Consider the following 114,373-nt stretch of genomic DNA (forward strand, 5'->3'; position numbering starts at 1 on the left):
GCGCTCCTCGGCTATCCACTGCTTGCTCTTGCCCGGCGAGAACTTATTCTTACCCATACGCTTGGGGCGACGACCCTTCCTCGGTCTCGACTTGCGACGACCTCCCTTGGGTACGCGTACGCGAACTACCACGTAGCCGGGCTTAGCGCGGTACCCTAGACGACGTGCTCGCTCGATTCTCGTCGGACGCTTAATACGCTGGACCGACGGTCCCTTACGCCACTTCGGGAGACGCTCCTTCAGCAGCTCTCCAACGTAAGAGTCATTTGGTCGCTTCCACGCCTCCCGCTGGTACTTGTACATCGACACGGCATCCACCCCCTCGCGGCCGGCCCACGCCGACTTAAGAGTTTACCGTGAAGGATCATCCACGGGTTGACGCATATGAGGATGGACCCTCCTCGATCTCCTCGAGGATCTCGGCCACCAGCTGTCTGACGGCGTCTCGCCCCTCTCGAACCCTGGTGAGGAAGATCTCGGAGGGCCCGACGCGCCTTAGGACCTCTTCGACGAGCTCGTCGGTAGGCTCCATGCCGAGCTCCCTCAGCCGAGCCCTGACCACGTTACGGGCGGCTTTGATCACTTCGGTGGCGAACTCGGCATCGGACCGGTCCGCCAGGTGCACGATGAGAGCTTCCGGTGTGTTCGGAGGTATCGGAGATCCGCGGCCGTGATGTGCGGCCACCGCGTGGATGAGTTCCACCGGTGCACCTCGAGCGTACAACTCCGCCGCGATCAGTGTGAGGTGGTCCAATCGACGTCCGAAGTCGGAGATCTTATACCGTTCCTCGCGCTGCTCGTAGGATGTTGCCTTGCCCAAGTCGTGAAGTATCGCGGCCGCGATCACGAGGTCACGGTCCACCTCCACCCCGTAAATTTCCTCGAACACCTCAGCCATCGCGAGGGCGAGTTTAGTCGTCGCTACTGTGTGTTCGAGCAACCCCCCTGGGTAAGAGTGATGTTGTCTGCGGCTGGCCGGAACCTCCTCAACGGGCTCGGGATCGGGTACTTCCTCGTGGGCGAACCCTTCTTCCAAAACCTTCATAACGAGTTCTCGCAGTCCCTCATCTTCGATACTTTCGACGAGCTCCTTCAACTTCAGTTTCAACTCCTCGGTTCTCAAGCTCGTTTCCCCTCGGGGGCTCGAAAATGGTCGAGGGGACTTCCTTTCTGCTGGGAGCGTAAGTTGCCCGACCGGGTACGGATCTTCGACACAACGCTGAGAGACGGAGAGCAGACGCCGGGCGTCAGTCTCACGGTGGAGGAGAAGGTCGAGATCGCGATGAAGTTGGACGAGTTCGGCGTGGATACCATCGAAGCGGGCTTCCCCGTAGCCAGCGAGGGTGAGTTCGAGGCAGTGAAGATGATAGCAAGTGAGGAACTGGAGGCAGAGATATGCGGGTTAGCTAGGTGCGTGAAGGGTGATATAGACGCGGCGATCGACGCAGACGTAGACTGCGTACACGTGTTCATAGCAACGTCGGACATCCACCTCAAATACAAGTTGGAGATGTCCCGGGAAGAGGCTTTGGAGCGTGCCGTAGAGGGCGTGGAGTACGCCAGTGACCACGGGGTCACAGTGGAGTTCTCTGCGGAGGACGCCACACGGACGGACTGGGACTACCTGCTCGAGGTCTATAAAGCTACCGTGGAGGCCGGAGCGGATCGTGTCAACGTCCCGGACACTGTTGGCGTCATGACCCCTCCAGAGATGTATCGACTGACGGCGGAAGTAGTCGACGCCGTGAACGTGCCAGTCAGCGTTCACTGCCACAACGACTTCGGCATGGCCGTGGCCAACTCATTGGCCGCCGTCGAAGCTGGGGCCGAACAGGTTCATGTGACCGTGAACGGGATCGGCGAGCGCGCCGGTAACGCATCATTGGAACAGGTCGTAATGGCCCTCAAAGCGTTGTACGATATCGAGTTGGGCGTGAGGACCGAGATGCTCGTCGAGCTCTCACGGCTCGTGGAGCGACTGACTGGCGTCGTAGTGCCTCCGAACACCCCGATAGTCGGCGAGAACGCCTTCGCCCACGAGTCGGGGATTCACTCCCACGGTGTGATCAAGAAGGCGGAGACGTACGAACCCATACGGCCTGAGGACGTCGGTCATAAACGGCGTATAGTACTAGGTAAGCACGCGGGTCGGCACGCGATCAAGAAGAAGCTCGAGGAGATGAGGATCGAGGTCACGGAGGAACAACTCGACGAGATAGTTCGGCGCGTCAAGGAGCTCGGGGATAAGGGCAAACGCGTCACCGAAGACGATCTCGAAGCCATAGCCCGGGACGTCGTCGGCGAGGTGCCCGAGTCAGAGGCGGCGGTCAAGCTGGAAGAGATCGCCGTGATGACTGGGAACAAGTTCACGCCGACAGCGTCGGTACGTGTGTACTTAGACGGTGAGGAGCATGAAGCGGCGTCGACCGGTGTTGGCCCAGTTGACGCGGCGATACGGGCACTGCGCAAGGCGATCGAGGAGCTCGGTATAGACGTGGAGCTGAAAGAGTATCGCCTAGAGGCTATCACCGGGGGCACCGACGCTCTCGCCGAGGTTACGGTGAGGTTGGAGGACGAGAACGGGAACGTCGCCACTGCTCGAGGTGCCGCAGAGGACATCGTGATGGCCAGCGTGAAGGCGTTCGTTCGGGGCGTGAATCGGCTGGCATGTCGACGCGGGGACTAACGCGTCGGATCCTCTAACCCTAACTTTTCCGCCACTTCTCGGACGGCACGTACCGATCCTTCCGGAAGCTCGATACCCTCCCGAAGTGCGCGTTCTCGGCGTCGGAACTCCAGCTCTCCCGGGAGTAGAACATCGTCTCCGGCGGATTTAACTTGCGATACCAACTTTTCAAGTCGGTCGTAGTACTCATGTTCGTCGACTAAGGCCGACAGGTCGAGCGCTACGAACACGTCACCTTTGTTGCACGGAACCGTAGGATCCGTAGTCCCCTGAACGTCTTTTCCAGCGGCAGCCCCAACGACGGGACCAGTTAACACCTCGAGTGCCAAGCACAGGGCGTACCCCTTGTGCCCTCCGAACGGTAGTAGTGCCCCTGCAAGGGCCTCCTCGGGATCCGTGGTAGGCTCTCCGTCAGGCCCTACGGCCCAGTCCTGAGGTATCTCCCTACCCTCTCGCAATGCCTGAAGGATCTTCCCCCTCGCGACTACGCTCGTGGCCATATCGACGATGATAGGTGGACCGTCCCTACGGGGGAACGCGATGGACACCGGATTGGTTCCCAGCACAGGTTGGGAGCCGCCGTAAGGGGCGACCGCAGGTTCCGTTCCACAGGCTGTGAATCCGATGAATCCCCGTTCAGCGACCAGCGTCGTGTAGTACCCGGCGATCCCGTAGTGAGACGCGTTACGGACAGCCACCACGCCTGATCCGTGCTTCCGAGCGAGTTCGACAGCTTCCAGTGTTGCCCTGTATCCGACGACGTGTCCCAGCGAATGATAAGCATCATAGAGTACGACAGAGGACTTCCTGGAGATTTCCTCCATCCTCAACTCGGGGCGGATTGCGCCTTTCTCGATTCCTTCAATGTAACCAGGCAACCTCAGAACGCCGTGAGAGTGAAATCCGCGAAGGTCTCCCTCTACGATGACTTCGGCGGCTGTCCGAGCGTCTTTACGCGGTACACCGACGGAGTGGAGAGCTTCACTGACGAAGTCCATCAAATCCTCAGGCGGTATTTTCAATGATCATCCCTCCCGCAGCGCTCGAACGAACCGCACTTTGATTTCCTCCGGATTCAAATCTATCAAGGGGACGTCGGCGTTTCCAGGGTCGACCTCCAGCCTTACCATACGAGGACCTTCAGTCGCGAGCGCGTCTTCTAAGGCTACTTCAGCGGACTCTGGCTCGGAAGCCTCGAAGTACGTCAACCCATGGGCCTCAGCCACCTTCTCCCAATCGATGCGATCGGACGGCGTAGGCTGGTCTCCTGTAGTGGCGTACGTAGAGTTGTCGATGAGTACGAGGGTGTAGTTACGCGGTCTCTCTTGGGCGATCGTAGGGAGAATCCCCATATTCATCATAATACCGCCGTCTCCTTCAATCGCCAGTACTTCCCGATCGGTACAGAGAGCCAGTCCGAGACCGACTGAGCAGGACTGACCCATCGCTCCCAACATGTAGAAGTTGAGGCGCCGATCGTTAACGTGGTAGAGCTCCCGGGCCGGGAAACCTAAGTGGACCGTAACTACGGCGTCGTACCGCTCGGCTACGTCGGCGACCACTCTTAAAGCTTCAATTCGCTTCATACTTGTCGGCCCCGCGCCACCCGGTCCAGAATACACTAAAGCCGTTCCCCCAGAATCGGCCGGGGGGCACTCGGTGAAGGCGTTCGAGAAGTCCGTGAAGATTCCAAAAGTGGACGGCGCGACGGTCATGCTGGACAAGGCATTGACACCCGAGTTCGTGGAATCGTTTCTGAAAACCGCCGGAGAGTACGTGACGGCCGTCAAGCTGGGATGGGGCACGGCACGGCTCATTGACAAGGAGATCGTCGCGCAAAAAGTCGAGATGTACGTGGATGCGGGGCTGGACGTGTTCCCTGGAGGCACCCTGGCCGAGATAGCGATTGCTCAGGGCAACTTCGGGGAGTATCTGAACGAGCTCGATGAGCTAGGATTCAACGCTATCGAGATCTCAGACGGTATGATTCCGATGTCCATCGAGAAGAAGTGCGAGCTCATCGAACTGGCGTGTGAGCACGGTTTCACCGTCTACGCAGAAGAAGGTAAGAAGAGGGACGAGGAGTACTCCATGCTTTCGCCATCTGACATCGTGGGGCGCATGAACAAGTGCATGGAAGCCGGCGCCGAATACGTGATCGTCGAAGCCAGAGAAAGCGGTAAACACGGTCCGATGGGAGCGGAGAAGAGAGAGCGAGTGCGCGTACTATCGGAGATCGTTAAGGGAGTCGGAATTCAGCGCGTGATGTTCGAGGCTCCGGAGAAGGAGCAGCAGTTCGAGTTGATCGTCAAGTTCGGTCCTGAGGTCAACATCGCGAACGTCCCGCCGGAAGAGGTGATACCGCTAGCCACACTGCGGGCGGGTCTCAGGGCGGAGACTATGGGCCGGGTCGCGCTGGACGGGGAATGACGATTGAACGTCGATGATGCCATCGTCGAGGCTCTGGAGGAAGCTGGAATCACCTTCGCCTGCTGGCTACCATGTTCACTATTGGACGGGATCATCAAGAGATTGGAAGAACACCCGGAGATCCGAACGGTCAGAGTATCCAGGGAGGAAGAAGGCGTAGGAATCTGCGCGGGAGCCGCCCTCGCGGGCGAGAAACCCGCACTGATAATGCAGAACTCGGGCCTAGGTAACTCCGTCAACGCTCTTTGCTCACTCACCTTAACCTACCGACTCCCACTGTTGATGTTGATGAGTCACCGTGGCTACTTGTTCGAAGACATCCCAGCGCAGGTGGGGATGGGGAAAGCAGCGCCCAAGATCTTGGAAGACATCAACCTACACACTTTCACGATCGAGCGGCCGGAAGACCTGGACGTGATACCGGGAGCCTGGAAGCTTGCTGAGACTGCGGGCGAACCCGTCGGTGTATTCCTAAGTCCGAGATTGTGGCGTCAGATAGGCCGATAGAAGACGTGGAAGCAGTCCCAACTCTTTTCCACAATCACATCATACAGTTGTTCGAACGACGTCTCGTACAGTTCCACATCAAGTCCGCGCCACCGGACCACTTTGCCGACGAGCGGCCGGTACCCGCCCTCTCGGTCGTGGAGCGATGCGTGTGGGTATCCGAAAGCCGCGGCGATCTCGAAACCATAGTCCAGAAGCGTTTCAATGAGGTCGAGAGTAACATCGAGCCCCAGCAGATGTATGTGATGTTCGATGAACAGCTTCGGCGGATCGTCCGATTCCAGTAGCTCAACCATACCTCGAATTACCTCAAACTCGGCTCCTTCAACATCCATACGTACATAAGTGGGCCTCTCGCCGAGTTTCTCAGACAGCTCATCAAGTGTTATTGACTCAACCTCTATATAATCATTGTTATCGACGTTGACGATACGGTGCCAATTAGATCTATTTTCCAGAATCATGCGAACCCTACCACACTTATCAGATACTGCATACTCGAGAGCTTTAACCCTATCTTCCAAATCGTTAAGGGCTATATTCTCCTGAAGTAATTCTAAGTTTTCTCTGACGGGTTCAATAGCATACACTCGAGATTGCTCAGAAGCTAACGCTGTAAGAATAGCATAATAACCAATATTTGCACCTACGTCAAAAGCTATTTCTCTGTCATTAAGAAAGTCAGTAACAAGGTATCTAGACGCCTTCGGTTCTCGAATATTGTGGAGTCGGAGTTCCCGTGATACACCAGAATCATTTGTATGAACACGGAGGAGGAAGGAAACACCTTCTACCTGCACGCGCACGACGTCACGGTTATGTTTTAATTTGTCCATTATAGCGTCCACTATTTCAGTGAGTACCACGCATCCTGAATACAGTAGTCTAGGCCAAAGTCGACGCGGTCGATTCCCCATTCCGGGGTAGAGACCAAGAGCAGTCTGGAGACGCTTCCACAACGTGAAAGTTCCCCTAGGGAGCTAGCTCTGAAAACATGTAGTAATTCACATCGTAGTCGTTGTCTACTATAGCTACTACTAGATCAAACTCCGTACTTTCAACTAGTTTCAACCACTTCAAAACATCTTGAGCTGTGAACTTGTCAAATTCCTCCTGCAGTACTTTGACTGCTATCCTTTCGTCTTCACTGCGGAACGCCCGGAATTCGGTCCCGAATTTGCGGCCTGGTTTAGGCTTCCATCCACGTCGTCTGAGATCAGCATATACTGCGTAACGTACGGGGAATCTCGGATCCTTCTCCATAAACTTAGCCATCAGCTCCTCCGAACTAATCCGTGCGTTTCCACTGCGGACTTCGAGCCTACCGATCTCACATAAGAATAGCGCTTCTTCAGGCCACAGCTGCAGGCCGCGACGTGACGGTTTCCCGTACATAGAGGAGTACAATCTGTTCGCATCTCGGTCATCCCGAACGATCACCTTCGATCCGACTAACTCACCTCTCGCCACCATTGTCTCCCACCCGCACGGTAACACCGTCAACTTCGATTTCGTCTCCAGGGAATACCAGCCACCAAGGCCTCCTGACAGGCTTGCCGTTCACACGTACACGTCCCGACTTTACCAGCCGTTTGGCCTCACGTCGGCTTTCGGCGAGACTGACGTCCCTAATGAACGCGTCCAACCTGCGTCCTACCGCCACTCGAGCTCTTCCTCCCGCACCCTCGGCCTCTTTACCTCGTAAATCGGCTTCCCGTCGATCGTCTCGGGTGCCAGCCAGTCGATCACCTTCTCGACGTCCTCGGGTCGCTCGGGGAAAACTTCCACCACTATGGGACCCATCGGGGATTCCCCTCCTTCGGCGAAGCTCACGCTCCCAGCGAACGCTACCTGTTTGTTCAGGTGGAACAGGATCGATCCTTCAGCGGTGACTCCTTCTCGCAGCACCCTCCGGGCCGCGTCTAGGATCTGCTGCTCCCTGAGCAGCTCGTAAATGCGACCCAGACTCAAGCGTGCCTGGGGACCCTCGCACACGAACTCTAGTCTCTTTAAGTCACCCATTTCCTCCTCACGTTCCTCAAACATCTCAAGATCGAACAGATTTCCCACGGCTTTTCGGACTTTCTCCTCGTCTTCAGTCGGGTATACGTAAGTAGTCAAAATTACCCGGGAGATCATCCGGATCACCCCTTAAGATCGCCTTTATTACCATCCGGCACTTCTCCCGGAACTCCGGCAGGCTAACGCTCTCGTTCACTATCATCACGTCGGCTCGAGAGATCACGTCACCGATCCCGAACCCTAACTCTCGCTCGTCCCGCTCTTCGAACTCTCGCTTGGTGTTCGGATCGTCCTCACGGCCTCGTCCACGCAATCTTTCGAACCTAGTCTGAGGGGACGCGTGGATAGCCACGACTATCACCGACCGCTCACCGAACCTGTTCCGGAAATACTCGAGCTCCTCCGGGTTCCTGATTCCGTCGATTACTACAATTCCAGCCCGCCTCAGTTCGCGTTCGACGTCTTCCACCACTAACCGGGCAACTGCGTCCATTCCTCGCTCCTCACGGAGTCGCTTCGCCATCTCTCCTACGTCCATCCCCCGACGCTCGGCTTCGCGACGGACTGCGTCACCCATCACCACGACGGGGATACCTTCTTCACGGGCGACCTTGACGAACTCACCTTTGCCAGCCCCCGGCATCCCGACTACGCAGATGAGCATTCGGAGATCACCCCCTGAACGTTCTCTGAAACAGAACGATCTGTACGGGTATTTTAAGACTCGGTCACACGGTCCAGGAAGCGGCGGAGCCGGGGAGACCTAATCCGCTCCAGCAGCTCGGCTGCAAGTCTCATGAGCTCTCGATGCACCGGGTAAGGATCCCCGGACTTGCAGCCGAAAGCTGCCGTGTACTCGGCAGGATCGCGACGGTCGGGCCCTTCTCCATACACTACTTCGGCGATCAACGCCAGGGCACGGACTAGACCCCGTCCGACGCCGCGCACGGCCAGGAACTCCTTGAAATCGGTTGGATTGACCTCATACAGGCGCAGCAGAGCGTCTCGATCGAGACGCCTTGGCACCCATCCGTCGGGCACTTCGACGCCACCCTCTATACCCAGGTATTCATCGAGCGGTCCTGAGACGCTGTTCCTGACAGCCCTCCACTCTCGCAACACGCGGTCCGGACCATCCCCAACTAGATCGAGTACGATCTCCCGACACTTATCGGCTCGATCCCCCTGAAGCGACAGGACTTTCCTCGCCTCATCCGCCACCACCGGATGTCCCTCCACAAACTCCGAGACTTCGCTGTCGAGCCAGTGGTAACGTCGCGCGGTCTTCCGATCGACGTCCATTCCCTGCTGGATCACCACCCACCTACCGTTTTCGTCGAACACGATAACGTGGTGGTAGAGGTCGTGACCATCTTGGAGACACACGGAGTCCGACCGTGCCGTTAGACGGCTAGCCGTCACCAATGGCCGGGGATCCAAATCCATCCGATCGGCGAGCTCCCGCACGCGCTCCGGGGTTTCAAGGGCCAGTCGTCCTTTCCCACCAGCGACGGCGATCCCGTGTTCTTCGGGATCCAACGCCTCACGGAGCGCCGCCGTGACGACTGTAGTACTACCGGACGTATCCCGCTCATACCCTAGCAGACACGCCAGAGATTGGAACCATCTCGGATCTGCGAGCCTCTCTAGAGCCCCGTCAGCACCGTGCTCCTCCACCAGAAGTCTGAATAACGCCCTGGATAGTTTCACCATCTCGGGAAAATGACGGGGTGGAGGACACTTCACGAGACGCAGCTCCGCTGCGCGGGGCATCGCCGCCGGTCCCCCAAAACGTTATGAATTTCGTAACGGTTCCTGACTTGGTGCCGGGGCCGGGATTTGAACCCGGGACCTCGGGGTATCCCAGGCCGGTTCACCTCTCGAGGTCATCGGGCCCTATGAGCCCCGCGCTCTACCAGGCTAAGCTGCCCCGGCTGCGCCCGCGGGAGACTCCCGTCTCGAATTAAAAAAGTTACGTGGGGCGGTCCCCTGTGGAGCTGCTCCTAACGCTCGTTCCGGACGTTCGACCGGATGAGACCGAGAGAATGGCACGGAAAATACAGGACAGGCTCAAATTACCCGCGGAGCCCGATCCTCTGAAACCGGTTCGCAGGCTTAGGATTAAGGGAGTAGAAGATCCCGACGTGGTCGTTAATAGGCTGAGAGAGAAATTCCCTGAGGTATCTCGGATCGTGATCGTGAAGCATAGAGGCCGATCCAACGATCTCGATAGGATCGCCGCACTGGCGGCTAAACTCGCGAAAAATGAAATATTGCCGCATCATACCTTCGCCGTCGACGCCAGGAGACTCGACAAGGATCTTCCCTACACGTCCCGTGATCTGGCCATCGAAGTCGGCGAAGCGGTGCGGCAGGCCACGGGTGCGTCCGTGGATCTCGACAGCCCGGACCGGTACGTGGACGTCCACGTGTCCCGACGTGGATACTTGATCGGAATCACTCCAGCAACACTGAGGGAGCCGCACCGGGGTTGGCTTCCGTCCGGCGCCTTTAAGCACATTCACGTGTGCTGTGAGCGACCGGAGACGGGGTACGAGATCGCCGACTTAATCCGGATAACCGCGGCACTGAAACTGGGAAGCCTGATATTGGTGGAGCCGAACCGGGACGCCGTTCGTGGGGCCGAGAAAAAGGTGGGGGCCTCTTCGCTTATCGACCTTCGAATCGAAAGGGACCTGAAAGAAGCGTTGGCAGGGTTCGACGTCGTAGTCGGTTTACATCCGACGGCGCCGAACGCCGAGCGGGAACTCCTACGGGCTGTGAAAGGAGCGGATCAGATCTGCCTCCTGACGGGATCCGAGACTAAAGGGCTCAGTCGAGAAGCGAAGGAACTCGCGGACGTGCTCGTACACCTAGGACCGACGACGGCCGAGCCTATGCGGACCGCCAACGCGGTAGCGTACGCTGTAGGTGTGATGGCCGCCAGAACGGTTGGCTTAGGGTCAGCCACCGCTCCCACTCTTCATCGGTGATATCCTCGTAGACCCGGTTGACACATCATCCCCGACCACACGGGAAAGCCGCTTTACGGACCACGGGCCGCAGGTCCGGGGAGTGTTCGATATTGGTCCTAGAAAGGATCTTCGAGGAGACTAAAAGCGAAGGACGTGGCGCGTTGATCGGGTACTTAACCTGTGGATACCCGGGACTCGAAGAAACCATCTCACTGGCTAGGGCGCTCCGTGATGGAGGTGTGGACATCTTGGAACTCGGGGTTCCGTTCTCCGAGCCCATCGCCGACGGTCCGACGATACAGAAGGCGGTAGACGAGGCGTTGCGGGCGGGCACTACACCATGGGATTGCTTGGAAGTCGCAAAGGAGGTGTCCGAGTTCGTTCCCGTCGTGCTCCTGTGTTACTATAACACGCTCCACGCCAACGGGTTGGAGCGGTATCTCTCGACGGCGGCGGAGGCCGGTGTCTCCGGAATCATAGTTGCGGACATGCCGGTCGAGGAATCCGACGAGGTCCATTCCGTCGCTCGAGATCTCGGAATCGACGTGATCTACCTAGTAGCCCCTTCAACGACTGATGAGCGACTGAAGAAGATAGGGGAGAGGGCCTCAGGGTTCGTGTACGTGATCTCCAGGTACGGCGTCACCGGAGCACGACGGGATCTTTCCGAAGGTACTCTGAAACTCGTTCGTTGGGTGCGTGACCACATCGACCTACCTGTAGCCGTGGGATTCGGGATTTCGGAGCGTTGGCACGTGGAGGAGGTAATAGCCGCTGGCGCTGACGGGGCGATCGTCGGATCGGCGTTCATCGAGGAAATACACAAGTCCGAGGACATAGCGGAAGCAGAGAAGCGGGTTAAAGAGCTAGCAAAAGAGTTAGTGGAGGGTGCCCGGGACGGGTACCGTCGAAGATCATCCTCTGAGTGATCTACCTGCAGCTTCTTTTAGCTTCGCAGCTAATCGTTTAGCCGCCCGGCTCAGTGCTCTCTCCGCCTCCTCCTCGAGTACTTCATCCGCGATCTCCAAGGCTCGCTCGACAACCTTCTGTGCCTTTTCCGGATCTGACAATTCGGACTTTTTGCGTCTCAGTTCGTCCTGCAACATCCTCTCCAGATGCGCGTAAGCGCGGTCGGATAGCGGAGGGACGAATCGTTCGTAGAACTCCGAACTTAATGTTTCTTTCACCGAGCTTCGATTAACCTCGAGCCTCTCCGCCAAGTATACCTCATGCCAGAGCCTGAGGATCCTCTCACGCGCCTTCTCCGAGGCGATGACACGACGGGTCACGCTCACTCCTCCCCTAACTTGAGGTGCTTCTCAAGCTCCTCCAGAACTTTGTGAACGCCGCGCTCGGCTACGTACCCTAACCTCCAGTCGACATCCTCAAGCGCCCGCTCCACGGTCTTACACACTGCCTCCACGATCCAGCGGTACTCGTCGACGTCGATCCCGGCGTCACGTAATCTCTTGTAGTACCGACTGCGGAAGTTGACGGCGAAACGCTCCAGCTCCCTCTTCACCTCGTTGGAAAGTTCGATGGGGTCCAGTTCTTCCCTAACACGATTTGAGAGATCTGAAATTACCTCCTCGGTGTGTCCAGCCGTCAACGGTCAACCCCCGCGATCCGAGGGATAGACGCAAAGAAAACGTAAAGGAATGACAAAAAATTTCCGACGGGTAGATAGGGGTCGGAAAGTCCGCCTACGGTCATCCCTCAGGGGTCCCACAAGGCTGAATTCGTCATCCCCACCTCCGCGCAAAGCTTTTTACGACTTCGCACTTTCATCACATGCGCGGGGAGTCGGGCCCGCAGCTCAGTCCGGTTAGAGCGCGGGGCTCATAACCCCGTGGTCCCGGGTTCAAATCCCGGCGGGCCCACCCTAGAAACGTTATGTAATTTGTAACCTTTCATTCGAGAGTACCCATTACGTGAAGACGAACGGGACGGGGTACAAGACGGCTACCATGGACATCACCTTCCAGTCCAGCTCGTTACTGCGGCCGTAAAAGTACAGCAGCGTCATCGCCGCGAGTGGTACGGTGATGGTTACCAATTCCCTAGAACCGAGGCGCCAGCTCGTGAACAGGAGTCCTACAGCGACTGGAAACGTCGCTTGGAATACTATCGCACCTGTCACATTACCCAGGGCCAGGTCGTCACGGCCTTTCAGATACCAGATCACGCTGTTCAGCTTCTCCGGGAGTTCCGTGGCAACCGGTGCGAGAAGACACGACACAGTGAACGGGTCGGCTCCGAGTCTCTCCGCTAGTCGTTCCACCGCATCCGCGAATCCGTGCGCCCCAACTACCAACAGAGCGACCGAACCGACGAGGAACACGGCGGCCAACAGACCCGCCAGTACTGGATGTGCCATTTCGAACTTGATGGAAGGCCGCTCAACCACGTCCCCGGCCCTCAGGAGCTGTCGTACGTAGGCTAGGTACAGCAGGAACAGCACGGCTGCGACGGTAAAATGGGCAGGTTTGAAATCCACAAGTGATACCGCGAGTACTAAGGAGTACGCCACCAGAAAATGTCGGACATCCAAGCTAAAGTGGGAGGTCTCTATTACGGGTCGCCGCCGGCGACCCATTAAGTACGCCGCGAGCACCGAAAGGCCTCCTATTCCCATAGCGACCGTCGACAACATCAGGGGAGCGCCTAAAATGGCGCCTATAGCTACCCCTTCCCGGTATCCCGAGACGATCGCTACGATAGGTACTAAGGTTTCGGGTAGAGCTGTGGCCACTGCGGCTATGAAGCTCCCGGTGAATCCAGATGGTAACTTGAACCGATAACCGATCCACTCGACGGTGTTCGTGAACAGCCAGGCACCCAGGAGCAAGGCCCCGAAGCTGGCCGCTATCTGCGCTATCAGCGTCAAGGGGGCCAATCCCCGTGTCCGGGACGATCAAACTGAGCCGGTGTGGTCTTCGGGCTCCCACGTGCGAGCCCGTCCGGAGATCTTACTTCGAACGACTTCGCAGGTACCGCGATTATCAGGTGAGGGAACTCTACGAGTCGGGTGTACGGATAAAGGTGTTGGCTCAAGTGTTCGACCTCTCCGATGGGAAAATCAAGGACATCCTCCTCTCGCCGCCACGGTGCGCGCGCTGCGGCAAACCGCTCCGCACGAACGTGCCGTTATGCTCCGAGTGCGAACGGGTGCTGGAGGAAGATGATAGGAGCCGTACTGATGGGAGGCAAAGGCCAGAGGCTCGGCGGTGACAAACCTTGGCTGACGGTGAACGGTCGGCCGATCGTAGAATGGGCGGCGAAAATGCTGCGTAAGATCGGTTGCGAGGAGGTCTACGCGGTTTCACCCCGTAGGGACGGGCGCTGGGATGGGCCATGGCTGCGAGACAGTAAAGGCTCAGGACCTATGGCGGGCGTGAGAGCGGTGTTCCGAGAGTTCCCGAACGAGATAGTGTGCGTGACATCATGCGACGTCGTATTCGACCCAAGGATGTTTCGAGAAGTCGCCGAACCCCCTTGTCACACCCGCGAGACCTTGTTCCCGTTCCTGGTACACGCGGAGGACGCACCGGAACACCGCACCGTTAGAGGGTTCCTGAAGAACATAGGATCCAAGGAATTGGAAGTACCGGCGACGGACCTGGATAAGTTAGAGGATTTACCTCGATATCGAGCACTACTCTCCCGGATCACCGGATGAACTTCCCTCTCCGCCTGCGTTGGTACTCTTCGATGCAACGCAATATGCGCTCTTTTTCCCGCTCCCGCTCGCGTTCTTCCCACCGCTTCCGAGCTCTCCTCACGGCCCTCCGAAGCTCGTCCGACTCCACGAGGGCCAGAGTACCTGCCCTCCTCACAGTTACGTCTTCACCCTCACGGAGTAGTGGCAAATCGAGGCGACGAAACTCCTCCAAAGCGTGTTCCGGTATCGACGCATCCTCAGGTACGATCACGGCCTCAGGACTCAGGTCGAAGAGCTCCCTGACGTTTGACTCACTCATGCCACTGGGATCTTCGACGTAAAGCACGAACACTGGTGGGGTCTCTAACTCCGAGAGTGCATCGTGCGACGCTTTCTCCACCTCGACGACCGGTATTCCCTTACCCGACCGAAGGATGGCATTGAGTCTCTCGGCCCGTCTCAACTCCCGTTCTAGGCGTTCCCGACGCGACTTTTCGCGGATCAGTTCACGTCTTAAGAGCTCGATCTCACGCTCCTTAGCCTCGAGCTTACGACCTATCTTTTCTTCGACGAGCTCCTCTATCCTATCACGCATCCGATCCAACTTCCTTTGAAGCTCTTCGTTTTCGCGCTTAAGACGCTCAACGAGGCGTTCTAAGTGCTCTATCTCATGCTCGTACTTCTCGACCTTTTTCTCGTATGCACGCAGTTCTTTCTTCAATGAGGCGATACGCTCACGGTATCGATGGATCTTCTCGCGCTCTTCCCTCCGTTCACGCTCCACTTGACTCTCTTCTTCCACTATCCGGAGAGCGTCCACAACCGGGAGTCCCTTGATCACGTAGCTGGCGGCCCGGAGTATGTCCCGACGTTTGATCTCTTCCGAAGCTTTGTGCTCGACCTTACGCAGAGCTGGCTTCACGATCGCGTGGTATGCCTTTACCGCTGCAGCAAGCGCGTCACGTTGGTGGGTGTCCCTGGGTCTGACGTTCTGGTCCTGCCGGGCGAGATGTCCTTTCACGAGTTCACGTTTCTCGTCCACCGAGAGTCGGCGATCCGGCACGTAAAGCCGTGCTCCCAGGGATCGGGCCAACCGTCGAACGGTCTGAGGGACGGGAGTAACATCGGTGGCGACTACCGCAGGTCTGCCCAGCGACTCGATCCGCTCGGTGAGCTCGCTGAAGGATAGCTCACGGGAACTCTCGAGGTGTACGACCTCGCCATCCGCGTTGAGAACTGCCAAAGCCGTAGTCGTCCCGGGGTCCACGCCGATGGTGAGAAGCTCACGGCGGTGGGAGGTATCCCGGAACGTGATTCGGTCGCGAAGTACGGGCTCGACGTCGATTTTGATCTCCCGCGCGTCGACCTTGTTCACGACAGGTTTCACGCGATCGTACCGATCATACACGGTGAACTCGGCGCTGGCGTATCCTCCCTCGGCCTTTCTGACCCGAAGATCGTACTCCATCCCCTCCGCTTCGAGGAGCCGTTGGAGCTCTCTCGTGGCTCTCTTCACCGCGGCGTGCAGGTTCCTAGCGTAACGTGACTGGCTGTACCCTCCCTGACCGGGTCTTCGCAGACGACCTATTCGGACTCTCGTCTCGTCCTCCAGCACGAACGCCTCCACACCAACCCCGAGTTCTGCCAGGCGCGCACACGTCAGCGCTTCCTCCTCTGGGTTCCTGGGATCGGGCGTCGGGAGACCGTGTTCACGCGCCAAGCGTTGGAGTGACCGTTGGTTGCCGGGCTTTCCTGTGACTTGAACTAACTTGAGCTCGGGATGCGACTTCACGAGTTCTAAGAGCTCAGAAGCTCCGTTCAGGAGTTCATAGACGTCATCCACGGCTACCACGTCCGGTTTCAGCGAGAGAATGAGATCGAAGAGTTCGCGCTTGGAGAGACGTCTCTTGAGGACTTCCTCACCATCCTCCAGTATCGCCACGGCATATTCCGGGGGTTTAGATCGGACGATGTCGATCCCCATTACGATCACGTCCGAAACCACCCGGCCGGAGACCTCTTAGTTTTATCAAACCGTAGGGCTCAATAATTTGCTGGGGCCGTTCAGGTGAATCCGGCACCTTTCGAGCTGCGGTTCGGCGCCTACGCTATTGACTGTGTGATCACGGCCGTGATATCGTTGTTGATATGTCTGGCTTTAGCGTGTCTGGTGACTCCGGTGAAGTTCCTCAGCACTTGGTCACTGACTTCATGGATATACTGGACGATATTCGAAGGCACCTACGGAGAAAGCCCAGGTAAACGGGTTTTCGAACTCAAGGTCGTCAACGAAGAAGGAGAGGCCGTGAGTTTCCCGGAGGCGGCAATTCGAAACGTTTCGAAGGCCTTACCAGTAGTATGCTACGTGGACGGTGCGTTGGTTCTGCTGACTGAATCACGACAACGGATGTTCGATCTCCTGGCGGGGACGTTAGTCGTCACTTCAGGATGAGTTGTCTTGCGACGGAGTTTGCCATGTGATCACCGCAGAGCTCTCGAACTACCTCTAGGCAAGCTTCGATCGCGAACGCCGGGCCCCTACTAGTCACCACGTTCCCGTCTCTCACCACCCCTTTAGGCACGGGCTCCGCGCCGTTCACCTTGAGCTCCGCTTCAAATCCTGGGTATGTGGTCGCCTTCCTTCCACGTAGAACCCCAGCCTCCGCAAGGACTAACGCTCCAGAGGATAAACCCACTACTACACCACCGTCGGATTCCACAGACTGGATGAGGTTCAGGCAGTGCCGATAACCGATCAGCGTCGTGGGCGCGGATCCGCCGGGCACGATTACACCCTCATAATCGCCCCCCTCGACATCCCACACCGTGGAGTCGATGTCCACTTCCATACCCCCCATCCCTTCAGCGCGCTCCTCGACTCCCACCAGATCCCACTCGAGCCCGCCGCGTGAGAGTACGCTCACGACTGCGCCGAACTCGATCTCTTCAAACCCGTCGTCCACCAGTACAGCGATCAAGGGGGAACCTCCCTTGCTCGTCGTCTCCCTGGGGTGTCCGAAGATCCCACCGAAAATCTCCTCCGCAATTTACGCGTGTCACCGGTATGACGATAGAGTGTTTGGTACTCAGCACCGAGACAGGATGTAAGCTCCTCGAGTACGCCGACCCTGAGGGGCTGTACGTGGATGAAACTCGAACGTACGAGAAATACCTAGAGGATCCTGACGCCGCCGGTATCCTGCTCGCGTTCGTGACGAACGATGCAGAGCTACAGATAGCGGTCACCCTTAAGGAAGTATCCGAACCCGACGACGCGAGAGCTGTGTGCATCGAGGAGTTCGAGGATCGGCTCGAGGACTACGGGTTCCTCACCGCACCGGTAACTGGTCGGCGGTGGAAGCACGACCCGAAGAGGTGGGTTAAGGCTGTCGAGGACGTGCTGGGGGCGAGTCGATGACGTTCTGTCTTGAGGAGCGGGAATACGAGATACTTATGGCAAAAAGGCCGTTCGGCGACTGTGTGAGATACATTGAATCGAAGTTTGGAAACATCATCAAGTTGCGGCCTGGTGAGGAGGTTCTACCTGGGCTTCGGGTGATAGGATGTGGAAAGATCCCAGTAGCGTACGGGGATGGTTGGATCATACTACCGATAACGAAACCGTGTCACGGAAGCTTCGTCGTGAAGGTAGAAATTAGTGCGGAAGAACTCGAGTGGTTCCGGAAGAAGCACGTAAGCGGGCGTTAGCGGCGTCCACCACGACCCGTCTTCCGGGCCGCGATGTGACCGACCTTCCTACCCGGCGGGTCACCTCTAGCGATCGTCGTGGGCTTACCCGGACTCTGGTGATTACCTCCACCGAACGGGTGGTCGACGGCGTTCATCGCGACACCGCGTACTTTCGGCCACTTACCACCCTTGCTGCGCATGTGGTGATACTTCTTACCCGCCTTAACGAACGGCTTCTCGCGCTTACCGCCACCGGACATGACACCGATCGTGGCCCGACATCGTGGGTCGAACGTGCGTACCTTACCGGAGGGGAGCTGCACGTAGGTACGTCCGACATCGTGGGCGATGATGGTGGCGTAGCATCCGGGCGCCCGCGCGAACTTACCGCCGTCGCCCGGCTGTCCCTCGATGTTGAATATGGGAACTCCTTCCGGGATCTCCGCGAGTGGAAGCGTGTTGCCGGGTTTGATCTCCGCAGACACACCGCACTCTATGGTGTCGCCTACCTTGGTCCCCTCGGGCACTAATATGAGCCGCTCCTCTCCGTCCTCGAACCTTACTCTAGCAACTGGAGCGTTGCGCGCCGGATCATGGAGCAGCTCGACTACCTTACCGACGACCTTGCCCTTCTTTTCCTGTTCATCATAAGGCCTATGCTCTATACGACCGCGGTAACGGTGAGATGGAGCGCGGTATGTAGGCCCGCCACGTCCCAGCCGTTGCGGGCGGATACGCTTGCCCATCTCGGAAGCCCCCTACAGAATCCTTAACTCGGCTGCGACGTCCTCAGCGCGGTACTCCGGCTTTAACTTGACGTAAACTTTTTTCTCCCCGGTCGGGGTGATCAGGGTGTTTACCTTTTCCACCTCAACATCGAACAGCTCCTCGACGGCCCTCTTGATGAGAGGTTTGTTGGCATCCCGCCGTACGATGAAAGTGAGCTTGTTCTCCGACTCCATCAACCGCATCGCCTTCTCAGTGGCTACTGGGTACAGTAGGACGTCGTGTGGGTCTTCGATCTTAGGACCGTATCTCTTGGCCACGGTTTACTCCCCCAAGCGCTCTTCCAGGACCTCCAGAGCTCCGGGTGTGAACACGGTCAGTCGCCCGGGATGCGCACCGGGAGCCAGGTGTTCAACGCCCAAGTGCATCGCCTCGACGACGTCGACGCCCGGGTGGTTCCTGGCACCTAACTTGATACCATCGTCCTCATCCACCACGATGAGCACGCTCTTCGGCTTCACGTACCGCCGACCGCGCCGCTTTCCTTTACCCGCGCGAATACGTCGCTTGCGCTTGGCCCGCTCTACGTCGGCCCACAACCCGACGTTCTTGAAGAATTCCCGGACCTCCCTGGCCTTGTTCACGCTCCTTAGCTCGTCCACGACCACCACTGGGAGGTGTGGAACGTCATCGATTACATGGCCGCGCTCCTTCACGAACTCGGGCTTGGCAGTCGCCGCCAGAGCGGATCTGAGCGTCACACGTCGCTCCTTCCTGTTAACTCGCTGAGCCCAGTCCTTTTCTGGCGTCGGTGCGTGGGCCTTCTGCCCTCCGACCGCCTGGGCGACCCTGGCGGCCCTACCGGCCGCCGGATGTCTTCGTCCCTTCACCCTCGGAACCATCGCCACGCCGTGACCGGCGCCCCAGGACTCGGCGCTAGTCCTGAAACCGGCGCGCGGATCGGTACCGTAGGGTTGGCGGCGGTTAGCCTGAGCCGCAAGCACCGCGCGCCGGATGAGGTCCTTACGGACCGGCTCCTTGAAGAAAGACGGTAGGTCGATTGTGTCGACATCTTCACCCTCGAGGTTGAAGACGGGAGCTTCCACCATTCACTACCCCCCTTAAGCGCTCGTGGGGCCTCCGAGCTGCTCCACGATCTCATCCTCGGAAGCCTTAGGCCGAACACCCTGCTGCGATGTTCGGCTGATGTACAGGATCTCGGGCGCTCCTTCGGGCGCGTTCTTCGGCGGTCGCACTGCAGGTCTTACCCGGATCAACCTCTTCTTCGGTCCAGGAACCGTGCCGTGAATCATGATGTAATCACCGCTGACGACTCCATAGTTAACGAAACCTCCGCGAGGAGTGACTTCCTCACCGTCCTCTCCGATCTTGAGGATGCGCTTATTGTGCTCGGTGCGCTGATGATAACCCACTTGACCCGCCATTGGGACGGTCCACCTCACCCTGGAGGGTGTGATCGGACCTATCGATCCGATGTGCCGCCCTTTCTGCTTCCGCTGAGCCTTACGGTCCTGGATCGTAACACCCCAGCGCTTCACCACGCCCTGGAAGCCCTTACCCTTCGTAATTGCGGAAACGTCCACGATCTCGCCCTCGTCGAAGACGTCCTTGGCTCTGATCTCCTCGCCGAGTATCTCTACAGCGTACTCGAAACGCTCCCGTACGTCCTTACCGCCGATCCTGTACTCCATGACGTCAGGCTTCTTCTTCGGAACTCCAGCCTTCTTCGGCTGTGTGGCCACGATAACCCTGATCTCCTCCACGATACCCTCGTCGACGAGCTCCTCGATCTTGTCCAGATCTCCAGCCTCGCCATCCTTGGGTACCGTGAACACCCGGTCCATCTCCAGCTCCTTGGGAATCCCCGCCCACGCCTCGGTTACGCACTTGTAACCGTCCGGCGTGGGCGCATAAGCGCGGATAGCGACGACGTACATCGGAGGGGCATCGAGGATCGTTACGGGCACCGAGATTTCTTCACCTTCGGTCGGACTGTTAGGCCAGTCATCGATCATGATGACGTGGGTCATTCCGGCCTTGTAACCTGCGAATCCTTGCACGCGCACTCTCTCCTCGTCCGGCCAACTTCGGATCCTAGGAACGGGCCGTGAGGCACGCTTCCTCGGACTGAAGGCCAGAGAACCGCGTCTTGGCCTACCTGGATTCCTGCGTCCACCGCGTCCCATCGGCCGTTTCCCCCAATCCTCCACCGTTTTCTCGGCTCCGGCGGGACGTGTCCGACCGTATAAAGTTTGAGCGTGCGGCGAGGTTTTTGAGTTCGGACGCAAGTTGATCTGGAGGAGAAAAAGAATCGTCGGGGCTTGGAAGCAGTGGACGTCAGATCCGCCGAGCGCTTGCTGGAAGACCTGAAGGAGTTCGCTGAACGCGTGAACAAAGCCTTCTCCAGGATCAACCCGCAGATCATGGAGCGTCGAACTCCCAGAGGATGGCTTCGTGAGATGGTGAGGGAGTACTTCGAGAACCTGGGAGCCGAAGTGCTCCGGGAGGCATGCGAGATCGCCAAGGAGGATATCAGAAGTTACCGAGAGCTGGACGAGCTGCTCCAAGAGATCGAGTGCTCCACAGATCGAGAAGAGGACGTTTTGTACGTACGTCGAGCTCTCCTCAGGTACATGTTCTGCAGGACGTACACGCTCCAACGATTATTAGTCCGACTGTACTGGAGCCTGAACGCCGGGACGACGGACGTCGCCGAGCTCGTGGGGATGCTCCGCAAAATGGACCTGTTCGCAGAAGAGGCTCAACTCATTTACCCCGTAACGCCGGACGTGGAAGACCTACGTGAAGTGGTGAAGGATGCGATCCAGGTCATCGGGAATGATGTCGTGGCAGGAACCGAGGAAGAAGATGACCGTTTAGAACCAGAACCCAAGCTCGAGGTGTGCGTCGTTCGCGGGAAGCTACCCGCTTTCGTGGATCCGGATACGGGCGTGGGAGTGCCACCCTCAAAGGAGGGAGATTTATTAATGGTTGGGGAGACGGCCGCGCGGATCCTCTCGGAACGTGGGCGTCGATGGGGCGGTCCCTTCGCGGAACACATCCGAAGGTGGAGGGGGTGAGTCGTTGGCCAAGATCCCGAAGAAAATACGAACGTACTGCCCATACTGCAGGAAACACACCATCCACGAGGTAGAGCGTGCCAAGAAGAACCCAGCGAGAAAGATGTCGTGGGGACAACGTCAGTTCGAGCGTGTTCTGAAGGGATACGGTGGATTCCCACGTCCCAAGCCGTCGGGAGAGAAACCCACGAAGAAAGTGGATCTGCGCTACCGATGTACCGAATGTGGTAAAGCCCACACTCGGAAGGGTTGGCGGGCCGGTACCCTTGAGATTACCGAGGAGTAGGGGGTGAGATCGTCTTGGATGAGGAGCGATTCCTGAAGAGGTTCACCGAGTCCGACCTCGTACCGCAGCCTCGTAGCAGATTCCTCCGCGTGGAGTGCGTGGATTGTGGTAACGAGCAGATCATATTCGGAAACGTGAGCACCGAGGTGAAGTGCCACATCTGCGGCCGTACTCTAGCCAAGCCGACCGGCGGTAAGGCCAAGATCCTCACCAAGATCAAGGAGGTGCTCGAGTAATGCCCAGAAAGTTGCGTGATATTCCCGAAGAAGGCGAGATAGTGATGGCTACGGTAGAGCGTGTCGAAGACCACGGAGCTTTCGTCACGCTGGACGAGTACCCTGGAGTGGACGGATACATCCATATCTCTGAGGTGGCAAGCGGTTGGGTCAAGAACATCGGTGACTACGTCAAGGAGGGTCAGAAAGTAGTCGCCAAGGTTATCCGCGTGAACCCGAAGCGTAAGTACGCCAATCTCTCACTCAGGAAGGTCACCGACCACCAGCGCAAGGAGAAACTGAAGGAATGGAAGCGTGAGCAGAGGGCCGAAAAGCTCCTCGAGATGGTCGCAGAAGAGCTCGGCAAGGACCTGGACGAAGCTTACGAGGAGGCCGGGTACAAGCTGATCGAGGAATACGGGTCCCTTTACGATGCACTGGAAAGGGCGGCCGCCGAGGAAGGACCGGAACCGCTCCTCAAGGCCGGAGTACCGGAAGAGTGGGCAGAAAAGCTCGCGGAACTGGCGATTGAGAACATCGAGCCGGGTCGCGTGAAGATCGAGGCGTACGTCGATCTCACATGCCCGGCTCCGAACGGTGTAGAGATAATCCGAGAGGCGCTCGAGAAGATCGAAGAGTTCCAGCAAGGTGACGTTAAAATGGAAGTACAGTACGTAGGAGCTCCACGATACCGAATCACCGTGGACGCCCCAGATTACCGAACGGCTGAGAAAATGGTCAGGAAAGCAGCTCAGGCCGCGATCGACCACGTGGAAGAGCACGGAGGCGAGGGAGAGTTTCACCGGGAGATCGAGGAGGGGTAAAGCGTGCCTAAACGACTACGCAGGTGTAGGGAGTGCGGGGAATACACGCTTCAAAGGGACAAATGCCCGCATTGCGGTGGAAATCTGGAAGTGCCGCACCCGCACCGATTCTCCCCGGAAGATCCGTACGGTAAATATCGGAGGAAGCTAAAGAAAAGGATGTGGGCCGAGAAATTCGGCCCGCCTCCTGGCGAGGGGGATTAAAATTTGGACTTGCTGGAGCTGGCTCGTGGGAACACCGTGATTAAGTTCGATTTCGAGCCGGAGGTGGAAAAGCCGGTCCTCGTGGAAGGGCTTCCCGGTATCGGGCACGTGGGTAAGCTAGCCGCCGAGGCGATGATCGAAGACTTAGGTGCCGAAAAGTTTGCGGAGCTGTACTCACCGCACTTCCCGCCACACGTATCCGTGAACGAGGATGGTATTGTGGAAGTGATGAGGAACGAGTTCTACGTGTACGAATCCGAAGGTAACGAACCCGACATCATCATCCTCATCGGCGAGGCACAAGCGCAGGGTGAACTCGGACAGTACAAGGTCACCATCCGCATACTGCAAACCGTTAAGGAGTTCGGAACGGAAATGATCTTCACACTCGGAGGCCTCGGAACCGGAACCGTCCCGACGGAACCAAAGGTCGTCGGGGCGGCTACGCACAAGGAGCTTATCGACCTGCTAAAGGAGCACGGTATTGAAGTCCGCAGCGGCGACAAGGGCGGCAATATCGTAGGAGCTTCCGGTTTGCTGCTCGGCTTCGGGAAGATGATGGGCATGAAAGGAGTTTGCTTGATGGGTGTAACCCCAGGGCACGTTGTTGACCCACGGGCTGCGATGGCCGTCGTCGAGAAACTGTCCACGATTCTGGGGGTTGAAGTTGAGGCCGATTCGTTGAAAAAGCAAGCCGAGCGATTCGAGCGCGAATTCGTGGCACAGATGGAGGAGATGCCTTCGGCGCTAGAGGAGGTGCAGCAGGAGGCGGAAGAGGGTAAACCGGAAGAAGACCTCAGGTACATAGGGTGAGCCTCATTGGGACCACACTGGCGACACGCCGTCCGCGCTATTTCCTCGGCACTCTCTCCCCTTATCCCTCCCGCACTGTCTCCTTGGGTCGCCTTGGTTTCAGTATGTGTGGAAGAGTACGGTCCACCTCTCACAGCCGTGGCCTCAGGAATCGTGGCAGCATCTATCACCGGACACCCCGCACTCGCAATAGTTTCTGCCCTGATAGGAGAATTTACCCTGGGGGCTGCACTTCGCAGGAAGCTCCCACGAAATCCAGTTTCAACCCTGCTGTACTCTGCCGTGGGAGGAGCCGCAGTAGCCCCATTGGTACTCCGAGCTACGTTAACTCCCCTTCACGCCTTGATCTTCGGACTCACACTCCTTACGGCTTTCATCCGACCCCCGCTCGCCCCCATGATTTACGAGAAGCGGGAACGGTACGACCCGTGGAATTCGATCGTCCTAGCCGCGCTTATGATATACGGTCTCGCACCACTCGTAGGTCTCGAGAACTCTTGCTTGGCCTTCCTAGTCGCTAAAGGAGTAGATGGTGCCGGCGGTATCACGCAGTTCATCCCGAGATCGATCAATCCAGTGGTGTCGCTCAAGGGATTTCGGATCCGTGAGGTTGAGGAAGGAATCAGCCCGATAGGGACGTTCTTCGAGTTCTTAGCGGCGTCGGGGCTAGGGTGGCTGATCACCGGAAGCGCCCGGGGTGCCTTAGTAATGGGTATCGCCGTAACCGCGGCGGACATCCTCTCGAATGTTACCGGAGTCGAGGACCACCACAAGGGAGACGACCTGCTCATGATGCTATCATCGGCGTGGGTGATCCAAACTTTTGGAGTCTCGGGCTTAATGCGGCTCCTAGAGCTGATGCCGGGGTGGTGAGTGGTGGACCTGAGGTACCTAACCAGTGTCATCTCGGTATCACTGTTCGTTTACTCGGGCATAGACACCGAGCCGCTCCAGTATGTGACGGCCCAGTGGGTAGAAAGTGTGCTCCATTTAATGGGGCTCACCGTTCCCAAGTCCGGCTACATATTCCAGATCGGAACCGTAAGTGCGGTAATCGTGAAAGGATGCGTCGTCTGGCCCGCTATCTCGCTGTTCGTAGGACTGATCGTCGCCACCCCCGGTCCATCTGTGCTCCGAAAAATCGCTGCTCTCGTCGCGTCCGTAGCACTGCTCACGGCCGGCAACGTGCTAAGGCTGGCGGGCATGTTCTACATGATGGAGGTGTGGGGAGTGGGGTTCCGGCTAGCCCACGATGTGATCGGTCAGTTGGTGGGACTCGCCATCGTCATACTAGCGGCGTGGGTATCGTTCTACATCGTGCCGGAAACCGAAGATAGACTCCGTGAAATAATCCCTTGGCCGGGTGAGTGAAGTGGGAGAGCAATACGACTCAGACCTACATCTACATTCCCAGTACTCGGGAGGCACCTCACCTAGGATGGTAATACGGGAGATAGCACGAGGGGCCGCTAAGAAAGGTCTAGATCTCGTTGGCACGGGCGACATACTACACCCGAAATGGAGACGCCACGTGCGGAGGGAGCTCGTAGAGGACGAATATGGACTCATTAAGGAGCCGAAAACCGGTGTACTGTTCGTCCCAACGGTAGAGGTCGAAGACGAGCGTCGCGTGCACCATTTGATCATTTTACCATCACTCGATCACGCCGAAGAACTGCACGGAGAACTTTCCAAGTACTCCGACGACATTGATGCTGAAGGCCGACCGCATCTGCGCATGACTGGGGCGGAGTTGGCGGATTTACTCAAAGATCACGACTGCCTCTTCGGACCTGCACACGCCTTCGTGCCGTGGACGAGCGTTTTCAAAGAGTACGACTCACTGAAAGAATGCTACAGTAGTGCCGTAAACCGCGTGGACTTCGTAGAACTTGGACTTTCGGCCGATTCCGATTACGCGGATCGGATATCGGAACTTCACGAGTACACGTTCCTCACGTGCTCCGATGCCCACTCCCCTTACCCGCATCGTCTGGGTCGCGAGTTCGTGAGGTTCGAGCTAGAGGAGCCGTCGTACGACGCTCTCAAAGCGGCGATCAGGAGGAAACCGGGTGGCCGCGTAGTACTCAACGTGGGACTCATCCCCGAGCTGGGTAAGTACAACCGGACCGCCTGTGCTCGATGCAAGCGTCAGTTCGAGCTCGATGAGGCAGAACGCCTTAACTGGAGGTGTCCCGAATGTGGAGGCACGATTAAAAAGGGTGTCCGGGACAGAGTCCTGGAACTGGCCGATCTCGAGAAGCCGGAACATCCTAGCCATAGACCACCTTACCTCAGAATTATCCCACTAGCCGAGATAATCGCGAAAGCCCTCGGACTATCGACTATAACCGCCAAAAAGGTCAGAGCTGTCTGGAACTCGTTAGTCCGGCGCTTCGGTAGTGAAATAGACGTGCTAATCGAGACACCGACCGAGAAGATAGCAGAAGTCGACGAGCGGGTTGCCGAACTGCTAAGATCGTTCAGGGAGGGAACTGTGAACATTCGACCGGGCGGAGGCGGTGAGTACGGGAAGATAATCATAGACGAGGAATCGGAGCGCGAAGAGCTCAGAAGCCGCAAGCCCGTCCAGCGCACACTCGACGAGCTGATAGGCCGGGGGTGACGAGACTGTTTTTCAAGCGGCGGAGCGTAGAATCCTTCGCGGAGAAAGTCGAAGTCATGGTGGGGGTGGAGGAAGAGCTTTTCCTCATCGACCAGGACGGATCACTGGCTCGGGCCGCAGACGATGTGATAGTGAAGGCGGCGGAGTTATTGGAGTCAGACTCGAATCTCCTAGAGGATTGCTGGCGAACAGTTCTAGGGCTGGATCCCGAACCCAATCCGGCCCAGATCGAATATCTGACCCAACCTTTACCTCCCGATGAAGTAATCGAGGCCTGTAAGGCAGGCAGAGAACTCATAAAGAAAGCCGCAGTGGAGTTAGGACTGCAGGTTATGTTAGAGAGTATGCATCCTTTCGAGAGCGACCCACTACCTATCAACGGAACTCACATCAACGTGATGGTGAAACTTAAGGATCAACCGTACATGACCCCAAAGCAGATGTTGGTAGTTTACAATTGGTTGTGGTATAACTTACCGATTATAATCGCAGCAACTGCGAACACACCGTATTGCTGTGGCGGAAAAAATTTCGCAGCTAGTTGTCGTCTTCTCAAAAGTAGAGTACTCAAACCGAATTACTATGCAGCGATAAAGCGCTTGGAGAAGCGCCCATACTTGACGAAAACTCAGTATTATGGGAGGTTAAGGTACAGACTGAGACTTAGGAAGGACACTGAGTTCGAAGAGCGGGTCGTAGCGCACCCCGACGGCCGAAGGCTCGTGGACATAACCCCTAGAGGGCCCGCATCGAACGTCACGGGAGACGAGAACGACAGCCCGACTAGGAACAGAGTCGAGGTGCGAGTAATCGACAATCAAAAGTCCATGAAATATTTACATGATGTGGTAATGCTTATAGTTGGACTATCTTTAGAAGCGCTATATATGTATGAAGTGGAGGGCAAATTACCGCCAAACGATCCTAATCATTTTGATAATAGAAGGGAAGCTATAGAGAAAGGTATTAACGCTACTTTCGTTATTGACGGTAGAAAAATTGATGCTGAAGATGCATTACTAAAGATTATAAGCAGAGTAGATAAATTTTTAGAACATTTAGGATTACGTTTCATATCTCCTCTTAAAAATGGGAAAGTAGAGTTACAAGAGAGACCAAAACTAAATGTAGAATATGCACATAAGGACGTCATAAAATATATCGGAAATTACGCAGAAGTTATATTAGGGTCGAACAAAACCGTCGAAATTAAAGGGAAAAGGTACACAATTCCGAAAGGTACTAAAGTAATCGGCAAGTTAGTTCCGATGGCATCTTATAAGTACAGAGTTGATAATAAGGGTTTTGTTAAGGATATAGTTAAGGGTGTTGTAACGCTCGGAATAAAGCGAAACGGTGTAGAAATTCCCTTAGATGAGAGTGATAGAATAGTAAACGTAATGTCGGAGCTGGAGTACCTAATGCGCTCGATGAGGGGATTGTTGTGAAATGGTCATAGACGTGCATAACCATCTAGGAGAAGATATTGACGGCACAGTTCAAACACCCCAGATGCTGTTGGCGAGGATGGAAGCAGCGGGCGTAGATATCGCGGTAGTGTTTCCGTTCAATGATGTTGATCCGGGAGTGTGTTTCTCGAAAGGAAATGAGCGAATCGCGAAAGCGTGCAAGGAGTACGATGAGTTCGTGGGTTTCTGTCGGGTGGATCCGAACTGCGAGGAACGCGCCGTAGAGGAGGTAGAGAGATGCGTGGAAGAGCTGGGGCTTAAAGGCGTAAAGCTCCACCCCAGGAGCCAATCGTTCTACCCCGACGATCCCGAAGCCGTGAGGGTTGTCGAAAAAGCCGCAGACCTGGGAGTACCCGTGATACTCCACACCGCACGCGGTGAACCGTTCTCCGATCCCGTCCGCGTCGGTAGGTTGGCGGAGGAAGTTCCTGACGTTCAGCTGATCATGGCGCATATGGGTAAAGAGCTAGGGTATGATGCAGCGATTGAGGTGGCGGAAAATTACGAGAATGTTTATCTCGAAATATCGTTGGTAAAAGACCCTAAAGTAATTGAGAAAGCGGCAGAACATGTGGGTGATGATCGAATAGTTTTTGGGTCAGATTCACCTTATGGTAGTCCATCTGTACAACTTGAGATCGTAAAAGAGGCGGATGTTAATCATGATAAAATCTTGGAGGAAAACGCTGCAAATATATTGGGGCTGCGGTGAAGATTGCTTCGTACAAAGGTTATAGAGTTAGTTTTACATGAGGGGCCAATAACTGTCGATGAAATTTCAAAAAGGTTAAGAATTGATTCAGAGTTAGTATTAAAAATAGTAAGAACGACTCCTAATTTGGAACTAGAAGATGGAAAGGTCAGCACTCGGATGGATATCAACGGATATATAGAACTCACCGGGACACGGCCGGTACTAATAACGGCACCTCACGCTCAGGGTCCAGGTGCGGACGTATTCACTGGTGAAATCGCGTGGAAGGTGGCTCAAGCTACCGGAGCGTACGCTTTAGTGGCAACCGTCAGCAGGCGAGCTAAGCTGGAGGACGGGAACCCGGCGGACTACAACCGCGAATGGGCACGGAACACTCCCTTTCGACGTCGTATCGACGAGCTGATTAAAAGGTACGGTGTCAGGTTCATAATCGACGTGCACGGGATGGAGTCCGATCCAGTGCGGCCGGATGTAGACTTGGGAACCTTAGGTGGCCGATCTGTGAAAGGGAAACTCGTGTCCAAGATCGTGAAGCGGTTGGAAGAGGCCGGTTTCGACGTGGGATTCGAGCAGGAATTCCAAGGTGGTGACATACTCGAGTATCATTGCGACGGAGAACGTGTTCAAGGCGTTCAACTGGAGCTCTCCGAGGAGCTAAGGGAGTTAGGAGAATATAGAGCCGTACAGGCTGTACTCGTGGTTGTTAATACAGTATTGGAGGAGGTGTAATACCATGGTAGCGGTGGTGTTGGTCGGGCACGGGAGCCGGCTTCCCTACAGTCGGCAAGTCGTCGAAAAGATCGCTGAATACGTCGAAAAGATGGGTGACTTCGAGACCGTCGAGGTAGGTTTCATGGAGATGTGTGAACCTACCGTTCAGGAAGCCGTGAAGAGGGCGGCGGAGTCCGGTGTCGACAAGATAGTCGTCGTACCGGTGTTCCTGGCCCACGGTGTGCATACGAAGAGGGACATCCCGAAGATGCTGGGACTGGAACCGGAGTGGGACTACGACGAAGATGAGGACCATCACCACCATCACCATCATCACCGTGACTACACGCCCGTGGACGTAGATGCGGAGATAGTATACGCGGAGCCGCTCGGGGCTGATCCCAGAATCGCCAAGATAGTCATCGATAGGATCAAAGAGGCGTTAGGCGAGGGATAATCGGGGCTTCATCTTGATCATCGCCACTCTTACAGGTAGGACCGTCGAGGACATGATAGAACTGGCTATAGAGGCCGTCGAGCAGGGTGCGGACGCTCTGGAAGTCAGGCTCGATTACTTGGAGAACTTAGACCTATCGACGGCGCTCAGAGCCGTACGGGAGTGTACTAAGTACGAACGCGTGGTGGCGACGCTCCGACGTGAAGAGGAGGGAGGACTGTACAGAGGAGATGAAGACAGGAGGCTCGAAATCCTGGAGCGGGTATCCTCCGAGGCCGACTACGTGGATTTGGAGATCGACGTAGCGGAGGAAGAGATCATAAGCCCGTCTTGTGAGACAATCGTGTCGTACCACAACTTCGAAAACACGCCACCTAAGGAGGAGCTGATCGGCATCAGGGATCGATGCGCTGAATTAGGAGACGTTGCGAAAGTCGTCACTATGGCCAGAGGACACGAAGACGCTCTGCGGATTTTGGAAGTAGTACGAACGTCGGAAGCACCCACTATCGGATTCGCGATGGGAGAGGAGGCCAAGTACACCAGGGTATTGAGTGTTCTGATCGGTGGGTTCGCGACTTACGCCGCTGTGAGGAAGAAAGCGGCACCAGGGCAACTGACGGTCGAGGAAACACGCAAGTTGCTGGAATTACTAGGTTAGCCGCTCAAGGATCTCCTCCGCCGCTCTCTTTCCTGACTCGAGCATCCCTCCAAAGATGGGCCCCATCCTATACGCGCCCTTCACCGCCGACGCTGCCATGCCGGCGACGAACAGTCCAGGCTTCACCTCTTGGGTATGTTTCACTACGAGTTCTTCCCCGCGCTCAGCCCACATGGGTCCCTCCCCACTCACTTCGATGCCCGCTAGCTTGCAGACTGCAGCCTCGTGTCCGGTTGCGTCTACGGTATACTCGGACTCGAAAGCTAGCGGATCGACGTGCATGTTAGCGGCGTTCACCGCCGTCCAGTTCACCACTACGCCACATACTCTTCCGCGGCGCTCGATGACGTCCTCGACCTCTACACCCACTAGAATCCTCGCTCCAGCCTCAAGGGCCGCATTCGCTAGCTTAACGGCGGCTTCGACGGGGTTGAACACTAGGAGACCCGCCTCAGCGGGACGGAGTTCTACTCCGACTTCTTCCAGTACTTCGGCAGTTTCCTCCATGATGACACCCGCTGGGAACAGCATCCCTCCACCGGTCATACCACCTCCCACGTACAGTTTCCGCTCCACTACTGTAACGTCAACGTCGTTCTTCGCGAGCTCGTAGGCACAGGTCAACCCGGCCGGTCCTGCTCCTACTACGATGACGTCACTTTCGGAACAATAGTTAATAAACTCATAACCTTCCCTAAGAATAATGGAAGTGATCTCCCTTTCCACGCGCATGAGCCCCTGAGGACGTTTATTCAGAGGAGAGTTCCCGTAATCTGCTTTCCAACCGTTCGACTTTGCGACGGATGTCGTTGCGGAACTCGTTAAACCTCTGCTCGAGCTCATTCAGCTTACGATCGAGAGCGTCAACACGCTTCTCTACCTTCTCAACGTCTTCGGTCGTGGCCAATCCCCAGCTGTCGATGAGCTCCTCCACGCGACGCTCGATCAGCTCGTCAACCTTCTTGGTTATGACGTCTGACCTGGTAGTCAAGGAAATCTTGTCGCGGAGCATTGAGAGACTCTCCCCTTCAGGAGCCTCACGGCTGCGAACTATGAGCGCGATCGCAACAATAATGGCTAGTGTGAGTACACCAACTGCCACAAACTCGGCTATCGTCATTCATTTCCACCGCCTCTAACGTTGCCCTCCACGCGCTCGAGGTCCTTCGAGATATTCTCGAGACGCTTTAATTCGGTTTCGAGTTCGACCGCGGTCAGCCGGGTCTCGACGTCCATATATTTTTCCGCCAATCGCGTGAGCAGCGAGCGAATCTCACCCAGTCTCTTCACCAGACGAGTGTCTTCCGGGAGGTAAAACAACAGATCCAAAAGCTTCCGACGTTCGAGGTCCGCCCTAACGAGCTCGACTTTCTCACGTTCGACCTTCAGCTCGAGTTCCCTGACACGGAGCTTCCTCGAATAAGTTTTGAGGGCCATGAAGGCTATTACCACGGACGCTGTCGAGCCGATGAGCACGGAGATTACCATAGGTTGCAGCAGGACCTTCACGAGCAACCTTTATCCCCGCAGGGCGCGCCGGAGCTCCTTGATAACGTTTTCCGCACCGTCTAAGTCTCCGGTGATGTCAATCGTCAGAGGCGTGACTACTATAGAACCCCGCTGGAGTTCGTATAAGTCGGTTCCTTCGGGCGGGTCTTGAATGATCTCTCCATCGATCCAGTAGTATTGACGTCCACGTGGATCGTATCGTTCTTCTATTCTAGGCCGGTACATCGTGGAAGCTAGTGGAACCACTTTAATTTCTCCGTTCCAGCGATCCGGATCGGGCACGTTGACGTTCAGGACACCCTTCCAATTCACTCCTCGAATCCCTTCAAGTAGGGCCTTTAAGACCCTGATGGCTAAAGTGAAGTCGACGTTCTTGGCGCTGTTGTCCACGCGTGCTCTAGCGTCACGGACCTCCTGCGAGATCGCTATGGCCGGAATGCCATTCCCATAAGCTTCCAGCGCGGCACCGACGGTCCCAGAGGTCGTGACATCAGCGCTGACGTTCTCTCCGAGGTTGATTCCCGACACCACCAGATCGGGTGGCTCGTCCATAACGGAGAACGCTCCGATGAGGACGGCATCCGCCGGTGTACCGGAGATCGCGAGCGCGTCGATGCCTTCCACTTCTATCTCTTCCACTCGCACCGGCTCAAGTAGAGAGATACTGCGCCCTACACCACTCTGCTGTGTCGCAGGAGCTACTACGGTAACTTCACCGACACTTTTGCAGGCGCGGACAGCCGCTCGGAGACCGGGAGAGGCTATACCGTCGTCGTTGGTGATCAGTATTCTCACGCCAATCACCCCGCAGTTCACCCTTGTACACGATCTCAGCCGTCCCTATCAGCAACGGTCCGTCGGAGAGCGACACGCGCAGGCTACCTCCGGCCGTCCGGACACTCACTTCATCGAACGGCCCAAAGATCTCTGAGTACACTAGAGAAGCCGCGACGACTCCGGACCCACACGCCGGCGTCCAGCCGACGCCACGCTCGAACGTCCTGACCCTCAATTCCTCCACCGAGGGTGCTGCGTAGGTTACGTTGACACCTCCTATCGACTCATATTCGGAAAAAATAGCCTTGGCATCGTCCGTCAAGCTCCTGAAGTCACGAACTGGATCCCGCTCAGTGAGACGAACGAAGTGCGGGACACCGGCGTCCACCTCGTAACCTAGCTCGACCACCTTCTTGATCTCAGCTTCGGGCACCTCGACAGCGATCCACCCTCCCAGCACCCCCACTCGGTGAACTCCAGATAACGTTCTCAAGACCTTAACGTTCTCTCCACGCACCTCCGTCACGTACTTCACGACACACCGCGCAGCATTCCCACAGAACTCGGCCTCGGAGCCGTCCCGATTGAACACTCTCATCTCCACACTCGGAGGATCGGAACGTATGAACACCACGCCGTCGGCACCTATACCTGACCGTCGGTTACACGCCCATCTCGCGAAGTCAGGCTTATCACTCTCAGGCACCACTTCTTCCTCGGTTTCGTCTACAAGGACGAAGTCATTCCGAGCACCGTGAACTTTCCAAAATTGCATGGTGCTTACCCCAGGATAGTGACAGGGTTTCAGAGGCGGCGGAGTGCATCGACTATCTGGGTCTTGGCTTCGGTCTTCTCGTCCACATCTTTGACAACACGCGCGGGTACGCCGGCTACAACTTTACCCGGCGGCACGTCTTCGGTGACGACGGCGCCGGCCGCAACCACGGCCCCCTTCCCTACCCTCACTCCCTCGAGAATGACGGAGTTAGCCCCGATAACGACGTCGTCTTCGATCACGACGGGTTTAGCGCTGGGAGGCTCGAGAACACCGGCGATGACCGCACCGGCACCGATGTGTACATTCTTACCGACTTCCGCCCGGGAACCGACGACTGCGTTCATGTCGACCATAGTACCGTCGCCTATCTTGGCACCGATGTTAATCACGGCTCCCATCATCACCACAACTCCTTTGCCCAGCTTCACCTTCTCTCGGATTATCGCGCCCGGCTCGATTCTGGCGTCCTCGAACTCTGAGTAGTCCGCCAACGGCACGGCCCTGTTGCGGTGATCCAGCTCTTTGTGGTAATACTCCACCGAATCCTCGCTTTCGAGCACTTCAACCACATCGTCGTGCTCGCCAACCACGATGACGTGATCGATACCAGTGAACACCTTGGCGTCCTCCAGGCGCTCCTCCAAGCGCTCGGCCAGTCCTTCGGGATCGTCGGTTTTAACGTAGAATTTGGCAACCGTGCGTTTGGGACTGTTGGAAATGTACCTAATCAGCTCTTCGGGATCCAGCCCCGACAACGGTCTCACCCCAGTAGCTGTAGGAAGTTGCGGGCGATCCGGTCCCCGCCCTCGGTCATGAAGCTTTCAGGATGGAATTGCACCCCGTACACGTCGTAGTCGGCGTGCCTGATGGCCATGAGCTCTCCATCGTCCCCCGACCACGCGCACGGTAGCAGTTCTTCTGGTAAGGAAGATTCTTCGATGACCAGTGAGTGGTACCTCATACCTTGGAAAGGACTTTCAAGCCCTGAGAGGATTCCCGACCCGTCATGTTCTATCGGCGATGTCTTTCCGTGGACGATGCGTTTAGCTCGACGGATCTGCACCCCGTACGCTACTCCGATGCACTGGTGGCCTAAGCACACCCCTAAGATTGGGATCTCACCCGCGAACCTCCGGATAGCTGGCACGGATACCCCAGCGTCTCGTTCCGGGTGCCCGGGTCCGGGACTGACAACGATACCGTCAGGGCGCAGCCGCTCGAGCCTGGAGAGCGGTACCTTGTTGGAAACTACTTTCAAATCGAGATCATACGAGGAGAATAAATGGTAGAGATTGTACACGAAACTGTCCTTATTATTGATCAGAACTAGTCTCCTCAAGGATAGCTCCCACCATTGCCTTCATTTTATTTTCAGTTTCGAACCACTCGTTTTCAGGCACCGAGTCGTACACGATACCGGCACCCGCTTGCGTAAACCATCGACGACCCGTTGAGAAAATGGTACGGATCGATATCGCGAAGTCCATATCTCCAGTCCAGCTGACGTATCCGACGCCTCCGGCGTATGGACCTCGCTTGTACACTTCCAGCTCATCGATGATCTCCATAGCCCTCACCTTAGGGGCCCCGGAAACCGTCCCGGCCGGAAACGTCGCACGGAGTACGTCCCACGGAGTGACTCCATTTTTCCTCTCACCCACCACCTCGGACACGATGTGCTGTACATGGCTGTATTTCTCAACTTCCATAAGCCGCGTGACTTCGACCGTCCCGGGCTTTGAGACTTTACCAACGTCGTTCCTGGCGAGGTCTACGAGCATCGCGTGCTCTGCGAGTTCTTTCTCGTCTTTGAGCATCTCGCGGGTCAGCTCCTTATCCTCTTCCGGGGTACTGCCTCGAGGTCTAGTGCCGGCTATGGGTTTCGTAACGATGTGATCACCTTCTAACCGGACGAGCGTCTCGGGGCTGGATCCGATTATCCTCCGCTCGCCAAACTCCAGGCAGTACATGTATGGGGACGGGTTGATGTCGCGGAGTCTCCGGTACACTTCGAGTGGATCCGCGACCGCCCGCACTTCCACTCGCCTCGAGAGTACGACTTGGAAAATGTCCCCAGAGACTATGTACTCCTTCGCTCGCTCGACGATGCCCTCGAACTCCTCTTTCTCCAGGTCCCGCCTCAGTTCCCCCATCCTGTACACCTTGGGGACCGTCCGTCCACTCACTTCTCGAACACACTCTTCGATCGCCTCCGCCGTCCACTCGACCTCATAGTCATCGGGATGGACGGAAATCAGCTCAACTCGATCCTCGTAGTGATCGAAGCGTATCACCGAGTCGTAGAGACACAGCTCGAAGGACGGCCACTCCGGGTCGGCGATAGTAGTTGGCTTGATGTCCAGCCAGTCCTCGACGACATCGTACGATATGTAGCCTACGAGACCGCCGACGAAGCCGGATCCCTCGACCTTCGGGATCCGGGAGAACACTCGGCGCATGAGTTGGAAGTAGTCCTCATCGGTTTCCTTTCGACCTTCGACTACCAATTCAGCGTACTCCGGATCACCGACGTCCACGCGGACTCGACCGTCGACACACTCTACCTTGAGCACAGGTGAGAAACCTACGAAGGAGTATCGGCCGCTGGCACCGATCTCGGCTGACTCGAGTAGGAACGTGTGTGAGGACAGCATCCTCAGGGCTGCGTAAACCTCGTCGGGAGACCTGTCTACGTCTAACTCTCTTACCGTCAAGCGCACTTCATAGCACACCCTACTACTATCGGTGTTACATGAACTTCCAAGTACGCGGCGACGATCAGGCCTGCGATACAAGCGGCCATGTTACGTATTACCCAACCTGGAACCTCCAAGTTCCCGCGAGGCCACTGCTCGTGGAGACGGACTCTATAGATCAAGTAATCGGCCAGATGCACGCCCATAGCTCCCGCGATGATCAGCATCGGGAATTCGATTACTCCGTGGGGGAGTAAAGCCGCACCCAGTAGGGAGACCGGGCCAAAGTTCTGCAATATCCACATCGCGAAGGCTCCAGCGGCGAACCCGTTGATCGCTGGAACCAGCAGCGGTCCGAGTTTCAGCGTTAGTATCACGTCGGCCTCTTTATATCGCCGTACGTTGAACCCGAGCTTGTGAGCTAATTTGACGAGGATCGGAGCGTACGGAGGGTTACCAAAGGTTCTGCGGAAGACGCCGGAAGCGTACCTCGTCGCCAGCCGGTCCAGAGTTAACGCTACCAGGCCGCCGAACGTGCTCATTAGTATCGCCATGGCGTTCCATATCGTAATAGACATAGTGAATCGCTCCATCGGTAAGGGTAGGAGACGCGCGAGTGCTTCCACCTTCTGACACGTAATCCGAAGGACGATGTCGGGAAGGGAAGGAAGCATGAAGTACGTGATCATTCCCAGTAAGCTCGAAATAAGGAAGACGTCGATCACCGCCACGATATAGCGCCAGGGACTTCCCACCGATGTACCCCCCGGATGATGAATACGGCGGATTGCGGAACGTGGTGACGAGGGACCCAGTCACCTGACTTCGGCTCTAAATGTCACGAACACCGGCCCCTCAATTTTGATCTCACTTCCTTTTTTGGTTACGTAGCGCAACAGCTTCCGAGGAAGACTCAGGTTAACCTGAGAGGGGCGGCTCACTTTACGCACTGACACCGTGGTCTCCCCCCCTCCGGTCGCGAGCAGCTCCTCTACTTCGTAAGCCAGCCGCGCCGCCAGCCCTTCTTCGAAAGATACTCCGGAATACACGCCTTTCTCGCGGATCTCACGACCGAAGTCGCCCTCGGGCGGGACGGCGTACAGGCTCCCATCAAGGACGTAAACGCGGTTGAAGGCCGCGGGTCCCGCGAGAGGTTCTCCCCTCTCTTCCTCGACGGCGTGGATTACCACCTCCCGATCGCCGAACTCCCCGCGGAACAACTCGACTTCCACGGGCCCCTCCTCGTCGGCGTGCTCCTGGAGCCCTCGCACCACCTCACGGACTAGCTGTTCCCCGAACGACGTAGCCGGCTTCCGCTCGTAGTCGATCATCCTAGCCAGCTCCAGATCCGAAAGTTCCCACGGTTCGTACTCTACATATGTAAGGGAACGCACGTCGTCGATACCGTGGAGGACCATGCAAAGTCGTTCCACGCCGATCCCGAGGTTCATGACCGGATATTCGATCCCGTACTCCGCCAGCGCCACCGGTGAGTACAGCCCGAACGTCGCTATCTCCACCCAACCCGGTCCTAAATTCTCGTCCTCGATGGAGTCCTCCAGGTCGGGGTGATAGGCGTACACCTCAGTCTGTGTCCCGGGAACGTAGTACTTGGACATCTTCTCGTCGGGTATGAACTCGAAGTCTTCGAACCCAAACTGCCGGAGGATCGCCTCCGCCACTGCCTTCCCGGTATCCACGGTCACGTCGTCGCCGACTACGACGCACGACGCGGAGTGGTACGTCATCAAGTGACTCTCGTCCTCGCGCTGCTCACGCCGGAAGCACCTGTCGATGGAGAACAATCTCAAAGGTGGGTCCTCACGTTTCAGTATCTCCGAGATCGTTATAAACCAACCCGCGGTCATGTGTGATCGGAGGGTGAGCGGAGGCTCTAGCGGTTCGGGCTTCATGCGCTTGAGTTCGGGAAAGACTTCGTCCAGTACCTTTACCGCCGTCCCGTCATCCGTGTCAAGGGCCTCCGCGATCTCGTGTGTCAACTCATCACCATCGACCTCACCCTTCTTGTACGCGTGCAGGGTTTCCCTCAGTCGTTCCACCTCCTCTTCGGACGGTTCCCGGCCCAACACCTCCGCCAGCTTCCCGACCTTGTCTGCTCCCAACCCCACGTCCGGACGCGGGAGTCCGGCGAGGTAGAAGCACCGATCCAAGACAGCCGCAGCCTCCGGGCCGAACTGCTTGTACACCTCCTCCTCGGGAATGATAACCGGATTCACGACCTCCTTGAAGCCTGCGCGCAGGTACGCTTCCCTCAGCTGCTGAATCGTCTCGAACAATGGATGGGGCTCGCCAGTTTCCACTTTGAGCTTCGGGTACCTGTCCCGAAGTCCCGGTTTTTGAACTAGCTTCGCACCTTCTTTCCAGGCCCGATCGAAGTCGCGCTGGGCTAAGGATTTCAGTTCCTCCAGCTTGTCGCGGTCGAACGGCATTACTCGGTTGCCCCTCACTTACTAAGTCCGCCCATACTCTTCTCTTACGGCGATGCGTCAGAGTTGACCGCGGGACGTGAAGTGGTGTGCGATCGGAGGATCCAGTGCACGCTCCGATCGCATCGCGAGAACAGCCGAGCCGTGCGGGGACGCGCCCTCTTCCGTCCCGGAACCCTCTTCAGTATCCCTCCTGTTACCGAAGCTTAACCAGGAAAATCCTTCCACGAGTCGTCCTCGATACCACCTCGTTCCAACGTCCTCTTCAACTCTTCCGTCTTACCTGCGATGGTGACCTCACTCCTGGTCCTCTCGAGGAGGGACCTGACTACGTCCTGCTTCCTCTTAAGATTGGGGACGACAGCCCTCGGGTAGTCGAACGTCATCGTCAGTGAGTATATCTCCTCCATCACGTTGAGGAATTCCTCGGCCCGGTCCAGGTCGCCCTCCCTCAGCGCGTCCACGACGATCCTTCTGAGCTCGCCTACGGCGTCCAACAGTCCCAGCAGGTAAGCTCGAGGACTCAAGTTGATCTCCTCGGGCGAGGGTGCCTTACGGTTTTTCACGATCGAGTACAAGATCTCCGCTTCGGCGTACTCCTGTAGGTGGTTCTCGGCGAACCCAGTGCGGAGCAGTTCCGGGAAATCGCCTAGGAGCTCATGGAGCTCCGAAACCAGTTCGGCGGCTTCATCCAACTTCTTCCGGGCTCCCTCCAAGTTCCCACGGTGCACCTCGTACACTGCCTCCGAGCTCAGCTTGTGGAGGTCCCGCAGGATCACCTGTGCCTCGTCCCTAGCCTCGTCCAGCGCGTCAAGCTCCTCGCGGATGTTCTCGATGATCTCACGCAAGTTCTCGATCTCGGACACGGACGTCCCCATACGATGAGGGTCCCCCACTGAGATAAGCCATCATCGCACTAGCCCCGGACCAGCCGAGCTACGAAGAATCCCTCCGTACGGTGACGATGAGGCCAGAACCTGCGTACTCGATCCGCCCAGGGGTATCTCTCGTTCATCCAGGACTCGAAGCCGGGCGAGCCGAACCTGAAAGGTTCTTCCACGTCGAATTCGTCGAACTCGCGCAAGAAGCGGCGTACCACGGACTCGTCCTCCACTACGGTGACCGAGCACGTGGAGTACACGAGGGCTCTTTCCACCAGCGGCGCGACGCCACGGAGGATCGAGAGCTGGCCGCGGGCGTATCTTTTCACGTGTCTCCACTTGACAGTCCACTTGGCCTCAGGTGCCCGAACGTAAGCCCCGGAGCTCGAACACGGTGGGTCCACGAGAGCAAGGTCGAACGTCTCGTCGGTTTCACGGTAGAGCCGGGACGAGTCCGTCCTGCGAAGCCTGGCTTCGACCCTCCATCGGCGGAAGTTACGACGCATCTCCCTAAGGCGCTTGGGGTTCACGTCTACGCACGTGAGCTCGATCTCGCCTTCCGTCATAGCGTACAAGTACGCCGACTTCCCACCGGGAGCCGCACAAGCGTCGAGCACACGATCTCCGGGCTCCGGCTGCAGCGCGTAAGCGGCGGCCGCGGACGCCTTGTCCTGATAGGCCACCCAACCTCGGCGGTAAGGCTCGGTCCTGACGGGAGGTACGTCATAATCCACTACCCGCAGCATGAGCGGTAAGTCTGGATCTTCCTCCACGATTACCCCGTCGTCCTCCAGCGCCAGTATAGCCTTGTCCGGATCCACCATGTGAGCGTTAACTCGAAGGTAACGCTCGGGCTCGCGGTTGTTAGCGTCCATCAACTTCGTCAGCTCGTTTTCACCCAGTAGGTCCATCAGGTGCTTGACGAACCATTCCGGATGGGAGTACTCGATCGACAGGAGCTCCACGGTGTCCCTAGCCCGATCCAGTACGTCGGAAAGCTCGAGCCGTTCGACGTCGTAGAGGACGGCGTTCACGAACCGGGCGGGACCTTCCCCGGCACGCTCCACGACGATTTTCACGGCCTCGTTCGTGGCGATCGCGGGCTTCACGCCGTTGAATTTCATCTCGAACGTACCGACCCTGAGGGCGTTCCTAACCCACAAATCAAGGTCGAAAAGCCTCGCGTTCCGTATCGTCGCCTCCAGGAACGCGTCGACCGTGCGGAGGTGCTTCATCAGCTCGAAGCAGTACGCGTGGATGGTGCCCCAGACGCGATGGTCCCGGACTCCTTCGTTCAGCAGCACCTTCTTAACGCACTCACGAAGCGAACGTCGCGTCCCCTCCCACTCGACGAATACGCGTACCGTAAGTTCCTGTCTGCTGAGGCTCAACAGATCACCCCGGGGTTCTAGTGACTTGTACTTAGCCGAAGTGGCCGGGATCGAGGAGCCTAGTACCGTTGCCATCTTGGGTATCGGAGGCGGTGGCGATATCGTTGGAGCCTGTCACACATACCGATGGGTGAGAGAAGGGATCGAGCCGGAGCGCTTGATCCTCGGAGGGCTTACCTGGGAGCGTGCCGTCGTCGATCCGGAGCCCGGTCCTCGATCGCGCGACGAAATCATAGGAGACGTTGAATGGATCCACGAGCGTATTGGAATACTCCGCGGGAGGGCGAGGCCTAAACTGGGACGGGAGTTCGCGGAGTCACGCGTCCGACGCGTATTGAGGAGGATGGGGCACCGCGACGTGGAGGTCGTACTGGTGGACGTCAGTGGAGGCGTGAAAGGAACCGTGGACGGCCTCAAGGCGCTGATCGAACACTTCGAGCTGGACGTTGTCTTCGGAATCGACGTGGGTGGAGACGCGTTAGCTAGGGGTGACGAGCCCGGAGTCGAGAGCCCACTGGCCGATTCTATCATGACTTGTTCGCTGTCGAAGTTCGAAGAGGCCGTGCTCGGAGTTTTCGGCTGGGGGTCCGACGGTGAGCTAACCAGAGAAGAGCTCCGGCGGAGGTTCTCCGAAATAGCGGCTGAGGGTGGTTACCTCGGGGCGATCGGACTCACCGGACGCGATGTAGAGTTCCTGAAGAAATTGGCGGAGGTGGTGGAGACGGAAGCCAGTTTGATTCCCTTAAGAGCGGCTGTCGAGGGCGAGTTCGGACCGCTGGAGATTCGAGGAGGGTACAGGACCGTGGAGCTCGGGCCGGCGTCGGTGTGTACCTTCTACTTCGACCCGGAAGTCGTCGCGCGTAATAGTCTCCTATGCGAGATCGTGGACGGCACCGAGAGTGTGAAAGAAGCCCACGAACGCATCCGGGAGGAGCTCGACATCAAAACCGAACTCGACTGGGAGCGTGAGAGGGCCGAGCGCTGAGCTTCGGTTACGGAGTAACAACCATCCCCGTATCCGACGCACCTGCCGAAGGATCGTGGAAGTTTAGATCCATACCGACGTCGAGTAACGCTGTGTATTATGATCCCTTCCACCTACAACAGGGGAGATCGGTCGTGCTCCTGAATGAGGTCAAGGTACGGAAGATCGTGGAGCTAGCACTGGCGGAAGACATCGGCCGTGCGGATCTCACCTCCTCTATCGTAGAAGGTGATCGGGCAGAGGCGGAGATCGTGGTGAAAGAGGAGGGCGTCGTTTCGGGAACGCTCCCGGCCCGACTGACGTTTGAACTCCTAGACTGCGAAGTCGACACGCTAGTTGAGGACGGCGAACGAATTCAACCCGGTGACATCGTGCTGAAAGCCTATGGAGAGGCTACGTCCCTACTCGCAGCGGAACGGGTTGCGCTCAACTTCCTCATGCGGCTGTCCGGGATCGCGACGGCTACTCGGAAGGTCGTCGAGAGAGTCCGTGAGGTGAATCCGGACGTTATTGTAGCCGCGACTAGGAAAGTCCACCCAATCACGGGGTTTCTCGAGAAAAAGGCGGTATCGGATGGAGGAGGAGATCCTCATCGGTTCGGCCTGGACGATGCCGTTCTGATCAAAGATAACCACCTGACGCTGGTCGGATCGGTCCGGGATGCCGTGAGGCGGGCAAGGGAGAGGGTGGGTTTCACCAAAGTAATCGGTGTGGAAGTCGAGTCGATCGAAGATGCCGTTGAGGCCGCGAAGGCGGGTGCGGATCACGTGTTACTGGATAATATGAAACCGGCGGAGGTCCGGCGGGCGGTGAACGAGGTTCGAAAAGTCCGTGAAGATGTGATCCTAGAAGCTTCCGGCGGCATTACGCCCGAGAACGCACCCGAGTACGCGGAAACTGGAGTTGACGTGATCTCGCTCGGGTGGTTGACACACTCCGCGCCGGCCTTGGATCTTAGCATGCGGGTTCGAATGCTATGAAAGGATGCCGGGATCGCATCCTCACTTACGAAAACGGTACTCGAGCTCGTGAACGAAATCGCTCAAGGTCATCACGAACCGAGCGTCGGCGACGCGGTGAGCGTACGCGTCGGGATCCGGGTTCACGGAGACCACGAAGTCGGAGCGGAAGTCGACGGCGAATGTGTCGTAAGAAGCACCGATGAGAATCAGCAGTTCCTCCTCGACGACGTTACCCGTGTTGACACCCGTTGGTGGGATCCCGGGGAGGAACTTGGAAGCATGCTTAGTACAGTACAAGCGGACGTCGAGACCTAATCCTTCGAGGATTTTGACGAGACGGTTCAGTGCATCCCGTTCGTCATTGAGGGAAGATGTGAACGCCGGTAGGTTCCCTGAAATGTCACCTAAGACACCCTTACCGACTACTACTGCGACGGTATCATAGAGACTGATGGCACGGAGGAGCTCGTCCCAATCGGCTTCTCCGGTGGGTTCGACCTCGGGCTTTCCAGGCGGATGGCTCGAAAGCAGAAGATCTTCGGTAAGGACTACGCAGGCAAGCCTATGCTCATCCTCGGAGGATTCTGCGGCGTCTAGGATGGTCTCGTAGATGTCATCTTGAGTCTCGGGGATCTCGACGCGGAGTTTCAGATCGCGTAGGACGTCAGGGAGCTCGACGGAGCATGTATAGGAACCGCGGCCGTCAGCATCCAAGCCGATGATTAGGAGTCCGGGCCAGTCACCTTCCTCGGCTAGGAATTGGGCGGCAACGTAAGCACCCTTATCCTTGAGCACGGCGACACCGTAGCCGTTGGTTTGGGCGAGGCCGATCACGATTCCGACCGCGTCGAACTCGGAGGCGACGGGTATGACCTCGAACGGGTGATCACCTTCCTCCAGTTCTCGGACGACCTCGTTGAGCGGGAACCCCGGCAGGTACGCCACGGCGTCAGGTTCGAGGTTATGAAGGGCGCGGATGACCTCGTATGACCCTATAGGTAGGTGATCGGTCGACACCTCATCTCCACTAAACTCGGTCCTTCCTTCCGACACCTCTTCAGCACCTCCAGTGCCTCTTCGACGCTTTCGGCGGTCTCGGCTGGATCGAAACCCATTGAGCGGGCTATCTCGGCCGGTGAGGTGTGAACGGCAGGGTTTTCCTGGCCTCCCGTCATTCCCCACACCTCGTCGGTTATGACCACTACCGTCAGGTTCTCGAAGCGGTTGAGGTTCTGAGTTACGGTAGCCAGAGTGTGCAAATGCATGAAGAATCCACCGTCGCCGACGATACAGTAAACCCTCCCATCGTCGATCCTGAGGCAGTGACCCAACGCCACGGACATCGAGCCGCCCAACGCGCCCGTGCCTCCGTCCGGATCCAAGCCTACCTTAGCAGCGGCAATGGTGTGATCGCCTAAGTCCACGATCACTCGATCTCTCTCTTCCAAGACCTCCCGAAGTGCGAGGAGAGCCTCCTCCGGCCGCAACGTCGTTCCCTCACTATTATTCCAGCAGGTACACTATACCTTTGTCCAAGTCCACCTCCACTTCACTACCCTCTGGAGGCATGAGATGCTCGTGCTCTTCGCCGTGACAGGGTGCATCTTCGGGTATCTCGGGCTCCACTAGGAGGTCCTTTACGTCATCGTCGATAGGTTTCGCCTCCTTTACAACGGGGATGGCTCCGTCTTCGGAGAGCGTCCGAACATCCCCGGTACAGATTATGGCGACGGCACCCATTACTTCTGGGTACGTGTCGTAGGCTCCGCCGAGGTCTTGAGTGAAGACTACTTGCCCCTCCTCGATCTCGACTATACGGTCCGGGTGAGTTATGTGGATGACCTCACCGCTTACCTTGCCCTCACCGCGCACGGTTTCCCCTCGCAGCACCGGTGTTGGCAAATCGGTTCCCCCGTCAGCTCGGGACCGGCACCCTTATTTGGGTTCTTCATTCCGGATAGCCTGTGACACTCGCTCTCGGAGGGGTAGTCCGTTGGAAGAGCGAACTAGGTGCGAGATATGCGGACGCGTGGTCAACGGTCGACCTAAGGTCGTGAAGGTGGAAGGATCGGAACTGCGAGTGTGCGAGGAATGTGCCAAGTTCGGCCGGAAGGTAGTCAAGCCGGGACTTCGCCGTGAGGAACGGACGCAGCGTGAGCAGCGTCCACGGCGCAGACTCACCGGCGCAAGACGAAGACCGAGAGGGCTCGATCCCTTCAGCGAGGGTCTGGAGGTAGTCCCAGATTATGACGAGCGCGTCCGCGAGGCTAGAGAACGTAGAGGTTGGAGCCAGAAGGACCTAGCTAGGAAGATCGGGGAGAAGGTTTCGGTGATCCGACGTATTGAGTCTGGTAAGATGGAACCGGACGTCGAGTTGGCGCGCAAGCTGGAGCGGGTTTTGGAAATAGAGCTCCTAGAGCGGGTGAGTGAAGAGGACACCGGATCCGTGGGAATAGAGAGTGATGAGCTGACGTTAGGTGATGTGGTAGAAATTAGGAAGAAGTGAGCGTTACACTAAAGACGTGCGAAGTATCAACGTGACCACAACGATCGCTAGAGCAACCGAAACCAAGGCGAATCCGTAAGTTCGGGTGTCGATATGTGCGCTGCGACGTTCCTCCACCACGCGCTCTGCCACCTTCATGCAGAGCTCCCGAGCTTTATCTTCAACCTCACCCTCGTCACCGTTCGAGTATATTCGTAGTCGACCACGGTCACTATCGATGACCAAGAGTACGTCTGCTTCCACACCACGCTCATAGTCGCACACTTCTTTGAACTGCTCTTTGACCAGAGAGAGTACCTCGTTGATGGTATACTCGTCCGCGGGAACGTCCAGGAGAAGCTTCCCATCGACCTCCGTGACTTCATCAACTATCGCCACATCACAACGCTTAATCGGAAGCGATTCCTCGGAAGTTTCGAGCTTCTCATCGATGGAGAACTTATCGAGATAATCCTCACCGAATAGGATCACCTTCCCGGTTTCTTTACACACCGAAGAAAGGATACCTTTATTGAACTCGTCTATCTCACCTATCACTATCACCACATCGTTCTTCGCGGACTTAACGAGGCTCATTACCTCCGGAATCGTCCAGCCCCTTCTTAAGACCAGTAATGTTGCCTGCCGTCTCACTTACTCCACCCTCGACCTCCTGAAGTTCGTCTACCGGGATGAGAATGGGCCCCATCTCCTTAACTTGAACTATTTTGTACTCCTTCGGAAGCATGTCCACGGTATCTCCCACTTCCGACCCACTGACGTTCACCTTAACGCCGTCGACGTCGTCCGTGCTGTCTACTCCTTCGAACTTGATGGTTACCGTACCAGCGTACGCCCGACCACGGAGTTCCGCTGTTACGGGCGCTGGTTGCATCAGGATTATTTCCTTAATGGCGCTGATGATGGCTTCTTTCAGCCCCGTCCTCCTCGGGATCTTTACGGAATCCTCGATCTGGCCCCCTACTTCGAGGTAATACCGACCTTCGGGAGCGCGGAACTCGTCGATGACCACTTCCACGTCACGACCGGAGCACTGCTGACACAGGGCGGTATCGCGGAGTACGGAGACCGCCACTACACGCATGGGTCCCGCGAGTTGCTTTCCGATGTGTGGTATCTTCGAAGCTTCGAGCATCTCCACCTTGGGTACTATTCCCAGGTAATCACGGTAGGCGTCGAGAATGGCCTCCCGGACGGCCGTTTCAGCTTGGTCGAGCAAGACCCCTCCTCCGTACAACTCGACCCGCTCCGGGACGTTCATATCTAAGCTCCTGATGATGCTCTTAACGGCCGATCTCACGGCGTCCCGGACGTACTCCGCAACCTCCTCGATAATCTCCAACACCTCACGGCGGGTGAGGTCGTACCGCGAAAGTTCCGAGTCGGCCATCGGTGAATTGACCTTCTTTTTGATATTTTCCGCTTCTTCATATGTGAGTCCCAAATCATTAGCTATGGCTAAGGTGAAATCACGTCCGCCGACTTTAATAGAATGACACACTTCCACAAGCGTGTCACGCACGACAGAGATGTCTGTAGTACCCCCTCCGGAATCAATTAGGAGACAGCTCTCGATTTTGTAGTCCCTGATCGCTTTGGCTACGGCGAGGGGTTCGACCGAAATCGTGATTAACTTCATATTAAGAAGCCTAGCGATGCGCTCTATGTTATTGATGAGTCCCAAGCTTGTGTTCGATACTATGGCTCTGAACTGCAAGTAAGAGACCTGGGATCCGATGAGACCATCTGGGTGGTCTGCCCCGAGTTCTCTTGGGTCTACTTCTGCACCATCGACCTTGAGATCCACTATATCGACGGAGACGGGCCAGTTCTCGGGGGAGAACTCCAAACGGTGCGCCAGCGCATATCCTATGTCATCCATGCGAAGCTTTCCTTCGGGACTCACGCTAGCTTCCGCTTCCACCATAGTAAACTTGTCTCCCGTCATCGATAATCCGATTCCCTCTACGTCCGAAGGACTGACCCCTGCATCACGAAGCGCTTCTTCGACTGTTTTCTTAACTATCCGGCTCACGCCCTTCACGTATCTGACGTTCCCTCGCTCCATGATCGTGGGGTCGAGAATGTACCGCTCGCTGTACCCCTTGACCATCAAGTTACCATTCCTGAGCCGCCCTACGACGGCTGAAATCACCTCGGTACCCAAGTCTACGGCGATCACGTGCAAGCGGTCATCCCTCCATCTGTCCGAGTTCCCGCTGCTTAGTCCGCTGTCTCTCTACGATCTCCTCTAGGTCGATATCGTGGGCTGTGAGAAACGCTTCGATCTCTATCAGTAGGTCACCCAGCTCCTCAATGAGCGCTTCCCGGTCGCCGGAACGTACCACGTTCCTAACCTCGATAGCCTCCTCCACGAGTCTTGCGCCGGTGGACACCTCTACCGCTCGATCCTTCCGTGGCAGTAACCCCTTAAGGCCGAGGATTTGAGAGCGTATCAGATCAACCGACTTGAACCTTCTGACGGCCTCAGCTACGAGGTTCAATGTGAGACTCCCCTGTACACGTAAGCGCGTCGTAAATCGTCCAGTCGCAGCACCTCCGGTGCGCCTAATCCTGGAACCTCGAAGGTATAGCTCACGATGGTAGCTCCGCACGATACCAGCTCCTCCGATATTTCCTCGAGAAGGGAAGGCACTAAATACACAAATACGACGTCCGGGTCCAACTCCAGCAAGTCGACGTCCCGGACGTCAGAATGTATGAAGATGGTCTTATCGTCTACCCCAAGTGTCTCGGATTTTGTGAGGGCTAACTCGAGTACATCCTCCCGTACGTCCACTCCCACCCCTTCACACCCGTACAGGTAGGCAGCTGAGATCACGAAGCGACCGTCTCCGCAACCCAGATCCACCACTCTATTTTCAGGGGTTAACTCCAGCTTTCGAAGGATCCTAACTACGGTCTCGATGGGTGTCGGTACGAAGTATAGCTCCGTTGGGCACGTCACCACATGATCGTCGCTCCGGTGATACTCAACTTCGTCTGGGAACTCATCGAGCAGTCTCTCGACCTTCCTTCTCCCTATCATCTTCGATCCTCCGCTTAGGCGAGTGGTATCCGCGGAGCTCCTCGAGCTTTCCGAACCTGCGGGCTATTCCCCTGTACACGTCACCGTGCCTGGGTGTTATAACGATCAGATGAGCCGGAGGATGGATGTCAGAGATCTTCCGAATAATTTCGGCCGGTTCACCTTCTACGCGAGCGACCACGGCCACTGGATACCTTCTTCGCACCTCGCCCAAAAGCTCCCGTACTATCGTGTCGGCAACTTCCGGATCCATAATTCTCGGTTTGCCCAAGATTTTAATACCCGCATACCTTTCGATATCCGACAAGCTTGTGAGTATCTTCTCGTAAGAATCCGACCTGATCACCACGAACAAGTTTTGGTCCCCTCACTCTCCCGATGCTGGGGGGGGTTAACCTGGGCGGCAGGGTGAATATCGTCGGTGTCGACGTCTCGGGCCGACACGCGGAGGATGACGGTCATTATAATAGGATCACGGCCTGCGTGTCGGCCGAGGTGGATGGGTTCAACGTGTTTACGGTCAGGGATGTGAACGTGTTCGTCGTGTGTACTTGCGAGCCCCCGAACCTGCGGACACTGACCGAGGAGGTCTCCCGGGCCCTTAATGGCCTAGACAAGGACGACGAGTACATGGTGGTGGCGGAGCCGGGTGAGTTCTTCGGAGAACCGGAGTGGAGGGTCTCGGCCCTTCTAGGAGCCCCGTTCAAGTATGCCGAGACCGTAGCCGAGCGAGAGGTAGTGGAAATGGCGCATAAGCTCGCCTACGGAGTCTACAGAGGTGTGAAGATGGGGTTGAAGGTTGCCCAGTCGCCCTCGGGCGGTTTTGGTTGAACGGTTGGAGTGGGGACAAGAGAGCCGCATCGATGAACTGAAAGAGCTGGCCGAATCCGCCGGCTACGATGTCGTCGGCTCGTTCAGACAGGTCCGTCATGAAGATCCCCGGTACCATATAGGGGAAGGAAAAGTCAAAGAGTTGGCCGAGTTCGTGCGCGAGAACGACGTGGACAAAGTCATCTTCGAAAACGAGATCAAGCCTGTCCAGGCGTTCAACCTGGCAGGTGAGCTGGGAGTCGAGGTAATCGACAGGTTCCAGTTGATCCTAGAGATATTCGCACAGAGAGCTCGAACCCGCGAAGCCAAACTGCAAGTGAAGCTCGCGCAGCTCAAGTACGAACTTCCCAGGGCACGTGAGATGGTGAACCTAGCTAAAAAGGAAGAACGTCCGGGTTTCCGCGGTCTCGGTAAGTATGAAGTCGACAAATACGAGGAAATGATTCGACGGAAGATCGCCAAGATAGAGCGTGAACTCCGACGGATCGAGAAAGATCGAGAGCTCAAGAGGAAGCACCGACATAGGTTAGGGTTCGAACTGGTTACATTGGCCGGGTACACATGCGCGGGTAAAAGCACCCTAATGCGGACCCTAACCGACGAGGCTGTTTACGTGGATTCCAAGATGTTCTCCACGCTGGATACCAAAACTAGGGCCGTAGACCTGGACGGACACCGCGTACTACTCACCGACACCGTCGGATTCGTGGATAACTTACCTCACTGGCTCGTGGAGTCTTTCAAATCGACTCTTGAGGAAACCGCACAAGCCGACCTGATTCTGCTGGTGGTAGACGTCAGTGACGAGTTACCGGAGATCAAGCGTAAGCTCCGGGTGTGCCACAGGACATTGGATGAGATAGGCGCTGAGGGTCCCATCGTGACGGCGCTTAACAAGGCGGACTTGATAGGATGGGAGGAAGCGGAGCGACGCCTCCGGGAACTGGAAGGGTACGTGTCTCATCCGGTGGCCGTTTCCGCTAAGACCGGGGAAGGTCTAGACGACCTCAAGGCCGAGATGCGTAAGGTGCTCTCCAGGTACTGGAAGAACGTCCGTATCGAGCTACCGATGAGGAACGAAACCATGCGGATTGTTTCGAAACTGCATGAGCTCGGAAACGTGTTAGACGAGCGTTGGTCGAACGACGGTGTTGAGGTGTTCCTCGAGGTCAGTGAAAAGGCCCTTGGAACCGTGAGAGGTACCGTGAAAGGATTCGGTAAAGTGGAGGTATTGGATTAATCCTTACGTGAACTCTTCCGGTACCATTCCGGAACTTGGATCAGTGAATAACCTCCATCGGGACCGGGCTTTCCGTCGATTTTGAATCCCATCTTACGGAGATCTTTCACCCTATTGTGGACGGCTACGCGACTCTCCCGACTGATGTACTCTTTAAGTAGTTCACCACTCACATAATTACCGGTCTTAGTGTAGATACCAGCATCTTTCAATATTTGCTTTGCACGCTTTTCGCCCACGGTTTTTGAGAGCTGATCTAGCAGCCTGTTCGCTTCCTCCAACACGGATAGAATGATGAGGTGACCCGCATCTACCTTCACGCCTTTCTCGTACGCTCGCTTCAAGAACTCCCACAGATCACCTCTGGGGCGACTCCTCGCGACACGCTCCAGCCTAGACTGCGTGAGTACGGCAATCTCGTCGTCACGCGCCACGTCAGGATCACCCCCGTTCCGTCCCCTATAACGTTTCGAGGATTTTAACTTTCCACACCGTCGTAGGGCATTACATCTCCCTGAGCTCACGTCTGCGCTTGGCAACCTTCCTGGCGACCACGGCCTCCCCGAGTTTAAACAGGTAAATAAAGAGGTTTTCTAGGCCTCCCATGAGCCATAGTACGTATCCGAACGTCCTATCACCTATCTTACGCTCGAACTCCTCGGGCGTAAGATCTCGATTTAATTCGCGGTTGAATACCATCGTGGCTGCTTCGATGAACTCATCCCATGATATTCCAGGCACGTTCTCTTGAATCTTCTCCAGTAGATCCCGCGCCGGCGTGTCGTAAAGGTTAGACATGAGCTCGACGACGGTCCTGAGCGTAACGACACCGACCACCCGCATGTCTTCCTCCAGTGGGACGAGCGTGAGGTCGGAGTCCGTAAGGATTTCCACAGCCTTCGTGATAGGGTCAGAGGGAGAGATCGACTCCGGCGATCGGCATACTTCCTCGACCGTCTCGGCGCCAGCGGTGAGTCCTCGAGCGATGTTGTTGGACGTTACTAAGCCGACCAACCGATCCGAACCGTTCACTACGACAGCCGTGTACTCGGAGTACCTCGTGAGCTCTCGGACAGCCTGCTCGAGACCGTCCTCGGGTTTCACTTTAGGGTACTCTTTAGTGGCCCACATCTCGGCTTTCATCGCACTTCCTCCCTAACTTCCTTAATCTTTATCGCACCAGTCGGACAGTTTCGAGCACATTCTCCGCATCTTATGCACAGATCGTAGGAAATATTGGCGACATCGCCATCCATCTCGGCAGCGTCCACGGGGCAGACTTCTACACAGACCCCACATCCTATACACAGATCCTTATCCAACTCAATTTCACGCTCGAATTCAGGAGGTGTTAAGGTACGCTCGATAACGATAGCATCGACAGGACATGCATGCTCACAAGCTTTGCAGCCTATGCATTTATCCTCGTCTATCCTCAACTTATCAATATTTGGTGCCTCGACAGGACAAATCTGCTCACAAAGACGACAGGCTATGCATAAATCTTCTCTCAGGATTGCCCTCCTAAGTACGAACTTACGTCTTATTACATCAACTTCCTCGAGCTTCACTTCAATACTGTTATCAGCTACTCGGGCTTCACCGGATACCACCTTGATAGCATCTACAGGGCAAGACTTGGCACATAACCGACACCTTACACATGCGTCGTGATCAACTTCCGGAGGATTGGTACTGTCCGGTTCTGTTAGAGCATCTACCGGGCACTCTTCGTAGCATGTCTTGCACCCTACACATCGCTCGGAGTCTATAGTCACGAACTCCCGACGTACAGCTGGTGTCTCAGAAAGTACTTCCAACACTATATCTCTATCAGCGTCTTCCACACTATCTAACACCATTTCAACCACTTTATCGATCGGAATTTCGAGCGTTTTCATCTCCGGAGTCCCCCACGGGTTCGATAGCACGGGACGGACAGGTTCGAACGCACTCGAGACATCCTATACACCGATCAACGTCTAACTTGGGAAGAGACCCTTTTGAGCCGGAGAGCGCTTCAACCGGGCAGGAAGAAGAGCACGCCTGGCAACCGACGCATTTGGACTCAGATATTCGCACGCCCACCTCTGGACGTTCTGTCAGAACCTCGATTCGGTAGCTTCCTTTGTGAAGCTCACATATGGCACGGCCGAGGAGTATGGCATCAAAAGGACATACCTCCACACACAAGCCGCACCGTACGCAGTTCTTCTCGTCGATCTTAGTGGAATCCTCCACCTCGATCGCGTCTGTGGGGCACTCTTTCTCACAGAGACCACAGGCGCGGCATAACTCGTGTATCACAACGATTTCACGGACTTCGATGATCACGTCCACTCACCACCTCAGCCATGAGCTCCTCTATCACGTTCTTCACTTCGAACTTGACGATACGGCGTACCCTTTCCTTGGACATCTTACGTTCTAAAAGTTCGGAAAGCCTCTCCTCGACGTTCCTTTCAGTCTTAGTAGTTGAGCCGAATTCCTCGGCTGCTTCCAGCATTTCTCGGGTTAAGATGCCGAGGAACGCATCGGAAATCCGAGACCGCAGCACTTCACGCTCTGCCTCCTCCGTAGGTATGCGGTCCACGGCCGATGTCGGACAGGCGTCCGTGCACAAGCCGCATCGCACGCACAGGTCGGGCATGATCACAGGCATCCGAGTTATTTCCTCGATGCATATAGCGTCCACCGGGCAGATATCGTAGCATATACGACATCCTATGCACATGTCGGGTCGTATGTAAAACACTTCGTCAGTACACTTAGGTCGTGGACGGTGATCAGGTCGTTTCAGTGCTTCCGTAGGACAGTATGATACACAATTGTAACATCCTAAGCACCGTTCAGGGTCCGGATCCCCATCTGGAACGTTGTCAGCTGCACCTGTCGGGCACACCTCGTGACAGCGGTTACACTCAACACACAGTTCCCTATTCAGTCGTGGATTACTTCGACGTTTGAGCTGAGGTACTTCCAACTCTACTGTAACACTACCACAGGGACAAACTTTTACACACTCTAAACATCCACGACATGCGTCCAAGTCTATTCTATGCTCTTCAATGATCTCACGCATAACTCCAGTGGGGCAAACCTCAATGCAAGGCTTATCTTCACAGCGATCACATGCGCGGAGATCAACACCGATGAACTTCACTTCAATATCCGCTTTAGGAACACGAACAGGTCTGCGTTTCGGCTTTAATTCCGTAAATGATACTTCATAAAACCTGAATACATCGCGGGGACATGCCTGTACACAGAAAGAACATGCTACACACCGATCCTCATCGAGCCGTATCTGCTCGTTTATCTCGATCGCTCCGGTAGGGCAGACTTCAGCACAGAGGCCGCATCCCGCGCACTCGTCGGGCCGTTCGACTTCCACGATGTTTACGGTCACGTTACGGAGGCGATCCTCAAAGAAAAAGTGAAGATCGGTCACCACCGGTCACCCCCGAAGCGAAGCTTCGAGGTATTCCTCCCACCGTTTTACTAGTTCGTCGGTGTCCGTAGGAACCAGCTTGATAGCACCCGCAACTGGGCATACTTCTAGACACACCTCGCATAGTACGCAACGCTCTTCGTCCACCTCGGCAGTCTCTTTCACGGTGACGGCGTCGGACGGACAGGCGCTCTCACACTTACCACAACCTACGCATAAGTCACTGTCAACGACAATGCGAGCGGGCTTGGGCGGCTGGATTCGTTCCTCGATTTCCTCGTGGAGCGTACCCATCTCGATAGCTCCTGTTGGGCACACTTCCACGCAGAGACCGCAGCGAATACAACGTTCCTTGTGTAGGATGGGCCCTTCCTCGGACATTTCCATCGCAGGCGGGCATCCATTCTGCCCCTCAACCGGACAGGCATCGGCACAGGTTCCGCACAAAACGCACTGATCCAGGTCGATGTCTGGAAAGTCCCGGAACCGAGCAGGTCTCCGAGTTGTCTCCCGAGGGGTGTGAGCGTCGAACAGACGCTTGAACCCTTCGCGGCTGAGTACGTGGTTTAAGAAGTCCTGGAGCAAGCACGGATCACCTCCCGTGCCTTACCTTCCAGAAGGACCTTACCCTCACGTTCATCTATCACCACGAACCTCTCGTTGCACGCGACGCACGGGTCCAGACTCGCATATGTGGCCACAGCGTCTGCGATGCTAGGGGACCCAGGCGCTATCGCCTCCAAGACTCGGATATTCGGGACGGAAGGTGTGCGGATCGTAACGCGCTTCACTATTCCTCCAGATGCTAGTTCCATGTCATACACGAGTTCCCCTCGTGGGGCTTCGACGCGGTTATCGACGTGTCCCGCGTCCACCTCAAGCTCCCGTCGATGCCTTCCTTCGGGTAACTCATCGACGACCCGCTCGATGAGCTCCATGGACTGCAAACACTCGTCATATCTGACCAAGATCCTGGATAGGTTGTCTCCATTCTTCCTGTAAACTGGCTTGAAGCCCAGTTCCGGATAGACAGGCTCTTGGAGACGCATGTCGGATTCCGGAACTCCAGAAGCCCTAGCCTGAGGTCCTACGACTCGGTACTTCCTGATATGATCCTTCGTGATCACTCCGACGCCACGCGATCGGAGTTTAATGAAGGGATCGTTACTGGCAATTCGTCGGTACGTTATCACGTCGTCACGGATTGCGTCTAAGGTTTCGAGAACGTTGTTCAGTTGGTCTTCTGTGACGTCCATTCGAACACCACCGACGACGTTCCAGCCCGTCAGGATCCGGTTACCTGTTATCTCTTCGATGCAGTCCAGGACGCGCTCACGAGTGTTCATATTCCACACGAACATAGTCTCATGCTCTATCGAATAGAAGTAGGCGGCGTTGGCTATGAGGTGGGATTGAATCCGATCTAGCTCTTGCACAAGGACACGGAGGAACAGCCCACGCGGAGCGGGGTCCCCCTCGGCGAGTTTCTCAACACCTCCGATGAAGCACATGTTGTGCGCGTGGGAGCAGATTCCGCAGACTCGTTCTGCGAGAAAGGCGGCCTTCTGCCAAGGCATTCCCTCCATGATCTTCTCGATACCACGGTGGCAGTATCCCATCTCTACCTTGCAATCCACGACCTCTTCTCCTCGAACTGCCAGCTTAATCCGAAGAGGCTCTTTGAGGATCGGATGATTAGGACCTACGGGGATGCGGTGTGATATCGGCTCAATCTCACCCGTCTCGACGTCCACGACTTGAACGTTGGATCGGATCTCACGCCTCCTGCGCTTCACGGGCTCCACCCCTACGGAACTCCCAACTGCGGAACAAAGCAGGAAGCACGTCGACGACAGCGGAGACTATCTCCTCGGGCCGTGGTGGACATCCTGGAACCTCCGCGTCTACGGGGATCACCTCGCGTACCGGCCCACATACGCGACCTCCCCGCTGGTTGAAGATACCACCAGAACACGCGCAGGTGCCCACAGCGACGACGGCCTTGGGCTCAGGGACCTTATGGTACAGCTTGACTAGCTTATCTCGCCACTGATACGTAACTGGTCCAGTGACTATTAGGACATCAGATTTCCTCGGATTATTGTGGTAATAGATACCGTACTGTTCTAGATCGTATCGGTAAGTATAACAAGCCAGGATTTCAATATCGCAGCCATTACACCCACCGGTGTTCACTACTGTTACGTGAATAGACCTAGATCTCACAAACCCTTTCAATTTTTTGAGCACTGATTTCAGACTCATATAATCCCCCTCTCGCGGAGAGAGGTAAAGAACTTTGTTAACACCTTACGGTCTATCGGCACGGACTTTCGTCCTTCAAACATTCGTAGCAGTTCGTTCTCCAAAGCTTCACCGAGTTTTCCATCGCTAACCACATCCATGAGTACCGCTAGAGCGACCACTTCATCGTCGACGTTGTCCAGCAACCGCTCGACCTGTTCAACTTCCGAGTGTAGCCCATAGAGTCCGGAACAAGACCGTGCCCTTGACAGTACATCGATCACATGATCCTCGTTAACGTTCAGAAGCTTAGCCAGACGGTGCACGATGTCCCGACGATATGCATGGCTGGTGAGGATCCACTTCTTGACGCGGAGTACCAGATCCGGATCCTCAGCATAACGCTCGTTTAGGTCCTCTTCGGTGATGTTCTTTCGCCTTGTCAGGAACCGTATCATCGCGGTCATAACCCCTCAAGCCAGGTGAGGACGGCAAGAAAAATCGCAATTCCTAACGCGGTTTCAACTCGTCCATACCCCGGTCGCATGTTCACCACGTACCCGATCAGGAACGCAGCTATCCATATCCCTACCGGCGCCGATCGCACCCAGGATACTGCCAGGAGTGTCCATCCCAGTATCGCCAGCAGCAGACCGATCGGATCCACCTTCCGCTCTCGGAAGATCTCGGGGTACATGCGATAGCTGTACTCGAGACCCACCAACGAACCTACCAGAAACGTCGCTACAGCGCCCACGATCACTGCTTCGACGAACATCCTGCCCTCGAAGCCGATCATAGGTGACCCGCCCTTAGCGTGTGTATCGAGACACCGAGGATCAGCAGGATCGCTGCCACTACTGCTAATTGTTCGGTTCTGTGTAATGCATGCTCCAACTTGACGCAAACGAGAAAGATAACTGACGACGCCAGTAGCAGCACTCCTCCGGCTTTAGCGTAGATAGAGTGCTCGAAGAGCAGGATCGCGGCCATCCCGACCAAAGATAACGACAGTACGCAGAGGTGCGATCGCAACGGGACCCCCCTACCCGAAGATAAGGAAGTCCAGGAACATCATCGAGGCTATTATCACGTGGAACCCGACGGCCTGGTACGGATTCAGTATCGGCGTCAGCGCGCACATCGAGGCCAGGAGTAGCGTGAGAGCCCCCATAGTTAGGAGGTGAGAGACTGGGTCTGATATCCCCAAGAACACTGCCTGGAACACCCAGAGCTCGCAGTAGTACTTGAGTGCCTCAGCCACGTACATCAGCCCACGCAGGAACCCCGGATATTCCGTGAGGTAGCCCTCGACGATGTCATATCCCTTCGAAGGATCCAACGGGGAGTAAGGCGAGTCCACCCATAGGAGGGTGAAGAACGCCAAGGCCGAGAACGGGATGTGCTCTATCAGTGGGCCGTGGGAGTGTTCCCACGCTAGTATGCCGGACACGTCCATGTGCCCTGTTATGAAGTACGCCGATATCAGGGAACAGGCCAGCGCCAGCTCGCCGGCGGGCATAATGGCGTGTCGCACACCACCGATCTTGGTGTAAGTGGAACCTGAGGACACTCCGGCACCGTGGGAGAGAACCTTGTAGGACGCGTACAGGGCGAAGAACGGGAGCAGGTTACCACGATACACGGCAGAGATGGTGACCGCAGCCGACCAGATTATCACGTTGAAAACCGGCACCATCCAGTACAGGAACTCCGCCGAGGTCAGTGGGGCGTATCCCTCCTTGATCATGAACTTCAGCGTGTGGAGGAACTCTTGAACTATCGGCGGTCCCGGTCTACGCTGGATGCGCGCCATCACCTTCCGGTGCAGTCCGAGGAACACGCTTCCGACCAGGAAGGCTTCGGTGATCCCTACCAGGGTTTCGAGCACGATCAACGCTCAGTACCCCAGGAAAGGTGTCCTATCCCGGTCACCTCGAGGCGAGAGCGCCCATCCTAGGACGAAGATCGTGATGGAGATCGACAAGATCGTTAGAGCGGAGAACAACCCGTGATATCTGTCCACGAGCCACGGTCTGGCAACGTCAATCCACACGAGCGTCAGGTCCGTCACCAGTACCGCAACCACCGGCACCCACCGCACGCCACCATCCCCCTAGGGTAAGGCCGCAAGCAACTCCAGGTAACGGGAGAACGTCAACAGCGTCGTCAGGTGTATCACGAAGGCGTATCGGCCCCAGATCCGACGGAACGAGTCCACCTTAACCGCGTAGAAGGGACCGACTCCGGCTTCTCCGATGACTCCAACCGTTAACAGGGTCTTACCGTAAGTTAGCGTCCAACCTCCAGCTCCCTTCGGCATTTTCATCAACTCATGAACGCTCAGAGTGCCCGTAGAGGCGAGTATGAGTGCCGCACCTCCGAATAGGGGTAAACTAGCTATCAAACACATGAGACCGTAGTTGAAGGCACACTCCAGCGCGAACTCATCTTCGACGGTGGTGCCTATTAGCCCCATGTTGGAGATTCCGAGCAGCGAAAGGAACAGGGTGAAGTTGAAGACGTCTCCAGTGGTCACGACGCCGATAGCCGCGAGAGTTGAGACCAAGGCCAGGGCCGCTTTGATCTTGTCCTCCCGTGGGCTGACGATCTTGGCCTTGATCCGGGGCCTACGGTGGTCTATTTCAACGTACACATCGGTATTGCTGAGGATAGGAAGTGCGAGAACTGCGAGAAGGACTGCCAAAATGATCGTGTTGATCGTGCTTAGGTACGGCACTATGTCACCCAGCGGCACTATGAAGAGTACCTTACCGCTCGGGTACACGTCGCTGAGCCCCCGCTCTCACATCGTAACCCATGGCGTAACCCAGTAGCGTGAGCTTGGGGCCGACCTTAACGAGTATTCCACCGGTGCCCGCCAGGATCAGGGCTAGGAGCCACGCTTCTGGGTGTAGGAAGAACGTGCTGAAACCGGCTACCCAGAACGCCCAACCGATCCCTGAGATCGACTCCATCCCTCGCCACTCCTCATAGTGCGGTCGATTCGCCCTGGAGAACAGGTAGAACGCCGCTCCTGAGCCCGCCACGGCCCCTCCGGTGAAGCCCGTGAGTAAAACCCCGTAGACTACCAGTCCGACCATGATGGCCGTCGGCGCCGTCCGGAGGATCTCCATGTCCAAGGGTTCGAACTCCGGTAGAGAATCCCCGTCCGTGTATCGGGCGACTAGTACTTCAGCCGTAGCTATCAACTCGGCCAAGCCGACCACCAGTCCGGGTAGAATCAAGCACTCCGCTAGGTCGGTACCGACGGAGGCCAGGAGTGTCAACGCTCCGACTTCCAGTGCGTCGGTCATAGTCAGCCTGTTGAGTGGGTTGCGATCCGCCGCGATGTCGACCGCCGCGATAAGACCTACCGATATCCCAGCGGCCACGGCCACATGATACATATTCACGGTAATCTCTGGAACGACGTGAGGGACTATCATTCGCTTCCCTCCCTTTCCATCGCCTCTTCACCGATCGTCTTGGTTCGGACTATCCACGAGAATACCACGAAGGCCACGAACATGATGGACGATTCAAGAACCGTGTCCAAGCCTCGCGTGTAGTAGAGGATTTCATCGAGGATGCCGCCAGGATGGGACACGATCGTCGTACCGCAGTGCTTAGAGTTGCGAGCCAGCCACCTGGTGAACGGTGTCAGGTAGGAGGTAACCCACCCGCGGACGGGTTCGAACTGGGGGTACTGCGATATAGTCACTCCCGGGCTTTCGAGTGGAATTCCCCCGCGATCGTAGGGGGCGAGTGGGTCCCCGGCCTTCATCTGAACCTGCGGCGCGGGCCGTGGGTAGAGCTGCTCCCGATGGTACGAATATCCACAGTGCAAACCTAAGAGTGCTAGTACAGCCAGGAGAAGGCAATACACTGACACCATGCTTTCAGGCCGTCTAATCGCGTTCAGAGCCCTCGAGAGCTTCGCGGTCACGCTCACTGGCCTCCACCCTCAATATCGCCCTCATCAATATCGGGGTCGCGAAGGCGCCGACCGCGATGAACGTGATTAGGGCCAGTAGGTGATTGAACGCTAGGAATACCAGACACACGCCTACCGTCGCTAGTTCCAGGTTGAGGGATTTCACGACGGGGTCTGAACGAGCAGGCCCTATCGCCGCCCCTAACGTGCCGACGACTATCATGAAAGCACCGGCGTACAGTATGACTTCGCACTCATGCACTTCGCCTCACCTCCTCAATCCGGATCAGATATACGCAGAACATTATCGTCCCTACCACCTCAAGGGCCACGCCGGCGGCAGCGACATCGAGGTACCCCTCCGCAGCTACGGCACAGATCATACCAGATTTAACCAGCGCAATCGAAGGAAGCTTCTGAAGAGGATCACGGCGTAACACCGTGGCGATCGATCCCAAGATGCAGGCGATGAGCGAGGTGAAGAGGAGCCAGTTCAATCCAACTCGCCCGCCCTTCTGATCTCCTCGACCTTTCGGATTGTGTAGGAGATAGCGTTAGACTCGAGCGTTGAGAAGATGAACACACATATGGCCGCTATCAGACCCATGTCGGTACGCCACATCGTTGCCACGAGACCTGCGAGTCCGAACCCTACCACGTTGAGGTAGAGCATTTGAGCGTAGAGATCACTCGCTACCAGGAGGCGCAATGACATCAGAATTACGACGGCCGCTATCACCGCTTGTGCGGATATCACTTTTCGACCCCCCTCCCCATCCGGCGGGCGATATCACCGATTAGCCGGGACGCTCGAGGGTGGTCAACACCGTGGATAGTCATGATCGCTATCACCATTCCAGCGACGAAGTTGGCGGGGTCCATTCCAAGCACTTTATCGTAGAGAGTCACCAACACGGTGGCCGTAAGCGACCCGATGGTACCGGCGTATCCGGGATCGGCACACAGACGATTACCCAAATACACCGCTAGAGCCGCAACCAACCCACCTTCCGGTCCTCCTAGGCAGTAGTACCCAGAAGAAGCCAGTAAGGTACCGGCAGACGCGTCTGGTGAACACACTATATTGCCCATGAAATAGCCGCCTGCGATGTCACCTCCTCGGCGTTCGACTGAGCGTCCGATGGCTTCTGCGCCTTTAACACCTGGAGCTTCCGGCAATCCCATAAGTATATCTACGATGACGAAGTTCAGCCACGCGAGGACTGATCCGACGACTATCTGAAGAATCTGGACTTCCTGCAGTCCGATCACCCCTCCTCAGGTCGGGGGAACACCTTCTCGATGTACGCGGTGAAGGCCGCCGACAACGCCCCAACGACAGCGCCTACGATCGCGAGCGATATCGGAGAACGGTACTCGATCACCCTGATCACGAGTACTGTCGCACCGGCGGCTATCACCGGCGTGGGAAACGCGGCCGATACTTTCCATGACTTCCTGCGGGGTTTATCGGGCTGGATCGGTGGTAGGCCCAGCGCTAGTGCCGTCCCGAACGCAACGGCGGCCGCCACTCCCGCAGCCACTAACTCGGGATCCTTCATTTTAAGGTTTCCCCCAACATCTCTTGGGCGGTTCCCGAAGTGGGGGTTTCATATTGAGTAAGATCATCATGCGACCTCAGGTTACTATCGAAGATGATTGGATAATATTCGAAGGCGAAGAGGGATTCGTAAGGCTTCCGAAGGACCCATATAAGGTTATCGAAGACTTTGAGGAGTATGGATACTTCTTCGACGAAGAACATCGGCGCGACTTCGCGGCCATGTACATGACGCTGATAGTCGAACAGACCCCCGTCTTGCTCGTCGGTCCTCCGGGCACGGGTAAGACGAAGCTCGTCCGTCTTATCGGAGAGCTGTACGATGTCCCAGTAGTGGTCATGCGTGGTCACCAAGAGGCGCGGGAGCAGGAGTTCATAGGAGGTGTCGACGTGGCCGCTCTCCCGGTTGCCGACAAGATCGCCGAGGAGTACACCGAGGTCGGAAGTATGGAGTACGAGGAGGTCATTGAATCACTTAAGGAATTCATTTACGTAGGCGGCTACCTCAAGGACGTGGTGAACGACGCTCGACGCCGTGGAGCGTGTCTGTTCTTCATCGACGAAGTTAACCGGTTCCCAGGTTATATGATACCGACACTCATCCACATCTTCGAGAAAGACACTGAAGTCATCTACATCCCGCACTCCCCAATCGATTTCGGGGAAACGGGGGCCATAATGCGAATAGGTGCACTAAACCCAGAAGGCAAAGGTACTACTAACTTCGACGAAGCTCTTCTGAGGCGTGTTGAACTCGTCCCGTGGGGCGAATACGACGTCGAAATTTACAAACGCATAGCCATCGAGTCGGCCCGACAGATCATCGAGCTGACCAAGATGGCCGAGGAAGTACTGGAAGATTTAGCGTCTCTGATCAAAGATATGGGTAAAGGTGTGGACGTCGCTAAGGACGTGGCGCAGACGGTCGCTGTAGGCACTAAAATGGGATACGACGTGGACACCGTAGCAAGGAACGTGGCTAATAAGATCCTAGGTGATATGTTATTAGACTCTGAAAAGGCCGAGGAGTTCGAGGCCCGAAGGAACGCCCTAGAACGTAAGATCAAGGAGAAACTCAAACCCGTGTTTAAGTCCTGACTAACCCGAATCGGGTGAAAAGGCAGCCTTGACCTTCAAAACCGAAATCAGATTGGAAGAGGCCACCGAAGTTGTAGGAGAGCTTATGGAGCGACTGAAGCGTAGAGGTGATGTCCACGCCCCACCAGACCTACCTGAAGGATTTTTCCGGAAGCTGACCGTGTTAGCGGATGGTGACTCCATAGATCTCCAGACGTTCGTAGACATGGCGATCAGACACTTCGCCCGGCACGGCTACAAGAAGCCGCTCGATGCGTACGAACGCGTGATGGTGGCACGTGCTATCGTAGCGGAAGAACTCGCCAAGATTCTGTTCAGGGAGGAAGCTGACGAAGAGGCCATCGAGTCACTCAGTAAGTTCATCCCACACGCTAGCGAGGAGGTTCGTGAAGAGCTGGAGTCACTGGTCGACGTTGTTGATGAAGGAGATATTCGAGAAGAACCAAGCCGAGAAGATCTCGAACGTGTTATCGAGACGTTCGGTTCGCAGCTATCCGACGAGGCGATCATGGACCTACTGAAGACAGCCATCTTCGGGCCCGAGAAGAAGCGCATGCTTGAGAACATTACCGACGAACATATGGTAGGAAGTCTCCTTCAGCAGCACATCCCACGTCCGGTGATCGAGAAACTAGCTGAGCAGGGCAGACTAGACGTTCTCAACCGACTAGGGTCGCCTATCGAAAGTAAGGTCGAAGCCATAGCCTCGCCGCACGCTTCAGACTCGTACTCGACGGATCAAGAGGAACTTGAGAAGACGTTCTCGGACGAGGCGTTCAATCGGCAGGCACGACAGATGTTTTCGGAGCTCGCCCGACGACTCAACGAACTCGCCGAACAAGTGGGTATTGAGCAAGCCCTGGAGCGCGCTAAGCGCGTCTCCGAGGCTATCCAAGCCGCTAATGACCGATGGGAGCGAGCTGCTAAGATGTTCGAAAGGGCAATAGAACGACAACTCACCGAACGAGGGCCGTCGTCCGATCCTGTTAAGGCGTACCGTCGTGGAGCTCCTATGGATCCAAACCACGTCAAGGATGAAGCCGGCCAAGACCCGTCGGATTACACGGCATCGCTAGAGCAGGCTCAGTTCGTGGTCGAAGGTATCGAGCGACGTGGTAAGTTCAGGAACCCACTCTTGAGCACAGTTCAGGCCAACGACATGATAAAATCGATCCCTAACCTCTCCGACGACCAATTCCGTCAGCAGGTGAGGAACCTACTGAGATCCACGATGGGGGAGCTCGAAGAGTGGGCGAAAGACGTAGGGCGAGATACAGTTCGACGAGTTTTGGAAGAGCTAAAACGAGCCGAGGAACATGGGTATTACGTACCGGAGGAACTTAAGGAGAAGATAAAGGAGGCCCTTCAAGACCTGCAAGATGAACCGGAGAAAGGGCGAGAAGATGAGAGTGACAGTGGAGGACCTTCAGTCGGCGCCTCTGAGTCGCCTTCGTTCGTATCCCAGGAAGTATCCGAGGAAGGAGAAGAACCGACCGATGGGGAGAGTGGTCCGATACCGACGGAGAGTGCCTCAGGAGTCGGTAAGGGCGGAGATCCAGCCTTCGCGATCGACCGATCGTTCCCGGAGCGCAAGAAGTTCCTCAAGATCCTACAGAGCGAATCGCTGAAGATCCTGGATGAAGGTCACGAGATATCGCGCGAGTTCGAGGACGTCGAAGAGGGAGAAGCTAAAGCGCACTTCGGGTGGCTGTACGGTTTCGATAGAGCCGATTTCCCGTACGACGTGGATTTCGAGCGTAGCTTAGAAGAGGGTTGCTTCAAGAACGTCCCACTCACGCTGTACCGCCGCGAGTTCCGCAACAAGGACGAACCTAAGGTAGCCATCCTGCTCGACTCGAGCGGATCTATGAGCGGGGACAAGATGGAGGTCGCCGCGACGCTAGCGGCAGCCCTGTTCGAGACCGTGGGAGTAGAAAACGTCGGCCTGTGGGCGTTCAGATCGGAGGTCCATCAACTTAAGGACTTCGAAGAAGTGATCAATCGAAGGAAACTCATCGAGAAGATACTAGGGATACCCGCCGGAGGTGGTACCGATCCCGTAAAACCGTTGATCAGAGTACTAGACTCACTAGAAAGCGTGGATCACGACAAATGCAAAGTTATCTACATAACGGATGCGATATTCATGCATGATGATTTCATTCGGATCAGAAACTTGCTAAGTGATCGCGACGATATTGAACTGTATGCGCTACTGATTAAAGACGAGTTCGAACACACGGGACCAACAATTTTCAAACGCATAACAGAAGAATTCGACGGTGGAGTAGTCCAAGTTAATCCAAGGGACCGTGAAGGTGTTCGCGAGAAACTCCGTCAATTCGTTGACATGATCTCAGACTAACCGACTAACGCCCGCTCCACTGCCTGCATTGTTTCCATGGCATCCTCTCGGATATCCTCGTACCATACCGAGCATTCACGCCTGCTCGTTTTTACTACCATCCTATCACGGTGCAAGCTCACGTTAATCATACCACGTACGTCCATACTTAAGCTTCTGAGGAAGTTATGAGCTAAAATGATGTCGTTAACATAGTCTGGATACAGTTCTCCGAGCGGAGCTCGGTACGAGATACCTTCCTTTTCCCAACTACGACGGAACTTTGTATGGAACTCGCGGAATAGGTACTTCGAGTAGTTATGTTCAAGCAACACGACCTCAGTCACGCCAGCGTGAATCATCTGTGACGCCGCTTCTACGCTATGCCAATTTTCCAAAATGGACTCAACACTCTTTGGAAAGAACGCCTCGCAGCCCAATGAATTGACCCAACCTACCGCGCAACTGACTTCGAGTTCTTTCAATTTTTCAATATATTCCTTGTACGTGTCATAATGGCGGTCATCCACGAAACTTATCACAGCCATTTCGTCGTCCATTTTCCTCGTCATAAACGTCTTATGCGTCACTCGGAACTTTCTGATCCCAGATCGCATCAGCTGAGCGATAAACTGTGTCGGGATCGCGGTCTCTGCGATCATCTTCACATCGACTGCTCCGGAAGTGCCAACAAATCTAAGGTCTAAACTGTTGTCGTCTCCTTCAACCACCTCGAACCTCTCGAGGCCGGAGAGTTCATCATCGGCGATTTTAGCCAAGTGGGCTAGTGATTTAAGGAAGGGTGACATGAAAGGTCTTTTGACGCAAACTTCGATAGTTTCATCGGGCAAGGAGACTCGGATAGTGCTCCGATCTTCAACTACGGGGATCACGTCGAAGTTGACGTTGAATTCACGTGATAACGCCGAGAGTAGAGGTTCAATGTTCGCGTACATGATGAAGGTACTCCCCACCCTATTGGATGCAGTCGTTGAGGAAGTCAATGCCGATAAAGATCATTCGGAAACCTTCCGGACGGAGCCGTGGTCCGGGCAGCCGAACGAAGTCGTGGAAACTAGGTATATCCAGCTAGTACGGCGGCTCGTAAGGGAAGGGCGAAATGTCGTGCTCGTAGGAGAGCCTGGAAGTGGGAAATCCACGACGGCGATGGCGGCCTGCGAGAGGCCAGTCCCGGTGGTGTTGACTTTCAGTAGAAACCTGCCCGTTTCCATACTTAAAACTTTCGTCAACACTCTACGTGTGGTGGGTCCTAGGAGGCTGATCTCCGCCGATGCCGCAGTAGTAGGCGACGCGGTGATCGATGGCGAAGTCCGACGACTTCCCCTAATCGATGAATTCGTGGCGTTCTCGGTAACAATGGTTACGTGGTGTTTAACACGGGCTCTGAAGATTCCTATCATCGCCATGCTGGCCACCGACAAGAAATACTACGCCGAGACCCGGAAAATCTTGGAGCTCGCGGGATTCGAGGTGGTTGAGATAAGACCCGACAAGCACACGGTCAAGGAAATCCTGCGCGCGCATGGACTCCAAGGTTCTCCTAGAACAAACAATCCTCGGGAAGAGCTCAAAAGGTTCTCCGAGCGATCGTCCAGCCTCTCTCAGTCCGACGAATAAGTCCCCTGGATTCCATCGACTCGAGTCGACGTTTGAGTCTGCTACGAGCGATCCGGAGTCTACGGGCGAGTTCTTCGGTACTCACGGACCCCCTCTCGTAGAGTTCGTTCATGATCCGCTGCTCCAGCACGCGGCCGGTGAAGGGGCAGCTGTCGTACTCCCGACATTCTATTCCGAGCATACACACCACTTTGTCCAAGTATTTTCGAATATCATACAGTAATGACCACGTCATTGGGGAGATACAGCAACTCTTCACCAACACGTCTTCAGGAAGTTTCGATCGCACTGTCCTGTATATAAATTCCAACTTATCCGGTGACGAGAGGGGCCCACGGGCCGGATCTTGAGCAGGGTTGAATTGGACGATCCTCTTTCTAGGGTTAAGGGAGAAAATCGACAGGATTCGTTCCGCGTCGGCTTCAGGAGGGACACCGGGTAGCCCGACAACTCCACCCACGAAGGTCACCTCGAGCTCGTGTTCGTGACACCATCGCACGACACGCCAAAACTCCTTAAATCCGCGACGACGCCCAGTGATCGCCTCCCACTCCTCCGGTGTGCGGCCCGAGAAGCTGAGTTTCAGATAGTCCAGGCCGGCGCGCTGGAGATCTTCCAATAGATCGAGTGGTATGAGAGGACCCGTTCCGACACCCACGTCGACTCCTAGTTCCAGCTTGACGAGCTCCACAGCCTCCACGAGATCCGTACCGAGCGTGTGAGGGGAAGCTCCCTGAATTACTACTTCTCGGTTCCCCGCTTCAACTCGCTTTTCCGCCTCGCGGAGGATCTTTTCGGGTGTCAGCTCGACATGATCCCGCACTAGGTTATAGTAGCAGAATTTACATTTCATATCGCATCTAGTCGTCGCCACTATGCTCCCAGTCCGGGTTTTGGACCGACCCGTGATCACGCGGAGGAACGCCTCGACTTCCGGACCGTCCGTGGACAATCGAACAGGTTTGTTACTGTACTCGTAGTCGGTGCTCGGTCGTACCAGCTCCAAGAACCCCTCCTCGGTGAGGACAAACCCGCGATGAGTCGGTTCGATAAGCCCCTCGTCACGGAGGTCGTTGACTGTCTTGCTGATGAGACCCCGATTACCGCTCACCTCGTCCATGAGTTCACGGCGGGAGAGCGGACCCTTCTCCGTTAGTGTGCGGAGTACGCGCTTCCGAAGGTCACCACCATGTTTTCGAGAACGCTCCATAGTCCTGAACCCTTCGGACTCCGGTAATTTCACCGTTCCGTACGACAACTGAGCCCGGGATCGGGTAGCAGTTATAGTTACTGGCCATAGATTCGCAGTAGGCACCGGCGGACAGGAACACCACGAGGTCGCCTTCCGAAATATCGACGGGAAGCTCCCGGTCTTCGGCTAGCACATCCCCACTCTCGCACAGCGGACCGGCCACGGAGGCATTCTCAGTAGCCGAGTAATCGCAACCGTGAACGACGACTTCATGATAAGCATCGTAGAGAGCAGGTCGTATCAGGGCGTTTATACCGGCGTCAACGAAGACCCACTTTCGGCGTCCCCGTTTGACTTGTCTGACGCTTGTGACCAGAATCCCAGCTTCCCCCACTATACTCCGACCGGGCTCAAGGTACAGGTTGAACCCCGACGACTCGGAGTGAAGCTCCTTCAGGTCCTTCTTGAGTTCCTCCGCCAAATCGTGAGGGGACGGTACCTCTTCACCTCGGCGGTACCGAATCCCGAGCCCACCGCCGATGTTTAGGTACGAAATTTCCTCGATCAGTCCGGTGTCCTCTAGAAACGTTCGGACGGATCTCAACGCCTCTGAAAACGGACCCAAATCGGTGATTTGGGAGCCTATATGGTAGTGAAGCCCAAGGAACTCGACCCACTTCGATTCGATCATTCGCCTGCAGACTCTCTCGGCGATTTCCAGCTCGACACCGAACTTCGACCCTTCGACCGCGGTGGCGATGTGAGGGTGAGTGTCGGGACTCACCTTCGGGTTGACCCTGAGCGCCACTAAGGCCTTTTCACCCTCACGCCTCGCGATTTTTTCGATACGTTGGAACTCCTCGAAAGAGTCGACGTTGATCACCCATGAGCGCTCCACAGCCGCACGGATCTCATCAGAAGACTTCGCGTTGCCGTTGACTACCACCGTCTCTGCTCCTAAATTGACCGCGATTTTCATCTCCCACAGTGACACCACGTCTGAAGCTCGAGTCTCGTTTATAATGTGCTCGACGAGATATGGATTGAAGTTAGCTTTCATCGCGTAGCATACGTACACGCGATCCGGGAACCAAGAAAACGCCTCCTGGTATTCACGGGCAGCCTCTACAGCAGCATCTGCGTCGTAGACGTACACCGGTGTTCCGGTACCGGCCTCCTCCAAGATTTCGTCGAGTTCTCGACCACCGATTTTGACCACCGCTACGTGTTCCGTTTCTATCAACGCGGGACTACCCCTTCAAGTTGGCGACCAGTAGCTCCACCGACTTAGGTCCGATGCCACTCCGGTCCGCCCAGGCGGCTAGGAAGACCACCAAGTCATCCGAGGCTCGGCCGAAGGTGTAGGCGACGGCACAACCCAGAGCTTCGAGGTCGCGTTTAAGACGTTCGAAGCCCAGCGGATCGAGGAAAATTTCACCCTGAGTGAAGGCGTCGACGGCCTCTAATGGGTTTTCCACGGGACGCACGGGAACGGGCTCTTCGTCAGCGTATTGGGCCTGAATGCGCTCTGCTACGAACCTCCCCAGTTCTTCTATCAGCTCCTTACCCTTCGGAGATTCCTGGTCGACCACCTCGACGTCGCATCGCTCAAGGACGCTCTCCAGGTATCCCTGCAAGTCGTCGAGGTCCCAATCCTCACCCCTACTCATACCGCGGACTATGAGGACGTCTACGTCATCCAATAGTGGCCGCGAGCCCTCGAAAGCGTCAAGTTCCGTCATGATCCTCTTAGCGAGTCGATGAATGTGGATTGGAGTGCCGGGCACGATTAACTCCCCAGTTCTTTCCTTAGCTCTCCCATGGTAGTAACACGTTCCGCGAACGCGTCGTGTTTGTGGATGGACTCCTTGTTTATCTGGCGGACTATAACTACAGCATCGTCGGGAAGGTAATCGAACCGTTCGACAATTCGCTTAATCATCTCGCGGACGCAATCCTCGACGAATTTCGGGTTCTCACACGCGGAGCACGTGACCTTAAGCTCGTCGGGCCTTTTCAGTAGCTCGTAAGTCGGAGCGCTCATGGACTCTTCTATTATTTCGATGATGTCGTTGATGCTCACCCTGTGCACGTCAGACACTTCGATGAGTATAGTCCCAACTCCTCGCTGGTTATGGGTCATAGGATGCACGTCCTCGTGCACTATCTTCTTGGCGAGTGCTTCCGCCTCTTCCTTCTCCAAATCGAGTTCCTCCATCAACCTGCGTTTCACGCGTTTTTTACCGTGCTCGCGCATCATTTCAAGGGCACACGGACACGCTGTCAGTCCGATTACCTCGGCTCCGACCATCTTTCTAGTCTTGATGCCGTTATCGGTCCTCTTGGATACCGCACGACCGATGATTTTGTAAGGTTCTTGAGTCGGGAGTCTCGTTACTGGAGTTCGCCGGGAAAGTATCAGTTCGCCGGTCATATAAACCTCAGATCGCGTCGCGTAATCATGACGTTCCAGGAGTCTTCGGGATATCCGCGAGCATAGGTCTTCAATGACGACATCACTCTCCTCGATCGACATCTCAAGCTCTTCGAGAACCTCCTGTAGCACTTCGTGACTGCGTGACATATGTATTCCTTTCTGGTGAGCGGGGAGATCCACGAACAGGTTGAACGTGGACACGAGTACAATGGGACGCTTTCCGCGACGCGGTATTTTTACGAGCTTCTTTATCCCGCTGATCCCGACCCGGGTTAGGTGAGCCGGGATCTGAGGGTCGGAACTTTGAACATCGGGAAAGCAAGACCGCAAAGGGTCCCCTCCCCCAAGGAGATACGGCACTCTCTATCCGATAGACGATAGTTTATACGACGGTTCACTGTTCGAATCGGAGGAACGTATCGTGTTGGGGTGTCGGAGTTGCCGATCAAGCTCCGAGTAGAAAAAGCCTATCCTGAGGACGTGGGTAAGCGCACGGTACGTATGGACAAAGCCTCTCGGGATCGTGTTGGAGTCTCAGAAGGAGATCTCGTCAAAATCACCGGGTCGAAGACCACGGTAGCACGCGTCCTACCGGCTAAGAAGGAAGATGTCGGTAAAGGGATAGTGAGGATGGACAAATATGAGCGGCAGAACGCCGGAGCCTCTGTAGGCGAGCCAGTCGAGGTAGATCGGGCCGAAGAGAGGGTCGCCAAGCGCGTCGAACTGATGCCCACGGAACGTGTAGTAGTTCCGGTCCAAGTCGGACTCAAAGAGGAAGTCGAAGAGGAACTGACACGGGAACATGAGCAGGACATTTTGGAGCAGATTAAGCGTTACTTACGGTCACGTGCTCAGCAGGCGCCGATTCCCGCGACGCACCGGGACGTGATCCCGCTGGAGGTTCAAGGCAAGACAATAGCGGGACACGTGTTGATCAAGTTCCCAGACAGCCTGCTCGTCGTCGGGATCGAGCCCGAAGATGCCACCGTGATCGGTCCCGAAACTGAGATCGAGGTCAAACCGTACTCGGAGGACCTCGCGAAAGCTGCGGAAATCCCGGACGTGACATATGACGACATCGGAGGACTGGACCGGGAAATCGAGCTCATCAGGGAGTACGTCGAACTCCCACTAAAGCGACCGGAACTTCTCAAAGAATTGGGGATCAAGCCGCCGAAAGGCGTGCTACTCTACGGCCCGCCCGGTACCGGTAAGACCCTACTCGCCAAAGCCGTAGCGAACGAATGCGGGGCGAAGTTCTACTCTATCAACGGGCCGGAGATCATGAGCAAATATTACGGCGAGAGTGAAGCGAGAATCCGTGAAGTCTTCGAGGAAGCCCGTAAGAACGCCCCGGCGATAATCTACATCGACGAGATCGACGCGATCGCCCCCAAGCGTGAGGAGACCGGCGAGGTCGAACGGCGGGTCGTCGCACAGCTGCTCACCCTCATGGACGGACTGTCCGAAGACGAGCGTGTGGTCGTGCTGGCCTCGACGAACCTCCCGGACGATATCGATCCCGCACTTCGAAGGCCAGGGCGGTTCGACAAAGAAATCGAAATCGGAGTTCCGGATAAGGAAGGCAGGAAGGAGATACTCCGAATTCACACTCGCGACATGCCGCTGGCCGACGACGTCGACCTGGACAAGCTGGCAGAACTCACCCACGGCTTCACAGGTGCGGATCTCGAGGCCCTATGTAAGAGCGCTGGACTGAAGGCTCTGCGCAGGGCGATTCGGAAGATCGGCGCCAAGCTGGCCGAAGAGGGTGGAAAGGAAGAGAGAGAAGTAGCTGTTAGGGTCTCGGAACTGTCGGACGAAGAGCTCATGGAGGTACTGGAGAAGGGTCTGGATCGCGCGAGGATTCCGGAAGAGAAAAAGCGTGCGCTCCGCCGCGTTCTAAGGGAAGTCGAGGAAGAGGAGGAAAAAGACGTCGAGTACACCGACGCGCTAGAAAAGGTGCTCGAAGCCGGGGAGATACCCGAAATCCGAGAGGAGTTAAAGGTCACCATGCGCGACTTCATGGAGGCGCTGAAGGAAATCGAACCCTCGGCGCTGCGCGAAGTCATCGTCGAGGTGCCGGACGTATCGTGGGACGACATCGGAGGGCTCGAGGACGTCAAGCAGGAGCTGAAGGAGGCTGTCGAATACCCGCTTAAGTACCCGGAAGCATACGAGAAACTCGGTACGAGGCCTCCTAAGGGTATACTGCTTTACGGCCCGCCCGGTACCGGTAAGACCCTACTCGCCAAAGCCGTAGCGAACGAGTCGGATGCCAACTTCATCGCCGTCAGAGGACCTGAAGTTCTCAGTAAATGGGTAGGCGAGTCAATCCCGGGCGACGAGGTCGTCTGGGCGAAGGTCGACGGGGAAGCTAGGCTAGTACCCATCGAGGAGCTCTACGAGCTGTGGGAGGAGAATCGGGACATCGAAGTCGCCGCGCTGACGGACGATGGTATCGTCTGGTCGAAGGTGGACCGGATCGCCCGGCACCGCCGCCGAACCGGTCTCGTGAAGATCATCACGCGCACGGGTCGTGAGGTCATTGTCACCGAAGATCACTCCGTCTTCACGGTCCGTGACGGCAAGATCGTGGACGTGCCGACCTCGGAACTGTCGGAGGGAGACTGGATCGTCCTGCCAGCGAGGCTTCCAGCCGGCAACTCGGACGAGATTGACGGAGTCAAGATCGACGAGGACTTGGCATTCCTGCTAGGCCTGTACGTGGCGGAAGGTAGCCTGACGAACCAAAAGGACGCCGTCAGGATACATAGTGAAGACCCGGAAGTGATCGAGGAGATTGACCGGATAGTGCGAGAGAGGGGCTGGGAAGGCCGGTACCATGAGAGTGATTACAGCTATTGGGTTAAGAGTCGGGAGCTTAGGCGACTGTGCGAGAAGCTGGGTACTAAGGCTCGGGAGAAGCGACTCGGACCACTCCTGTCGCTGAAGCCTGAGCTGCTCAACGCCGTATTACGCGGGTATTACACCGGCAACGGATCGTTTTCGGTGAAGCAGCACGGTCGGTCTGCAATCATCGAAACGACCGCAGTGAGCAAGCATCTGGCCGATGAGCTTCTCATCGCGCTGCAGATCCTAGGCATCGTAGCGCGCAGGTACGAGTGCGACGACGCGAAAGGAAGCACTGAGCACCGCATCATGATCACCAAGTCGGAGCACATCCGCACGTTCGTGGAGAAGGTCGGGTTCGCGCAGTCCGAAAAGAACGAGCGGATCATGGAGTTCCTAGCGAAGGAGAAGTGGACGAGGGGACATTCCGACATCCCGACGGAGCTCGTCGGAAGCCACTACGCTCACGTCGAGGTCGAGTACATTTCAGATCGTGTCGCCGCGAACGGTGGTCTCATAAAGGCGGAGCTCGGGCACCTGTACTTCGACAAGATCAAGGAGATCGTGCCGCTGGACCGTGACGATGAGTACGTGTACGACGTTGTAGAGGTGAAGCTGGGCCACAACTTCGTCGGAGGCCAAGGAGTCCTGCTGCACAACTCGGAGAAAAGGATCAGGGAGATTTTCCAGAAAGCCCGACAGACTGCCCCGTGTGTGATATTCTTCGACGAGATCGACGCGATCGCCCCCAAGCGCGGTATCGAGGCAGGAGGTTCACGCGTCACCGAGCGTATCGTCAACCAGCTGCTGACGGAGATGGACGGTATCGAAGCTACCGAGGACGTCTTCGTGATCGCGGCGACGAACCGTCCGGACATCATCGACGATGCGCTATTAAGGCCAGGCCGCTTCGACAGGGTAGTATACGTGCCACCGCCGGACGAGGAGGCGATGAAGGAAATCGTGAAGATCCACACCCGAGACATGCCACTGGCGGAAGATCTAACTATCGACGACATCGTCGAGGTACTTCGGAGGAGAGAACGTGAAGAGAACGCGAAGTACACCGGCGCCGATATCGAAGCTGTCTGTATGGAGGCGGCGATGTTGGCGCTTCGCGAGGTACTCGATGAGCTGGAGAGGATTGAGAATGAGTCAGAGACCGAGGAAGAGCTCGAAGCCAGAAAGGAAGCACTACTTGAGGAGCTTCGGGTGGAGCGGAGACATTTCGAGAAAGCCGTTGAGAAAGTGCCACCTTCCGTCTCCAAGGAGAAGCTGGAGGAGTACGAGAAACTGAAGGAGGAATATCAGCACCTCGCGGGGTGACCTCTCCCCTCGCTCCTCCTCACCGATCACATGCTTCTACGACTGTGTAGATGGCTGAGACTCTTAGGTTATCCTACGATAGCCGCCCATGAGGTAGTCGATCCTACGAAGGTCGAGGACGAAGACGAAGTGCTGCTAGAATTCTGCCGAGAACACGGGGCCATATTGATCACGAGAGACCGACAGCTAGCCCGAAGGACTCAGGCCGTTCTAATCACCGCCAATAGTATACCGGAACAAATAGCCGAGACGTTAGAGTTCTTGGGAGACGAGGCCTTCCTAGACCCGGATGAATCACGATGTCCCGAGTGCAACGTACGGGTGCGACGGACGGCGGTGGATAATCCAGGACCATTCGAAGTGACGTGGGAATGCCCCAAGTGTAGGCGTAAGTACTGGGTCGGCGGGCATTGGCGAGATATGGAGGAGACTATCGATCGAGTCAAGGAAGTACTACGCCGAGTGTCGGATCCTCAAAGGGGGCATCCACGTGGGTGAAAAATTGACAGTGGAGGAGGGAGAATTCCTTGTCCGCCTCGCGCGGAAAGCGATCGTCCATTACCTTGAGTCAGGCAAAAAGATCGAGGAAAAGCCTCTAACTCAACGACTCGAGGAAAAGCGTGGAGTCTTCGTCACACTTAAGAAGTACCCGAGCGACGAGCTGAGAGGCTGTATCGGGTTCCCGGAGCCTATCAAGCCGCTCGTGGAAGCTACCGTAGAGGCCGCGATCAGCGCAGCCACTGGGGACCCGAGGTTCCCGCCTATGCGCGACCTTTCGGAGATGGAGAAGATTAGGGTAGAAGTCAGCGTGTTAACACCGCCTAAGAAGCTTGAGGTTGATAACCCGAAGGAGTACGTCGAGAAGATCGAGATCGGAAGGCACGGCGTTATAGTGCGCCGCGGAGCCCGATCGGGGCTCTTGCTGCCGCAGGTACCCGTGGAAGAAGGTTGGGACGAAATAGAGTTCCTGTCTCATGCCTGTCTCAAGGCGGGCTTACCACCGGACTGGTGGTGTTCTTCGGATTGCGAAATCTACGTGTTCGAAGCGCAAGTGTTCGAGGAAGATAAGCCAGAAGGGCCGGTCCGGGAAAGGGACCTAGCCGAGGAGCAGTGAACCGCTGATCCGGAAGGCCTCGAAGGCTTCCGCGTATCTAACACCCATCTCCATCCCACGGAACTCCGCCGTCTTCAAAACCATTTCTTCACTGATCGCCCCACGTTCAACCTGAGAGCGATGCACCCTAACGGCTTCCAGCTTCTTCTCTAGCACGTCGGTGACGTCGACGTAAACCACTGGTTGAAACCCCACCGTGGAAGGTCCTTCTCCCATTAGCACGGTCACCTCTGGGAACTTGCTGACGGCAGACGTTACTATTCGGAACGTGCGGCGATGGTCTTGGTGCGTGTCGTTGGGTGAGTGTGTGAATACAACGTTCGGCTCGAACTTCGAGATCAGTCCCCGGACGGCGTCGATACTCTCGGGATCGACGGAGATCCTACCGTCTTCATGGTTTAGGAATTCGACCCGGTCGACACCGAGACATCTAGCACCCTCGAGAGCCTCACGCTCCCGGACTTCCTCGTCGCCACCGTTGTTTCCCTTACTCATTATGACTTCAATGACTCTGTGCCCCGCTGAGGAAAGCTTACGCACAGTCCCGCCACAGTGAACTTCCATGTCGTCTGGATGCGCGAATACCGTCATGACGATCAATCATGATCGTCCCCCTCCGAAGCGCGAGTGGGACTGTACCAAACGTTACCACGGATCGCAAGCCAGACTAGGCCGTACACGGCGGCCCATTCGACGAAGAACGTCCACATAAACTGGCAAGGAATAACGGCGAGAGCCCAGAGTGGCCCCCTACGATCTGAACATTCTAGTGCGGCAAGGACAGAGTAAATCACGCGACCGGTGATGGAAATCAATATCGTCCATGGATACATCAGCGGGAGAACATAAGTGGTGAGGAACGACGCCAAAAACGATCCCAGGACGAAGACTGCGAACCCTATCCCGGGAAGATTCCGAGATCGGAGTGCCTCTGCGCAAGCTTGGTACATTCCCGCCCACCAACGTGACTGCTGGAAGAAGTTCTCCTTCAGGCCGGCCGGGTCATCCATCCACACCTCTAAATCAGCCCGATATACGAACCCGACCTTACGCCAAGTATGGGTCAAACCGAGTGTTACGTCCTCAGCGAGATTTTCGGGGAGCCCTTCTTCGAGGAGAAACGTCGCCTTGAACAGAGTGCCTGTGGTGAAAACTGGGGCCGACCCGACGACGTTCCCCCAGAACGATATTCCAGAACTGACGACGTCGAACTGAAGCCCCACCATCAATCCTGTCAGGTTCCTCCCACGGTATCGGATTCTACCGAAGGCTAGGGTAGCATCCTCCTCGAGCAGTTCACGGATGTAGCGGTCGGAACTGAGCTCGTCCCCGGCGTCGATGAGGAATACGTAGTCGGCGCGGACGCTCACGCGTTTCAGAGCGTTGTTGACCGTCTCACCCTTGACGTTGCCTCCCGCCTTCACTACTTCCACGATGTCGTCGTCGGCGAACCGCCGCGAGAACCGTCTGTGATCATCTTCCGTCCCGGCAGCAATTACAATCTTCTCGATTTCGACGCCCTTCTGTGATAAGACGGAACGGAGAGGTTTCTCCACGGCTTCCGCTGATTCGTGCTTAGCTGGTATCAGTACGGCGATGCGGTCCAACTGTGGTTCCCCGGATGTCAGTGTTCTCGACACATGGCTAGGAACTCGTCGAACACCCACTTAGTATCCCAAGGGCCAGGACCTGCCTCTGGGTGGAATTGCACGGAAAACGCCGGAGCGTCCGTATGAACGACGCCTTCGACTGTACCGTCGTTGACGTTAACCCAGCGGATTCTCAGTGGTGTGTCTCTGAGACTGTCCGAATCCAGTGCGAATCCATGGTTTTGGGAAGTGATGTAAACTCTACCTTTATCGAGATCCTTGACTGGCTGGTTCGCTCCACGGTGCCCGAACTTCAGCTTGAAAGTGTCGCCCCCCTCTGCGAGTCCGAGGATTTGATTGCCTAGGCATATACCCATCAATGGAACTTGACCTATCAGTTCACGGACGGTTTCCACGGTCTCCCTGACGCGTTTGGGGTCACCCGGCCCATTTGATATTACGACACCGTCGGGATCGGCGTCCATTATTTCCTGGGCCTGGGTGTTGTATGGGACTACGGTAACGCCGGCGCCGCGTTTGGCCAGCTCACGCAATATGCTCCTCTTCACTCCACAATCTATGACCACGATCTCCGGTTTCCCGTCGGAGAACCGGTATTTCTTACGGGTCGAGACCTGCGGTACCAGGTCCATCTCCGAGATATGGGGGACTTCTCGCACTCGCTCCAGTAGTTCTTCGTCAGAAGGTCGGTCTCCTTGTTCGTAAGGTACCAGAACCCCTCTCATGGCGCCTTCTATCCGGATTTTCCTCGTAAGCATCCGCGTGTCGACGCCCGAGATCCCAGGAACGCCGTGGTCCTGGAGGAATTCGTCCAATGTGATTTCGGCACGCGGATGGGTAGGACCATCGTGAAGGTATCGCACGACGAAGCCCTCCACTTGCACCCGATCGGACTCGCCGACCTCCGGTAAGATCCCGTAGTTACCTTGCATCGGGAACGTCATGATCAGGATCTGTCCGCGGTAGGACGGATCTGTTAGAGCTTCCTGGAAGCCGGTGTGAGAAGTGTTAAACACGACTTCCCCTTCGGCCTCGTGCGGACTCCCGAAAAGTTCGCCATGTACTATCGTCCCATCCTCAAGCGCGAGTGCCGCCCTCAACCGGACGAACCCTCGAAGTTCCCTAAGATCTTAGTGATAAAAGCTACACCGGGGAACCCACGTTGATAAGGGAGCTGAGACCGCTGCTGCGACGGGTGTCGGACGCCAGGATAGCGTCACTCAAGAGGAAATGGGACGAAGCCTCTACTAGCATCTTTGTACGCGGTGCGATCGAAACGCTACGACATGCGCTCAGGAGGACCACCGGAATCGATCCCGAAGCATTGGCGGGGGCCGCGACGGCGAGAAGAGGCGACCACATCGGCCCACTCCGGAACTTAACTCGGGTGTTGGAGGGTAGGGCCGAACACCTCGAGGTGAGGGCACTCCAACTGTACAAGGCAGCCGCGTGGGACCTACTGGAAGCCGAGGAGAAGCACTTGGGCCTCGGTGTCGCATTGGACATTGAGGGGGGTAAAGTCGTCGTTCGTCGGAGTCCCAACGTCAGGGAGTACATACCGATCTCTCAACGTTACGATCTACCGGACGACCCGCACGAATTAGCGACGCTTTTAGTGGAACGTTATGACTTGGACTTCGTCTACGTTGCGGACTTGGACGCCATTTTGCGCGGTAAGCCTGCGGATATCTCGGATGTCCTTGAATCGTTAGAGAAGCCTATCTTCGTGGACGTGGGAGCATGTGAACCCGACCTTCCGAGTCACGCCCACAGGGTGATCCCCACGGAATGCTATGATGATAAGAGCGAGTACATCGAGGATCTAGAGGAAGACGAGAGTGCCGTGGCAGGGCTGGACTTGAACGGCTCTGAGATCCTCGGCAACTGGGACGGCGTGGGCGACTTCTTGAACGCCGTGGTGGATATAGTGTACAGACGCGATCCGGGCGTGCTCGTGATTGACGTCGGTGCAATCGGTTCGAAGGAGGGACCGCCATACGAAGCCGCGGCGTCCGTCGGGATGTATTCTACGGTCTTGATCGGAGGGGGCGTCGGGCATCCGGAGCACGTGAAGCTGGCTTTGGGTACCCCAGGTGTTTCGGGCGTTATCCTCGGGACCATACTCTTCGAGGGGGAGGATCCCATGAAGCTGGAACAAGCGCGCCGAGAGGGTAGGCGGCTACGAGTCCACCACATGGGGTTAGAGGAGGAGTACTTGAACCTCATCAAAGAGGGTAAAAAGACCGTAGAAGGGCGTGTGAAGGACGACAAACGTGCCAGGATAAAGCCCGGAGATAAGATACTCTTCAACCGCAGGCTTCTCGTAAAGGTAATAGACGTAAGAGAGTACGACTCATTCGAAGAGATGTTGAGAGAAGAGGGGCTCGAAAACGTCCTTCCGAACGTGGACTCCATCGAGGAAGGTGTAGATATATACCGGCGCTTTTATTCGAGTGGGAAGGAGAAAATGTTCGGAGTGTTGGCGATCGAAATAGAACCGATCATGGATCTCTGGGAAGGAATCTGTGACTGAACATCATTCGAGGATCGGACCTTCAGGACTAGGGATGAAACCTATCCGCTCCAAGAACTTGTCATCGTATATGAGCTCCACTTCACAGCCTCGCAGGTACGGTCCTACTTTGGCGAGGACGCCGGGAGCGTCGACGCCTTCATCGAACACCACTTCGCTCTCCAGAAGCCCCCATCTTTCGATCCGGATGACGCGTCGCCCGAAGCCGGCGCGGTTCAATATCCTCTGAAGGCGTTTCCGCGTGACACCGGCCACGATCATTCTATCGTAATGATCTGCCGCCATCTCGAGAAGGTATTCAACCTGCTCATCGGTGAGTTTCGCTTCGATCTCACCACGTTCCTCGTTCACCTCGACGATCTCCACCTCTAGAGGCATATTCTCGACGAAACCGAAACTCCTACCGATGTCACGTATCGACGCCTTCTCACCGTCCAGGAGTTGCTCACGGAGTCTGTAGAGTGGTACTAGCGCGTCCACGACTTCGGGACCTACTACTCCGATGTCTACGTAGACACCGTAGCCGACGCGATACAAGTCCACGATCCGACCATAGATGATGTCGCCCGGGGAAACGTCAAACAACGATCTTACAGTGTCGAACTCTTCCACGATTTCTTCTACAGCTTCTTCCACCTCAGGGCCTCGAATGCGTAGCACTGCCCAAGCCCTGAAATTTTTCCTGATCTCCTCAAGTTCGGCGTCGAACTCAGATATAACGTTTTGAACCTGGGTACGGAGTGACTCCTCGGCACCGCTGTTCCGATACAACTTTTCCAGTATAGTCACATCCACAACGGACACACGATCACCACCGGGTTAATTCGGGAGGTATAGCGTTCAGATCGACCAACTCGTTATGAAGCTCGATCAAGCGCTTAACGGCCGGAGAATCTCCTCCTAATCGTTCAGAGAACTTGCGAACGACTACCTTGATCGGAACGTGCTCCGTTCCGAACGTCAAGTTATCGGCATGCGCCACGATCTTCTCTTCGAGGGTCTCGGGAACGTAATCCTTCGGCGGCAAACCCAGCTTCTTGGCTTCTTCCTTGGGAATACCGGCTCCGATGTGCCTCTCGACGATCCGGACGACCTCCTTTGGGTAACCGAATTCACTGACTATGTTCGCACCCACGACCGCATGATCTATGCCATGAGTACGGGCTCTACCGATGTCGTGTAATAATGCCCCGGTGCGTACGAGGCTCAGATCTGCGTCCTCTTCGCATCTTTCAGCCATCTCTTCAGCCAAGCGACAGACGGCCTTACAGTGCTCGATAACGTGCTTGGGACAACCTACTCGCTCTAGGTCTCTGATAGGATCCCTCAACCGAGCCGTTCCCTGAGCTCCTCCAGCCTTCGGATCTCTACTTTTAGTTCCTCCGCTAGCCGTTCCAGCTCGCGCCTCTCCTCGGTGAGATCTACCTCTTCCAGCAATTCACCGCACTTAGGGCATCGGAACTCGTGTTCCATAGCCTCCTCAAACGACATTCTAGGGCAATCATCGTTTCCACAGTGGAATACGGGATGAGACATGTCGTTACTGAGTGCACGCTCAACCTCTTCGAGCTCCCGTCGACGCTCCTCGAGGCACATCCTGAGGACTTCTCGAAGGTTGAGCCGCCATGAGTAGACGGGGTATCGGTACTCTTCTCGACGCTCCTTTTTGAACGTCGCAACGCCGCGTTCATGGAGCTTGTAAAGTACCTTCCGAACTTCTCTCGGGTCAACGCCCAGCTCCTCAGCTATCTCTTCGTCGATGGCCTCACGCTTGAGTATCACATCCACGGTTCTCTTCGCGACTTCAGGATCCACCCCTTTCTCACTGTCTAGGAGCGATAAAGTTACGTCTCTGAGGACCTCCAGATCCTCTTCACCCAGATCGGCATACACGTTTGGACCCCCCACCCCCTTACTGGATGCGCTTCAAGCACGTAATAAATTTGTGTAATCGACGGAACGTGTCCTTACGCGGATGGACTATAACTGCTGAGCACTCACCTTCAGCAACCATTTTTGCTGCCTCTTCGGGCCTTTCGTCGTCGATCGTGTAATGATCAATCCCGATACCCTCGATACACTTCACTCCCAACTCGTCGAGGATGCCCTTAATCCACTCCGGGGAACGCACCCCCACGAGCAAGTGCAAATCCGTCTCCGCCGCAGCCTTACCGAGACCGTGAACGACCGAGGGATGCAACTCAGGGCCGAGATCTTCCTTCCAGCCCTTCCTAGGCACCTTTCCACGGAAGAGTGCCGTGTGGAGAGGGCCACAGGCCGTCAGGTACTTAGCACCGTCGACGATGCGCAACGCGTCGTACACGGCCTCCTTAATCTTACTCTCCGGAACTCCGGTGGCGAGAGATGTACGGTGGAGGCCGATGTAACCTGGGCTGAGGTGAAGGGCCAGCTCGTACCCCTCCTTACGTAGGCTCTCGACGTATCGCACGTCGGGATGGTACTTCCGTACACTTCCAGAGATTGACCAGACGATCTTTCCACCCAATTGTTCAACGCGCCTTCTCGCCACCTCTACTTCGGAGTTAGGTACCTCCTTCTTGGATGGATGATCGATGAACACTAGGAACTCAGACAGTCGTAGCACCCCCTATTCCAGGTAGTGCAACGGGGACCTCCACAGCTTTTCCAGCTCCTCTCGATCCAGTGATACGTCCACGGATCCCACCGAAATCCGCAGGATACCATCTCCAGTGACCTTCCCTACCACTTGAGCCGGTATACCGGCCTCTTCAGCGGCTCCCAACACGTCGTCGGGTCGGTCCGTAGTCACGATAGCCCGACCGTGACTCTCGGACAACAGTAGGAAATCCCACCGTGACACGGAGTTCGGGACTTCGGATAGGTCCAGGGAAGCTCCTACGGATCCCAGTAGCTCAGCCACGGCTGCTAGAAGTCCTCCAGTGGACACGTCGGTGACCGAAGAAATCATATTCTGCCTCGCGATGCGGCGGAGCAGGTCGTGTAGGGCTCGCTCCCCGTCGTATCTCACGCGTGGTACCTTGCCACCTTTGATACCATGGTACTCGATGAGATACAGGGACCCGCCGAGTTCCTCCCGAGTCTCCCCTAAGACTATCACCGCTTCGCCTTCTTCGGGCTCTCGAGGGAAGTCTTCTAGATGGTCCAATCCCCGGATCACTCCCACGGCGCCTATCACGGGCGTGGGATTTACCGGGCCGTCGACTTCGTGCTCGTTGTACAGGCTCACGTTTCCTCCGACTACAGGAACCTCGAACTCGCGGGCTGCTTCTCCGAGCCCTTCGATCGATCGGCGAAGCTGGTAATAGACTCGCGGGTTTTCCGGGCTTCCGAAGTTCAAGCAGTCAACCAGGCAGAGCGGCTCCGCTCCGACGGTAGCTAGGTTACGCAACGCTTCGGCGACGCACCCTTCCGTGCCTGTTTTCGGATCGATGAGCACGTGCCGTGGATTCGAATCGGTCGTTAGGGCTAAGGCCACGTCTTCTAGGCCTTCGTGCTGCAGCCACATCACGGCAGCATCGTGACCCGGTTTCACGACAGTACGTCCTTGCACCTCATAGTCATATTGTCGGTAAACCCACTCACGAAGCGCCGGCGAAACGTTTGGAGAACTCAAGACTGAGCGCACTAGATCTTCGGGGTCCGGTTCCGGCACGTCCACGTTCTCGGGGTACGAATAAGGCTTCTCCTCCCACTCGACTTCGGGAGCACCATCGGCCAGAAACTTTGCGGGAACTCGGGCGATAACGTCGTCACCGTCCTTGACCGTAAGGTAGCCGTCGTCAGTAACCCTGCCGACGACCGACGCTTCGAGACCGTACTTACGGCAGATTTCTATCACCTCGTCCACGTCCTCAGGAGCCACGACGAGCAGCATTCTCTCCTGGGATTCCGAGAGCATGATCTCCCACGGTTCCATCCTTTCCTCCCGGAGTGGGACCTTGGAGACGTCGATCTCGACGCCGGTCCCTCCATCGGCGGCCATCTCGGTTGCGGCGCACGTCAGACCGGCGGCACCTAAATCCTTGCACCCCTTGACCAAACCACGCTCGACGGCCTCCCGGATGGCGATGATCAGTTGACGCTCCGTGAACGGGTCGCCGATTTGGACCGCCGGCCTGTCTTCTTCCTCCGATTCCTCTCCCAGCTCCTCAGAAGCGAAGGCCGCACCACCGATCCCATCGCGGCCCGTCCGAGCGCCGACTAGTATCAACACGTCTCCGGGGCAGTCTGCACGACCTCGTACGATCTCACTTCTGCGGACTATACCCACACACATAACGTTGACGAGGGGATTGCGCTCGTAGGAAGGATCGAACTCCAGCTCTCCACCCACAGTCGGAACTCCGATGCGGTTACCGTAGTCCGAGATCCCTCGGACGACACCGTCGACGAGGTAGGGGACGCGTCCCCCGTCCAGCGGGCCGAAGCGAAGCGGGTCTAGGAGAGCTATCGGAAACGCTCCCATCGACAGAACATCTCGGACGATCCCGCCGACGCCCGTCGCCGCCCCGTTGTACGGGTCCACGTAGGAGGGGTGGTTGTGACTCTCTATACCGACCACTACGGCCCATTCATCGTCGATGGCAACTACGGCGGCGTCATCACCGGGACCCACGATGACATGATCCGCATCGCTGGGAAGCTGTCGAAGTAAGTGGCGAGTACTACGGTAGGCACAGTGTTCCGACCACATGTTCTCGAACATGGCTCGCTCCGTGGCGTTTGGGTCCCTGCCCAGTTCCTCCCGGATGAGCTTCAGATCACGTTCGTCCAACGTCAAGTCGAGACCCCTAAGGGAGTGCGTAACCTCGTCATCCCAAAACGTCGGCAGACAGCGGGTTCCTCATCGGGATAAATCGACGACGTGGTCCCACAGAGGCCTTGCGTCGATAACCTCCTCGAGTGTGCTGACGCACATAGGGCAGGGTGTGAGGATTGGTCTTCCGAGTCGTTCGTACGTCCTCACCGTGGACTCCGAGGGCTTCTTCACAAGCGCCCCGCCGCCGCAACATCGATACCTACGCGGTGGTAACTCAACGTCGGGAAGGCGCTCCAGGACGTAGTCGTCCACTCCATGCCTTACGAGGTGACACGGTGACTTATAAGCGGCACCTTCCGGCACCCCGTCGAATTCCGCTATCTCAGCGTAGTACAGCGGACGCTCTCCTACCACTTCCACACAAAAATCGTAACAGCCCGGGCAGAACACCACCACGGTGTCGAAATCATCGAACATCGAGCACCACCTCTGCACTATCTCCTCGGGGACTTCCTCACCACGCTTCCGAGCGAAGTTCATACAGCAAGGTTCATCCTCGCCTAAAGTCGCCAATCCCGCGCGGCGCACGATTTCGATGACTCGTTGAAGCCACTCCGGTCGACTTCTGATCGTGCATCCCAAGATCGCCACTCCGTCACCATGTAAGGGCTCGGATTCGTCCGCGAGCTTTCGTCCGTAGGGGGTGCCTATCTGCCTGGCCTTTCGCACGGCTTCGGGGGTGGGTTCCTTCTTCCTCAGGTCGGTGATCACCTCGGTGTGGGGAACGTCGTGAGGGCACAGCTGCTCACAGAGGCCACATACCGTACAATCGGAAGCCACACTCAACGCCTCTTCGAATCGGCCCAAAGCGGCGAGCACGTTGAACGACCTCCTGGGTATATCGTTCGGACATCTGGATTCGCAAGCCCCGCAACCGTCACACCGGGCCAACACGCGCTCCCACTCCAACATCGTTTCCCCTGAGGTTCAACCGTGCTCGAATCCCTTCCACACTGGGTATGGTCTAACTTCCTTCATCCCACGTTTTTCGACCCTCTTAGCGGTCTCCAGTGCAAGTTCCGCGAGTTCTTCCGGGATAAGACCGGAGTCAACGGCACGCTCCAGATCCTCCTCGTCGATTATTTCGCGCTCCCCTTCCTCGGGTTCGACGACGTCAACCTCCAAATCCACGTACCGCACGCAGTTCTTGAACACCTCCAGCGGTGTCCCTATGTTGTAGTAGCGACCCTTCAGCTCACCGTCTTTGTTGAAATACTGGTGGACCGTAACCATTGAACCGTCTGGGAATATTGAGATGGCGTAATCACCTTCCTCAATTGGTTTGTCGATTCCATCGTAAAAGCCAGGTCCACGCATCTCACGACGCACCTTGAGGATTCCCTCCAGGGGGTCATACTCTATTACCTCAGGGTTCCTACCGAGCTTCTTGACTCCTTTCCCCGGTTTCACGTGGACGATGTCGATACTATCGCCTTCAGACGGCCCTTCCGACCTAGTTAGGCACTGGATCAGGCGCTCCGCAACGGCTTCCTCGTCTAGGTCATCCAGGAACGGTTCCACGGTATCTACGGCCACGCTACCGGCGAGACTGCGGCACTTGAAGTAATGATGACCCACTACAGTCGGTAGGACTTCGGAGCGCACGGAATCGAGCCTGCCTTTAGCTAGTGAATGGAGCTCTAACTCCACCTCACGAACCTCTCGGATAGGACCAGGTTCTGACATTTCCTCGGCACGCTTGAACAGCTGCTTGCGTTCCTCGATTAGACCTTCGATCTCTTCCGCTAGCTCTTCCCCGGACTTGCCCTCGGCGGCGGTCCTCCAGATCAACCCCCACCCTTCCGGGACCAACGCTTCGCCGAGACGCTTCAGACGTTCACGCTCGCGTTCGTCCCGGATTTTGCGACTGACTCTGATCCCTTCAACGGGTACCAAGACGGCGTACTCGCCGGCCACCGTAACCTCCGTCGTCAGCTTGAGCGGACCGTCAGACACGGACTTCGCGACCTGTACTACGAGCTCCTCTCCTTCCTCCACGACCTCCGACTCGTCCTCGCTGAGAAAACCCTGAAGCCCGTCCCCGAGGTCTACGACGGCGACCCCAGCCCGATCATCGATTTCACGGACTACGCCCTTGAATACGCTCCCTTCTCCGATCTTGTCGACCGTAACTGTAGCCCAAACCTCCGACTGGAGGACGTTCACGAGTTCTCGAACGTCATCTGCCGGGCCCTGGATCTCGATGCCGTGTCGATCCCTCGTGTCCCGGACGTCCACGTCGGGCGAACCGGAGTCGAACTCTGCATCGGGGAACCGCCGTCTGATGTCGTCGGAGGGTTGGGTGACTGTGAACCCGTGATCCAGGCAAATCTTAGTGAGCGCCGTCGAGTATATACCACGTATCCTGACCTTACAGGACACCTAGAGCACCCCCCGGGGGAAGCGGATGGGAGACCCAGAGGTTCTCCTCGAGGTCTACGAGGTGATCCGTAACCGTATCGAGGAGCGTCCGGAGGGATCTTACGTCGCGGATCTCACTGAGGGCGACGATACTAAACCGGCCATCAACAAGATCTGCGAGAAGATCATCGAGGAGTCAGGAGAGCTCATCCTCGCGGCTAAGGACAGGGACCGGGAAGGCGTAGTTTATGAATCCACCGACCTAATCTTCCACGTGTTGGTCTTACTCGCGTACCTAGGGATAGAGATAGGGGAAGTGTTCGATGAGTTCGAGCGGAGAAGGAGATGAGCTGCCAGACCTCCCGGTGCCTGAGGATTGCAAGTACGTCTACTACGTAGTCCTGTTTCAGAACCCAGAAGACAAGAACTGGGACCTTTTCGCAGTGATCCGCGGCTATCCGGGTCTTAAGGAGCCGTATGCTATAGCCGTCCACCTTGCGCGTGTGGTCGAAGACGCACTGAAGGAGGTAGACGAAGAGCTGGATGTGGAGCTCCAAATAATCCCGGTAGGAGGCGAGAAGGGTATCCCGGAGGAGAAAACCGCGAAACTGTTAGAAGCCGTCGACGGGCTCCTTGAGACAGCAGCCCAGTGTGCCAGAGGGCCCGAACGAGTGGATGACGAATTCTGAGGACGGTGACCGTCTGGGATGATCGGTGCGGGCGAGGCCGACATGGATCGAGTCGTTATCATCGGCGCAGGACCGGCAGGACTCTTCGCGGCCCGAGAAGTGGCGCTTAGGACCGAGCGAGACGTAGAGGTAGTAGTGTACGAACAAGGACCTAGCCTGGAAGACCGGCTGGAGAGCGGAGAAGTAATGCGCGGCGTGGGCGGAGCCGGTGGACTTTCAGATGGCGTGCTGAACCTCAGGCCAGACGTCGGGGGCGACTTGATTTCCATCGTAGGGGACAAGAAGTCAGCGAACAAACTCGTCGAGTACGTCGACGAAGTCTTCCTGAAGCACGGAGCACCGAAGGAACTCAAGGTACCCGAAGGCCCGAAGGCGGAGGAGATCGCACTCCGTGCAGCGGCAGCCGATGTCGAGTTCGTCCGGATTCCACAACGTCACATCGGCTCGGACAACTTGCCGAAGGTCGTAGGATCATTGGTCCGTGAACTGGAGGAGTTAGGGGTAAAAATCGTCCCGAAAACCAGAGTCGAGAGGATCCTGGCCGACGAATGCGTGCGAGGGGTTAAGCTCGAAGACGGACGTGAGGTAGAAGCGGACTACGTCATCGCGGCTCCTGGACGTGTCGGAGCCAACTGGATGATGCGTGAGGCGAAGCGGCTGGGGCTGCGGCTAAGATACAATCCCATAGACGTCGGCGTTCGAGTTGAGGTCCCTCGCATAATTATGGAACCTGTCGTGAAAGTATCGCTCGATCCGAAGTTCCGCACCCGGACCCCAACGTACGATGATCCGGTACGGACTTTCTGTGTGTGTCACGGCGGGTATGTGGTGAAGGAGAACTACGAGGGATTCGTGGGTGTAAACGGACACTCTTACCGGAGGAAGAAGTCCGAAAACACGAACTTCGCGTTCCTCGTCAGTATAGACTTGACTGAACCTGTAGAAAATACCATCGAGTACGGTAGATCGATCGGCCGATTGGCCACTACCATCGGCGGAAACAAACCGATAATTCAGCGGCTCGGAGACCTCCGCCGCGGAAGGCGGTCGACTTGGGATCGCATCAACAGGTCTCACGTTACACCTACTCTAACGGACGTCACGCCTGGGGATATCTCGATGGCACTCCCACACCGAGTCACGGTGAACATCATCGAAGGATTAGAACATCTCGACGAGGTAATACCAGGAGTAGCCTCCGATTCCACACTGCTATACGCACCGGAGATCAAGTTCTACTCGGCTCGAGTAGAAACGAACGAAAACCTGGAGACTAGAGTGGAGAACCTGTTCGTAGCCGGTGACGGCGCCGGATTATCCCGAGACATCGTGAACGCTGCCGCTACCGGAGTTATCGCCGGGCGTGCAGTCGCCGAGCGTATCGGTTAAGGGGGAAATCCATGCTATCCCACGCACTACTAGCCCTACTTATAGCCACCCAAACCGATGTTGGACACGACACTGGATGCTGCACAGTACTAGTGCACGTGCATCACGGATACGATGTAGTAGCGTACAGGAGAGACGCTAGATATCAAGCTGAAATACTGATCGTGCGCACGAAATGGGCTGGACGGAAGGCGATTAAAGAATACAAAGTTCAAGGCGGGTACTTTTGCCACACTGTAATTACGGAAGATGGATGGATAGTGACTATAGGAGGACGGGATATTCCTAAAGTGAATAGGGAACTTGAAAAACTTGGGGCAGAAATAGTATCCAGAGGCCGAATCAAGAAGGATGAAATCAAAAGAGCTGAAGAACTTCTTAAGGAGGCTAAGTGGGGACACTTCGTCGTAAAATCCCCGAGCGACGTCGTTGGAGTGGCGTCGTACGACTATAGAATCTCCTCATCGAAGGTCGACGTGTTCAGGATTAAGGACGGTGAGTACGTTAAGGTGACCAACAATCCGAGGTATTACAATCGGGGGCGATTCGAAGAGTTCGGTAAAAATCCCATCGACGCTGCCGTTAAGATCGCAGGGAAAGACCCGTACGGACTCCATCGACGGGATATAATCACGTACAAGTTAACGGTGAACAAAACGTCAAGCAGCGTCAAAGTTTGGGCTTCCTACGATGGCGGAGCGCTACTCGAAGGGGCTAACGGAGAGCCGGACCCGATCCGATTCATGGGCAAGACGGTAGAAGCCAGCGATATTCCGAGGATTCCCAAGAGGAAACCGCTAGGAGAAGTGATATTACGGGTGAGCGGAGGGCACAAGGGCGAGGGAGAGTTACCCAATCCCGCCGCCGTAGCCGCGGCCTTGATCAGTGGAGCCGTGTTCGTGGCGTTTCTAGGACAGTTATCGCTCCAGAGGCGAAATCTTTATTAAATACCTAGAGGTGATGGAGGGCTTGGACCAAGGGCCCGCAGCTCAGCCTGGCAGAGCGCGGCCCTTGCGAGGCCGTGGCCCCGGGTTCAAATCCCGGCGGGTCCACCAACCACAAATCGTTATGTTCCTCAAAACATTTCGGACCCTCGATATCGCAAGAACTAGGGGTGATGACAATGAATGGCAAGATCTTAACGGCTATAGGGGTAGCAGTATGCTTAGTATTAGCTACCGGCGTAGTAGCGTTCAACCCTGTAAGTAAAGTCAAGGAGTTCGACCCTAAGCATGCTTTAGACTTTGCTAAGAAGGTATGTAATCTAGGACCACGCTATGGAGGCAATGAGGCAGAGCTGAAAGCAGCCAACATGATGGAAGCGGAGCTGAGGAAATATGGACTTAACGTACGCAAGGAAAAAGTCGATTTAGGTGGCGGTAAATATACGTACAACGTGATAGGAGAAATCAAAGGGACTGATGAACCAAATAAGTATGTGATTGTTGGATCCCACATCGATTCGCCAGGATTCTGTGAAGGTGCTACAGATGATGCGGCAGCAATGGGAATTCAAGTCGAAATGGCACGAATACTTGCTAAGAATTTCCGTCCGAAGAAAACTGTATTGATAATTGGATTCGGTGGTGAAGAGCTATGGTTCAAAGGATCAGAGGCTTTCGTAAAGAAACACCCAGAGATTGTTAAGAATTGTGAAGTAGTAATCGACCTTAACTGTGTAGGTGCCGGACAGAATGTGTTCCTAACTCGGAAGAGTGCGAAACCGGAACCGGTAGAGGGGGATCCGAAGCTCATCAAACTTCTGGAAGAGTGTGCGAAAGAACTTGGACACCCGGTCATGGTAGGAGACACGACGTATCCGAGCGACACCTACCCGTTCTATCATAACAGGACCAAACGCGTCCCCGTGTGTCAGGTGATGAGTCAGCCGTTCGAAGTGCCACCGTGGAGTGAGTCCAACACGGCGGACAAGTTAGACCCGAAGGACATGGAGAAAGTGGGAGAAACCGTCACCCTCGCTGTTGTGAAATTGACGAATGCCGAACCCGCTTCAAAACCGCTATGGGAAGCGAAGCGCGCCGAGGAGTCCGGCGGTGCAGGTCGGCTTACGCCGGTATGGTGGGTGACCGCGCTTCTTGGAGTTACAGCCGCACTGCTCCGGCCTCGGGGGAGATAAGATTGTACGCACTACTGATCATAGACATGATCCGCGACTTCGTAGAGGAGGGAGCCCCACTGGAGGTTCCGAAGGCACGTCAACTAGTACCCCGTATCGCCCGTCTCGCGGATGAGTTCAGAGAGCGAGGTGGTCTGGTCGTCCACGTGTGGGACGAGCACTATCCGGATGATCCGGAGTTCAAAGTGTGGGGTGAACACGCCGTTGCGGGAACGGAAGGTGCGGAACCGGTAGAAGAGCTGAAACCGAAGGACGGCGACTTAGTAGTGCGGAAGCGGAAGTATAGTGGATTCTACGGCACGTCTTTGGACTACGACCTACGATCCAGGAACGTGAAAGAGATCTACCTCACGGGAGTGTGCACGGATATCTGCGTACTCTTCACATGCGCGGACGCGCTCATGCGAGGGTATCGAGTGTACGTAGTAAGGGACTGCGTGGCGTCACTTGAGGAGGAATCCCACAGGTTCGCTTTGAATCACATGGAAAAGCTCGGGGCGGAGGTAATCGATTCGGAGGAGGTGTTGGGGGACTGACCGCTGTGAAGAAGATACTTGCGTTGGTGGACGGTGAGCACTACACCCCCGTAACCAGAGAGGCGTTGGAGACCGTAGAGGAATTGGACCTAGGAGAACTCGTAGGTGCCGTGTTCATCGGAGGGACCGAGAAGATCAGCGAGCCCGAGACCGTCAAACGTGAGCTGGGTGTACGGGTCTGGCTACCGGAATCCGAGGGCGAGATACCGGTAGACTTGATCGTCGAGGTAATCGAGGAAGAGGACGTAGATGTGGTGCTGGACCTGAGTGACGAGCCCGTGGTCAGTCCTGACGACAGGTTTGAGATAGCCTCAGCAGTACTCTCGGCGGGAGCGGAGTACTGGTGCCCGGACCTCCGGCTGAAGCCGGTGGAGTTCCACGATGTCCTCGAGAAGCCGTCGCTTCGGATCATAGGAACAGGAAAGAGAGTTGGCAAGACCGCCGTCTCCGCCTACACCTGTCGTGTGCTCAATGCACGGGGTTACAACCCGTGTGTAGTGGTAATGGGTCGTGGAGGACCGAGGGAACCCGAAATAGTGCGTGGGGACGAGATCGAGCTGACCCCAGAGTACCTATTGAAAGAAGCCGAGAAAGGTAAGCACGCGGCGAGCGATCACTGGGAAGACGCGCTCCTCAGCAGGATTCCGACGGTCGGGTGTCGACGGTGCGCGGGTGGATTGGCGGGACGCACCTTCACCACGAACATCGTGCGCGGTGCCAAGGTAGCTAACGAGTTGCCGGCCGACTTCATCGTGGTCGAAGGCAGCGGCGCGGCCGTACCACCGATCAAAACGGACGCGGGTATCGTGATCGTCGGGGCCAACCAGCCACTAGAGCACATCGGCGGGTACTTAGGCCCCTACAGGATCCGGATGTGCGATCTGGCTATCATCACGATGTGCGAGGAACCGATGGCGGACGACGCGAAAATCAGGAAGGTCGAGCGCACCGTCCGGGAAGCCGGAGACGGCATCGAAGTATTACTTTCGGTATTCCGACCTAAACCCACCGAGGACGTGGAGGGTAAGCGTGCGGTATTCGTAACGACGGCACCTAATGAGGTCGTCCCGAGACTCGTCGAGCACCTAGAAGAGGAATACGGGTGTGAGATCGTCGGGACGTCGCCGCACCTCAGCAACCGTCCGAAGCTCCGCAAAGACCTGAAGAAGTACATCGACGGGGCGGACGTACTGCTCGCGGAGCTGAAGGCAGCCGCCGTCGACGTGGCCACTAGGGAGGCCCTGAAGGCCGGACTGGACGTGGTGTACGTGGACAACGTCCCTATTGCCGTCGGAGGTGATTACGACCACGTGGGTGACGCCGTGGAGAACGTAGCCGAGCTGGCGATCGATCGGTTCGAGGGTTAATCACTGTCGATCCCGAGCACCACCTCGGCGAAGGCGCGCTCAACGTCTGTCCGCTCCACGAACCGACTTCCCCGCGACGCCGCGATCTTTCCGGCCCGTTTACCGATTTCCTCCGCCAGCCGTTGGACGTGATCCCTGAGAGTTTCGGAGGCTTTCCGACTTACACGTACGTCCCCTCCGGCCGCCCTTAAGGCCCGGTCGAACGGAGCCACCGGCAACTTCTTCCGCACGCAGCTTCCACCCTACGGCGCTAGGTACTCGGGAGCGTAATTATAGGTCTCGGGGGTCGGAATTGACGAAGGTACTGGTGGAGCCGGATCCGGAGGAGGTGAAGCAGCTTTCGGAGGCCCTGGGACGACAACCGGTGATACTAGCAGGGATATGTGAGGCCGAGTATTGTGGCCGTGCCGAGTCGGTGGCCGGTCCCGCACTTCGAATCGCCATGTGCAAACCGGACGGCACGTTCATCCTCCACAACGCAATGGAGAAGCGAGAACCGACCAACTGGAACCCCGCACCGTCCAGACAGTCGATCGAAGTCCGAGACGGATGTGTCGTGCTTAGATCTCGAAGACTGGACGTTCCAGAGGAAGTCGTGGTGTATTTCCACCGGGTGTTCCTAGCCTGCTCGCTGCCGAAGGAAGGGGCTAAGAGTGAGGATTCCGTGTTCTACTTATTCAAATCCGAAGAGGACATGAAACGTGTAATCCGAGAGAATCCCAGCGTCATCGAGCCGGGATTTCGCCCCGTGAGTGAGGAAGTGGAGTGCGAAGCCGGTGTGGCTGACATGGTCGGCTACGATGAGAAAGGTAGGTTCATCGTGTTAGAGCTGAAGCGAGCCCGAGCTGGTGTGAGTGCGGCGTCTCAGCTGCGCAGATACGTGGAGGCATTTCGAGAAGAACGATGTGAGGAAGTACGCGGAATACTAGTCGCTCCGTCCGTGACCGACAAGTGCCGACGCCTCTTAGAGAAGTACGGGCTAGAGTGGAAGAAGTTAGAACCCGAACCGCTGAGAGAGGATGGTGGTAAGAAGCAGTGCACTCTCACGGAGTTCTTGGATGGGGAGGGAGACTGATCGTGGTTAGGGTGAAGATCTGCGGTGTAACCAGGCCCGAGGATGCAGCGACAGCCGACGAGGCGGGAACCGACGCCGTCGGTTGCGTTGTAGAAGTTCCCGTTTCCACACCACGAAAAGTGTCCGTGGAGCACGCGAACGAGGTGTTCTCCGTAGTTTCACCGTTCGTGTCGAGGGTCGCAGTGCTGATGGACAACCTAGAACCTGTCGACAGGCTGGAAGAAGCCACTGCCGTGCAACTTCATGGAACGGAGGACACGGAAACCTGTGAAAAGCTCAGCGAGCTTGGATTCGACGTCATCAAGACGTTCTGGGTGGATCAGCGAGGATACGTATGGTTGGGAGAGGAATCGATAAGGGAAGAAGTGCTAGTTGAGTACTGTGAAGTCGTGGACGCCGTGCTCTTGGACACCAAATCCGAGAGAGGTGGAGGATCCGGTGAGCGTCACAATTGGAACGTGTCGGCACGATTGGTTAGGCGACTGAGCGTACCAGTGATCCTTGCGGGTGGTCTGAACCCGGAGAACGTCAGGGAAGCCATCGAGACCGTCAACCCGTACGCCGTCGACACATCTTCAGGGGTGGAAAAAGAGCCGGGAATCAAGGATCCTGAGGCCATAGAGAAGTTCGTGAGGGTCACCAAGTCGACTTAGTCGTGACACTGCCATATCTCATCCACACGAACCATAATATCAGCGTTCCTACTACGGCAGCCATGATGAGGTACCTGAGGATCGGTGACACGGGTGAACCCGAGGAACCACCCTGTCGTTTCAACACCTCAGCCGATGCCGCGGACCCGGTACCGTAGGTGGACACGCTGCGCGCGGGTGAGCTACCGTTTGGAGATATCCCGGAAGCTAGTTCCACTCGCTTCGGACGGTTCGACAGGGACTCCTGACATTTAGTCGTGATAGCCGCGGTACCCGTCACTTTCGAAAATATGTGCTCAGACGGGAAACTACGGTCCTTAGTTACGGAAGCTGAAGTAACTCCGGAAGATACGATCGCGACTGAAGACACTCGTGTGGTAAGGATGGAGGTCGACCCTGGAGACGCCGACGTCCGCTCGCTTGACATCGTAGGACTCAGCATCGTGCTGAAGCTTGGAACGGTCGTGATTACCGGAGACACCCCCGCGGAGAACGGGTTGGGGACGAGGAGTTCCACAACGGCGGTAAACTCCTCTAAGATCCCATGGAGCACGGGGTTAAGAGTTACTGCCAAACAGCCGCACGGACCGTACTTACTCACCATCCTGGTGAGCGTCCCAAACGAGAACCGTCTGGCCGTTTCCCGAAACCTTCGCACCCACTTCTCGGCTTCCTCGAGCTTTCCGAGCTGGTATAGGACCTGATAGTGGTACGACCACCTCAGCAACTTGAGGCCGAAATCAGAGTTCAGAATCACAAACATCCGGCCCTCTATCGACTCGACCACGTACGGGTTCAGCCTCTCCAAGTGCCGCACGACCTCTTGATCCAAGACGAACCGTTGAGCGAGCTCGAAAAATAGCTGCCCCAGTACTCCGGCGATAGCTTTCTCGGCTACGGTAGTCGGATTCAATACCGTGGGAGTGAGCAGTATCATCCACGACATCAACCGTGAAACTCGATCCATTAAGTCGTTAGCCTCTCCCGCAGTACGAAGTGATAGCAACCAGCCCCTGTTCATCCACAGTGAGTGAAACTCTCGGGAGAGCTCACCGAACAGCTGGCGGATACGCAACGAGGACACCTCGTCGAGCACCAACGGATCGGGCAGGCCTCTGACTAGTATCGCAACGGCCAGAAGGCCACCGTAGAATTCGATCACGTCTTCCGCTAGAACACCCCAGAGCCTATCGGTCACGGGCTTCAGGACGGAATCGACGATGAGGAGGTCTATTCGGAGGAGTCCCGGGGCTGGCTCAGGACCTTCCGGGGTTAAGACGTTCTCGAGCTTGGACGAAAGGGAGCGAGCTAACATTTCCCACTCCTCGGGTTTCAAGCGCTCCGTCGCGGCCATGACACCCATCGTGTAGTCAGCGGGACAGTAGACGCACAATGCGGCCCTGATCGCGGCCTTCTCGATCGGCGTTCCGTTCACCTGGACGTCGTAGAGGAACTTCACCGCCCATGCTGCGTACCAGAGGGAGCCGGGTCGGAACGTCGGGCGCACGTCGACGTCACCTAGGGAAGCGGAGAACTTCCTGAGTACTTCTATACCTTTATCCAGGAGTTTCGGGTCCAACTGTATCGATGCAAGCGATTTACGGAAGTCCGGATCTCTACACCTGTCAAGGAGAGTTTTCAACAAGTTTGCTACGGCGAAGATGTCCTTCGGGGCCCTAAGAACGGCTTCGACGTGTGACTTGAGGAGCGTCCGCCCAGCCGGCATTCGGGCGAATATCGCCTCGAGCCCCTGGCATACGAGAACCGGTGAGTAAACGGGGGATCCAGATAACACGTAACGCCCTCCCACGCAGTTGACACCGGATGATCTTAGTAGAACCGCGAGAGACAGCCCACGATCGTTGAGAACATCTGCGGCGGATAGGACGAAGAAAGTGTTCTGCTTAACAGTGACCCATCTGGAAAGCATCCACGCCGTCTCAGACGGTATCAGCTCGGGGTTCAGTAAGCAGAGCATTCTACCCGTAGGTAGCACGGAGATATCTACGGTCGGATCACCCGGCGGGCCTACGGGCACCGACTGTCCTTCTAGAACGCGCAGGAGGTTCTCGATTTCGAGCTTAGCAGAAGTGACAATGAGATCTCTGATACGTTCCATCTCACGGTACAGCTTAGGGTAGCGAAGCCGGAGCTCCGACGGGTTACGAACGAGTGACTGCCACTCCTTCCACATGCGATCGAAGAGCTCCAGTGCCCTCTCCCCGTACTTGGCTATGTTCTCCGGTGAGAGCATCGACTCGAGGTCCTCGCCGTAGGTTTCGGACGCGAGCTTCAGGTACTCACGGAACAGCAGCGCGGAGACGTACTCACGGACCTCTTCCGAGGTCACAAGGCCGTAGACGTGCAGATGACGGGCCAACTTGACCGGCGTCGGCGATTCACCGTGAGCTTGCATGATGTGCAAGTGAGAGTGGAGCTCGGAAACGAGACGGCTAAAGTCCGTCCGGGCCATCCGTTCCACGTCATTCCAAGTGAGGCCCATCCACTCATAAATCCGGGTGCGCTTGAGGAGTTCCATGATCACGGGCTTCAGCTTCTCCTCCACCTCGGGATTACCCTCGAAGACGTGGAAGCACGAGTGCAGCAGCTTTACGAGTGTGTTGAGGTAGAAGTCATAAGCCGTAGAGGGCGCGGGTGGGAGGTAGCTCAGGACCACGGCGGACGTCCTCCACTTGACGTTGTAGAGCTCGCCGTTCGTCGGACACCACAGGTACACGTGGGGTACGTCGCCTAGGAGCACGGTCGGGAAGTCGATGTGAGACAAGAACGTGCGGCGCAACGGCAGCCACTCCAGCGTACCGTGAGATCCCACGTGTACGACGACGTCCACGTGATGCTTCAGCCAGAGATAAACTGCGAGGTAATAATGTGGCGGAGGTAGGAGCAATGAGTGGTAAGCGGCCATCCCCCAGAGTAGACCGCGTGGAGGTTGAGGTAATAATATGATGTTTCCGAACTTCAGTCCCGGCACGACGAACTCGTCGTTGACCACCATAACATCACCCGGTGGAAGACCCCATCCGAAGATACCGGTATGGTACCGCCGCTCGAACTCGCGACCCAGATCGACGGCACGTCGGAACGCGCGTTCCAGCTCGTTATGCCCAGACTTTCCGGCGGCGTAACGGAGCAGTGCGTCGACAAGATCCCGCAGAGCTTTCAGGACGTCGGTTGTGTCAGGTACCCCGAGGTTGTTCAGGAGAGTCTCAACGTCGCGTAACATGGCGTTCAGGTTGCGGGACAACGTCTCGAGTGATCTACCTTCCAGGGCTCGGCCTTTCAGGACTCGGTGCAAGAGCTCGGCGTATCCGTACAGGAGACCCGGAATACCGTACTCCACGTAGAGACGAACCGACTCGGGGAGCTGATTGTACCACTTCAAATACTCCGAGACGGGGATGGTCACGAGGTATGCGTGATGGTCGTACATGGTGCGGAGGTAGTCACCGTGCCACCAGCCCACGTTCACACCATACTTCTCGATCATCCTGGCTAACTTTTGGGAGGTTCTCTGAACTAGCTCGGCGGCCTCGTCCCAACGCCCTTCCCGCTCGAGTTGGGCTATCTTCAGGAGTTGATCATCCCAAGGCGTACTCACTCTGTAACCGGCCGCTTTCAGGTTCGCCATGATGTTGACGAGAGACCCGAAGACGTCCAATCCCGACGCCCGGATCGACTCCCTACCCGGAGGCCAGTCGTAGTACACTAGCGCGATCACCTTCCTATCGTTCGGTTTCTCGGACAGTTCTCTCCACCGATCTACTAGCTTCTGCACGATCTCGGCGTTCTGTCGATACGGTTCCCCGCCAAGGTGAGTGGGCGGTGTTACCACCTCGCCGTGGGAGTCAGGCATGATCACCTCGCGGAACAGCGCTCCGGTCGGATACCCTAAGAAGTCGGACCAGTAGACGTCAGGCTTGACACCTGCATCTGGTGTGTGGAACTGAAGCTGCGACGATGCCGTTACCGGCATCAAGAGTGGTAGGATTGGGAGCATCACCGCTATCGTGATACGAGGCGAGGTTCCCGGGCCCCCATTATCGCACTCGCGTTCCGCGGTTAGGAACCAGACTTTAAGACTCTAGCGTAGTGTGCTCCGCCGTATCTGCCCGCTTAATCGAATTCTGTAAGAGTTTCGGGGACGACTTCCGCGGTTTTAAGGAGAAAAGGTAATAATATTACCGCCTTAGGTAGCATAGGGGGTGACACTGTAGTGTCTAAGTTGTACTCCATAGTCACCGTCGCCGCGATGGTGTTGCTAACTGGCGCCGCTGCGAACCTTCAGGAGTACAAGGAGGCGTACTCGGCCGCTGCTAAAATAGAGGAGTACGGGGAAAAAGTCAGGGATTCTCTAAACATTATCGGCGGCTTCCAGCCACCGTGCGGTCTCAAGGTGGCACCCACGGCGTACCCGTACATGGCGTTCAAGGACGATAAGGATGTTATCAGTAAGGTGTTCCAGGGCACGGACGTAGCCGAATCCGAGTCGTGGACCGAGGTCGGTCCGGGAGACTTCAGGGCGCTGATCTACGGCATCCACGAACTGGGTGAGAACTGGTTCGAGCGAGTAAAGGTGGTCGCCGATCTGGCGCAGGAGCCGGCTGATTACGCGCTGAAGGTCCACGAGGAGACCCACGCATGGGAGGGAGCAGTTGAGAAGGTCGGAGAGACCTGGGAAGACTGGGAAGCCCACAAGGGTGACGAGAACCTGAAGACAGCCATTGCGTCGCGTGTGCTGGCGGTTCTAGGATTGGTCGTGTCCGAGAACTGGCGGGCCGTCTTCAACGAGACGAACAAAGCGGCTCAAATCGCCGAAAACGTGGGTAAAGTGACGATACCGGCGGGCGTCTACGGTAACGACGACCCGATCGAGCTGGACTTCAGCAAGTGCGAGAGTCCGGAGGACGTGACTAACGTGATTAAAAACAACCTAATCAAGGTAGTGTTCGGTACCGACGATTTGACACCGGATCGCGTGATCGAGCTGATCGACTTAGAGGCCAAGCATTTCGGGCTCGGCGACAACTTCGTGGAGACCTATATGGAGGGTGGCCAGTACCAGCCGCACGAGGGTGGCTTCACGGTAGAAGATATGAAGAAAGTGATCGAGATGTTCAAGAGCGATAATGACGTGTACGGACAGAAGCTATCCGAGGATGCCCTAGCATTTGCGATCCTGTTTAACATCGAGGACGTTTGGGCTACCTACGAAGAGTACGTGCACCAGTACGGACACTTCTTCCCACCGGCCGAGAGCGACCTCAAGCTGGCGTGCGACAAGGTCGAGGAGAACGCGAAGATTGTCGAGAACGTGTTGGATAAGCTGAACGCGTGGGCCGATGTGGGGATCACGAAGGCTAAGTTCGAGTCGAACCCACTGGAGTGCGCACCGGCGGTCAAGGACTGGGCCGTGGGCGAGCTGTTCAACGTCGTGGAGAGACTTGGAAGGAAGAAAGTCCCGGTGAACCCAGTAGCGGTACTGGTCGGACTGCTGGCGGTGCTGGCAGTCCTCCGGCGCCGCTAGTCCAAAGTCCTTCTTTTTGTGTTTCTTTTTCTTCATCACTTACGATCCCGAACGGGGGGTGCATGGTGTGAGGTTAGTTCATGGTGGGATACTATCTCTCGTACTATCTCTCGTCGCTGCCCTCTGCTTGTTGGGCGCCGCCGAGGCGGACCTCGTGAGTGATGTCCAACAGCGTTGTTGCGAGGCGGTGGACTGGCTCCTTAAGAACCAGCAATCGGACGGCGGTTGGTTGTACGAGGGGGTCCAGAAGTCCTCCGCAATGGACACAGGAGTAGTTCTACTGGGATTGTGCGAAGTGTACGATGAGCTTCCTAAGGATCAGCAGAGTAGAGTACGGGAAGCCGTAGACCACGGCGTCGAGTACATCCTGAAGTGTTGGGACGGCGACAGGAAGATGTTCTGGGATCACCCTAGCGGAGGAGGAAGGGAGGAGTACATGCCGATGTACACCGTTCACGCGCTGATGGGTCTCATCGCTGTCGAGAAGAAGTTCCCGGATATCGCTGAAAAACACGGTGTGAGTAAGTTCATCGATGAAGCCCTAAGAAAGCTGCTAAGTATGCAAAACGACGACGGATCGTGGAGCAACTTCGGCCCGGGTTCGTGGCAGAACCCGGGGCGGTGTACAGGACTCGTCGTATGGTTGGCGGAGTGGTCCGGGAGGTACGGACCCAGTGACGAGCGCATCGCAAGGGGCCTTAAGTACATCGAAAGTCATCTAGGGAAGTCGCCTTTAGGTGGGCTGATCTCCAGCAACGGGCCGAAGATCGACTTCACGGCTTGGGACATGCTGGCGTTCTACTTCTCGGGTGACGGGTATTACCGTGGTTTCGTGCCGAAGCTGCAGGAGGGAGTGCTAGGGTTCCAGCGTAAGGATGGTGCGTTCGCTGCTCACACGTCGGTGTACGACAGTGAGTACGGTCCGGAAGGAACCGCAGCTCCGTGTCCACACAAGACGGCGCGAGTGTTGTTCGCGTTGATGCTGACGGGAGCCGACCCGAACGACGACCGAGTGAAAAAAGCCGTGGAGTTCCTACTGAACACGAGAAGCCAATCAGAGGGAGCGTGGTTCTGGCCTACGATGAACGACCCATCGAAGCCGCAGGAAAACCCGATGAGGGCGTACTGTACGGGTTGGTGTCTAGCCGCACTGGGTGCGTGGCTGCAGAAGGCCAAGAGAGGCGGAGTACCGGTATCACCGTTGGCAGTGCTGGCGCTGGCGTTCATTCCAGCTCGTCGAGCTTGGCGGGCAGGTATTCCTTGACGACGTAGTCCAAGGAATACTTCGCGAACGCCTGCTGCTCGGCCTTCTTTCCGAGTTTTTCCAACAAATCAAGTTCTTTCTTCCAGAACGGGTCGTCGTACCGCGGATCTCGTCGTAACTCCTCTATCCTCTTGTAATCGGTCTTTTTCAGGGGTTCCGTGGGGAGGTTGTACTCGACGATGTCAGTGGCTGTGACGCCGATGAATTTAGCGTCGGGGCACGCAAGCTCCTCGTTGAGGTGAGCTGCTTTGGCGCTCCCACTCCTTATTACCATGTAAATGTGCCAGCCGTAGGGATCCCCGTCCGTGAACACGTACACTGGTAATCCCAATTCCTCGTTCAGACGTCGGAGCAATCGTCTGGTCGCCCGGGCGGCTTGACCTTTCAGCCCCACGATCAGCGCGTCCAGCTTCTCGTGAGCGCGCTCCTGGACGAGCCTACGGTACATACCCATGGTCTCGACGGCGATCACGCGTTCGGCGCCACAATCCAGTATCTCGACGTCGTCGACGTTAGGCGGAATGTTATAGCCGCTGATCCCGGCTCGCTCGGCGTGAATTTCGACACGGTTCTCCCGAACTAGTAAGTCACCGTATACGGCAGCACCGTCCTCCTCGGGCCATACACCGAACTCTTCACGCTTGAGGCCTAGCGTCGCCTCTAAGTCCTCCACGATCGAATCGCTTTCGCGCTGATCCTTGAAGTCGACTTCCCATCCTTCACTAGTGTAGTAGATTTCCCTGAGAGTAGCGGAGCGTCCCTTCTCCACGAGTTCCTTGGCGAAAGCGGCGACGCTCAGCATCTGGGCTAACTTCTTGGAGCCTTTCAAGGTGCGTGGACGGCGCTCGAGCTTATCAGGACCGAGTGTGAAGATTCCACGCTTGGGATCGTAACGGATGTTGGAAGTTGTACGCTTCGGTATTCGAACTGGTTCGTCCTTCTCCACGCACTTCATGACTTGCTTCGCGAACTCGCGGAGGCGTTGTAGCGCTTCGGACATCCCGAGGTTCCCTAGGGTACCTTGAGGGGTGAGATGTTAGAGGATGTCGGGGGGCTCCGAGTCTTTCCATAGGCGCAGCTTCTCGCGCTTCATCTTGCGACGCTGGTCCTCGAGGAACCGGTACACGCGCCCGTGCGGAGCACCCGAGGCGAGCATTTCGATCGCCTTCCTCGCGATCTGAAGTTGTCTGGGTGTTCCGATAAGGGCCACCGTCTTGCCGCGGATGGACACGTCGGCACCGCTGAGCTCCTCGATAAGTTGTCGAGTGCGCCCCTCTCGACCTATGATCCTAGCCCTCTGCCGCTCCAACGCCTTCGGGTTGCGGCCGACAAGCTCGTACAGATCGATTACTTCGAGACTTGCGTCCTCCTCCCTCAGGAGTCGGAACGCACGCTCAGGGGAGAACCCACGACCTATGGCCAACACACATTCTTTGGCTTTGATGAGATCGAGCGGATCCTTAACACGCTCGGTGGGACGGATCTCGACATCGCCCGTCTTGCTGTCTATGCGCAGTTCAACTCCCGTCTTTTCTTCGATGTAGCGCTTGGTCTCGCCGTCCTCACCTATCAGCACTCCGACGCGATCTTTAGGGATCTTCACGCGCTCAGCGCTTTCGTAGAACTCGTCGGCCAGCTCCGCCAAGTTCTCACCCCCGGACGTACTCGAGGACCTCTTCTAACGTGGGAGTATCAACTCTCAGGCGCTCGAAGAACCGGATGAGGTTCCGCAAATCACGTATCAACAGCTCTTCGGCGATAGGATGATCCAGCACGACCCCTTGGGAGAAATCTATGATCACGTAGTCGCCCTCGCCCCGGTAGAGGATGTTGTACTCGCTGAGGTCGCCATGGACTATCTCGGCTTTACGATACATCCTGCGGTAGTCATCGAGGATATTCGAGAAAACGTCTTCCGCGTATTCTTCCTCCGGAGGATTGTCCTTCATCAACGGGTACGGATTCCCTTCGTCATCCCCTATGAATTTCATAATCAGTACATTGTTCAAGTGAGCGATCGGTTCAGGACACCTTACACCGGCTCCGTAAGCTCGGGTTAAGTTCTTGAATTCCTTCTCGGCCCAGGCATAGACGATGCGGTGTCGCTTTCGCCCGATGTTCTCGAATCTGGGATCGCCCCGGATATACCTCCACATCCGGCGGAAGTCGCTGGTAGCGACGCGGTAAATCTTGACGGCAACTAGCTCGTCGCCACGGATTCCCCTGACGACGTTGGCTTCCTTCCCAGTCTTCACGAACCCCATGAGCCCGTCGATATACCCACGCCTGGACAGCTCGTACAGGGTCATTAGGGTGTACTGGTCGAAGACTTCCTCTTCTACCTTCAGGTCTTCCAGGGTTTTCTCCAGTCTTTTGACCTTTCCTGGTTTCGGCTCCAGTTCCTCGATCGCGGAGAAATACTTATCCTCGGTCAAAGTCAGGCGCCCGGTATAATCTCCTCGAGGAGTTCGGTCACTCGTTCGTCCAATTTACCCTTGCGCTTCAGCCAGTCGACCTGTACCCTAGTATACCTCCATGTAACGTCGGCGCGTTCAGGTTGGAATTCCCATGGTTTCACGAGAACAACGTCTCCCTCCCTGATCCAGACACGCTTCCGCATCTTTCCGGGTATCCTCGCCACTCTAGTCTTTCCGTCGACACATCTCACCTGCACTCGGTCGTTACCCAACATTTTCTCCACGACTCCGAATATTTCACCTTCCTTTGGGAGTCTGATCTTCTTCAGAGTCTCGTCGTCGATACGCTTGCCCATCTGCGTCACCCCCGTCTTTAGCCGGTCTCACGAGCTTAAGTACTTCCTCGGAAACTCGGACGCACGCCAGTAGCGCGTCGATACCGGACAGCACCTTCACAGGGCTCCGAGCCTCGAACATCACTCTGACGCGGTTCCCTCGCATACCGATCTCGTGGTGGAAACCTTTGGGTCCACCCTCCCACAGAACGCCGGAAGCTACTTCGGCGGGCAGTTCGAGGACGAGCTCTCCTTCGAGTCGCGAGTCGCCATCAACCCCTTTATGATGGCGCATTCATAGCTTTCCTTACTGGTCTCAGGATCTCGGAGAGGTACCTCGCGGCGTTTTCCTTCAAGTCGAGCGGGTGGAGCTCACCGTCGATGAAGTCCCGCTCCAGCTCTTCGTAGCTGGTGTAAGTGACGTTTCCACCGTATTTCTTCGGACGTTCGATCGTAACCTCATCGTACTCCCGGAATATGAAGTACCGGTAGATCTCGAGAACCGGGTTGCCTTCGGCTTCGCGGGCCGGACAGTACGCCTTACGAAGCTTCTCTCGGATGACCTCCGGCTCGTCATCGACGGCGATGAAATTGTTCCTGCTTGAGGACATCTTCTCGTCTCCGTCGAGCCCGTGGATGATCGGGGTGTGTAAGCACGTCGGCGAGTCGTAACCTATCTTGGGAAGCACGTCCCGGGCTAACATGTGGATTTTGCGCTGTTCGAGCCCACCGATAGCCAGATCGACGTTCAGGTGCACGATATCCAGTGCCTGCATAAGGGGGTAAACGACCTGGGATACCGGAGGATTTTCCTCACTCCTGGCGATCATATCCATGCTGCGTCGGGCTCGGCGCATGGTAGTATGGCGAGCCATCCGGTACACGTCCAGCGCGTAGTCTTCGTCCAGCTGAAACTCCGACCCGAGGACGAACTCGGTCTTGTTCGGGTCCAAACCCATCGCCAGGAAGCATCGGCGGTTGTAATCCGCCAGTTCACGCACCTCCTCTAACGTGCCTTTCTCGTTGAGATATGCGTGGAGATCTGCTAGGAGTATGATCACATGGAAACCGGCCTCTTGGAGATCGATCATCTTGTCGATGACTAGCTTGTGACCGAGGTGAACTTTACCCGAGGGCTCGAACCCGACGTACGCTACGGGTTCTTCTTTTTCCTCGAGAAGTTGCCGAAGCTCCTCTTCAGTTACGACCTCGACGGCGTTTCGGGTTACGAGTTTCAACCTCTCCTCGACGTCCACGGACGAGACCCCCTGACGGCGTCCCGCGTCCGTTAAAGGTATTCTTCAGGAACTATCACGGCGACGCCTCTCAGCAGAATCACGTATACGCGCTGTCCGACGTGAAGGTCGACATCACTTTCATAACACTCGACCGTTTCACCCGTACGCTCTAACACGACACGGGGCGGGGTGTCTTCGATCACCACGGCGGGTTCGGGCTTCAGAACTTCGACGCCCTTCATCTCCTCCCACTCACGTTTGACCACCTCCCCGTTGATGAGATGACGAAGGGAACACCTCTCACCCAGGCCTGTGACTAGGTAAGGCTGGCCATCCACCAGTAGGATGTCTCCTTTCCGGAAATGAGGTATCCTCACGGAGATGGTGGCTTTGTACTTGCTCTTACCGCGCTCGCGGTCGAACCCGACGAGCTTGTGCGACTCCCTTACGATCCCGCCGTACGCATCGACGAGGCGTCGGGCGAGCTTGCGTGCGGCATTAAGCGAACCGATGTAGAAGTCGATACCCTCATCCGGATACTCCATATCAGAGATATAGGCCATAGGATCACGCTCGAGCAGTGAGGCGGCCACTTCCGTCACGAAGTTTTCGACTTCCTCCCGCTCACGCTCGGTCAGCTTACCTCGAAGCGACCGCACTTGGAGTATGGCCTCGTAGTATCCAGACCGGAATTTCATGCACCGATCACACAGCGCGAAGACTACCGGGACCCTGAGGTGGTACTTCCGGGTGAAGACTTCCTCTCCTACCTCCCATTCACTATCGGCGAGTAACTCGACAAGGACGCGGGCTCCGGGACCACCGGGTTCACCCTTAACCTCTAGAGGTTCTATCCGGACGTCCACATCGGGGAGCGTTCGGAGGTTTTCTTCTAACTCCCTAAGCACATACTCCACGAGCAGCTCTTCGATACTCCCGACACTTTCAGGAGGGTCTTCCCAGCGCAGCCCGGTGTGACGTGCTAAACACTGCGCACAGACTCGGACCTCCAGTCCCTCGGGTACTTCGATAATCGGGTGTTCTTCTAGGTAACATTCAGGGCACAGGCCGTCTATTGTCGTATCGACCTCACGTCCGCACCGATGACATATCAGCTACCCTTCACCCCCGTTCTGGGACGTATAGACGGTTGTCGGGAATGCCCACGGTGTTGCCGACTCCTACGATGATCACGGTGCTGTCCTCAGGGGCCTCTTTGGCAAGTTCGAGAGCACGTTCGGCGGCTTCTTCCACGGCGTCGACGACGGGCTTAGGCATGGGCATGACAGCTTCCGTCGCACTCATCTTGATAGCCACCGCATCAAGATCGATGCCTTCCTCGGCCGCGATCTGCTCGATTTTGTAGCTCTCATGGCCGGGATCACCCATGGCTACTCCCACGCCCTCGCTGACTTTGCCTGTTTTCTCTCCTTCGAGTTTGAGTGCGGCGTCGATAGTTATAATCTTAGAAACATCACCGTATTCTCTTACGAGTTTCTTTACGGCACGCCCAAGTTTGCCTAAGTTACCACCGGGCCCATGCGCCTTGACTATCACCAATCTGCGTCCCTCTAGCTCCTTCTCGGCGGCCACAGTACCTTTCTCCACCTCTCGAACTGGTGAGTCTCCGATGAGCCTAGCCGCGACCATGGGGCCGACGCTGTCGCCGATAGGCACACACTTGAGGAATGCTTTCGCACCCTCGTAGTTACTCTTCACGAACTGTTTAAATGTCGGCAATAGCATGGTTATTAGAAGTAAGAGCTGTATGTTGTTGGTTTTCTTGGCTGACAACAGCAAGTGTCGGAGATATTGAGCGATAACATGGATGGAGAATACGCACGTAAGTGCCATACTCATGTTATCTACTTCGACACCATCGCGTTTTCCTGTGAGTACTCTTGCGTACGAGCGGAACTTATCTTCACTCCGCTCGATCAAGTTTTCAAGGCGTTCAATAATACCGTGAGGATCCAATTGCACAGGCTGAACCACGAATAGGTTTGCAGCCCGTTGTACGAGTGTTTCAGCCTCTTCCCTATCGCATCTGGCCCGCCTCACTACCATCTGCTGGACTTTCTCGTCTATTTTCCGTATACGTTCTACTTCTCCCTCTATCCTCCTGAAGAGCACCACTTGATAGTAGACCCGAATGAAGAGCCAAAAGAGGACGATGGAGACAATAAAATACACCAGATTCTCGACTAATGACGTGTCCACGTTCAACGCCAGCACCCCATGGAAGGTCGCTGGACTCCGTCACCCTTATACGTGATGGAATCTGTGTTGCCGGTTGGCGGGGGGACCCGAGTTGGCGCTAAAGAACCCGGCGGTTCACTTACTCTCGGCGTTGTCCCTATGGGGGGTCGCCGGGCTCATACTCGCTGGTGCGCAGTCAGGACTAATCTCGTTCGCCTCCGTGCTGTCCTCAGATCCCGGTATGGTTTTAAACGCTTTCGTCCTCTTCCTAGCGCTCGTTAGCGCAAACTCTCCCGCAACTTTCGCAGAGGTCTACATGGGAGAACCTCAACCGTATGCGATAGCATCGATACTGTTCGGATTCACTCCTATAATACCATATCTAATGATTTCACCCTTTCGATGTAATGTGCTTGTGTTAACGGCGTGGTGGAAGCCCATAATCATAGCCTTACTAGCGATATGGTGTATAGAGTTTGTAATATATTATCGCAAGGTGAAAGTCTTCGGGTACAGATACGTGAACGTTCACAGATTCATATTCCGCTAGTCCTGTCTCTTGACTCCTAGAATACGCCGTTTAGCTTTCTCGAATATCCACAGTAGTGCCTTGATTTCTTTATCTGTACATCTTGCTCTGGCGAGAAACCTCCGGAAAGTCGTGCATACGTTCTCGCGACGGGTGCTGTCGAAGTTCAAAGTCTTCATGAGGTCGTCCAAGGACTTCACTAGCACCTCCTTCTCTCGCTTGGTGGCAGTACGGCCGTACCGTTCAGGCACATACTCTACCTTCTTAAGCTCATAAAGTACTACGGCCACGGAATGTGAGAGGTTCATGGAACGGTACTCCTCGCTTGTCGGGATATGAAGGGTGGCGTCGCAAATCTCGACCTCCCAAGTCCTCAGACCTCTGTCTTCGGGCCCGAATACCACGGCGATCTTCTCGTAGTCAGAAAACGTCTCTCTAACCTCCCAAGGCATCATTGGATTCCTAGCGGGTGTTGAGGCGAGGACAGCGGTCGTCGCTATGGCCGCCTCCACGTCCTCGATAGCCTCCTCCAACGTGTTCACTATCACCGCGTTCTCCAACAGGTCGAGCGCGTGCATCGCCCGAGCTATCGCCACTTCGCCGAGCTCTGACCTAGGCCTTACTAAAAAGAGCTCCTTTACCCCGAAGTTTTTCATGACACGGGCTACGTGACCGACGTTCCCGTCGTACTTCGGCTCTACCAGTACCACCCGCACGTCCAAGCTTGATTCCTCCGGGGTGCAGTCTTTGCTCGAAGGTGTGGTCGTGAACAAGTTTCGGGAGCGAAGGACCAACTACTGGGACGGGGAAGTCGAGATCGAAACGGAGGACGGGAAACTCAAGCTCCGGATGCCCGGAACTATCGCAGGTTGGCTCACGAAGGGCACCAGGGTCAGGGTGCGCGGCGTCGACCATGCACGGTCCGTCGACGTATTTAAAGATGATGTGGAGGTGGAGCGGAAGTACGATAACGAGTGGGTGCCGGTGTGGCCACCGTTCGAGATGGAGACCAAAGTAGAGAAGCGGGATACACTCGGTCGTGGTGTCTACGAGTATAGATTGCGGACCAGGGAGGCCATCTATCGTGAAGACTTCGAAGCCATTGTGAGCCTCGAACAGTACCATTACGCCTCCGATAAAGACGTGGTGGCAGTGTGGAAATGTAAGGAGTGTGGACGTTTAATAAGGGCTAACCTCAAGCCGGAAGAGTGCCCTGGGTGTGGCTCGTCGCGGATCGAACTTAGAACGATCAGAGGCTCGTTACCCGCTTCCAGGTTCATGGTAGTGGAGTTGATGAACGGCGAGGAATACGAGCCTGATATCTTGGCATACGTCCGCGTGGATCCTCCTATCCCCAAACTCAACCGACGTCTCGACGGTAAAGTGGAGCGAAACATCAGGGAAAAAGTCTTCAGCAAGAACTGGTTCCACCCCACCTTCGAGCCTAAGCGAGGTAAGACCATCGAGGATATCCTACGTGCCTGCGACACCAAGGCGGCTCGCATAGCACGGGTCGTGGTTCATCCGGAGTACCGAGCCGACGGTATTGGGAGAACCTCGGTGCAAGCCGCTGTAAGATGGGTGAAAGAGCGTCGAATCCCGGAAATGAAGTCGGAAAAACACTTGATCGAAGTTATCGCCCAAATGGCCAGATACCACCCGGTCTTCGAGAGCGTCGGATTCGTATACTTGTGGGATACCGGCTCAGGCCGACCTTACCTCGTGCGTCCATTGTCGGAAAATGCCAAGCGGAAGGTTTCGAGGTTCATCAAAACCGACAAAATAGCAAAACAGCACGGCGGCCGACTGTACAGATCCAGGTTGCGAAAACTCGAGGTAGACCCCTTAGACGGACCGATCGAAGTGAAGCGACTCAATAAGATGTTCTCCACGGAGCTCGACGTGAAAGGGTTGCCCAAGGACGTCGTTAAGCTTCTCGAGGCGTTCGGGGTTCTTCATCGGAGGATCCAACAATACGTGCTTCAGGACGTGAATCTACGGATCGAGCCCGGCGAACTGGTTGTAGTGGTAGGCCCTAGCGGAGCAGGAAAGACGACATTAGTCCGTATGATCATGGGAGCACATGAAGAGTTCATCGAGAACGTCCGTCAGCGCATTATCCGCGAGCTTTCGACGCCGGTAGTGTCCCGAGCACTATATTCCATGGGTACTAACCCTAGAGAGGTAGCGGATAAGTTGGTTAAGGAGATGTACCAACCCGACAAGGGAGAGGTTTCCCTACCTGAGAACACCAAACTGTCCGCGATGATCCCGGGGGAAGTGGAACCCGAGATCGACCCAGGTGTGACCATCATCGAAGACCTGTGGTCGGTGACCGGGGACGTGAACGTCGCTGTGGAGATACTTAACCGGTCCGGTATCTCAGACGCCGTGCTGTACCGAAGCCCGTACGAGCGGTTGTCTCCGGGTCAGAAGGAGCGGGTTCGTCTGGCCAGGATGATAGCGGAGGGGGCTAATCTGATAGTGGTAGACGAGTTTTGCTCGCACCTTGATCCGAAGACCGCCATGCGTGTAGCACGGAGCTTCTCGGAAATGTGCAGGGAGTTAGAGATTACCGCACTAATTATCACTCACAGGTCCGAGGTCATCGATGCGCTAGCGCCGGATAAACTTGTGTACGTCGGGTATGGGTTGGTTGGGGTGGAGTAGAAGAGTTAGCCTTCTTCATGCTCCCCCTCACCTTCGAGCGGTATCGCCAGTACCGGGCAGGGTGACCTTGATAATACACCCTTAGTCGTACTGCCCAAGATGAGACCCTTAACTCCGGAGAGGCCTCGTGTACCCATCACGATCAGGTCGACGTCCCTCTCCTTAGCCTCCTCAACGATCCCTTGAACCACAGAAGGTGACTCCACTACGAGGGTTTCGACATTATCAATGCCTTCCTCCTTAGCCATCTCGGCGATCTCGTTGACGATCTTCTCGGCTTCTTTCACGATCTCCTCGGGCAGCGTAAACGATGGTTTCGTACCCAATGGACTCCATAGCGGAATCACGTGAGTCACAATCAGTGTCGCATCTTCTTTCTTGGCGATTTCGATGGCCACTTTGGCGGCCTGCTTGGCGTTTTCCGACCCGTCGGTCGGTACCATAATCCTATCAAACACTGGAGGACACCCCCATTACCGTAGCTTCACCACGTATAATACCGTAACGCTTCATCTCGGGGGGTAAACCTTGCACCCCATGGCCCGTAAGCACTTCGAGAAACTGGACGAGAGGAATGTACGTGAGCCCGTCGGTCCCAATAAGGAATGTGAGTACTACCCGTGCCATTTTGATGGTCAAGACTGTACATGGTGTTTTTGCCCTTTATACCCGTGTCTAGACGAAGAGCTTGGGGAATGGATTAAGACCAGGAACGGCTCAGAAGTTTGGAGCTGTAAGGACTGTCATCTCATCCACAGACCGGAACCCTCCAAGGTACTACTTCGAGAGCTGTTAAGTGTGGGAAACGGGAGCATATTACGGGGTGCAGAACAACTAGAAGAAAATCCAGAACTCAAGGAGAAAGTGCTTGAAAGTATCAAAGAGGCCTATCGGAAACACCGACAGCACTCCTCACGACGTTGAGGACTTCCTGGTCAATTCGAAACAGCGGGTTAGGATGGAAATCCATGTTCAAGCGCTTCTTGATGAGATGCCTCAAGTCCTCCAGGTGAAGAGGGTTAGGATACCTAACGGGACCGTCCAGTGCAATCAGGTACGCGTGATCACAGCCCTCAAGGTACCTCATCAGCTCGTCCTCGGACGCTTTGGCTAACTCCGCGATCTCAGCGAGATCTTCCTCGGACTGTATCGCCACCTTCTTGATTTCCTCTATGGTAACCTCGCCGAGCACGGTGCACAGTGGACTCGACGCGTACACGATGCAGGTACGTTCTCGGAGGATCGTTCCCGGTAGCCACCTTCTAACTTCAACGTTCTTGACTCCGTCTAGGATCATATCCGCGAATTTCGGCTTTACCGACATCCACACGGGCAAACCGAGAACCCGTAGTGGTGGAGTGCGTTCCTGGTTTTTGTAATCTTTGAGAAGAGCCATTGTAGGGCAAGAAATGGTATGAGGGCGATCGGGATAGTGGGGATAGTGGGATGCAGAAGGAGGTTACTCCTTGAAGTGCGGAATGACTTCCTGTCCTACGAGCTCGATTGCCTTCTCCTTGTCCGGACCGATCGGTGAACCAACGACGACCTGGGTGACACCTGACTTCAGTAGTTCTTCGACCTTGTCGACTACGGTGTCCGGGTCTCCGGCGATAGAGAAGGCTTCGATCATGTCCTCGTCTACGAGCCCGATCGCGGTGCCGAAGTCTCCCTTACCGATCGCCTCGGCGATCTGCTCGGCCTTCTCCGTGTCGATACCGTGACGCTCAAGCACCACGTCCGGAGAACCCATCACGATGAACGCGACCACGATCTTCGTAGCCTCGATGGCCTTATCCTCGTCCTTGTCGATTGAGAAGCACGTGTACGCCGCGACATCGATCTCGTCGAGGCTTCGGCCGGCCTCCTTCGCTCCTTCCTCGATTTTCGGCACGGCCTCTTCGAAGTCCTTCGGGTGCGAAGCGTTGACGAGGACTCCGTCCGCGATCTCACCGGCCGTCTTCAACATGATCGGGCCCTGAGCTCCCATGTAGAACGGGATTTCTGAACCCTGGATCGAGCGTGCGTTCACGTCGGCTGTTCCCGTCTTGACGTACTTGCCCTCATACTCCACCGGTCCGCCTTCCAAGTACTGATAGATCACCTCCTTGACCTCACGGATAGCGGTCGCGGGACCGACCTCATCCTCGGCTTCGGGGTTCCAGATCGGGATCTTACACGGGAACGGTAGTCCCATCTTGTCGAACGTGGCTTTGTCTCCGGGACCCATTCCGATAACCGCACGACCGCCGGAGATCCAGTCCAGCGTGGCGATATTACTCGCAGTGACCAAGGGATGCCGGGTGTACGGGTTGGTGATACCCGGGCCGAGCTTGATCTTGCTAGTGATCACTGCGGCTAAGGTTAAGACTCCCATGTAGGAGTAGTTATTGTAGTGATCACAGATCCATGCGTACTCGAACCCGTTGTCTTCGGCGACCTTGATCAGATGAGCGATCTTCGTGGGCTTGTCGTCCGGTAGTAACTCGATTCCGAACGATACCTCTGTCATTATCTGAACCCCTACCGAACATTTGATCTCACTTTTAAATACTGAAGGTCTCGGTGCGGGGCGAACTGAAGTTAGTAACTTCGTTCACCGACGAGAGTTGAGGTAAAACTCTACAGTGGTCGCAAGCGTAACCGGTGGAGTTATTACAACGGCAGAAGACGCGCGTCCTCCGTGGGGGTGTCACTCATTGGTGCGCAGCGTGTCGGTAGGCGAGGTAGCCAGACGTGACGTGATCACGGGTAGTCCCACGGAAACCGCAGTAGAGATCGCCTACAAGATGCGGGAACATGGCATCGGCAGCGTGGTCATAGTGAACGAGAAAGACGAGCCTATCGGTATCGTCACAGAGCGCGATCTCGTGATAAAGGTGGTATCACAGGGTAAGAATCCCGACGAAGTGATAGCCAGGGATATCATGTCTCAACCGGTGATTACCGTCGAGGAGGACATGGAAGTCAACGAAGCCGTG

The 114,373-nt window shown here is 56.2% G+C and carries 138 protein-coding genes, 3 tRNA genes and 3 pseudogenes (2 of these 144 only partly in view); 54 read left to right on the forward strand and 90 right to left on the reverse strand.

The window, feature by feature from the left end; genetic code table 11:
- Positions 1-309, reverse strand: partial view of a 50S ribosomal protein L15e gene (locus BW919_RS02880; protein WP_088335562.1) — the 5' portion only. Its footprint begins 276 nt before the window's first position; the window shows 309 of its 585 coding nt (coding positions 1-309); its start codon is at positions 307-309; its stop codon lies off the left edge, out of view.
- Between the two features lie 55 nt (positions 310-364).
- Entirely contained in the window at positions 365-1,123 is a 759-nt protein-coding gene (locus BW919_RS02885) for a 3'-5' exoribonuclease YhaM family protein (RefSeq protein ID WP_088335563.1), read from the reverse strand.
- A gap of 63 nt (positions 1,124-1,186) precedes the next feature.
- Here BW919_RS02885 and BW919_RS02890 point away from each other — a divergent pair, with 63 nt between their 5' ends.
- Positions 1,187-2,686 carry a 2-isopropylmalate synthase gene (locus BW919_RS02890; protein ID WP_088335564.1) on the forward strand — a complete coding sequence of 500 codons (1,500 nt, stop codon included), beginning with the start codon at positions 1,187-1,189 and terminating at the stop codon, positions 2,684-2,686.
- Here BW919_RS02890 and BW919_RS02895 read toward each other — a convergent pair.
- Positions 2,683-3,708 (reverse strand): Ldh family oxidoreductase, encoded by a 1,026-nt coding sequence (locus tag BW919_RS02895; protein ID WP_088335565.1) that lies wholly within the window; start codon positions 3,706-3,708, stop codon positions 2,683-2,685. The genes BW919_RS02890 and BW919_RS02895 overlap by 4 nt on opposite strands.
- Positions 3,709-3,711: 3 nt before the next feature.
- Positions 3,712-4,272, reverse strand: coding sequence for a sulfopyruvate decarboxylase subunit beta (gene comE / locus BW919_RS02900; RefSeq protein ID WP_157665931.1), 561 nt, complete (start codon positions 4,270-4,272; stop codon positions 3,712-3,714).
- 73 nt (positions 4,273-4,345) lie between these two features.
- Between comE and comA the strand changes: the two genes are divergently transcribed.
- Both comA and comD read left to right on the forward strand, forming a co-directional pair.
- The gene (comA, locus tag BW919_RS02905; RefSeq protein ID WP_088335567.1) at positions 4,346-5,116 is read left to right on the forward strand and encodes a phosphosulfolactate synthase; all 771 of its coding nucleotides are present in this window, start codon (positions 4,346-4,348) and stop codon (positions 5,114-5,116) included.
- 3 nt (positions 5,117-5,119) lie between these two features.
- Positions 5,120-5,623, forward strand: a complete 504-nt coding sequence (gene comD / locus BW919_RS02910) for a sulfopyruvate decarboxylase subunit alpha (protein ID WP_088335568.1) — start codon at positions 5,120-5,122, stop codon at positions 5,621-5,623.
- Here the strand turns inward: comD and BW919_RS02915 are convergent.
- The 7 genes from BW919_RS02915 to BW919_RS02945 all read right to left on the reverse strand — a co-directional run bounded on the left by BW919_RS02915 (position 5,608) and on the right by BW919_RS02945 (position 9,580).
- Complete coding sequence (locus BW919_RS02915) at positions 5,608-6,582, reverse strand: FkbM family methyltransferase (RefSeq protein WP_088335569.1); 975 nt, start codon at positions 6,580-6,582, stop codon at positions 5,608-5,610. The two genes, comD and BW919_RS02915, sit on opposite strands and share 16 nt — an antisense overlap.
- A gap of 13 nt (positions 6,583-6,595) precedes the next feature.
- A complete protein-coding gene (locus tag BW919_RS02920) occupies positions 6,596-7,096 on the reverse strand; it encodes a hypothetical protein (RefSeq protein WP_088335570.1) in 501 nt (166 codons plus the stop codon).
- Positions 7,080-7,286, reverse strand: a complete 207-nt coding sequence (locus BW919_RS02925; protein WP_157665933.1) for a S4 domain-containing protein — start codon at positions 7,284-7,286, stop codon at positions 7,080-7,082. Before BW919_RS02925 ends, BW919_RS02920 begins: the two co-directional genes overlap by 17 nt.
- Positions 7,277-7,762: an RNA-binding domain-containing protein gene (locus BW919_RS02930; protein ID WP_088335572.1), complete on the reverse strand. Its 486-nt coding sequence runs from the start codon at positions 7,760-7,762 to the stop codon at positions 7,277-7,279. The genes BW919_RS02925 and BW919_RS02930 overlap by 10 nt, the downstream gene beginning before the upstream one ends.
- Positions 7,719-8,309, reverse strand: coding sequence for an AAA family ATPase (locus BW919_RS02935; RefSeq protein WP_088335573.1), 591 nt, complete (start codon positions 8,307-8,309; stop codon positions 7,719-7,721). The genes BW919_RS02930 and BW919_RS02935 overlap by 44 nt, the downstream gene beginning before the upstream one ends.
- Positions 8,310-8,362: 53 nt before the next feature.
- Positions 8,363-9,418, reverse strand: a complete 1,056-nt coding sequence (locus BW919_RS02940) for a DUF763 domain-containing protein (protein ID WP_088335574.1) — start codon at positions 9,416-9,418, stop codon at positions 8,363-8,365.
- 48 nt (positions 9,419-9,466) lie between these two features.
- Positions 9,467-9,580, reverse strand: a tRNA-Met gene (locus BW919_RS02945).
- A gap of 56 nt (positions 9,581-9,636) precedes the next feature.
- Between BW919_RS02945 and BW919_RS02950 the strand changes: the two genes are divergently transcribed.
- The gene (locus tag BW919_RS02950) at positions 9,637-10,638 is read left to right on the forward strand and encodes a THUMP domain-containing protein (RefSeq protein ID WP_088335575.1); all 1,002 of its coding nucleotides are present in this window, start codon (positions 9,637-9,639) and stop codon (positions 10,636-10,638) included.
- A gap of 92 nt (positions 10,639-10,730) precedes the next feature.
- Positions 10,731-11,549, forward strand: coding sequence for a tryptophan synthase subunit alpha (gene trpA / locus BW919_RS02955; protein WP_088335576.1), 819 nt, complete (start codon positions 10,731-10,733; stop codon positions 11,547-11,549).
- Here trpA and BW919_RS02960 read toward each other — a convergent pair.
- Together BW919_RS02960 and BW919_RS02965 are read right to left on the reverse strand one after the other, a co-directional pair.
- On the reverse strand, positions 11,535-11,909 hold the full coding sequence (locus tag BW919_RS02960; RefSeq protein WP_088335577.1) for a hypothetical protein: 375 nt from the start codon (positions 11,907-11,909) through the stop codon (positions 11,535-11,537). The genes trpA and BW919_RS02960 overlap by 15 nt on opposite strands.
- 2 nt (positions 11,910-11,911) lie before the next feature.
- Positions 11,912-12,229, reverse strand: a complete 318-nt coding sequence (locus BW919_RS02965; protein WP_088335578.1) for a hypothetical protein — start codon at positions 12,227-12,229, stop codon at positions 11,912-11,914.
- A 196-nt stretch (positions 12,230-12,425) separates the two neighbouring features.
- Between BW919_RS02965 and BW919_RS02970 the strand changes: the two genes are divergently transcribed.
- A tRNA-Ile gene (locus BW919_RS02970) sits at positions 12,426-12,500 on the forward strand.
- Between the two features lie 47 nt (positions 12,501-12,547).
- Here BW919_RS02970 and BW919_RS02975 read toward each other — a convergent pair.
- Positions 12,548-13,507, reverse strand: coding sequence for a sodium:calcium antiporter (locus tag BW919_RS02975; RefSeq protein WP_168168717.1), 960 nt, complete (start codon positions 13,505-13,507; stop codon positions 12,548-12,550).
- A gap of 14 nt (positions 13,508-13,521) precedes the next feature.
- On the opposite strand from BW919_RS02975, the gene BW919_RS07840 reads away from it, so the two are divergent.
- A complete protein-coding gene (locus BW919_RS07840; protein WP_157665935.1) occupies positions 13,522-13,851 on the forward strand; it encodes a hypothetical protein in 330 nt (109 codons plus the stop codon).
- Positions 13,802-14,299, forward strand: coding sequence for a molybdenum cofactor guanylyltransferase (locus BW919_RS02980; protein ID WP_157665937.1), 498 nt, complete (start codon positions 13,802-13,804; stop codon positions 14,297-14,299). Before BW919_RS07840 ends, BW919_RS02980 begins: the two co-directional genes overlap by 50 nt.
- On the opposite strand, the gene BW919_RS02985 is transcribed toward BW919_RS02980, so the two are convergent.
- Entirely contained in the window at positions 14,289-16,265 is a 1,977-nt protein-coding gene (locus BW919_RS02985) for a DUF460 domain-containing protein (RefSeq protein ID WP_232452933.1), read from the reverse strand. The genes BW919_RS02980 and BW919_RS02985 overlap by 11 nt on opposite strands.
- Before the next feature lie 84 nt (positions 16,266-16,349).
- Between BW919_RS02985 and BW919_RS02990 the strand changes: the two genes are divergently transcribed.
- Positions 16,350-16,733: an RDD family protein gene (locus BW919_RS02990; RefSeq protein WP_088335582.1), complete on the forward strand. Its 384-nt coding sequence runs from the start codon at positions 16,350-16,352 to the stop codon at positions 16,731-16,733.
- Here BW919_RS02990 and BW919_RS02995 read toward each other — a convergent pair.
- Positions 16,720-17,259 carry a DJ-1/PfpI family protein gene (locus BW919_RS02995; RefSeq protein ID WP_157665939.1) on the reverse strand — a complete coding sequence of 180 codons (540 nt, stop codon included), beginning with the start codon at positions 17,257-17,259 and terminating at the stop codon, positions 16,720-16,722. The genes BW919_RS02990 and BW919_RS02995 overlap by 14 nt on opposite strands.
- 86 nt (positions 17,260-17,345) lie before the next feature.
- Here BW919_RS02995 and BW919_RS03000 point away from each other — a divergent pair, with 86 nt between their 5' ends.
- Positions 17,346-17,699 (forward strand): DUF1890 family protein, encoded by a 354-nt coding sequence (locus BW919_RS03000; protein ID WP_088335584.1) that lies wholly within the window; start codon positions 17,346-17,348, stop codon positions 17,697-17,699.
- Positions 17,696-17,989: a DUF1894 domain-containing protein gene (locus BW919_RS03005; RefSeq protein ID WP_088335585.1), complete on the forward strand. Its 294-nt coding sequence runs from the start codon at positions 17,696-17,698 to the stop codon at positions 17,987-17,989. Before BW919_RS03000 ends, BW919_RS03005 begins: the two co-directional genes overlap by 4 nt.
- On the opposite strand, the gene BW919_RS03010 is transcribed toward BW919_RS03005, so the two are convergent.
- The 4 genes from BW919_RS03010 to BW919_RS03025 are packed head-to-tail and all read right to left on the reverse strand — an operon-like array spanning position 17,986 to position 20,904.
- On the reverse strand, positions 17,986-18,717 hold the full coding sequence (locus BW919_RS03010) for a 50S ribosomal protein L2 (protein WP_088335586.1): 732 nt from the start codon (positions 18,715-18,717) through the stop codon (positions 17,986-17,988). The two genes, BW919_RS03005 and BW919_RS03010, sit on opposite strands and share 4 nt — an antisense overlap.
- A 12-nt stretch (positions 18,718-18,729) precedes the next feature.
- A complete protein-coding gene (locus BW919_RS03015; RefSeq protein ID WP_088335587.1) occupies positions 18,730-19,017 on the reverse strand; it encodes a 50S ribosomal protein L23 in 288 nt (95 codons plus the stop codon).
- Positions 19,018-19,020: 3 nt separating this feature from the next.
- Positions 19,021-19,803 carry a 50S ribosomal protein L4 gene (gene rpl4p / locus BW919_RS03020; RefSeq protein WP_088336476.1) on the reverse strand — a complete coding sequence of 261 codons (783 nt, stop codon included), beginning with the start codon at positions 19,801-19,803 and terminating at the stop codon, positions 19,021-19,023.
- Positions 19,804-19,818: 15 nt separating this feature from the next.
- Positions 19,819-20,904 carry a 50S ribosomal protein L3 gene (locus BW919_RS03025; protein WP_088335588.1) on the reverse strand — a complete coding sequence of 362 codons (1,086 nt, stop codon included), beginning with the start codon at positions 20,902-20,904 and terminating at the stop codon, positions 19,819-19,821.
- 144 nt (positions 20,905-21,048) lie between these two features.
- Here BW919_RS03025 and BW919_RS03030 point away from each other — a divergent pair, with 144 nt between their 5' ends.
- The 14 genes from BW919_RS03030 (at position 21,049) to aroD (ending at position 30,779) form a co-directional block, all read left to right on the forward strand.
- Positions 21,049-21,798: a hypothetical protein gene (locus BW919_RS03030; RefSeq protein WP_088335589.1), complete on the forward strand. Its 750-nt coding sequence runs from the start codon at positions 21,049-21,051 to the stop codon at positions 21,796-21,798.
- Between the two features lie 4 nt (positions 21,799-21,802).
- Positions 21,803-22,084: a 50S ribosomal protein L44e gene (locus BW919_RS03035; RefSeq protein WP_011018787.1), complete on the forward strand. Its 282-nt coding sequence runs from the start codon at positions 21,803-21,805 to the stop codon at positions 22,082-22,084.
- Positions 22,085-22,116: 32 nt separating this feature from the next.
- Positions 22,117-22,320, forward strand: a complete 204-nt coding sequence (locus tag BW919_RS03040) for a 30S ribosomal protein S27e (protein ID WP_088336477.1) — start codon at positions 22,117-22,119, stop codon at positions 22,318-22,320.
- Positions 22,320-23,123: a translation initiation factor IF-2 subunit alpha gene (locus BW919_RS03045; protein WP_088335590.1), complete on the forward strand. Its 804-nt coding sequence runs from the start codon at positions 22,320-22,322 to the stop codon at positions 23,121-23,123. The genes BW919_RS03040 and BW919_RS03045 overlap by 1 nt, the downstream gene beginning before the upstream one ends.
- Positions 23,124-23,126: 3 nt before the next feature.
- The gene (locus BW919_RS03050) at positions 23,127-23,327 is read left to right on the forward strand and encodes an RNA-protein complex protein Nop10 (protein WP_088335591.1); all 201 of its coding nucleotides are present in this window, start codon (positions 23,127-23,129) and stop codon (positions 23,325-23,327) included.
- 3 nt (positions 23,328-23,330) lie between these two features.
- On the forward strand, positions 23,331-24,140 hold the full coding sequence (locus BW919_RS03055) for a proteasome assembly chaperone family protein (protein WP_198324655.1): 810 nt from the start codon (positions 23,331-23,333) through the stop codon (positions 24,138-24,140).
- A gap of 6 nt (positions 24,141-24,146) precedes the next feature.
- Positions 24,147-25,013 (forward strand): hypothetical protein, encoded by an 867-nt coding sequence (locus BW919_RS03060; protein WP_157665941.1) that lies wholly within the window; start codon positions 24,147-24,149, stop codon positions 25,011-25,013.
- A 3-nt stretch (positions 25,014-25,016) separates the two neighbouring features.
- The gene (locus tag BW919_RS03065) at positions 25,017-25,511 is read left to right on the forward strand and encodes an archaeosortase/exosortase family protein (RefSeq protein WP_157665943.1); all 495 of its coding nucleotides are present in this window, start codon (positions 25,017-25,019) and stop codon (positions 25,509-25,511) included.
- 1 nt (position 25,512) lies between these two features.
- Entirely contained in the window at positions 25,513-26,766 is a 1,254-nt protein-coding gene (locus BW919_RS03070) for a TIGR00375 family protein (RefSeq protein ID WP_088335594.1), read from the forward strand.
- A gap of 65 nt (positions 26,767-26,831) precedes the next feature.
- On the forward strand, positions 26,832-28,214 hold the full coding sequence (locus tag BW919_RS03075; RefSeq protein WP_157665945.1) for a hypothetical protein: 1,383 nt from the start codon (positions 26,832-26,834) through the stop codon (positions 28,212-28,214).
- 1 nt (position 28,215) lies between these two features.
- Entirely contained in the window at positions 28,216-28,947 is a 732-nt protein-coding gene (locus tag BW919_RS03080; protein ID WP_088335596.1) for an amidohydrolase family protein, read from the forward strand.
- Between the two features lie 159 nt (positions 28,948-29,106).
- Complete coding sequence (locus tag BW919_RS03085) at positions 29,107-29,679, forward strand: N-formylglutamate amidohydrolase (RefSeq protein ID WP_088335597.1); 573 nt, start codon at positions 29,107-29,109, stop codon at positions 29,677-29,679.
- A gap of 4 nt (positions 29,680-29,683) precedes the next feature.
- Positions 29,684-30,118: a sirohydrochlorin nickelochelatase gene (gene cfbA, locus BW919_RS03090; RefSeq protein WP_088335598.1), complete on the forward strand. Its 435-nt coding sequence runs from the start codon at positions 29,684-29,686 to the stop codon at positions 30,116-30,118.
- A 13-nt stretch (positions 30,119-30,131) separates the two neighbouring features.
- The gene (gene aroD, locus BW919_RS03095) at positions 30,132-30,779 is read left to right on the forward strand and encodes a type I 3-dehydroquinate dehydratase (protein ID WP_088335599.1); all 648 of its coding nucleotides are present in this window, start codon (positions 30,132-30,134) and stop codon (positions 30,777-30,779) included.
- Here aroD and BW919_RS03100 read toward each other — a convergent pair.
- The 12 genes from BW919_RS03100 to BW919_RS03155 form a co-directional block, all read right to left on the reverse strand.
- Positions 30,771-31,511: a sulfide-dependent adenosine diphosphate thiazole synthase gene (locus BW919_RS03100; protein ID WP_088335600.1), complete on the reverse strand. Its 741-nt coding sequence runs from the start codon at positions 31,509-31,511 to the stop codon at positions 30,771-30,773. The two genes, aroD and BW919_RS03100, sit on opposite strands and share 9 nt — an antisense overlap.
- A 16-nt stretch (positions 31,512-31,527) precedes the next feature.
- Positions 31,528-31,899, reverse strand: coding sequence for a hypothetical protein (locus tag BW919_RS03105; RefSeq protein WP_088335601.1), 372 nt, complete (start codon positions 31,897-31,899; stop codon positions 31,528-31,530).
- A complete protein-coding gene (locus BW919_RS03110; RefSeq protein ID WP_088335602.1) occupies positions 31,896-32,294 on the reverse strand; it encodes a hypothetical protein in 399 nt (132 codons plus the stop codon). Before BW919_RS03110 ends, BW919_RS03105 begins: the two co-directional genes overlap by 4 nt.
- Positions 32,295-32,297: 3 nt before the next feature.
- Positions 32,298-33,083: a 5'/3'-nucleotidase SurE gene (gene surE, locus BW919_RS03115; protein WP_198324657.1), complete on the reverse strand. Its 786-nt coding sequence runs from the start codon at positions 33,081-33,083 to the stop codon at positions 32,298-32,300.
- The gene (dapF, locus tag BW919_RS03120; protein ID WP_088335603.1) at positions 33,001-33,840 is read right to left on the reverse strand and encodes a diaminopimelate epimerase; all 840 of its coding nucleotides are present in this window, start codon (positions 33,838-33,840) and stop codon (positions 33,001-33,003) included. The genes surE and dapF overlap by 83 nt, the downstream gene beginning before the upstream one ends.
- 29 nt (positions 33,841-33,869) lie before the next feature.
- The gene (gene dapD / locus BW919_RS03125; RefSeq protein ID WP_343224389.1) at positions 33,870-34,598 is read right to left on the reverse strand and encodes a 2,3,4,5-tetrahydropyridine-2,6-dicarboxylate N-acetyltransferase; all 729 of its coding nucleotides are present in this window, start codon (positions 34,596-34,598) and stop codon (positions 33,870-33,872) included.
- Between the two features lie 5 nt (positions 34,599-34,603).
- Positions 34,604-35,182, reverse strand: a complete 579-nt coding sequence (locus BW919_RS03130) for an aminodeoxychorismate/anthranilate synthase component II (RefSeq protein ID WP_088335605.1) — start codon at positions 35,180-35,182, stop codon at positions 34,604-34,606.
- Entirely contained in the window at positions 35,157-36,563 is a 1,407-nt protein-coding gene (trpE, locus tag BW919_RS03135) for an anthranilate synthase component I (RefSeq protein ID WP_198324658.1), read from the reverse strand. The genes BW919_RS03130 and trpE overlap by 26 nt, the downstream gene beginning before the upstream one ends.
- Positions 36,554-37,294, reverse strand: coding sequence for a stage II sporulation protein M (locus BW919_RS03140; RefSeq protein WP_088335606.1), 741 nt, complete (start codon positions 37,292-37,294; stop codon positions 36,554-36,556). The genes trpE and BW919_RS03140 overlap by 10 nt, the downstream gene beginning before the upstream one ends.
- 60 nt (positions 37,295-37,354) lie before the next feature.
- Positions 37,355-38,989, reverse strand: a complete 1,635-nt coding sequence (gene sepS / locus BW919_RS03145; RefSeq protein ID WP_088335607.1) for an O-phosphoserine--tRNA ligase — start codon at positions 38,987-38,989, stop codon at positions 37,355-37,357.
- A 203-nt stretch (positions 38,990-39,192) separates the two neighbouring features.
- Positions 39,193-39,852, reverse strand: coding sequence for a hypothetical protein (locus BW919_RS03150; RefSeq protein WP_157665946.1), 660 nt, complete (start codon positions 39,850-39,852; stop codon positions 39,193-39,195).
- A 50-nt stretch (positions 39,853-39,902) separates the two neighbouring features.
- On the reverse strand, positions 39,903-41,258 hold the full coding sequence (locus BW919_RS03155) for an RsmB/NOP family class I SAM-dependent RNA methyltransferase (RefSeq protein WP_198324659.1): 1,356 nt from the start codon (positions 41,256-41,258) through the stop codon (positions 39,903-39,905).
- Between the two features lie 25 nt (positions 41,259-41,283).
- Between BW919_RS03155 and BW919_RS03160 the strand changes: the two genes are divergently transcribed.
- Both BW919_RS03160 and nadC read left to right on the forward strand, forming a co-directional pair.
- The gene (locus BW919_RS03160) at positions 41,284-42,243 is read left to right on the forward strand and encodes a DUF1152 domain-containing protein (RefSeq protein WP_157665948.1); all 960 of its coding nucleotides are present in this window, start codon (positions 41,284-41,286) and stop codon (positions 42,241-42,243) included.
- 134 nt (positions 42,244-42,377) lie between these two features.
- Positions 42,378-43,223 carry a carboxylating nicotinate-nucleotide diphosphorylase gene (gene nadC, locus BW919_RS03165; protein ID WP_088335610.1) on the forward strand — a complete coding sequence of 282 codons (846 nt, stop codon included), beginning with the start codon at positions 42,378-42,380 and terminating at the stop codon, positions 43,221-43,223.
- Between the two features lie 21 nt (positions 43,224-43,244).
- Here nadC and BW919_RS03170 read toward each other — a convergent pair whose 3' ends face one another.
- The 3 genes from BW919_RS03170 to BW919_RS03180 are packed head-to-tail and all read right to left on the reverse strand — an operon-like array spanning position 43,245 to position 45,107.
- On the reverse strand, positions 43,245-44,222 hold the full coding sequence (locus BW919_RS03170; protein ID WP_088335611.1) for a hypothetical protein: 978 nt from the start codon (positions 44,220-44,222) through the stop codon (positions 43,245-43,247).
- Positions 44,198-44,692 (reverse strand): thiamine pyrophosphate-dependent enzyme, encoded by a 495-nt coding sequence (locus tag BW919_RS03175; RefSeq protein ID WP_088335612.1) that lies wholly within the window; start codon positions 44,690-44,692, stop codon positions 44,198-44,200. Before BW919_RS03175 ends, BW919_RS03170 begins: the two co-directional genes overlap by 25 nt.
- A 16-nt stretch (positions 44,693-44,708) precedes the next feature.
- Complete coding sequence (locus tag BW919_RS03180) at positions 44,709-45,107, reverse strand: hypothetical protein (RefSeq protein WP_088335613.1); 399 nt, start codon at positions 45,105-45,107, stop codon at positions 44,709-44,711.
- Between the two features lie 91 nt (positions 45,108-45,198).
- Here BW919_RS03180 and BW919_RS03185 point away from each other — a divergent pair, with 91 nt between their 5' ends.
- The gene (locus tag BW919_RS03185) at positions 45,199-45,711 is read left to right on the forward strand and encodes a multiprotein bridging factor aMBF1 (protein ID WP_088335614.1); all 513 of its coding nucleotides are present in this window, start codon (positions 45,199-45,201) and stop codon (positions 45,709-45,711) included.
- 3 nt (positions 45,712-45,714) lie between these two features.
- On the opposite strand, the gene BW919_RS03190 is transcribed toward BW919_RS03185, so the two are convergent.
- Genes BW919_RS03190 through BW919_RS03210 form a run of 5 tightly spaced genes read right to left on the reverse strand, consistent with a single transcriptional unit; the run spans position 45,715 to position 49,109 of the window.
- Positions 45,715-46,287 carry a hypothetical protein gene (locus BW919_RS03190; protein ID WP_088335615.1) on the reverse strand — a complete coding sequence of 191 codons (573 nt, stop codon included), beginning with the start codon at positions 46,285-46,287 and terminating at the stop codon, positions 45,715-45,717.
- Positions 46,274-47,893 carry a cell division FtsA domain-containing protein gene (locus BW919_RS03195; protein ID WP_232452934.1) on the reverse strand — a complete coding sequence of 540 codons (1,620 nt, stop codon included), beginning with the start codon at positions 47,891-47,893 and terminating at the stop codon, positions 46,274-46,276. The genes BW919_RS03190 and BW919_RS03195 overlap by 14 nt, the downstream gene beginning before the upstream one ends.
- A 10-nt stretch (positions 47,894-47,903) precedes the next feature.
- Positions 47,904-48,215 (reverse strand): MazG nucleotide pyrophosphohydrolase domain-containing protein, encoded by a 312-nt coding sequence (locus BW919_RS03200; RefSeq protein WP_157665950.1) that lies wholly within the window; start codon positions 48,213-48,215, stop codon positions 47,904-47,906.
- Positions 48,212-48,760, reverse strand: a complete 549-nt coding sequence (locus BW919_RS03205; RefSeq protein WP_088335618.1) for a cyclopropane-fatty-acyl-phospholipid synthase family protein — start codon at positions 48,758-48,760, stop codon at positions 48,212-48,214. The genes BW919_RS03200 and BW919_RS03205 overlap by 4 nt, the downstream gene beginning before the upstream one ends.
- Positions 48,723-49,109, reverse strand: coding sequence for a DUF356 domain-containing protein (locus BW919_RS03210; protein WP_232452935.1), 387 nt, complete (start codon positions 49,107-49,109; stop codon positions 48,723-48,725). Before BW919_RS03210 ends, BW919_RS03205 begins: the two co-directional genes overlap by 38 nt.
- 59 nt (positions 49,110-49,168) lie before the next feature.
- Here BW919_RS03210 and BW919_RS03215 point away from each other — a divergent pair, with 59 nt between their 5' ends.
- Positions 49,169-49,591 carry a DUF2209 domain-containing protein gene (locus BW919_RS03215; RefSeq protein ID WP_157665951.1) on the forward strand — a complete coding sequence of 141 codons (423 nt, stop codon included), beginning with the start codon at positions 49,169-49,171 and terminating at the stop codon, positions 49,589-49,591.
- The gene (hflX, locus tag BW919_RS03220) at positions 49,560-50,831 is read left to right on the forward strand and encodes a GTPase HflX (protein WP_088335621.1); all 1,272 of its coding nucleotides are present in this window, start codon (positions 49,560-49,562) and stop codon (positions 50,829-50,831) included. Before BW919_RS03215 ends, hflX begins: the two co-directional genes overlap by 32 nt.
- On the opposite strand, the gene BW919_RS03225 is transcribed toward hflX, so the two are convergent.
- From BW919_RS03225 to ehaA, 21 genes are all read right to left on the reverse strand, one after another.
- Entirely contained in the window at positions 50,828-51,265 is a 438-nt protein-coding gene (locus BW919_RS03225; RefSeq protein ID WP_198324660.1) for an HTH domain-containing protein, read from the reverse strand. The two genes, hflX and BW919_RS03225, sit on opposite strands and share 4 nt — an antisense overlap.
- 70 nt (positions 51,266-51,335) lie before the next feature.
- Positions 51,336-51,974: a CBS domain-containing protein gene (locus tag BW919_RS03230; RefSeq protein WP_088335622.1), complete on the reverse strand. Its 639-nt coding sequence runs from the start codon at positions 51,972-51,974 to the stop codon at positions 51,336-51,338.
- Positions 51,971-52,732, reverse strand: a complete 762-nt coding sequence (locus BW919_RS03235; protein ID WP_088335623.1) for a 4Fe-4S binding protein — start codon at positions 52,730-52,732, stop codon at positions 51,971-51,973. Before BW919_RS03235 ends, BW919_RS03230 begins: the two co-directional genes overlap by 4 nt.
- On the reverse strand, positions 52,704-53,165 hold the full coding sequence (locus tag BW919_RS03240; RefSeq protein WP_157665953.1) for a 4Fe-4S binding protein: 462 nt from the start codon (positions 53,163-53,165) through the stop codon (positions 52,704-52,706). Before BW919_RS03240 ends, BW919_RS03235 begins: the two co-directional genes overlap by 29 nt.
- Positions 53,146-54,282, reverse strand: a complete 1,137-nt coding sequence (locus BW919_RS03245; RefSeq protein WP_198324661.1) for a 4Fe-4S binding protein — start codon at positions 54,280-54,282, stop codon at positions 53,146-53,148. Before BW919_RS03245 ends, BW919_RS03240 begins: the two co-directional genes overlap by 20 nt.
- Before the next feature lie 6 nt (positions 54,283-54,288).
- On the reverse strand, positions 54,289-54,867 hold the full coding sequence (locus tag BW919_RS03250; RefSeq protein WP_088335626.1) for a 4Fe-4S binding protein: 579 nt from the start codon (positions 54,865-54,867) through the stop codon (positions 54,289-54,291).
- Positions 54,849-56,078: a nickel-dependent hydrogenase large subunit gene (locus BW919_RS03255; protein WP_088335627.1), complete on the reverse strand. Its 1,230-nt coding sequence runs from the start codon at positions 56,076-56,078 to the stop codon at positions 54,849-54,851. Before BW919_RS03255 ends, BW919_RS03250 begins: the two co-directional genes overlap by 19 nt.
- A complete protein-coding gene (locus BW919_RS03260; RefSeq protein ID WP_088335628.1) occupies positions 56,059-56,547 on the reverse strand; it encodes an NADH-quinone oxidoreductase subunit B family protein in 489 nt (162 codons plus the stop codon). The genes BW919_RS03255 and BW919_RS03260 overlap by 20 nt, the downstream gene beginning before the upstream one ends.
- A complete protein-coding gene (locus BW919_RS03265) occupies positions 56,544-56,984 on the reverse strand; it encodes a DUF1959 family protein (protein ID WP_157665955.1) in 441 nt (146 codons plus the stop codon). The genes BW919_RS03260 and BW919_RS03265 overlap by 4 nt, the downstream gene beginning before the upstream one ends.
- A 5-nt stretch (positions 56,985-56,989) precedes the next feature.
- Positions 56,990-57,325 (reverse strand): DUF2104 domain-containing protein, encoded by a 336-nt coding sequence (locus BW919_RS03270; protein ID WP_088335630.1) that lies wholly within the window; start codon positions 57,323-57,325, stop codon positions 56,990-56,992.
- Positions 57,322-57,561: a hypothetical protein gene (locus BW919_RS03275; protein ID WP_088335631.1), complete on the reverse strand. Its 240-nt coding sequence runs from the start codon at positions 57,559-57,561 to the stop codon at positions 57,322-57,324. Before BW919_RS03275 ends, BW919_RS03270 begins: the two co-directional genes overlap by 4 nt.
- 10 nt (positions 57,562-57,571) lie before the next feature.
- On the reverse strand, positions 57,572-58,417 hold the full coding sequence (locus tag BW919_RS03280; RefSeq protein ID WP_232452936.1) for a respiratory chain complex I subunit 1 family protein: 846 nt from the start codon (positions 58,415-58,417) through the stop codon (positions 57,572-57,574).
- A gap of 9 nt (positions 58,418-58,426) precedes the next feature.
- The gene (locus BW919_RS03285; protein ID WP_088335633.1) at positions 58,427-58,630 is read right to left on the reverse strand and encodes a hypothetical protein; all 204 of its coding nucleotides are present in this window, start codon (positions 58,628-58,630) and stop codon (positions 58,427-58,429) included.
- Positions 58,631-58,642: 12 nt separating this feature from the next.
- Positions 58,643-59,314 carry a proton-conducting transporter membrane subunit gene (locus BW919_RS03290; RefSeq protein WP_088335634.1) on the reverse strand — a complete coding sequence of 224 codons (672 nt, stop codon included), beginning with the start codon at positions 59,312-59,314 and terminating at the stop codon, positions 58,643-58,645.
- The gene (locus BW919_RS03295; RefSeq protein WP_088335635.1) at positions 59,298-59,975 is read right to left on the reverse strand and encodes an EhaG family protein; all 678 of its coding nucleotides are present in this window, start codon (positions 59,973-59,975) and stop codon (positions 59,298-59,300) included. Before BW919_RS03295 ends, BW919_RS03290 begins: the two co-directional genes overlap by 17 nt.
- On the reverse strand, positions 59,972-60,481 hold the full coding sequence (locus BW919_RS03300; protein WP_088335636.1) for a DUF2106 family protein: 510 nt from the start codon (positions 60,479-60,481) through the stop codon (positions 59,972-59,974). The genes BW919_RS03295 and BW919_RS03300 overlap by 4 nt, the downstream gene beginning before the upstream one ends.
- Positions 60,438-60,725, reverse strand: a complete 288-nt coding sequence (locus tag BW919_RS03305; RefSeq protein ID WP_088335637.1) for an EhaE family protein — start codon at positions 60,723-60,725, stop codon at positions 60,438-60,440. Before BW919_RS03305 ends, BW919_RS03300 begins: the two co-directional genes overlap by 44 nt.
- Positions 60,718-60,960, reverse strand: a complete 243-nt coding sequence (locus tag BW919_RS03310; RefSeq protein ID WP_088335638.1) for a DUF2108 domain-containing protein — start codon at positions 60,958-60,960, stop codon at positions 60,718-60,720. The genes BW919_RS03305 and BW919_RS03310 overlap by 8 nt, the downstream gene beginning before the upstream one ends.
- The gene (locus BW919_RS03315; RefSeq protein WP_088335639.1) at positions 60,957-61,220 is read right to left on the reverse strand and encodes a DUF2109 family protein; all 264 of its coding nucleotides are present in this window, start codon (positions 61,218-61,220) and stop codon (positions 60,957-60,959) included. The genes BW919_RS03310 and BW919_RS03315 overlap by 4 nt, the downstream gene beginning before the upstream one ends.
- Positions 61,217-61,735 (reverse strand): hypothetical protein, encoded by a 519-nt coding sequence (locus tag BW919_RS03320; protein ID WP_088335640.1) that lies wholly within the window; start codon positions 61,733-61,735, stop codon positions 61,217-61,219. Before BW919_RS03320 ends, BW919_RS03315 begins: the two co-directional genes overlap by 4 nt.
- A complete protein-coding gene (gene ehaA / locus BW919_RS03325) occupies positions 61,732-62,025 on the reverse strand; it encodes an energy-converting NiFe hydrogenase A subunit EhaA (protein WP_088335641.1) in 294 nt (97 codons plus the stop codon). Before ehaA ends, BW919_RS03320 begins: the two co-directional genes overlap by 4 nt.
- 53 nt (positions 62,026-62,078) lie before the next feature.
- Here ehaA and BW919_RS03330 point away from each other — a divergent pair, with 53 nt between their 5' ends.
- Together BW919_RS03330 and BW919_RS03335 are read left to right on the forward strand one after the other, a co-directional pair.
- Entirely contained in the window at positions 62,079-63,122 is a 1,044-nt protein-coding gene (locus tag BW919_RS03330; RefSeq protein WP_088335642.1) for an AAA family ATPase, read from the forward strand.
- Between the two features lie 28 nt (positions 63,123-63,150).
- Positions 63,151-65,487: a VWA domain-containing protein gene (locus BW919_RS03335; protein ID WP_088335643.1), complete on the forward strand. Its 2,337-nt coding sequence runs from the start codon at positions 63,151-63,153 to the stop codon at positions 65,485-65,487.
- Here BW919_RS03335 and BW919_RS03340 read toward each other — a convergent pair.
- Positions 65,484-66,422 carry a hypothetical protein gene (locus tag BW919_RS03340; RefSeq protein ID WP_088335644.1) on the reverse strand — a complete coding sequence of 313 codons (939 nt, stop codon included), beginning with the start codon at positions 66,420-66,422 and terminating at the stop codon, positions 65,484-65,486. The genes BW919_RS03335 and BW919_RS03340 overlap by 4 nt on opposite strands.
- Between BW919_RS03340 and BW919_RS03345 the strand changes: the two genes are divergently transcribed.
- Positions 66,421-67,104 (forward strand): ATP-binding protein, encoded by a 684-nt coding sequence (locus BW919_RS03345; RefSeq protein ID WP_157665957.1) that lies wholly within the window; start codon positions 66,421-66,423, stop codon positions 67,102-67,104. The two genes, BW919_RS03340 and BW919_RS03345, sit on opposite strands and share 2 nt — an antisense overlap.
- On the opposite strand, the gene BW919_RS03350 is transcribed toward BW919_RS03345, so the two are convergent.
- The 4 genes from BW919_RS03350 to mptA are packed head-to-tail and all read right to left on the reverse strand — an operon-like array spanning position 67,055 to position 71,063.
- Positions 67,055-68,362: a radical SAM protein gene (locus BW919_RS03350; protein WP_198324662.1), complete on the reverse strand. Its 1,308-nt coding sequence runs from the start codon at positions 68,360-68,362 to the stop codon at positions 67,055-67,057. The two genes, BW919_RS03345 and BW919_RS03350, sit on opposite strands and share 50 nt — an antisense overlap.
- Positions 68,286-69,539: a diaminopimelate decarboxylase gene (lysA, locus tag BW919_RS03355; RefSeq protein ID WP_088335647.1), complete on the reverse strand. Its 1,254-nt coding sequence runs from the start codon at positions 69,537-69,539 to the stop codon at positions 68,286-68,288. Before lysA ends, BW919_RS03350 begins: the two co-directional genes overlap by 77 nt.
- Before the next feature lie 7 nt (positions 69,540-69,546).
- A complete protein-coding gene (locus BW919_RS03360; RefSeq protein WP_088335648.1) occupies positions 69,547-70,083 on the reverse strand; it encodes a DUF2120 family protein in 537 nt (178 codons plus the stop codon).
- A gap of 2 nt (positions 70,084-70,085) precedes the next feature.
- Positions 70,086-71,063 carry a GTP cyclohydrolase MptA gene (gene mptA / locus BW919_RS03365; RefSeq protein ID WP_088335649.1) on the reverse strand — a complete coding sequence of 326 codons (978 nt, stop codon included), beginning with the start codon at positions 71,061-71,063 and terminating at the stop codon, positions 70,086-70,088.
- 99 nt (positions 71,064-71,162) lie between these two features.
- Here mptA and BW919_RS03370 point away from each other — a divergent pair.
- From BW919_RS03370 to BW919_RS03380, 4 genes and pseudogenes are all read left to right on the forward strand, one after another.
- Positions 71,163-74,234 (forward strand): annotated as a pseudogene (locus BW919_RS03370) (AAA family ATPase); the annotation flags it as partial.
- 12 nt (positions 74,235-74,246) lie between these two features.
- Positions 74,247-74,912 (forward strand): annotated as a pseudogene (locus tag BW919_RS08175) (AAA family ATPase); the annotation flags it as partial.
- A gap of 27 nt (positions 74,913-74,939) precedes the next feature.
- A pseudogene (locus tag BW919_RS03375) lies at positions 74,940-75,410 on the forward strand (Mut7-C RNAse domain-containing protein); the annotation flags it as partial.
- Entirely contained in the window at positions 75,403-76,026 is a 624-nt protein-coding gene (locus BW919_RS03380; RefSeq protein WP_088335652.1) for a TIGR00296 family protein, read from the forward strand. The pseudogene BW919_RS03375 and the gene BW919_RS03380, both read left to right, overlap by 8 nt.
- Here BW919_RS03380 and BW919_RS03385 read toward each other — a convergent pair.
- The 3 genes from BW919_RS03385 to carA are packed head-to-tail and all read right to left on the reverse strand — an operon-like array spanning position 76,009 to position 78,736.
- Positions 76,009-76,617, reverse strand: coding sequence for a PIG-L deacetylase family protein (locus BW919_RS03385; protein ID WP_232452937.1), 609 nt, complete (start codon positions 76,615-76,617; stop codon positions 76,009-76,011). The genes BW919_RS03380 and BW919_RS03385 overlap by 18 nt on opposite strands.
- A 5-nt stretch (positions 76,618-76,622) precedes the next feature.
- The gene (locus BW919_RS03390; RefSeq protein ID WP_157665959.1) at positions 76,623-77,633 is read right to left on the reverse strand and encodes a glycosyltransferase family 2 protein; all 1,011 of its coding nucleotides are present in this window, start codon (positions 77,631-77,633) and stop codon (positions 76,623-76,625) included.
- Positions 77,634-77,650: 17 nt separating this feature from the next.
- Positions 77,651-78,736 carry a glutamine-hydrolyzing carbamoyl-phosphate synthase small subunit gene (gene carA, locus BW919_RS03395; protein WP_088335655.1) on the reverse strand — a complete coding sequence of 362 codons (1,086 nt, stop codon included), beginning with the start codon at positions 78,734-78,736 and terminating at the stop codon, positions 77,651-77,653.
- Positions 78,737-78,798: 62 nt separating this feature from the next.
- Here carA and BW919_RS03400 point away from each other — a divergent pair, with 62 nt between their 5' ends.
- Positions 78,799-80,169 (forward strand): HisA/HisF-related TIM barrel protein, encoded by a 1,371-nt coding sequence (locus tag BW919_RS03400; protein ID WP_088335656.1) that lies wholly within the window; start codon positions 78,799-78,801, stop codon positions 80,167-80,169.
- 3 nt (positions 80,170-80,172) lie between these two features.
- Here BW919_RS03400 and BW919_RS03405 read toward each other — a convergent pair whose 3' ends face one another.
- The 7 genes from BW919_RS03405 to BW919_RS03435 all read right to left on the reverse strand — a co-directional run bounded on the left by BW919_RS03405 (position 80,173) and on the right by BW919_RS03435 (position 87,373).
- Positions 80,173-80,973 (reverse strand): DUF2110 family protein, encoded by an 801-nt coding sequence (locus BW919_RS03405; RefSeq protein ID WP_088335657.1) that lies wholly within the window; start codon positions 80,971-80,973, stop codon positions 80,173-80,175.
- Positions 80,974-80,977: 4 nt separating this feature from the next.
- Positions 80,978-81,499 (reverse strand): TIGR00295 family protein, encoded by a 522-nt coding sequence (locus tag BW919_RS03410; RefSeq protein ID WP_088335658.1) that lies wholly within the window; start codon positions 81,497-81,499, stop codon positions 80,978-80,980.
- Positions 81,496-82,062: a hypothetical protein gene (locus BW919_RS03415; RefSeq protein WP_157665961.1), complete on the reverse strand. Its 567-nt coding sequence runs from the start codon at positions 82,060-82,062 to the stop codon at positions 81,496-81,498. The genes BW919_RS03410 and BW919_RS03415 overlap by 4 nt, the downstream gene beginning before the upstream one ends.
- Positions 82,063-82,081: 19 nt before the next feature.
- Entirely contained in the window at positions 82,082-82,774 is a 693-nt protein-coding gene (locus BW919_RS03420; RefSeq protein WP_157665963.1) for a hypothetical protein, read from the reverse strand.
- A gap of 3 nt (positions 82,775-82,777) precedes the next feature.
- Positions 82,778-84,952, reverse strand: a complete 2,175-nt coding sequence (gene purL, locus BW919_RS03425; RefSeq protein WP_198324663.1) for a phosphoribosylformylglycinamidine synthase subunit PurL — start codon at positions 84,950-84,952, stop codon at positions 82,778-82,780.
- Positions 84,953-85,015: 63 nt separating this feature from the next.
- Positions 85,016-85,903: a (Fe-S)-binding protein gene (locus tag BW919_RS03430; RefSeq protein WP_088335661.1), complete on the reverse strand. Its 888-nt coding sequence runs from the start codon at positions 85,901-85,903 to the stop codon at positions 85,016-85,018.
- Positions 85,904-85,918: 15 nt separating this feature from the next.
- Positions 85,919-87,373 (reverse strand): ribonuclease E/G, encoded by a 1,455-nt coding sequence (locus tag BW919_RS03435; RefSeq protein WP_088335662.1) that lies wholly within the window; start codon positions 87,371-87,373, stop codon positions 85,919-85,921.
- Between the two features lie 25 nt (positions 87,374-87,398).
- Between BW919_RS03435 and hisE the strand changes: the two genes are divergently transcribed.
- From hisE to BW919_RS03475, 8 genes are all read left to right on the forward strand, one after another.
- Positions 87,399-87,701 (forward strand): phosphoribosyl-ATP diphosphatase, encoded by a 303-nt coding sequence (hisE, locus tag BW919_RS03440; RefSeq protein WP_088335663.1) that lies wholly within the window; start codon positions 87,399-87,401, stop codon positions 87,699-87,701.
- Entirely contained in the window at positions 87,676-88,041 is a 366-nt protein-coding gene (locus BW919_RS03445) for a hypothetical protein (RefSeq protein WP_088335664.1), read from the forward strand. The genes hisE and BW919_RS03445 overlap by 26 nt, the downstream gene beginning before the upstream one ends.
- A 42-nt stretch (positions 88,042-88,083) precedes the next feature.
- Positions 88,084-89,430 (forward strand): NAD(P)/FAD-dependent oxidoreductase, encoded by a 1,347-nt coding sequence (locus tag BW919_RS03450; protein ID WP_088336484.1) that lies wholly within the window; start codon positions 88,084-88,086, stop codon positions 89,428-89,430.
- An 11-nt stretch (positions 89,431-89,441) separates the two neighbouring features.
- Positions 89,442-90,377, forward strand: coding sequence for a hypothetical protein (locus BW919_RS03455; protein ID WP_088335665.1), 936 nt, complete (start codon positions 89,442-89,444; stop codon positions 90,375-90,377).
- 31 nt (positions 90,378-90,408) lie between these two features.
- Positions 90,409-90,485 (forward strand) — tRNA-Ala (locus BW919_RS03460).
- A gap of 68 nt (positions 90,486-90,553) precedes the next feature.
- A complete protein-coding gene (locus BW919_RS03465; protein ID WP_157665965.1) occupies positions 90,554-91,567 on the forward strand; it encodes a M28 family metallopeptidase in 1,014 nt (337 codons plus the stop codon).
- 2 nt (positions 91,568-91,569) lie between these two features.
- Positions 91,570-92,103, forward strand: coding sequence for a cysteine hydrolase family protein (locus BW919_RS03470; RefSeq protein ID WP_088335667.1), 534 nt, complete (start codon positions 91,570-91,572; stop codon positions 92,101-92,103).
- Positions 92,100-93,470 carry a cyclic 2,3-diphosphoglycerate synthase gene (locus BW919_RS03475; RefSeq protein ID WP_088335668.1) on the forward strand — a complete coding sequence of 457 codons (1,371 nt, stop codon included), beginning with the start codon at positions 92,100-92,102 and terminating at the stop codon, positions 93,468-93,470. The genes BW919_RS03470 and BW919_RS03475 overlap by 4 nt, the downstream gene beginning before the upstream one ends.
- Here the strand turns inward: BW919_RS03475 and BW919_RS03480 are convergent.
- Complete coding sequence (locus BW919_RS03480) at positions 93,467-93,700, reverse strand: histone family protein (protein WP_088335669.1); 234 nt, start codon at positions 93,698-93,700, stop codon at positions 93,467-93,469. The genes BW919_RS03475 and BW919_RS03480 overlap by 4 nt on opposite strands.
- Positions 93,701-93,762: 62 nt before the next feature.
- Between BW919_RS03480 and nucS the strand changes: the two genes are divergently transcribed.
- Complete coding sequence (nucS, locus tag BW919_RS03485) at positions 93,763-94,545, forward strand: endonuclease NucS (RefSeq protein WP_088335670.1); 783 nt, start codon at positions 93,763-93,765, stop codon at positions 94,543-94,545.
- Between the two features lie 2 nt (positions 94,546-94,547).
- Complete coding sequence (locus tag BW919_RS03490; RefSeq protein WP_157665967.1) at positions 94,548-95,198, forward strand: phosphoribosylanthranilate isomerase; 651 nt, start codon at positions 94,548-94,550, stop codon at positions 95,196-95,198.
- Here the strand turns inward: BW919_RS03490 and BW919_RS03495 are convergent.
- Complete coding sequence (locus BW919_RS03495; protein WP_088335672.1) at positions 95,182-99,216, reverse strand: cobaltochelatase subunit CobN; 4,035 nt, start codon at positions 99,214-99,216, stop codon at positions 95,182-95,184. The genes BW919_RS03490 and BW919_RS03495 overlap by 17 nt on opposite strands.
- Positions 99,217-99,432: 216 nt before the next feature.
- Here BW919_RS03495 and BW919_RS03500 point away from each other — a divergent pair, with 216 nt between their 5' ends.
- Positions 99,433-100,743, forward strand: a complete 1,311-nt coding sequence (locus BW919_RS03500) for a hypothetical protein (RefSeq protein ID WP_088335673.1) — start codon at positions 99,433-99,435, stop codon at positions 100,741-100,743.
- 67 nt (positions 100,744-100,810) lie between these two features.
- Positions 100,811-102,007 carry a prenyltransferase/squalene oxidase repeat-containing protein gene (locus tag BW919_RS03505; protein ID WP_088335674.1) on the forward strand — a complete coding sequence of 399 codons (1,197 nt, stop codon included), beginning with the start codon at positions 100,811-100,813 and terminating at the stop codon, positions 102,005-102,007.
- On the opposite strand, the gene BW919_RS03510 is transcribed toward BW919_RS03505, so the two are convergent.
- The 8 genes from BW919_RS03510 to BW919_RS03545 are packed head-to-tail and all read right to left on the reverse strand — an operon-like array spanning position 101,967 to position 108,217.
- Positions 101,967-103,007, reverse strand: a complete 1,041-nt coding sequence (locus BW919_RS03510; protein ID WP_088335675.1) for a DNA topoisomerase IV subunit A — start codon at positions 103,005-103,007, stop codon at positions 101,967-101,969. The two genes, BW919_RS03505 and BW919_RS03510, sit on opposite strands and share 41 nt — an antisense overlap.
- A 36-nt stretch (positions 103,008-103,043) precedes the next feature.
- Positions 103,044-103,652 (reverse strand): KH domain-containing protein, encoded by a 609-nt coding sequence (locus BW919_RS03515; RefSeq protein ID WP_088335676.1) that lies wholly within the window; start codon positions 103,650-103,652, stop codon positions 103,044-103,046.
- 4 nt (positions 103,653-103,656) lie between these two features.
- On the reverse strand, positions 103,657-104,442 hold the full coding sequence (locus BW919_RS03520; protein ID WP_198324664.1) for a serine protein kinase RIO: 786 nt from the start codon (positions 104,440-104,442) through the stop codon (positions 103,657-103,659).
- A gap of 2 nt (positions 104,443-104,444) precedes the next feature.
- The gene (gene eif1A / locus BW919_RS03525) at positions 104,445-104,780 is read right to left on the reverse strand and encodes a translation initiation factor eIF-1A (protein WP_088335677.1); all 336 of its coding nucleotides are present in this window, start codon (positions 104,778-104,780) and stop codon (positions 104,445-104,447) included.
- Complete coding sequence (locus tag BW919_RS03530; protein WP_088335678.1) at positions 104,722-105,054, reverse strand: hypothetical protein; 333 nt, start codon at positions 105,052-105,054, stop codon at positions 104,722-104,724. The genes eif1A and BW919_RS03530 overlap by 59 nt, the downstream gene beginning before the upstream one ends.
- Positions 105,041-106,015, reverse strand: a complete 975-nt coding sequence (locus BW919_RS03535; protein WP_088335679.1) for a tyrosine--tRNA ligase — start codon at positions 106,013-106,015, stop codon at positions 105,041-105,043. The genes BW919_RS03530 and BW919_RS03535 overlap by 14 nt, the downstream gene beginning before the upstream one ends.
- Positions 106,016-106,047: 32 nt before the next feature.
- The gene (locus BW919_RS03540) at positions 106,048-107,112 is read right to left on the reverse strand and encodes a 60S ribosomal export protein NMD3 (RefSeq protein WP_088335680.1); all 1,065 of its coding nucleotides are present in this window, start codon (positions 107,110-107,112) and stop codon (positions 106,048-106,050) included.
- 7 nt (positions 107,113-107,119) lie between these two features.
- On the reverse strand, positions 107,120-108,217 hold the full coding sequence (locus BW919_RS03545) for a DUF1512 domain-containing protein (protein WP_232452939.1): 1,098 nt from the start codon (positions 108,215-108,217) through the stop codon (positions 107,120-107,122).
- Positions 108,218-108,308: 91 nt separating this feature from the next.
- Here BW919_RS03545 and BW919_RS03550 point away from each other — a divergent pair, with 91 nt between their 5' ends.
- Positions 108,309-108,746, forward strand: coding sequence for a hypothetical protein (locus BW919_RS03550; RefSeq protein ID WP_088335682.1), 438 nt, complete (start codon positions 108,309-108,311; stop codon positions 108,744-108,746).
- On the opposite strand, the gene BW919_RS03555 is transcribed toward BW919_RS03550, so the two are convergent.
- Positions 108,743-109,441, reverse strand: a complete 699-nt coding sequence (locus BW919_RS03555; protein ID WP_232452940.1) for an RNA methyltransferase — start codon at positions 109,439-109,441, stop codon at positions 108,743-108,745. The two genes, BW919_RS03550 and BW919_RS03555, sit on opposite strands and share 4 nt — an antisense overlap.
- A gap of 31 nt (positions 109,442-109,472) precedes the next feature.
- On the opposite strand from BW919_RS03555, the gene BW919_RS03560 reads away from it, so the two are divergent.
- Positions 109,473-111,395 (forward strand): GNAT family N-acetyltransferase, encoded by a 1,923-nt coding sequence (locus BW919_RS03560; protein ID WP_088335684.1) that lies wholly within the window; start codon positions 109,473-109,475, stop codon positions 111,393-111,395.
- Between the two features lie 5 nt (positions 111,396-111,400).
- Here BW919_RS03560 and BW919_RS03565 read toward each other — a convergent pair whose 3' ends face one another.
- Positions 111,401-111,853, reverse strand: coding sequence for a universal stress protein (locus tag BW919_RS03565; RefSeq protein ID WP_088335685.1), 453 nt, complete (start codon positions 111,851-111,853; stop codon positions 111,401-111,403).
- Positions 111,854-111,932: 79 nt separating this feature from the next.
- Here BW919_RS03565 and BW919_RS03570 point away from each other — a divergent pair, with 79 nt between their 5' ends.
- Entirely contained in the window at positions 111,933-112,319 is a 387-nt protein-coding gene (locus tag BW919_RS03570) for a cysteine-rich small domain-containing protein (protein ID WP_088336486.1), read from the forward strand.
- On the opposite strand, the gene BW919_RS03575 is transcribed toward BW919_RS03570, so the two are convergent.
- Both BW919_RS03575 and mer read right to left on the reverse strand, forming a co-directional pair.
- Positions 112,273-112,725 (reverse strand): ASCH domain-containing protein, encoded by a 453-nt coding sequence (locus tag BW919_RS03575; RefSeq protein ID WP_232452941.1) that lies wholly within the window; start codon positions 112,723-112,725, stop codon positions 112,273-112,275. The two genes, BW919_RS03570 and BW919_RS03575, sit on opposite strands and share 47 nt — an antisense overlap.
- Positions 112,726-112,854: 129 nt before the next feature.
- Positions 112,855-113,904: a 5,10-methylenetetrahydromethanopterin reductase gene (gene mer / locus BW919_RS03580; RefSeq protein ID WP_088335687.1), complete on the reverse strand. Its 1,050-nt coding sequence runs from the start codon at positions 113,902-113,904 to the stop codon at positions 112,855-112,857.
- 190 nt (positions 113,905-114,094) lie between these two features.
- Between mer and BW919_RS03585 the strand changes: the two genes are divergently transcribed.
- Positions 114,095-114,373 carry the 5' end (the start) of a CBS domain-containing protein gene (locus BW919_RS03585; RefSeq protein ID WP_232452942.1) on the forward strand. Its footprint extends 312 nt past the window's final position, so the window shows 279 of its 591 coding nt (coding positions 1-279); its start codon is at positions 114,095-114,097; the stop codon falls past the right edge of the window.

Origin of the sequence: Methanopyrus sp. KOL6, assembly GCF_002201915.1 — an archaeon.
Classification (GTDB): domain Archaea; phylum JAADCQ01; class Methanopyri; order Methanopyrales; family Methanopyraceae; genus Methanopyrus.

Coding starts and splice junctions, on each gene's coding strand:
- BW919_RS03045 (WP_088335590.1), top strand. CDS start 22,320: ATGCCCAGAAAGTTGCGTGATATTCCCGAAGAAGGCGAGATAGTGATG.
- BW919_RS03450 (WP_088336484.1), top strand. CDS start 88,084: ATGGATCGAGTCGTTATCATCGGCGCAGGACCGGCAGGACTCTTCGCG.
- BW919_RS03295 (WP_088335635.1), bottom strand. CDS start 59,975: ATGATAGTCCCTCACGTCGTTCCAGAGATTACCGTGAATATGTATCAT.
- BW919_RS03340 (WP_088335644.1), bottom strand. CDS start 66,422: ATGTACGCGAACATTGAACCTCTACTCTCGGCGTTATCACGTGAATTC.
- BW919_RS02930 (WP_088335572.1), bottom strand. CDS start 7,762: ATGATCTCCCGGGTAATTTTGACTACTTACGTATACCCGACTGAAGAC.
- BW919_RS02920 (WP_088335570.1), bottom strand. CDS start 7,096: ATGGTGGCGAGAGGTGAGTTAGTCGGATCGAAGGTGATCGTTCGGGAT.
- BW919_RS03010 (WP_088335586.1), bottom strand. CDS start 18,717: ATGGGCAAGCGTATCCGCCCGCAACGGCTGGGACGTGGCGGGCCTACA.
- BW919_RS03385 (WP_232452937.1), bottom strand. CDS start 76,617: ATGACGGTATTCGCGCATCCAGACGACATGGAAGTTCACTGTGGCGGG.
- sepS (WP_088335607.1), bottom strand. CDS start 38,989: ATGCCGTTCGACCGCGACAAGCTGGAGGAACTGAAATCCTTAGCCCAG.
- BW919_RS03570 (WP_088336486.1), top strand. CDS start 111,933: ATGGCCCGTAAGCACTTCGAGAAACTGGACGAGAGGAATGTACGTGAG.
- cfbA (WP_088335598.1), top strand. CDS start 29,684: ATGGTAGCGGTGGTGTTGGTCGGGCACGGGAGCCGGCTTCCCTACAGT.
- comE (WP_157665931.1), bottom strand. CDS start 4,272: ATGAAGCGAATTGAAGCTTTAAGAGTGGTCGCCGACGTAGCCGAGCGG.
- BW919_RS02980 (WP_157665937.1), top strand. CDS start 13,802: ATGATAGGAGCCGTACTGATGGGAGGCAAAGGCCAGAGGCTCGGCGGT.
- BW919_RS03025 (WP_088335588.1), bottom strand. CDS start 20,904: ATGGGACGCGGTGGACGCAGGAATCCAGGTAGGCCAAGACGCGGTTCT.
- BW919_RS03230 (WP_088335622.1), bottom strand. CDS start 51,974: ATGAAAGCCGAGATGTGGGCCACTAAAGAGTACCCTAAAGTGAAACCC.
- BW919_RS03105 (WP_088335601.1), bottom strand. CDS start 31,899: ATGACGATAGCCGAGTTTGTGGCAGTTGGTGTACTCACACTAGCCATT.
- BW919_RS03430 (WP_088335661.1), bottom strand. CDS start 85,903: ATGTTGGAGTGGGAGCGCGTGTTGGCCCGGTGTGACGGTTGCGGGGCT.
- BW919_RS03000 (WP_088335584.1), top strand. CDS start 17,346: ATGACGATAGAGTGTTTGGTACTCAGCACCGAGACAGGATGTAAGCTC.
- BW919_RS03085 (WP_088335597.1), top strand. CDS start 29,107: ATGGATATCAACGGATATATAGAACTCACCGGGACACGGCCGGTACTA.
- ehaA (WP_088335641.1), bottom strand. CDS start 62,025: ATGAAGGATCCCGAGTTAGTGGCTGCGGGAGTGGCGGCCGCCGTTGCG.
- BW919_RS02985 (WP_232452933.1), bottom strand. CDS start 16,265: ATGGGGATCGACATCGTCCGATCTAAACCCCCGGAATATGCCGTGGCG.
- BW919_RS03260 (WP_088335628.1), bottom strand. CDS start 56,547: ATGAGTCTGAAATCAGTGCTCAAAAAATTGAAAGGGTTTGTGAGATCT.
- BW919_RS03205 (WP_088335618.1), bottom strand. CDS start 48,760: ATGATAGGGAGAAGGAAGGTCGAGAGACTGCTCGATGAGTTCCCAGAC.
- BW919_RS03455 (WP_088335665.1), top strand. CDS start 89,442: ATGCTATCCCACGCACTACTAGCCCTACTTATAGCCACCCAAACCGAT.
- eif1A (WP_088335677.1), bottom strand. CDS start 104,780: ATGGGCAAGCGTATCGACGACGAGACTCTGAAGAAGATCAGACTCCCA.
- BW919_RS02940 (WP_088335574.1), bottom strand. CDS start 9,418: ATGCCCCGCGCAGCGGAGCTGCGTCTCGTGAAGTGTCCTCCACCCCGT.
- BW919_RS03270 (WP_088335630.1), bottom strand. CDS start 57,325: ATGATCGGCTTCGAGGGCAGGATGTTCGTCGAAGCAGTGATCGTGGGC.
- dapF (WP_088335603.1), bottom strand. CDS start 33,840: ATGCAATTTTGGAAAGTTCACGGTGCTCGGAATGACTTCGTCCTTGTA.
- BW919_RS03265 (WP_157665955.1), bottom strand. CDS start 56,984: ATGATACGGTTCCTGACAAGGCGAAAGAACATCACCGAAGAGGACCTA.
- BW919_RS03080 (WP_088335596.1), top strand. CDS start 28,216: ATGGTCATAGACGTGCATAACCATCTAGGAGAAGATATTGACGGCACA.
- BW919_RS03495 (WP_088335672.1), bottom strand. CDS start 99,216: ATGCTCCCAATCCTACCACTCTTGATGCCGGTAACGGCATCGTCGCAG.
- BW919_RS03005 (WP_088335585.1), top strand. CDS start 17,696: ATGACGTTCTGTCTTGAGGAGCGGGAATACGAGATACTTATGGCAAAA.
- BW919_RS03100 (WP_088335600.1), bottom strand. CDS start 31,511: ATGCGCGTGGAAAGGGAGATCACTTCCATTATTCTTAGGGAAGGTTAT.
- BW919_RS03510 (WP_088335675.1), bottom strand. CDS start 103,007: ATGTCCGAAGCGCTACAACGCCTCCGCGAGTTCGCGAAGCAAGTCATG.
- BW919_RS03465 (WP_157665965.1), top strand. CDS start 90,554: ATGAATGGCAAGATCTTAACGGCTATAGGGGTAGCAGTATGCTTAGTA.
- BW919_RS02935 (WP_088335573.1), bottom strand. CDS start 8,309: ATGCTCATCTGCGTAGTCGGGATGCCGGGGGCTGGCAAAGGTGAGTTC.
- hisE (WP_088335663.1), top strand. CDS start 87,399: ATGGGAGACCCAGAGGTTCTCCTCGAGGTCTACGAGGTGATCCGTAAC.
- BW919_RS03445 (WP_088335664.1), top strand. CDS start 87,676: ATGAGTTCGAGCGGAGAAGGAGATGAGCTGCCAGACCTCCCGGTGCCT.
- BW919_RS03190 (WP_088335615.1), bottom strand. CDS start 46,287: ATGAGCCTCGTTAAGTCCGCGAAGAACGATGTGGTGATAGTGATAGGT.
- mer (WP_088335687.1), bottom strand. CDS start 113,904: ATGACAGAGGTATCGTTCGGAATCGAGTTACTACCGGACGACAAGCCC.
- BW919_RS03345 (WP_157665957.1), top strand. CDS start 66,421: ATGATGAAGGTACTCCCCACCCTATTGGATGCAGTCGTTGAGGAAGTC.
- BW919_RS03530 (WP_088335678.1), bottom strand. CDS start 105,054: ATGCGCCATCATAAAGGGGTTGATGGCGACTCGCGACTCGAAGGAGAG.
- BW919_RS03235 (WP_088335623.1), bottom strand. CDS start 52,732: ATGAAAACGCTCGAAATTCCGATCGATAAAGTGGTTGAAATGGTGTTA.